This window comes from Spongiactinospora sp. 9N601 (assembly GCF_044326295.1).
Taxonomy (GTDB): Bacteria; Actinomycetota; Actinomycetes; order Streptosporangiales; family Streptosporangiaceae; genus Spongiactinospora; species Spongiactinospora gelatinilytica.
Map to the genome: position 1 here is coordinate 222632 of NZ_JBIRBB010000008.1, position 110019 is coordinate 332650.

Below are 110019 nucleotides of genomic sequence, written 5' to 3' on the forward strand. Positions count from 1 at the left end.
TCACCGGTTCCTCTCGAACGTGGTCAGACGTCGCGGCGGCGCACGACGAGCAGGGTGAGGACGGCGGCGGCCAGCGGCCACAGCGCGAAGACGGCCCAAGAGCCGGCCACTGTGGGCAGGGCGGGGTCGTCGCGGAGTTGGGGCAGGCCCAGGCAGGTGCGCCAGACGTAGAAGGGGACCAGGGCATAGAGGTCGTTGAGCCATTGGTGGACGGTCGGCCGGAAGAAGGTCGGCACGATGACCAGTACGGCGCAGACAGTGACGACGGCGCCCGCGGTGTGCCGCAGCAGCGCGCCGACTCCCATGCCGATCAGCCCGGACACCGGAGCGAGCAGCGCGTTGGCGGCCAGCACGCGCAGTACGCCGGGGTCACCGAGCGAGACGGCGACGCCGCGGCCGGACAGGATGGCCTGGCTGACGCCGAAGGTGGCCGCCGAGACGAGGGCACCGGTCGCGAACATGACGCCGCTGACGACGATGAGCTTGGCGGCCACGACACGGTGCCGGGCCGGGACGGCGCTCAGGGTGGTGCGGATGAGGCCGGTGGCGTACTCGCCGACGATCGTCAGCGCGCCCAGGGTGCCCGCGCCGATCATGAGCATGGTGGCGGACAGCCCGCTGAACGCCTCCGTCAACGGGCTGAACCTGGCCTTCTCCATCGCCGGGAAGCCGGGCCAGTCGTGGTAGGCCTCCAGGCCGCTTTGGACGGCGAAGGCGACGATGGCCAACGTGCCGAGGCCGAGCAGCCAGCGGGTGGAGCGCAGCGACCACAACTTGGTCCACTCGGCGGCCAGCAGATCGATCATCGCCGATCACCGGCCGGAGGCGTCGCTCGGTAGTCGGCGCTCTCGGCAGTCAGCTCCATGAACGCTTCCTCCAGCGAGGCTGACTGTGGAGCAAGTTCCCGCAGCAGGATGCGCCGCTCGAAGGCGAGTTCGCCAATGCGGGCAGCGCTCAGCCCCGTGACGCTCAGCGTGTCGCCGCCGTCCCGCCGTACCTGGCCGGCCGCCTGCGTCAGCACGGCGGCCAATTCAGCGGTGTCCGGCGTGCGTACGGTGACCGACGCGCCGGTGCCTCGGGCGGCGAACTCGGTCAGGCTCTCAGCGGCGATCAGTTCGCCGCGGCCGATGACGATGAGCCGGTCGGCGGTGTGCTCCATCTCGCTCATCAGGTGGCTGGAGACGAGCACGGTGCGTCCTTCGCCGGCCAGGCGCCGGAACAGGCCGCGTACCCAGCGCACCCCTTCGGGGTCCAATCCGTTGACGGGCTCGTCGAACAGCAGCACCGGCGCGTCTCCGAGCAGGGCGGCGGCGATGCCGAGCCGCTGCCGCATGCCCAGGGAGAACCCGGCCACCCGGCGGCGGGCCACGCTCTCCAGCCCCACGTCCCGCAGCACCTCACCCACCCGGCGGCGCGGCAGGCCGTTGCTGCGGGCCAGCGCGGACAGGTGCGCCGCGGCGCTGCGCCCGCCGTGCACGTCGTTGGCGTCCAGCAGCGCTCCGGCGTGCCGCAGGCCGGCACGATGCCGGGCGAACGGGCGGCCGTCGATGGTGGCGCTGCCGCTGGTGGGCCGGTTCAGCCCGAGGATCATCCGCATTGTGGTGCTCTTGCCGGCGCCGTTCGGGCCGAGGAACCCGGTGACGTAGCCCGGCCGCACGGTGAAGGTCAGGCCGTTGACGGCCGTCACCTCGCCGTAGCGCTTGGTCAGTCGGTTGACTTCGATCACCCGCCCCACGGTGTCGCGGACCGGGCAGGCGGGACATCTGGCTGTGGGCGGGGTTCCGGGCGGGAGGGGGTGGCCTGCGGGCATAGGCCGGCAGGCCGATGCCCGCAGTGGAAACCGATGACTACGATCGACCGGGTGCGCGATGAAATGCCCAGGCCACCCTTGTCCCAGCGGCTGCCGCATGGTGTGCGGACGGTGCTCACCTGGTGTGCCGTCGTGGCCTTCCTGCCGCTGCTGTACGCCGTGACGCTGGCCGATGACGAGAGTCTGTTGCCCGTGGGTGCGATGCACGCGGGTTTCGCCGCCGCATTGGCGTTTCCTCTAGTGTGGGCCCGGCGGCGGCCGTGTGCGGTGCTGGCTGTGCTGCTGGCCGAACTGCTCGTGGCCGTGGCGTTGGCGCAGCCCGCGGAGCGGGTCTGGCCGCTGCTGCCGGTGGCCGATCTCCTGGTCTGTTTCATCACGGCCACCCGTTCACGCCGTACCGGCCTGGCCGCGGCGGCTACCACGTTGATCGTCCAGGAGGCGGCCTGGCACGTGGCTCTGCTGGCTCAGGGGTTGCGTGTCTTCGCCTCGGGTTTCCTCGCGCTGTCGGTCCTGCTCGGCCTGGGCGTCGTGGTCGCCTGGACGGCGGGCACGGCGCTGCGGCAACGACGCGAGTACGGCCGGGCGCTGCGTGCGCAGGCCGAGCTTGCGGCGGTCACGGCCGACAGGCTGCGCATCGCGCGCGAGCTGCACGACATGGTCGCGCACAGCATCGGCGTCATCGCCATCCAGGCCGGCGCGGGCGCGCGGGTGATCGACAGCCGACCGGAGCAGGCGCGGGAAGCGCTCGCCGCGATCGAGGCCGTCGGCCGGCAGACCCTGCGGGGACTCCGGCACCTGCTCGGCGTGCTCCGCGAGCCCCCCGCCGCCTCGGAGCCGGAACCGGCGCCCTTGGCGGGGCTGGCAGACCTCGACCGGCTCGCCGAGACGACCGCAGCCGCCGACGTCCGCGTGGACGTGCGCCGCCAGGGCAAGCCACGCGGGCTGCCCCCAGCCATGGACCGGTGCGCCTTCCGCATCATCCAGGAGTCGGTGACCAACGTCGTTCGCCACGCCGACGCCCGCCACTGCCAGGTCGTCCTCGACTACACGCCCGACGAACTACGCATCGACATCACCGACGACGGCACCGCCACCACAGCAGCCTCGCGCGGCAGCGGGTACGGGATCGCCGGCATGCGCGAGAGAGCCGCTCTGCTGGACGGCCGTCTCAGCGCCGGACCACGCCCCGAGGGCGGCTTCCGCGTCACCGCCACCCTCCCGCTACCAAGTCCCGCCTCAGCGCGGGGGCACGCCCAGACCGCTCACGTGGAGGCACGTTGACCATCCGCGTTGTGCTCGCCGACGACCAGCCGCTGATCCGCGCCGGTCTGCGCATGGTCATCGATGGCACTCCTGACGTCGTTGTCGCCGGGGAGGCCGGGACGGGAGCCCAGGCGATCCAGCTCACCCGGCAGCTACGTCCCGACGTGGTCGTCATGGACATCCGCATGCCCGGCATGGACGGCATCGAGGCCACCCAGACCATCACCACCGAAGCCCCTGACACCCGCGTGATCATGCTCACCACGTTCGACGACGACGGCAACGTCTACGCCGCGCTGCGGGCCGGGGCGAGCGGGTTTCTGGTCAAGGACATGGCGCTGGAGGATATTCTGTCCGCCGTCCACGTGGTCGCCGACGGCGACGCCCTGATCGCGCCCAGCGTCACCCGCCGCCTCATCGCCGAATTCGCCGGCCGCCCCGAACCTCGCCCACGGCCGCGCGAGTTGGCGGGCGTCACCGCGCGAGAACGCGAGGTGCTGACCCTGGCCGGGCGCGGCCTGTCCAACGCCGAGATCGCCGCTCACCTGCACATCAGCCCCGGCACCGCCAAAGCCCACATCGCCAGCCTGCTCGCCAAACTCAGCGCCCGCGACCGCGTCCAGCTCGTCATCGCCGCCTACGACGCCGGCCTGGTATCCCCCGCTCCATGACGATCGATAACGAGAAGCGCGCCGGCCCGGCCCCGTCAACCACTGTCTGACAACGTGGCGGCTACCCCGGCAACGGCGCCTCTCGGGGCAGCATCGGTCTCCTCTCCACGCTCGAGGTTGACATCCATGTCCTCCAGCGGTGCGTTCAGGTCGTAGACGTAGTCGCCGAAGCGGCGCACGTTGTCCTCCTGATAGGGGGACATGATGGCCACGTCGGCGCGATGCACCGTCTCGCCCTCGCTGCGCAGCCGGTTGAGCACCAGCGACATGTCCAGCGTGGTCTGGTACATGACCAGGTCGGCGACCAGGGTGTTGAACTTGATCGCCTTTTCCTGTTCTCCCGGGTCGTTCTCGGCGATCACTCCGTTGTTGCCGAACCCGATCCACTTGGAGAAGTTGTTGTAGGACTCGACCATGTTGGTGGCCCGGGTGATGTTCTCCCGCAGCGGGGCGTCGGAGACGTACCGAAGAAGCACCATAGTGCGGATCACGCGGCCCAGCTCGCGGAAGGCGCGGTAGATCTTGTTGCGCTTGGAGTCGTGCCGCAGCCGCCGCAACAGCGGGATCGACGACAACTCGCCTTCGCGGATGGAGATGGCCACCTTCATCAGGTCCTGCCAGTGAGCCTCGATCAGCCGCCAGTTGATCGGCTCGCCGAACAGTGCATCGATGTGCCGGTAGCGGACGCCGGGCTCGGGCCGGTGGAAGGTCAGGTCCCGGAAATTACGGATGCGCGGCAGCAGCTCGAACCCGAACAAGTGTGCTAATCCAAAGACGGGGAACGACTGGCCTTGCGTATCGGCGTGAATCTCCTTGGGGGCCGCCTCGCTCTCCTGCTCCAGCAGTCCCTCGATGATGTAGACCGCCTCCCACACCCCGCATGGCACAAATCTGGAGAAGAGCGCGATGTCGTTGTCGGCGATGTGGTGGTAAGCGACGCCGCCGTAGCCCCCGTACCGGATGTGGAACTCGGCGATCAGGTTGTCCACGTAGATGTCGTACTTGGTGCCGTCGGCGGCCACCGCGTTGCCCTCTCCCCACAATCGGGGCAGATCCAGGCGCAGGTAGGCGTTGACCACGTCGGCGATCGCTTTGTTCATGCTGGCCAGCGTGACGTGCTTGCGCACCGTGTAGGACAGTTCGTGCGCGCTGATGCGACCGCCCAGATGCCGGGCGGCCTGGGCGGCGCCCAGGTTGCAGCCGTAGGCGAAGGCCACCAGCAGGTAGCGCTCCAGCGGGTCGGCGAGCTTGGCCTGCGACCCCGACAGCGGCCCGAAGTGGCGGAACCAGCGCAGATGCCGCGTGGTCCGGGTCAGAATCTCCAGCAGGGAGCGTTCCGGCAGTCGGCCCTTGACGGTCGTGGCCAGCTTGAGCGCCTCGGCGCTGTGCCCGGCGGACTTGCGCGCCTTGAGGGAGGGCCTGCCCTGCTCGTCGATGACCAGGTCGGCGTTGTCGGGATAGCCCGCGTCCACGGTCGCGGCCACGTCCTTCATCCGCATCTTCAACTGCGCCACGAATTCCGCGGCCGTCGTGGGCAGGCCGACCTCGGCACAGTACTCGGCCAGGTGCGGCTGGCAGTCCTCCCAGCTGAGCAACTGGGACTGCCAGTTGGCGTAGGCCTCCGAGCCGACCGCCGCCACATCGCCGCGCACCAGCTCGTCCGCGAGGCAGGAGAACACGCAGATCTCGAAATGCCGGCGCACCACCTTGCCGGGGCGGCTCTTGTCGGTGATCACCTTCTGCCATGCCTCCGGCGCGAAGGACACGTCCACGTGCTTGCGCACCGTGACCGTGGAGATCTCGCCGGTCGTCTCATCGACGACGTCTTCCCCGACTGTGTACTCATCGCCGATGAGCTCGCTGGTGCGGGTGGCATTGGCGCGCACGAACTCCAGCGCCTCCAGCAGCCTGCGGTCCGCGCTGGCCGGCTCCAGCACCAGCACGCCGGCCAGGCGCAGCAGCAGCCCACGATGGGAGCGATAGAAGCGGTCCAGCAGCGGCAGGTAGTTGTCGCCGTGGAAGGCGGCCAGCGCCTCGTGCTCGGCCACCAGGCCGGCCAGGCCGCCGTTGCTCTCGATCGTCTCCAGCACCGCCCGTCCGGTCTCGTGCCGACGCCGCACCGCTGTCCACGGGTTCGGCGCGTTCCGAGCCGCCAGGTCGACCTCCTTGGCCGCGCTCAGCAGATCCCCCAGCACCGCCAGCATCCGCTCGTTGCGCTGACGCTGCTCGGCGCGAATGGTCTCCAGCAGCTCGCGGGCCTTGTTGTGCATGGTGTTCATCCGCTTGCACAGCATGGTCACCAGGTCATCGCGGGCGCGTATCCGGGCCTGGTGTAGCAGGCACGCTTCCAGCACGATCCGCTTGACCTCGCCGTAGTCGCGCATCTCAGCGGCGTCCAGTGCCCGCGCCTCGGCCGCAAAATGGGCGATCTTGGAAGCGGGCACCCCTTTGAGCCAGGCGTCGCTGGCCCCGCCCCTGCCGTCCAGCCAGGCCAGATGGTCTAACTGCTGGCGCAGCTTGGTCACCGTGGCCCGCGGTGCGCTCTTCTTGGCCCGGTCATGACCGCTGCGGCCGGTGGCCGGATCCACCTCCAGCATCGCCAGCATGCGCGCGTGGTCGTCGAAGCCCATCCGACCGTAGGCCAGGGTGAAGATGGCGCCGTTGACCTCCGTGCGCACCTGAGCGGCCAGGTCATCCAGGGTGGAGAACGCCGGGAACTCGCAGCTATTCTTGGCCAGCTCCTCCAGCGCCACGTTGATCAGATCAGCCGGGTGGTCTTTGGTCTTGGCTGCCTGCCGGATGGCCTGCTCGGCCAGCTTGCGCGCGGCGGCCTGATCGCCGTCCAGCCCCAGCCGGGCCCGCACCAGCGCCTTGTGGTTGCGTCCGGTCCGCTCGGCTACGTCCGTCATGCCGATCCGCTCCGGCAGGCCCAGCTCGGTCCGTACGTGCTCGACCACCTGGGCCGGGATTTCGGCCAGCCGCGGAAACCGGCCCACCCGCTGACAGCACTTCAGCCACACCATCAGCGACAGCCGGGCCTCATCGCTGTCGGTCATCTCCCGCGCCCAGTCCATCTCCGCCAGGCTCGGCGAGTACGCCTCGCGCAGTTCGCGCTCGGAGATCGTCCGCTTGAACCGCGGGTAGGCGGTCTTGTCGATCGAGGCCATCAGGCATTGCCTTCCCAGCAGCCCCGATCACCACAGAACGGGAGATACTGTAGCCGACCGAATACAGTCCGTGAGACGGAAACGCAGAAACCAGGGCCGACTCCCTCGCGGTCTACGGGCGGACGACTTCCGAGATTACGCGCCAACCCCGCAGCGAGCCTGATTCGGCATCGGATACCCCATCAACCCGGACCCGCAGCGCGCATGCCTTACGTTCTCAAGATCGACTCATGGCCGGTTTTGCTCGTATCTCGGCTGGACCCGTACGTGGCCCGCCGCGACGAACACGCCGAACAGGCGTTCATCGCCACCCGCAAGTTCAAGGCCGACGGCACCCAGCTCGCCTTCAGCCACGAAGACCACGACGGCCTGCACCTGTTCGAGCGGGCCGACCGGTTCTTGCCCAACGGCTATTGCCTGCTGCCGCCCCTGCAACGCTGCGACAAGGGCAACGCCTGCCTGAGCTGCGGCGTCTTCGTCACCGACGACGGCCACCGCACGGTGCTGGAAGACCAGCTCGGCCGGACCGAGGCATTGATCGAGCGCACCCGGGCCGCCTTCGCCGCCCGGCACGGCGAGCCCATGCCCGACACCAACGTCTGGCTCACCGAACGCCTGCACGAGCGCCAGGCGCTCACCCGGCTGCTGGCCGCCATGGACACCGCCCCGGGCCGCGCGCTGCAAGGCGCCGGGGCGCCCACCAGCCGCACCGCCGCCCGCACCGGCACCGCGACCACAAGGCCGGCGACACCGCCGGCGACAGGGCCGGCGACAGGGCCGGTGCCGGTCGTCATCGACACCCGCCGCAGGCGGCCATGACCGGCCCGCCTCCCTCCGCCGCGCCCGCCGGCGACGACGTCGGCCTGCGGCAGGCCCGCATCGCCGCGCTCACCGCCACCGCGCGCCGCAAATCCGCCGCCAAGGTCAAGGCCGCCGAGGCGGCCATCCGGCACCTGATCAAAACCGGAACGCCCGTGACCTTCCAGGAGGTCGCCCGCCACGCCGGTGTCTCGCACACCTTCCTGTACGGCAACGCCGGCCTGCGGGCGCGCATCGAGCACCTGCGCCGGCACCGGCCGCACTGGCCGCGCGAGCCCGCAGGCCACACCACGTCGGCGCGGCACGAACCCGACAACGTCGTCTTGGCGCTCACCGCCGAGATCACCCGCCTGAAGGCGGCTCACCGCGCCGAGACCGCGGCCCTGCGCGAGGCCCTGGAACAGGCACACGGAGAAAACCTGCTCCTGCGCCGAAAACTCGCCGATCGCGGGAAAGCCTGACACCACCCGGCGCGGCAGGGAAGATCAAGCCATGACGGACCTCCCCCACATCTGGATCTGCGCATACTCCGAGGTCATCCGCGCCGATTGTGTGACCTCCTTCTTCGTCGCCGGCGACAGCCCCAGCGAGCGTGCAGGCGAATCCGAGCACAGGCGCACCTTGTGGGCCTGCGTGCTGGGACGCGGCGAGCCGGTCCGCATCGACGGGTTCATCGGCATCGCCGCAGCTGACCTTCTCAGCGCCGTAACCCAGACGATCGAGAAGGCGCTATACCGCAGCGCAGATGTGTCCTACATCCGCCTGATCACCGGTCCGGGTCCGGCTGGGGTCACCGATGTGCAGATCCACAACTCCTACCCGAACGCCGGGTAACCGCAGATAGCCAGTGATTATCTGCGATAACCTCGGTGCCGTCCTGCGGAAACACCCCGCTCCGGCGGCGGTGACACCATCGCTTATCTGCGATAGAAGATCTGGGAGGGATTCGTGGCCACCGTGCACCGCCTCCACCCCGCCGTCGGCGCGCCCCCACTCGGCGCCGCCGCCGCGGCGTTCCTGGAGACCATCGCCGTCGCCAACACCGCCAGGGCGTACGGCATCGCGCTACGCGCCCTGGCCGCCGAGTTCGGCCAGCGGGCCCCGCTGGCGGACCTGGAGGGCGAGGCCGGCGCCGACCGGCTGGCCGCCTGGTTCACCACCCGCTGGGGGACGAACGCGGCCGCCACCTTCAACGCCCGCCTGGACGCCCTCGGTTCGGCCTGCGCCTGGTGGCGCGACCAGCACTGGCTGAGCGGCGATCCGCTGCGCCGCATCCGCCGCCGCGCCCGCACCCCTGATCGCACCCGGGCGCTGGCCCGCGCCGACATCGAGACGTTGCTCGCCCGGCCCGACCTGGCCTTGCGCGAGCGCACCCTGTTCCGCCTCCTGTACGAAAGCGCCGCCCGGACCGAGGAGGTCCTGGCCCTCGACATCGGCGAGCTGGACCTGCGCAACCGCCGCGCCAAGGTGCGGCGCAAGGGCGGCGCGGTCGACGTCATCGTCTGGCGCACCGCCACCGCCCGGCTGCTGCCCCGCCTGCTGGCCGGCCGCCGCGCCGGGCCGGTCTTCCTCACCGACCGCCGCGCCCGCATCGAGCTGCCGCCCGGTGATCTCGACCCGGGCAGCGGGCGCGCCCGGCTGTCCTACCGGCGCGCCGCCGAGTTGTTTGAGGAGGCGACGACCGAGCTGGCGGGCGGGCCGTGGACGCTGCACCAGCTCCGCCACTCCGCTCTGACCCACGCGGCTGAGGACGGTGCGAACACCGCCACCTTGCTCGCCTACTCCGGGCACACCTCGGTCGCCTCGCTGGCCCGCTACGCACGTGTCTCCCCTGAGGCACTGGGCCGCTGGCAAGCCGACCGCGACCCCGCCGCCCGTCGGCGCTGACCCACTGGCCGGGCACCACGGAAGGGGGCGTGCTCCCGCCACCCCGCATGCCGGTCACGGATTCGTGGCGGAGCATCACCCGCCGGCCCGCTCCCGTCGAGCCTCCTGCAGGATGTTCCGGGCGATGCCCGCGCTGTGCTCATCACCGGTCGCCTCGAAACAGTCCACGGCCTGCTCCAAGGCGATGATCGCCTCATCGAACCGGCCCACCTCTCGCAGAGCATCGCCGACGTTGCCCAACGCCAGGCCTTCGCCGTGCCGGTCACCCGTCTCCCGGTAGATGGCGGCGGCCTGCTCACAGGTAGTGATCACCTCATCGAACCGGCCCACCTCGCCCAGAGCATGGCCGAGGTTGGTCAACTCCCGGCCTTCGCCATGCCGGTCACCCATCTCCCGAAAGATGGCGGCGGCCTGCTCGTGGGCGGTGATCGCCTCATCGAACCGGCCCACCTGGTGCATAGTGTTGCCGAGGTTGTTCAACGCCAGGCCTTCGCTGTGCCGGTCACCCATCTCCCGGTAGATGGCGGCGGCCTGCTCACAGGTAGTGATCGCCTCATCGAACCGGCCCACCTCTCGCAGGGCCAGGCCGAGGTTGGTCAACTCCCGGCCTTCGCCGTGCCGGTCACCCATCTCCCGGTAGATGGCGGCGGCCTGCTCGTGGGCGGTGATCGCCTCATCGAACCGCCGCACCTGCTGCAGGGCCAGGCCGAGGTTGTTCACCGCCAGGCCTTCGCCGTGCCGGTCACCCATCTCCCGGTAGATGGCGGCGGCCTGCTCACAGGTAGTGATCGCCTCATCGAACCGGCCCACCTCTCGCAGGGCCAGGCCGAGGTTGTTCACCGCCCGGCCTTCGCCGTGCCGGTCACCCATCTCCCGGTAGATGGCGGCGGCCTGCTCGTGGGCGGTGATCGCCTCATCGAACCGCCGCACCTGCTCCAGGGCCAGGCCGAGGTTCCCCAACGCCAGGCCTTCGCCGTGCCGGTCACCCATCTCCCGGAAGATGACGCCGGCCTGCTCGTGGGCGGTGATCGCCTCATCGAACCGGCCCACCTCTCGCAGGGCCAGGCCGAGGTTGTTCACCGCCCGGCCTTCGCCGTGCCGGTCACCCATCTCCCGGTAGATGACGCCGGCCTGCTCGTGGGCGGTGATCGCCTCATCGAACCGCCGCACCTGCTCCAGGGCCAGGCCGAGGTTCCCCAACGCCAGGCCTTCGCCGTGCCGGTCACCCATCTCCCGGAAGATGGCGGCGGCCTGCTCACAGGTGATGATCGCCTCATCGAACCGCCGCACCTGACGTAGAGCGGGGCCGAGGTTGTTCAGCGCCTGGCCTTCGCCGTGCCGGTCGCCGAGCCGGATAGCGGCCTGCACCGCGATGGCATCGACACTCAGCCAATCCTCGAAAGCGTGCCGCCAGGCCAGGTACACGTTCAGGCAGGTGGGCAGGGTGGCGGCGATGCGGTCGCGGCCGGTAGCCCAGGCCCGAGCGACAGCGGCGATGAGCGTAACGCGCTCAGCGTCCAGCCACGCCATCGCCTGCCCGCGGCCAGTGAAGGCATCAGGAACGGCCTGTCCAGGCAATGCCCGCAGGTGCGCGTCGGCGGCGGTGGCGGTGCGCAGGTAGAAGCCCAGCAGCCGGTCCAGCGCGGCCTCGCGGTCATCGCCGTCCGCGCAGGCCTGGCCATGTTCGTCGGCGTACAGGCGGACCAGGTCGTGCATCCCCCACCGCTCCCGCCCCGAAAGCCCAGGCCCGGCACCATCCCCGCTTCCGGTCCCGATGTCCCCAGTAGTGGCGGCAGTGACCAGATGGGCGCGGGCCAGCGCGGCCAATTGCCGCCGCACCACCGGCTCTTCGGTTCCGGCCAGGACGGCGGCCGCCGCGGTCGAGACGTCCGGCCCCGGATTGACCGGTAGCAGCCGGAACACCCTGGCCTGCTCCGGTTCCTCAGCCAGCAGATGCCGGTAGGACAGATCGAAGGCGGCACGTACCCCAAGCGGACGGCCGTGGGTGTCGCGGTCGCCGGTCTCCATCGCCTCCAGCCGGGTACGGGCGTCGGCCAGCTCGGCCGCCATCGCGGCCAGCGGGCGGCCGGGCTCGGCGCGCAGCAGCGCGGCGATGATCCGCAACGCCAGCGGCAGCCCGCCGCACAGCCGGGCGATGGCCTTGGCATGTCCGGGCTCGGCCGCTACCCGTCTGTCGGGGCCGGCGATGGCCAGCGCGGCGGCCAGCAGGGCCACTGCCTCGCTCTCGGGAAGGAAGGCCAGGTCGATCAGATGGGCGGGCAACGTGGCGAGGGTGTGGCGGGAGGTGACCAGCAGCCGATGACAGCCCTGGATGGGAAGCAAGGGTTCGACCTGCCCGGCGACCGCCGCGTTGTCGGCCACCACCAGCACCCCCCGACCCGCACGCGCCTGATCGGCGAGCACCGACCGATACACGGCCAGGACCTCATCGCCGGTGGGCGGCAGGTCGGCGTCGGGGACGCCGATGGCGCGTAGCAACTGCGCGGCAGCCGCGTCGGCAGGGACCCGATCGGCCGGGTCGGGTGTGTAGCCGCGCAGGTCGAGGAAGAACACCCCACCGGGAAACCAGCCCATCGCCGTGGCGTGGTGGGCGGCGACCAGCGCCAGCGCGGTCTTGCCGATCCCGGCCATCCCGGCCACCGCCGAAACCACCACCCCCGTCCCTCCGTCCCCGCGTGAGGCGGACGGGTCCAAGAAGGCCAGCAACTCGGCCAGCGCGTCGCCACGGCCAGTAAAAGCGGCAGGGGCGGCGGGCAGACCGGCCAGCGCGCCAGGGGCCGACCCACGCTCGCCGATAGCTGCCACCGCCTCACCGTTTGAGACTGTTGGCGGCATCGGCCGAGCCGGTGATGCCACCGCGGTGGTGGTCCGGCGCAGCGTGGCCACCGCCACCCACAGCGCGGCCAGCCCAGCCGCCCCACCCAGCACGCCGAACAACTGGTCCAGATTGCTCAGCGTCGGATCATCCTGGCCGGGCGGGTAGATGAGGAACCACACCAGCCCGCCCAGGACCAGCTCCACACCCGCGAGCACGGCCAGCACCCGCAGCACCCGCAAAATGGTGCCGCGCAAAGTCCCCTGGGTCCCCTCGCCGGAAACGGCCCGTAGCGGCATCTTTTCAGCCTGACGGCTCGCCGGCTCAGCACGCTGGCTGCCTGGCCGAGCGTCACCCACTCGTGACCCTCGGCGATCGTAGCGAGATCGCGCTTCTCGGACAGTGCGCCTTCTGTCCGCGCTGTCACCAAGTGGCGCACGCCACCCGTTCCAACAAGCCGACCGCAACAACGACGACTAGTTCTTGCCATCGCATCGATAGTCCAGCCTGCTACATCAGGCACGCCAAAAGTTCATCCTGCGGATACGGTGGACTCTGTCCCGTTCCCGGAATCGTGTTCCCGCAGGTCAGCGCGGCAGCCTCTAAGCCCTGAAGGGGCCTTTGAGTGCTTTGACCAGGCTTGATCTGGTGCCAGAAGCTTCAGCGGTCGTGTTGATCGATCTCGCGCCGGAAGACGTCCTCCGGCTCCACCAGGCGCCCGCCGGGGGGCAGGCAGGGAAGGCGGTGCCGGTCGATCACCTCGCGCCGGAAGACGTCCTCCGACTCAGTGGCGATCATGGCGCGCTGTAGGGCCGTGGGGGCGTGATCTCCCCGCCGCCGGAGGATCCCCCCGGCGATGATCTCCGGGGCCGATCAGGGATGTCGTCAAGAATCCGAATCGCGGCTACCGTGCCGGATATGGCCTGCGACATCTGCGGTTCCTTATCGGGCGCGGGCGCCAAGCGGTACAGCGCAGCGCAGTTGCAAGCAGCGGTCAACACCGGCTACCGGCCGAGCGTGGCCCTAGAGCAATTCCAGAGGCTAGCCAAGTCATTTGACCTCAGCCTTCCCGACGATTACTGGTACGGGGAGTGGGTCGCCCAGGTACGTAGGGACAAGACCGACTGGCTGCTGTGCTGGGCCTGCCGGGCCGGGATCGAGCACCACCTGGACGAGCACGGTGCCGAACAGGGGGTGATGCCGACGTCGGGACGTGAACCGATCGGTGGCTGGGAACCAGCATCGCGTGCTGGCACGATTGCGCTGTTCGTGATCGCGCTCCTCGCTGGAGCCGTGCTGCTTTACGTCGTCATCTTCATTGTCTGGAAGAACCTGGAGGGCCTGTTGTCGCTGTTGTCCCTGTGAACGGGAGACCGGAAGAAACCGTGGGATGGTCAGGCCACCAGTTCGACCGGATGATCGGAGTTCTTGAGGCCGGGGTACCAGCGGGCGAAGTCGCCGGCGAGGTCGTCGTTGAGAATCCGGGTGCGGATCTCGGCTTCGGGGATCAATCAGGACGTGGTTAGCGATAAGCCCCTGATGATCAGGTCGCGGCCGTGATGCGGGTGGCGTAGACCCGGTGGGCCTTGCGCTCGGCGGAGCTGGCGGATTCGGTGGCGAGGGCGGCGGCCTGCTGCAGCGCGGTGCGGTGGAGTTCGAGCGGCGCGGTGATCCGGAGGGAGTGGCCCTGGCCGCGGCGGATGGTCCGGCCGGAGGAGAGCGCGGTGCGGACGGTCTCGTCGCCGCCCGCGAGCAGGTGGTCGGCGAGCAGACCGGGAAGGTCGAGGGTGATCACCGGGTTCGGCTCCGGCAGCTGCTCGGCGGCCGGGTCCGGGAGGACGTCGAGCTGCACGGGGAGTTCGCGGGCTCCGGCGGAGTCCAGGACCCGGCGGATCGTCTTCGGGTCGACCTGGTGCTGCCGGGCGAGGGCCTTGACGGCGGCGCCTTCGCCGAACGCCTCGACCACCTTCGCTGCCTGGTCCTGGTTGAGCGCGGCGGGGCGGCCGAGCGTCTTGCCGGAGGCTTCGGCGGCGGCAACGCCTTCGCGGGTGCTCTCCGAGATCATGTCGCGCTGGAACTCCAGCACGGCGGCGAGCACGTTCACCATCATTTTGGTGCCGGGATCGTCGGAGGCGAGGTCGATGCCGGACAGCAGTCCGGATTCGACCCGCAGGTGCAGGCCGCGGCGGATCAGCACCGGCCGCAGGGCGAGGATGTCGGCCACCGAGCGGAAGAGTCGGGCGGCGTCGGCGATGCGGATGGTGTCGCCGACGGCGGCCTCGTTCAGCAGCCGGGTGAAGCCGGCGCGGTCGAGCGAGAGCTGCCGGGTGGAGGTGGCGGGGTCCTCGTAGGCGAGGGCGCCGGCGGCCAGCAGCGGGGCTAGGGCGTGGCGCTGGCGGGCGTCGGTCTGCTTGTCGGTGGAGTGCCGCAGGTAGAGCCGGTCGGCCATGTGCTCTTCGCCTTCCCCGGGTGGGCCGGGCGGGGCCCGGCGGTGTCCGCGGACCACCCTAGTGGGGGCGGAATGGGGAGGCGGAACAGTGGACCGGATTCGATTGGATCGGCGGCCGGTTCCGGCAGGTCGGCGGGCCAAGCCGATTGGATCTGCGACTGGGGGCGGAATCGACCGTTTCCGCCTCCCCTTTGGATTGAAACACCTTCCCCACCTTCGTTGTGTCGACCCAACGGATACCCGGCGGGTGAGACGCCGCGCTGCGTCGACACAACGAAAGGCCACCGGGCGGGAACCCGGCAGCCTTCGGAGTGGTCGGGATGGTCAGCACGCCGCTGCGGCGGCCTTGCCCGTGGCCGCCCACCGAGCTGGGCTCTGATTTCTGCGAGGCTGTGCGACCTCGCCAGTCTCACGGCCCGGCTCCTTCCCAATGAGTCACGTCAAAGGCCGCTGTTGCGTAATCGTAATACGAGCCAAACTCGTTATTAGTCACAGAAAGATTGAAGCCCCGCGAAACATTACGAGGGACGGTGCGGCTCGGAGACAGTTCCTCATCGTCGAGGTCGTCGTTGTTGCAGCTCGCCCCTTCGTAAAGTTGCAGCCATGGCCGGGCGGAAACCACTTCGGTGCCAAGCAGCCGCAGCGTGATGCTTAGCTGGCCCCTGGTTTCACCACCTGCGCACGTCCAGACAAACACATGCGCTGTACGACCGTTGTGTGTAAGGATGCGGTTTGCCTTGATTCTCAGAGTGCTGCTCGTACTGCTCCCGAAGAGTCCACCGTGGTCGTACACGTGTAGGGTTCCTCTGACCCAGACAGTGTGAGTGGGGACTGCCGCAGCGGGCTGCGTCATACCCGCGAACGGGATGGGAGTCAGCAGAACCGCAGCCGCCGTGAGATATGCGAATTTCATCTTTGAACCTCGCTGACGCGACCACTGCTTACCGTGGACAGCAGCAGGTGTGTGCACTATTACTGGCGAGCAGAGTGGCTCCCGCATTTGGGGCCTCGCTTCAAGCCTCTTATTTATTCTCCCACTACTGCCATCTCGCTGCAAGAGGACACCAGCGCTGCGATCGGCCGGTACCAGCCCGTCGCCATCCCCCGGTTGGGCAGCGCCGAGGACCGTGCCGAGGCATACCGCCGACTACGGTCCAGGACCGTACCACCCGAACAAGTCCGTGGCCGTGTGCCGCTCTGCGCTGCTGCAGGGAATGCGTTCCCGCATGGCGGTGCCGATCTTCTCCGCGCCGCCACGCGGGCGGGTCACACGTCCGTGGCGGGGCCGGGGTGGGCGCGCTCGACGTGGGGTCGCGCATCTCGGTCAGGGCCTCGTACCAGTCGTCGAAGCTGCCGCTGGCCTCGACTTCGTGCTGCAGCACGTCGTTCTCCGCGATGGCGTAGCCGGGGGACACTGTGCAACCGGGCTGGACAATGGGCTTCCCCTATCCCTCGTCGTCTTCGTGGTTCCCGGCTGTAGCGCTGGAGATGGCTTCGCCGCTGCGCGTCCGTAGGCGGAAACGCCCGGGTGGCAAAGCCTGTCCAGGGGCTCATGGCGGGGGAACGAGTCCGTTGGCCGCGATGACGTCGCGGTACCAGTACCCCGAGGATTTGACGGTCCGCCGGCCGCTGTCGTGGTCGACGTGGATCAGCCCGAATCGGTTCATGGGGTCGTCGAGTAGCGACCAGACGCTCCAGCCGCGCAGGTCGACGCCGGCGCGCAGGGCCTCGTGCGCGGCCCGCAGGTGGTCGCGGATGTAGGCGCGCCGGGCGGGGTCGTCGACGACAGCGTCGGCGGCACCGTCGGCGGTGACGGCGTCAGGGAAGGCGGCGCCGTTCTCGGCCAGGTAGAGGGGCAGGTCGCCGTACCGGTCGCGGAGCGCGTACAGGATGTTCTTCAGGCCGTCCGGGGCGATCTCCCAGCCCAGCTCGGTGACGGGCCCTGCGGGCTCGGTCACGTGCACGTCCAGCAGTTCGGCCAGGACGGTCTCTTGGCGCTCGATCGCCGCCAGCTCGATGATCCCGAGCTGGTCGACGTCGTCGAAGGCCGCCTCGGAAGGGGCCTCGGGTGGCGCCGAGCTGGCGGGGGCTACTTCGGCGGGTGCCGGGCCGGTGACGGCCAGGCGGAGGTAGTAGACGACGCCGAGGAAGTCGATCGGGGTGGAGATGATGGCGAGGTCGCCGTCGGCGACCGGCGGCCAGTCGCGCTGCAGGCGCTCGGGCAGGTCGCCGGGGTAGGAGCCGAGCAGGACGGGGTCGAGGAAGAGCCGGTTGAAGTAGTCGTCGGCGCGGCGGGCCGCGTCACGGTCGGGCAGGCTCGCGGTGGCCGGCCGGATGTCGGTCATCACGGTGCTGAGGCCGATCTCGCCGCGGGCGCGGCTCGCCCTGAACGCCTGCACCGCCAGGCCGTGCCCGAGCAGCAGATGATGGCCGGCGCGCAGCGCGGTACGCAAATCCCGGACGCCCGGCCCGTCCTCGCCGACCAGGTGACCCAGGTGGACGATCGACCACGGCTCGCAGACGGTGAGCCAGCGGGTGACACGGTCGCCCAGCCGGTCGTACACGATGGCCGCGTAGTCGGCGAACCAGCCGGCGCAGTCACGGTTAGCCCAACCGCCACGATCCTGCAGGGCGGCCGGAAGGTCCCAGTAGTACAGGTAGGGGAATGGGATGATGCCCGCTTCCAGGAGGGTGTCGACGTAGGCGTCGTAATGGTCGAGGGCTCGCCGGTTGACCGTCCCCGCCCCCTCGGGGAGGACGCGCGGCCAGGAGATCGAGAAGCGGAGGGACTGCAGGCCGATCTCCCGGGCCAGGCTGACGTCTTCCTTGAAGCGCCGGTAGTGCTCGACACCTCGTTCCAGCGCCATGGCCGGGTAGCCGTTGCCGGGGGTGCCGGCGAAGGTGTGCTGGATCGAGGGCCCGGCGCCGTCGGCGAGCGGCGCGCCGTCCATGAGAAAGCCGGCGGTGGACGCGCCCCAGAGGAAGCCGTCCGGGAACCGAGGGCTTTCGTCAAAATGCGCATCGCGGTGGGCTGCGGGCATACCTGACTCCTTGATTGTTACATCGGCGTATACACTCGCAATATATACATGAACGCAACAAGAGGCGGGCCGATGAGCACCTCCGACTCCCCAAGGCTGGCGCGGGCCGAGCGGCGCGAGCAGATCCTCGCCACCGCCACCCCGATCTTCGCCAGAGCCGGCCTGGCCGGGACGAGCCTGGACGATATCGCCACGGCCGCCGGCGTCAGCCGCATGATTCTTTACCGGCATTTCGAGTCCAAGGACGACCTGTACCGCGCGGCGCTGCAGCGGGCCGCCGCCCACCTGACCGAGGCCGTCGGCGACGAACTTACCGAGGGCAGTGTCCAGGAGATGACGCGCTGGGCCGCCACCGATCCCGGCGCGTTCAGGCTGCTCTTCCACCAGGCCGCGCGCGAGCCGCGGTTCCGATCCGAGATCGACGAGCTGCGCGCGGGCATGGAGGAGGAGGTGCGCCGCAACCTCGCCGAGGTCGTCAACGATCCGCTCTGGGCGACGTGGGCCGCGCAGCTCTGTCTGACGGTCACCGTCGAAGCCATCATGACCTGGCTGGACCTCGGCGCACCCGACCCGGCCAGCGCGGCCGCCCGCATTGACCGGGCGGCACAAGCCGTCCTGTCGTCGACAACGGAGTAGCGGCGTTTGGGCTTGAGCAACGCCACGGCCGAGCCAACCTCATGTTGCTGGAAGGCCGCATACGCCTGATCGGCCGCTTCGTCGCCTTCGCCCGCACCCACCGCGCCCCGCCCGGCAACGAGCCGACCTGGCCGCCTACGCCGAGTGCCATCCGGTCCACGTCGCCCACCTTCACGGCGACGTCATCGACCTCGGCACACCCGCGACCTTCCAGCCACCGACCAGGCGTCCTCCTCCCGACCGAAACCCACACCTGCGGCGAGAAGCCGTCTCCTGGGGTGACCTGCAACGATCACTCCACTTTGGGGCTGGGGCCGCGCTCGGGAGGAGGACGCCGACCAGCCACCAGGCAGCCCAAACCGGCTGACGACAAGAGGGCCGGCAGTGGCGAAATTCGCGGCCGATATGACCACGATCCCGAAGAGTCGCGGCCCTGGTGTGGCTGTCAGGATGGCTGCTGCAGGGCCCGGTAGATGGTGCCGCGGCCCACGCCCAGCGCCTTGGCGATCTCGGCCACGGTGGCGTCTTCCGCCGCGTAGCGGGAGCGCGCCAGCGCGACCTGCTCCGCCGACAGCTTGGCGGGTCTGCCGCCGAGACGGCCTCGGGTTCGTGCGGCGGCCCGGCCCACCGCCGCCCGTTCGGCGATCAACTCCCGCTCGAACTCCGCCAGCGCCGCGAAAATATGAAAGACCAGGCGGCCGGTGCTGGTGCTGGTGTCGATCCCTTCGTGCAGGGAGGCGAAGGCCACTCCGCGCCCGGCCAGGGCGTTGACGGTCTCCACCAGATGCCGCAGGGAGCGGCCCAGCCGGTCCAGCCGCCACACCACCAGCGTGTCCCCGCCTCGCAGATACTCCAGGCACCGCGTCAGTTCGGGGCGCTCGGTCAGCTTGCCCGACGCGGTGTCGGCGAAGACCTTCTGGCAGCCCGCCGCATTCAGCGCGTCGGTCTGCCCGTCCAGATTCTGCGACGCGCTGGAGATCCGGGCGTAGCCGACCCGCTGGCCGGCGAGAGGATGCACGGGAAGGCTCATGGCCTCGATCATGTACCGATACCCGGCTCTGTGACGGATGCTTTTCGACATTGATTCCGGTCAGGGTTTCAGACGCTTCGGCGGGTTGGGCGGCCACCGCTCCGCCCTTTATTTGATCTTGTCCGTTACTGAGGACTTCCGGACACGAAGATCACAGTCACCAGGCGTCACCCACCAGCCGATCCACCCCGAAACCGTGATCACAGGCGAGCTGCGCCGGAACCGGAACGTACGCTAACGACCCCGCGCGGGCACCGTCTGCACCCTACCCTGGCCTGCGGGAAGGCGCTTACCGTACGAACCGGTTCCACTGCAGGTCCACCCCCTAGACCAGATGCGGTGATCAGCGACGGCGGGCCATGATGATCCAGGCACGCGAGTCCAGGTACACGCCGCCGCTCGTGTCGTTGCCGCGAGGATGGCACGGCATCGAGGCCAAGGCGAACGAGCAAGAGCTGCGCACCCGGGTGCGGACCTAGCTGTGCGGCTCCTACTGTCGCCGCGGCCCGCCCAAACTGCTCACGGCGGTGCGGTCCCGCTCCGCCAACACGTGCTCACCGATGCGCAGGAGCTGAGCTCATCGCGGGCGCATGCAGGGGACTGCGGCCGGGCCCAGGTCCAGGGCGGCCGGTTCGGCACGGCGGCCAGGTCTCTCGCTAGGGAGAGTCGAGTCCCAGCAGTCCGGCAACGATGGTGACCTGCTCGGCGTAGTGGCGCACGAACTCGGGGTCGCGGGGATCGACCCCGCAGACGCCCGCGATGACGTGCGGAAGGCTGGTGGTGGCCATGGCGGTGGCGATGAGCATGACCGTCAGGCAGGCCGGGTCCACCTCGGCAGGTAGCCCGCCCGATTCCTGCCGCGCACGCAGTCGCTCGACGAAGCCTTTCAGCCGATCCGCACGAGGTGTGTGGTCGGGGTCGTCTTGCGGGCCGCTGTACTCCAGGCCGCCCCAGGCCAGCAGCCGGACGCCGTCCGGGTTGTTCAGCGCCTCCAACGCGTACCGGCGGATCTGCTCCGGTATGGGCATGTCCTGCGTGACCAGGTCGTTCTCGCGCTCCCGCCAGCGTTCCGAGATGGCCTGGTACAGGCCCTCCTTGCCGTCGAAGTAGTACCAGATCAGCTGCTGGTTGACGCCGGCCTGGGCGGCGATCGCCCCGGTGCGGGCACCGGCGAACCCATGGGCCGCGAACTCGGCCTCCGCCGCGTCCAGGATGAGTCTGCGGGTGCGCTCCGGGTCGCGCCGGCGCTCCTGTGGCTTGGGCGAGCGGCGCGGTTTCGACGTCGACACACCACGATTGTAGCCACACTCGGCAATCTCAAGTGAACTCTCATATTAATCAAGTACCCACTTGACATAGTGGAGCATATGGCTGATCGTACTTCTGGGCCACCCGGAGCCCCCGCAGCTCCTCGCAGCTCCGGCAAGACCCTCACATTCGTCCGTTTCGCCTGGCCAGGCGGCAACCACAGGAGATCGTTGGCAATGACGACACCGCACGACCACGCCACCGCCGTGCTCATCGTGGGAGGAGGTATCACCGGCCTGTCCATGGCGCTGTTCCTCGCGCGCCTCGGCCTTCGCCCGACTCTGGTCGAACGGCACCCGTCCACGGCGATCATGCCGCAGGCGCGGGCGTTCAATCCCCGCACCATGGAGATCTACCGGGCCTTCGGCCTGGAAGGCGAAATCCGCGCCCGCTCTTCGCTCCTGGCCGACAAGCCCGAGATGATCGGCGCGGACACCCTGACCGGCCCCGAGCGCTTCCGCATCGACACGCTCGCCCAACTTCGCCCGCCCACGTCGCTCAGCCCCACCGACTGGGGGCTGATCGATCAGGATGAGCTGGAGTTCGTCGTGCGCGCCGCCGCCGAACACGGCGGCGCCGACGTGCGGTTCGGTACCGAACTGATCGACTTCGACGCGGCCCCGGACGGTGTGCGGGCCGTCGTCCGCGATCTCGGCAGTGGCGCCGAACACCGCATTCACGCCGACTACCTCATCGCCGCGGACGGCAACCGCGCGGACATCCGCGCCCGCCTCGGCATCGGCGCCGACGGCCCCGGAGTCCTGGGCCATGCCGCGCACTTCCTCTTCGACGCCGACCTCGACGACGCACTGCGGGGACGCGACTTCATGCTCGCCTATTTCGACCAACCGGTGGCCGGCACGGTCCTGTCGCCATTGCGGCAGGCCGGGCGATGGATGCTGGGAGTGCCCTTCCAGCCGCAGCAAGGCCACAGCGTCGAGGACTTCACCGAGCAGCGCTGTGCCGAACTGGTCCGGCGCGCCGTCGGAATCGCGGACCTCGACCTCACGCTGGTGCCCCCCGCCGCCGGCTGGAGCCCAAAGCCGATGGACGTCAGGCTCGGCGCGGCGGTGGCACGTCGATACCGTGCCGGCCGGGTGTTCTTCGTCGGCGACGCGGCACATGTCTTCCCCCCGACCGGGTCCTACGGGGCCAGCACCGGCATCGCGGACGCGCACAACCTGGCCTGGAAACTCGCCGCGGTCCTCAACGGCCAGGCCGGTCCGTCGTTGCTGGACACGTACGAGGACGAGCGCCGGCCGGTCGCGCAGGTCACCCTGGACCAGGCCATGCGGCTGCTGAACGCCCGCCACGACGGCACCGCGGACGATCTCACGGCGATCGACGACCTAGCCATGATCTTCGGATACCGGTACGACTCCGCAGCCGTCCGTGTGGAGCCCCACACCCCCGACGAGCCGATCGAAGACCCCCGCAAGCCCAGCGGGCGTCCCGGTCTGCGCGCACCCCATGTCTGGCTGGACCGGGACGGGACGCGGGTATCCACGCTTGACCTGTTCACCGGTGCCTTCGTGGTCCTGGTCGCCCCAGACGGTGGGGACTGGGCCGCGGCGGCCAGGACGGCGGCGGCCTCACTGGGCGTCAAGCTGGACATTCACCTCATCGGCGTCGGGCTTCAGGATCCCGACGAGCGGTTCCTGGACAGGTACGGCATCACGAGCACCGGCATGAGCCTGGTGCGGCCGGACGGGTTCGTGGGCTGGCGCTCTGGTGTTCCGGGGCGCCAGCCGGAACACGAGCTCAAGCAGGTCCTTACGCAGCTACTCGCACGGAAGCACATCGGCCACGATCGCTGAGACAAGGCCGCAGCCGCCCGGTTCCTTACCGGCACTGGGAGATGCCGGGGACATCGCGCTGCGGGTCGATGTAGCGCAGGGCGCCGTCCTCCAGGATCGCGATGAGCCGATCCCCCTGCGTGCTCCATGACGCACATTCCCCTCCGTGGCGCACAGTGATGTGCCTTTTGTAAGGCTCTCCGTACTGTCCTACCTTGACGTTACGCACAAATGGTAGGAATCGGAGGGGACACTACGAGGGTCGAGATCTGGTCCGAGGTGACCTGCCCCTGGTGCGGGCTGGGGCCCGGTGGATCGAAGCGCCGGCCGAGAGCGAGGGCCTGAGCCCGTACCGAGTACTGGACAACAAGGTCCGCAAGCACCCGAAGCCGGCGAAGTCCGCGGCTTCCCGACCGATGCGTGACCGCCTCTACTGATGGGGTGGCGGGTCCGTTTTGTGGTGATCGGTGAGCGCCGGGCGGGCATACTGATCGCGGAACCCGCGCATCCACGCCCACCGGGAAGACTGTCATGGCCAGAAAACGCCGGGGTAAGGCACGGACGAAGGGCACGGCGAAGACGGGCGGCGACCCGCCGCAGGAAGGGGCCTCAGGCGGTGGCTGGAAAGCCGCGCGTACGTGGCTGGCGGGGATCGTCAGCGCCGTGCTCATCGCGGCGATCGGCGTGGTGTTCACCGCCTGGTACACGACCGGCGGGACCGACGCGGTCGACAACCTCGGCGGCGCGCCACCGCTGACGATCGGCCACGTGGACGTGGAGCAGGACGAGCGCCCGCTTGTGCTGAGGGAGCCGGTGACCGACCCCCGGGACCGCGCGACGCTGCTGGGCAGGGCGGTGGACAACGCTGAGATGGCGGCCATGCTGGCCCGCCACCACGTCGCCACGATCGGGGACGCGAACATCACCGTCGTCCTGACGGGCAACCGCAGCAGCTTACGCATCATCGACGTCAGGCCGCGAGTGCTCCTGCGCGCGCCGCCCGCTGACGGCGCCTACCTGTATCAGGGCACCGCCGGGGAGGCCGGCACGATCGAACTCGTCGCCGACCTCGATCGGCGGCCGGTCCGCTTCACCACGAAGAAGGAGCCGGACACCGCGTACTTCACGAAAAAGCAGATCGATCTGAAGCGAGGCGAAAGGGTCACGCTCAGCCTGTCGGTCATCGGCAAGTCGGCCTACTACGAGTTCGATCTCGTGGCCACGGTGCTGGCCGGAGACCGGTCCGAGCAGGTCGTGATCAACGGGCCGGGAGGCGTTCCGTTCCGGCTGACGGGCCCCGCCGACTCCTACCGCAGCGCCTACAAGCTAGTGGAGACCGCCGGCTGGGTGCCGACCTCCACCGACCGGGCCTGCACGGCCGTGACGACATGCTGAACGCGCGGGCCGCCGCCGCCCTGCTGACAGCGGTGCTGCTGCTGGTGACGCCGGCCGCCGACGCCCCCGGTAGCGGCCCTGTGCCCGTCCAGTGGCGCACAACGTGGTCGGCGCCGGCGGATGCCGAGGCCGATGCCGAGGACCGGGACTACGAGATCCCGCTCTACGGCGCGTCCGCGCAGGCGCTGGCCATGGCCGCCGGCGAGGACACGGTACGCATCCACGACGCCCGCACTGGCGCGCTGATCCGGACCTTCACGACCTCCGGCGCGACCGTGGACGGGGTGTGGGTGGCCGCCGGCACGGTCGTGGTGCTCACCGAGAGCCAGAAAGGCACTGGCCGGTTGCTCCGGGCGTACGATGTGCTCACGGGCGCGGCCTTGTGGCAACACGCTGTCGACCTTGCCGACGAGGGGGACGAGTCCGGCGCCGACTCCTACGGCGGGCCGCGGATCATGGTGACCGAGCGCGGCGTCGTGCTCGCCGAGCGGCAGTCCGAACCCCTCACCCTCCTGTCCCTGGACCTGCGCTCGGGCAGAACCCTGGCGAGCACGGTGTACGAGCGGCACTGTGACCTGGTCGCCGGGGCGGGTTCCCGCTCGGTGCTGCTGCTCGACCACTGCGCGGGCAACCGGGTCCGGCTCGCGTCCGTGGATCCGGCCACGCTGCGGCCCGCCTGGACGCGTACACTGCCCTCGCCTCCGCACTCGTACCCGGAGCAGGCCGGCGATCGGCCCTTGCTCGATCTCACCGTCAGCGGCGACGGGTACGTCCAGGTCACCACCGACGACTACGCCGCGTTCCACGCGCCGGACGGCCGGCGCCTGTCCACCCTCGAGGAGTCGCTGACCCCCGCCGACCCGGTGCGGGGCGGCCGGTGGACCGAGCCGATGTACCTCGGCGGTCTCCCCGCCGAGGTCCTCAACGGCAGGTATGTGAACGTGGCCGAGTGGCCGCTGCCGATGTTCCTGACCTCTCTCGACCCTGTCACGGGACACCTGCGCGCGCTGCCACTCGACATGCCCAGCGGGGACGCCTCCCTGGTGGGGACGGTAGAGGACCTGGCGTTCGTGCAGTCCGGCGGGCGCGTCACCGCCTACGCCCTGACGTACGGGGCCGCGACGGGGCGTGAGTTGTTCGGCGACGTCGCGCGCGACGCCTGGCCGGACGCGTGCGGCCTGCTGTCCGCAGCCGACCTGCGCTTCCAGGCGGACGGCTACGTGCCCAGACCGGTAAAGCGCTCTCTGCTCGGGTGGCCGCTGCCCAAGCCCGTCCAGTGCGATTGGATCCCGTCCGCGGACGACGCCCCCGTCATCTCCGTCTCGGTGGACTGGGTGGCGCACTCCGACGCCGCCGCGCGGCGGATGTTCGCCGCGGAGACCACCCGCATCAAGCAGGGGCCTCCCTATGACCCGGTGACGGAGGATCCTTACCTGCTGGACTATTTCCGGACCCCCGCCTCGAGCACCGGAACCGCGCCACAGGCCGTCATCGGCGTGGGGCCCGTGATCGTCCGGCTGGCCTCCCCCTCCCGTCCTGCGCTCAGGTTCCTGGCCCCGGTGTTACGCGATAAGTTGCTGGCCCGCCACGGGCTGCCCCGGCCCAGGCCCGTTCCCCTTCCCCGGGTGCGCTGGAGCTTCCCCACCGACGGCGAGTTGTGGAACGCGCCCATGGTGACGGACGGCATCGTCTACGCCTCCGGCGGCGGCCGGGTCTACGCCCTGGACGCCGCCTCCGGCCGGCCGCGCTGGGCCCGCACGATCGGTAACAAGATCGCTCACCTGCTTCAGGTCGTCGATGGCCAGGTGTACATCTCCGAGGCAGGCGACCTTCACGTCTTGGACGCCCGCACGGGCGCTGCGAAATGGCGCTACCAGGACGGCTGGATCGATGGCTTGACCGTGGCGGAGGGACTCGTCGTCTCCTGTCCCGGTGAGAGGGCCGTCGCGCTGGACGCGGCCTCCGGACGGCGGCTGTGGCGTACCGGCGAGCGCGGCTGCGGCCATCCCGCGATCGATGGCGGCGCCGTCTACGTCCAACCTGGAGACGGCACCGTGTCCGTGCTGGACGCCGCCACCGGCCACCGTCGATGGAGCGCGCGCAGCGACGCGGCCGTGACTGCGGCGGGGAAGGTCGTCTACGTCGGCACCGGCAGCCGGGTGCGAGCGCTGGACGCCGCCTCCGGCGCGGAACGCTGGAGCGCCCCGATCGGCCACGGCCTCGTCTCCGCACCAGAACTCATCGGCACCGCCCTCTACGCCAGAGACTCGGCGGGCACCCTGCACGCGCTGGACGCCCGTACCGGCAAGGAGCGGTGGACCTTCCCAACCGGCAGCACCGACTCGGACACCCGCGTGACCATCTCCGGAAACCTCCTCTACCTGGCCGGACCCGGCAGCGTCCACGCCCTGGACACCGCCTCGGGCGCGCAACGGTGGAGCACATCGCTGGGAAGCGACGTCGTCTCCGGCCCGGTCGCCCACGCGGGCATCGTGTACGCGGGAGCGGACGACACCGTTCACGCCCTGGACGGTGTGACGGGCGCACCCAGGTGGCGTGTGCACACCGGCAGCGAACCGGCGATCGGCCCCGTCGTCGGCGGCCTCGTCTACGCGGGCGGCAGCGGCAACGTGTACGCTCTCAGCCCCGCCTATCCGCCGGGAGCCGGCGGATAGGTGAGGACGCTCGGAGAGCGGCAGGAGCCATCGCCTGCGAGATCGGGGTCGTCGTGCCGCATGTCAGCCGACGTCGCCGGTCTGTCGCCCGGGCCGGTCGGAGTCGCGTCGCGCTCCTCCAGCCAGGCGACGACCGACCTGACGAAACCGTTCACGTGCGACAGGGGGTCGCCCCGAACACTGCGTGGAGGTGCCCGCCCCTGACCGCGTCGTTCCAGACCCAGGAGCGCCGGTAGGTCTCCGCGTCGGCGACCGCGCGGAGGACGGCCCAGCCGTGCCAGGTCGCGACGAGTGCCCCGTCGGCCGCCGGGTCGGACAGGAGCGCCCGGTCCCAGTCGAGCACGCCGGCCAGCTTGCCGTCCTCGCCGAAGTGGACATTGCTGCCGCGTCTGCCCCTGAGAACACTCACCGTCACCACGATCACGCACCAGCTACTTTGCGGCCGATCCGCATGGACCCGAGTAGAGGGCCCAGCACCGTGAACCTCATCGACGCTGACCGGGGCTCCATAGGCCGCACAGCGCGACCACCCGCATCAGAACGGCCAACGGCGGTAACCCGAGCCCCGACGGCTCGCTAACGCCACTGGCCGTCCATTGCTGCCCAACCATCATGGCCCAGTGCACGTACTTGAGCGCGCCGCCCTTGGAGGTGACGCGGCCACGGCGGAAACTCGGAGGCAAGGTCTTCGATGTCCAGACTGAAGATCTCCTCGGCACGGGACTGCTCGCCGAGGACGTCAGGAGGTTCTTCCTCGCCCGAATCGGCGGGACCGAGGCGGACGCCATGACGGCGGGCACAGGTAGCACAGCCGCCCGGCATGACCCCGGTCCCACCGCACCTCCCGGCCCTACACGGCGGGCATGACCACGAACGAGAAATCCGTACTCGTCGTGCGCGTGAGCGGGAAGTCGGACTTGATCCGGCGTTCGACCTCGCCCCTGCTGATCCCGAGGCCCTGGGCGATCAGTCGCCCCGGGCGGACGGGCACGGGATCGAGGAAGGCGACGTTCACCCGGTACGGCCAGGCCGCCTCGACGGCCGACGACTCAAGCCGCCAGGCGCCACGCCAGTCGAGGACGAACCGGTTGCGCCGGGCGACGGCGGGGTCCAGCAGCACATGAGCGACGAGCGCCTGGTCGTTGGCCTCGAAGGCGCGGAGCCTGGCCGGATCCAGCGATCGGACCGGCACCCGCTCATGGACCGCGACCTTCGAGGTACGAGCGCAGCCGGCACACCGGACGAGCAGCCACACATCAAGCAGCCTGCCGTTGGCGTTGATCCGGAACCTGCCCTCGCCGACGGTGGCCGCCTCCGCGCGGCAGCCCAGGCAGCGCATGGCGAGCAGCGGCAGTCGCGTCCTCCGCACGATCCAGGGCAGGACGAAATCATCTCTATGGGATTGTGGAGACATGATCTCTCTGAAGACCTGACACAAAACGCCGAGTTGCCAGGGCGGCTCACTGATCGAGCGCAGCCCGGCGAGACCGACCGCACGGCCGGTGAGAAAGCGCAGAAGAAGATGTCAGGCGGTGAGAGCAGGCGGTGTCACGCGAGAGTCCCCACGACGAATCAATGGTGCTGGAGCGCACGTTGCTGGAGCGCACGTTATACGTTCGCCGGACGGCGCCACAATCGAATTAGCCCCCGCCGAGCCGAGCCGTCCCTCGGCCCTTTCACCTCATCCAGAGGGCAGCACACAGAACTCGTTGCCGTCGGGATCGGCCATCAGCACCCGGCCGCCCCCGTGTGCGCCCCTGTCGACGCGAGTCGCGCCAAGGGCGAGGAGCCGGTCGATCTCCGCTTGCTGATCACTGCCCGCGGCCGGGGCGACGTCGAAGTGCAGCCGGTCCTTTCCCGCCCTCGGCATCAGCGGAGGTCCGCCCCAGGTGATCTTCGGGCCGCCGAGCGGCGAGCGGATCGCGGTCTCTTCGTCCTGGTCCCAGACCAACGGCCAGCCCAGGGCCTCGCTCCAGAAGTATCCGACCTGCTGCGAACCATCGCACGCGAGCGCCCCGATGAATCCGCAGTCGGCGAGGAACTCGTTGCCCGGCGCGATGACGCAGAACTCGTTGCCTTCGGGGTCGGCGAGCACCACATGGCCCTCCTCCGGACGCTGGCCGACGTCGATGTGCCGCGCGCCGAGTTCGAGCGCCCTGGCCACCGTCTGCCGCTGGTCCTCAAGGGAGGTGCTGGTCAGGTCGAAGTGCATCCGGTTCTGGCCGGTCTTCTCCTCCTGGCTCGGCAGGAACCGGATCCGGAACCCCGTGTCGTCGTCCGGCAGGAGCGCGATGGCATCGCGCGGGTCATCGTCCGGCTTCCAGCCCAGGACGCCGGCCCAGAAGCGCGCGAGACGGGGCGGGTCGTTCGCATCGAAGCAGAGCGTGTCGAGCCCAAGGCCCATCTCGCATCTCCAATCTGCGATTCGCAGAGCACCTCACTCCGGCGGATACCGGGAAAACGCTAGCCCAGCCGATGACCGCGCCGCCAACGCTTATCGCACCGTCCCGCTCAACTCAGGTGCAGGCGGACACAGCAGTGTTCGGGGGCGGGTTCCAGGCGGGCGGTGACGTCTGTCGCGGCGAGCCCTTCGAGGAGCCCGGTGAGCAGGCCCAGGTTCATGCCGCAGACCAGTTCGGTGTGCCGCAGGGCGAGGCTGTGGAAGGGGCAGTTGACCAGGGCGATGGTGTCGCCGATGGCACGGGGCTCGAAGCCGGGGGGCTTCCAGGGCTTGGATGATCCCGGTGCGGACGTCGGGTGCGGCAGTGACGGTGCGGGCGTCGCGGCCGAGGTCTCGGCCCAGTTCGCGGGCGCGGCGGCCGAGTACGTCACCTGGCGGCTCTCCTGAGGTCTGTGCCTCCTGGAGGGCGTCGGCGAGCAGGTGGGCGGCGGTCTCGTAGCGCCGGTCCGGCAGGGAGACGGCGATCTGCCCGGGTGCGTGCCGGTACAACTTGGCGGGACGGCCGGCGCCGGGGCCGGTACGGCCGGTGCGGCGCTGGTAGACGGCTTCGAGCAGCCCTTCGGCGACCAGTTTGTCCAGGTGGAAGGAGACGGTGTTGCGGGGCGCCCGCACGGCGTCGGCGGCCTGGTCGCGGCTCACCGGTGCAGTCGTTGTGCGAGCACCACCTGCTGCCGTTCCAGGGCGTGGCGCACGTGGGCTACCTGCCCGGCGACCGCATCCTGGGGCTGTCGAAGCTCGCCCGCGTCGTCGAGCTGTTCGCCCGCGATCTGCAGGTGCAGGCCAAGCGGACCTTCCTCGCCTTCTGGCTGCGGAACGGCACCACCCTCGCCGACCCCACCGTCCCCCTGGACCGGCTCGTCCCTTCCGGTGCATGAGTGTCAGGGCCGGACATACCTAGACACAAAGGCTTAGGGCCGCTCGGCCGCCGGTCCGAGGCGCGATGGAAATCAGGCGATTAGCGTCCGATGTCATGAACGACACCGGGATACTGGAAGAAGCCTACGAACGGCTGCACCGGACGGGCCCCGAGTTCGACGGATGGCTGTCCAATCATGGCCCGATGGCGGTCGAGTCGATGGTCAGGCGCGGATACGACCGTGCGGTGCATCGCTGGCTCGACTCCTACGTCGGCCGGCTTGACGAACCGCCGCGCGGCACCTCGCCGATCGATGCCGAGGGGTGGCGGCAGGCACTGGGCGCCCCCGACCGGCTCGGCGACTGGCTGACGTTCTTCGGCCGGGAGGTGCGGGAGCAGCCGTGGCGTGCCGTGCTGGAGAGCTGGTGGCCGCGGCTGCTGCCCGGTATCGCGGCCGGGGCCACTCACGGAGTGATCCGTACCGGGCACGCGGTCCACGCGCTGTTACGGCGGCAGGACGAGACGCGGCTGGCCGAACTGGGCCAGGCGCTCGGTTACTGGGCGGCGCGCTGGCAGCCCATCGCGGGTTTCGGCGAGCCGTCCGGTACCGCCGGGCCGGAGAGCGCCTTGGCCGCCCTCCCCCGGGTCCCGGACCAGAGCAAGGGCATCAACCATCGGCTCGAACAGCTTGCCGAGGTCGCCGAGTGGGGCCCGGCCCTGGCCTCGCTGAAGCCGGCCGCCGATGCCGGGCAGGCCCGGGCCGGTCTCATCGAGCTCGCGGACGCGGCGACCCTGCGTTATCTCACTCATGCGCATGGCTCTCCCATCATGCTGGTCCACGCCGCGACCGCGCCGACGGCCGTGCTGCGGACGCTGCCCGCGTTGCCCGCACACGAGTGGGGGGCCGGCCTGGACGCCGCGTGGGCGTCCGCCGCCGCGGTGACCGCGGCCTACGCCCCGGCGGACGCCGCCTCCCGGCGGGAGCCGCCCACTGCCCCCGGCTCGGCGGAGGAGGTGTTCGACCTCGCCGTACGGCACGGGGACGAGCATGTGATCAAGTTCGCCGACACGGCGGTGGACGTCCACCGCCGCACCGGCGATCCCGCCGCTCTCGCCGCGGTGGTCCGCGCGATCAGCCTGATCGAACCCCCTTCCTCCTGACTGCGCGATCGCCGTGAGCGGGCGGGCCTCAGTGGAAGTCGCGGTGGCGCAGGCACAGCAGGCCACCGCCGAGGAGGGCCGCTGTGACGGCGAGCAGGGCCGCGATCGGCAGGATGTCCGCGGGGGTGGCGGTGAAGACGTTGGGCACGTAGTGGAACGGCTCCAGCGGGCTGCCGCCCCACTGGCCGTACAGGGGGCCGGCGACCTGGCCGAGTGCGGCGGTCAGGGCCCATGCCGTCCAGGAGATGGCCGCGCAGGCGCGGGGCAGCAGACCGTACGCGAGTACGCACACCGCCCCCACACACCACGCGGCCGGTACGGTGGCCAGCGCTCCCGCGAAGAAGCGGGGCAGGTCGGTGGTGAGGTCGCCGGCGAGCAGTGAGTACAGCGTGCCGAACACGAGCCCGGCGACGGCCATCAGCGCGGCGGTGCCGAGGCCGGTCACCACCAGGTGCCCGGCCGCCCACCGGAGCCGGGTCATCGGAGTGGCCTGGACGGCCTCCGCGCGGCCCGAGGTCTCCTCCGCGCGCAGCCGCAGGATCATCAGCACCGGGTAGAGGGCGACGGCGTACGCGAGGATCAGGATCAGGTACCAGGAGTAGGCGCCGAGCGTCCCGGACATGCCGAGAAGGCTGCGGATGTTGTCCACCACGAGGCTCGGCCGTGAAAGCAGGTCGCGGGCCAGCGGGCTGAGCCCGGCCGCCGCCGCCGCGAAGAACGCCACCCCGGCCGCCCATTTGGCCAGCAGGCTCCGGTGCAGCCGCCAGGCCAGGCTGATCGGGCCGCGTAGTTCGGGGGCCCTCGCGCGTCCGAGGCGTTCGGGGAACAGCCCCGCGCCGAGGTCGCGGCGGGCGAGCAACCGATAGGCGACGGCGAGCAGGACGGCCCCGGCCGCGATCGAGACCCCGAGCATCCACCACCGTTCGTCCTGGTAGGGCCGCACCAGGTGGCCCCACCCGATCGGGGACAGGTACTTCGGCCACTGCTGCCCGCTCGCGTCACCGGCATAGCGCATGACGTAGCCGACGGCGAGCGCGGCCAGGCCGATCGCGGTGGCGGTACGGGCGTTGCGCGCCGCCTGGGCGGCGACGGCGGTGAGGCCGGCGAACACCCAGCCCGCCGCCGCGACGGCGGCCCCGTAGGCGAACGATCCGAGCGGCTGCAGCCCGGTCCCGATCAGCGCCACGGCCGTGCACAGCCCGGCGGTCAGGCCGATCCCCGCCGCCACCAGCACGGCGGCGGTCAACTGGGCCTGACGGCTCACCACGGCCGAACGGATCAGCTCGCTGCGGCCCGCGTCCTCCTCCCGGCGGGTGTGCCGGACGACGGACATGACGGCCGCGAACGCACTGGCCACGTAGAGGAACCCGCCGCTGCGCCAGGTGGCGAGCACGTCCAGCCGCGGTTCGACGGATGCGCCGCCGAGCCCCTGGAGGAACGCATTGCTGCGAATGATGTTGATGTAGGTGTGTTTCAGCTCGTCGGTGCCCATGTTCCGGTTGACATAGGCGACCACCGCCAGGCCCAAGGCCACGATCAGCAGGATCCACCAGGGGGCGATCGCCCGTTCCCGGCGCAGGGCCAGGCGGACCAGGTGCCCGGTACCGGTCAAAGCGGTCATCGCGCCGCCCCCGCGTGCCGCCCGCCGCTCGCGCCGGTGCGGTCGTAGTGCCGCAGGAACAGCTCCTCCAGGGTCGGCGGCCGGCTGATGAGCCCGCGTACGCCGGCCTCGGTGAGCCGCCTCAGCACGGTGTCCATGGCGTCGGTGTCGACGTCGAACCACACCCGCTCGCCCTCGGCGCGCAGGCCGTGGACGCCGGGCAGATCGGCCAGGCCCCGCGGCGGCGCGGCCAGGTCGGCCTGGATGGAGGTACGGGTGAGGTGGCGCAGGCCGGCCAGGGTGCCGCTCTCGACCGTGCGCCCGTCCTTGATGATGGTCACCCGGTCGCACAGCGTCTCGACCTCGGCCAGGATGTGGCTGGACAGCAGCACGGTCCGGTGCCCGCCGCGCCGCCCCTCGCGTACCGTCTCGCGGAAGACCTCCTCCATCAGGGGGTCCAGGCCGGAGGTCGGCTCGTCGAGGATGAGCAGTTCGGCATCGGAGGCCAGCGCGGCGATCAGCGCGACCTTCTGCCGGTTGCCCTTGGAGTAGGTGCGGCACTTCTTGCGGGGGTCCAGGTCGAAGCGCTCCAGCAGCTCGGCGCGGCGCCCCTCGTCGAGCCCGCCGCGCAGCCGTCCGAACAGGTCGATGACCTCGCCGCCGGACAGATGCGGCCACAGCGTGACATCGCCCGGCACATAGGCCAGCCTGCGGTGCAGCTCGGTCGCGTCGGCCCACGGGTCGCCGCCGAGCAGCCGGGCGGTGCCCGCGTCCGCGCGCAGCATGCCGAGCAGGACGCGGATCGTGGTGCTCTTGCCCGCGCCGTTCGGCCCGAGGAAGCCGTGTACCTCTCCGGTGCCCACCACGAGGTCGAGGCCGTCCAGGGCACGGGTGCCGCCGAACGCCTTGACCAGGCCGGTCACCGATATCGCGTCACTCATGGGGGTGCTCCTCGATCGAGCGCGGTGCGGTCTCGGTACCGGCCTGGGACTTGTCCAGGGCGTCGCGGTGGGCGGCGGCCTCCTCGGGGCTGAGCCAGGGGTGGGAGTAGAGGTCGAGCAGGGTCAGGGCGAGCCGGTGGGCGCCCTCCTCGCCGGAGACGTCGGCCCCGAGCCCCCGGGAGATGTGCTCGTGCAGAATCCCGACGGCCAGCGCCATCGCCGTGCCCACCGTCGCCCTGGCCTTGCGGTCGGTGAAGGGGGGATCGGAGCGGCGCTCGTCGAGCCCGGCGAGCCGCTGCTCGCTCATCCGCACCATCGCGTCGAACACCGGCTCGGCCCAGCCCTCGGTCAGGGCGCGGGCCAGGTATCGCTGGTAGGGGCCGAGGGCCGCCATGGAGGCCGCGACGTGGTTCACGCGGACATCGGAGGGGTCGGCGCCCACCTGCTCGTTGATCCTGGTGATCAGCTTGACCAGGTGCTCGTCGCACGCCTCGCGCAGCTTCTCCTTGGACCCGAAGTGATGGCGCAGCAGCCCCGGGGACACCCCGGCGGCCTCGGCGATCGCCCGGGTCGTCGCCCCCTCGAAACCGCGCTCCCCGAACTGCCGCAAGGCCGCGTCCCTGATCCGCGCGCGGGCGGTCAGGTCCGCAGGGTCGGGCGTTGATGCAGGCACTTCCCTTTGCCTCCTATCCAAGCGACTAGGAAGTTGTTCGCTTGGAGAAGAGGCTATCCGATTGCATAGGAGGTTTGCAGCGCCGGGGTGCCCGATGCCCGCCGGTGCGGCGCTATTTTCCTTCGGCGCCCATCTGGCGCAAAAGCGAGCGGTTGTCCGTGGTCACCCACTCCTCGGCGAGGCGGCCCTGGTCGTCGAAGCGGAAGATGTTGATCAGATCGAACACGACGCGTTCACCGTTGGGCAGCAACGGACCGGCCGGTGACTGGGTGAACTCGCGGACGAAGGTGCCTTCGATCCAGGTCTGGCAGGCGATGTGGTCGCCGTCGGCCACGACGATGCCGCGCCGGATCGAGCGGTCCTCGAAGGCGTCGCGGATCGCCGCGAAGTAGGCGTCCAGCCCGGCGAAGCCGGACTCGAAGCCGTCCGGCCCGTGAAAGCGGAACTTCTCCGTGTCGAAGTACGTCGCCGCCTCGGCCGGGTCCTCGCCCGACACCTCCAGCTCGCCGGCGCGGATCAGGCGGGCGATGAGGTCGTCTTCAGTGAATCTCTTGGTCATGGCTCCCAGCCTGCCCGCTGCGAGCCATGCCGTCCAACGATGATTCGTCATTGCTCCCATGACATATTCGCATGGTAGTTTCGGCGGCATGGCTGAGTTCACCCTCACCGGCCTGCGCGTCCTGCACCAGGTCGCCACCATGGGATCGTTCACAAGGGCCGCCGAGCTGCTCGGCTACACCCAGTCGGCCGTCTCCCGTCAGGTGGCCGCCATGGAGACCGCCGCCGGAGCGCCGCTCTTCGATCGCGGCGGGCGCGGCGTGGCCCTCACCCCGGCGGGCCAGGTGCTCGTCCGGCGCGCGACCGAGATCCTCGCCGACCTCGCGGCGACCGAGCTGGAACTCGCCGGGCTGCGCGACCGGCTCGCCGGCCGCCTGGTGATCGGCGCCTATCCCACCGCCGCCATGGCGCTGGTCCCGCGTGCGATGGCGCAGGTGACCTCCGGCCATCCGGGTCTCGCCGTGGTCCTGGACGAGGCCTCGACGCCCGCCCTGCTCCGGCGGCTGCGCGCCGGCCGGCTGGACGTGGCGATCATCGGGATCGGCCACGGCCTGCCGGACTACGACCTGAGCGAGCTGCGGCAGACCATGGTGCTACAGGGCGGCCTGCGGGTGGCCGTCCCGGAGGCGCACCGGTTCGCGGGGCACTCCCGCGTCACCGTGGCCGACCTGGCCCAGGAACACTGGATCGCCGGGGACGGCGCGGCGGGCGAGCCGCAGTTCGGAGCCTGGCCGACACTGTCCGACCCGCGCATCGCCCACACGGCGCGCAGCTGGTCGACCCGGCTCGGCCTCGTCGCGGCCGGCCTGGGCATCACGGTCATCCCGGAGCAGGCCCTGCCGGCGCTGCCCGCGGGCGTACGGGCCGTGGCCGTCGCCGACGGCCACTGGACGGGCCGCGCGACCGTCGCCGTCACCCGGCCGCACCCCTCCGCCCAGGCGCAGACCATGGTGAGCGCCATACAGGATCAGGCCGCCCGCCTGCACGACGGCTGATCGCTCACTCGCGGGTCACCTGCCGCGCCGCGTCGAGGAGGCGGACGCCGAGGGCGTGGATGTGCTCGATGAGTTCGGGCGGCTCGTGCACCTGGAAGGGGACACCGAGCTGCGCCACCCACATGGCCAGCTCGTCGAGGGAGTTCGAGCCGGTGCTGAGGACGCACACATCGTCCCCGACCGGTTCGACCACCGCCATCGTCGGCGCCATCCGGGCGGCGATCACGTCGGCCGGGGCCTGCACCGTGAACCGGCCGCGGTAGCGGTAGGGGTCGACGGAGATCCGCTCGGAGACGTACCGCACCAGGTCGGTGCCGGGCGGCTCGCGGGGGGCGAAGCGCGACCCGTGAGGGCGAGGTCACCCCGGACGCGGCGCTCGGCACTCAGGTCGCCTACTTCGACGACCCGGACGGCACCAACCTGGAGATGATCCACCCCAAAGGCGGATTCTCCAACTGAGCCTGCCGCCGCAAGGCCGCAGGTCCGGCCGGTGCTCCGCATCGGCCGGAAGTACTACTCCCCCAGGACCGCGGTCCCGGGAAAGTGTCATCATGTCAGGAGCCCGGTCTCAGCGGAAGATCATTCTTTCCGTCGATGAACCGGGCCTCGGACATCAGCAGGCTGAAATGCATGTCCGACATTCACGACCGCCTGCACCGGACGTTCTTCCGAGCCGCCTCGCTGTTTTCCGCCCGCACGCAGGGCCGCTTTCTTCGCGGCTTCTTCCAGTGGGTACATCACGTCCCCGACCCATGGCGCTACGAAACCGAGCCGTACGAGATCGACAAATACGAAGTGACGCTACGCCACATACCCCACCGCGCCTACCTGCGCGCCCTTGACGTGGGATGCAGCGAAGGCGCGTTCACCCGCCGGCTGGCCCGCGCGTATCCGGAAGCCGAGTGCGTGGGCGTGGACGTCTCCAAGCAGGCCGTCGCCAGGGCGACGGCGAAGGCGGCCGGTACCGCGAGATTCGTGGCGCTCGATTTCCTCAACGACGATCCCGGCGGCATATTCGACCTGGTCATCTGCGCTGAAATGCTTTATTACGTGGGCCGCGGCGAACGGCTGCGGCTGATTTTCGAGCGGTTTCGCACCTTCATGGCTCCCGGCGGGCTCTTGGTGCTGGTACACGAATGGCCGGAGGCACGCCGCCTCTACCGGCACCTGGACGAGAGTCCGTCCTTCCGCAAAGTGGCCGAGCATCCCTACGAACATCCGGAGCGCTCGTACGCTGTCACGGTGTACGAACGTGTGGAGCCCGCCTCACCCGGCCGCGCCCGCCTCCGCGGCAACCGCGCACCGGTCCCGTGACCCGTTCCGCTGACCGCCGCCTGCCACAGATCGCGGCAACGATCATCGCGCTCTGCAGGAGCCGCCCCTGGATGGCTGATGCTGCCATCGCCGTGGCGGTGCTGGCGGCGGAATTCCCCTACCGCAACGCGGACCTCGCGCTGGTGGCGCTGGCATCGGCGGTCGCGGGAGCGGTGGCGGCGCGGCGGCGGCATCCGATCGCCGTGGCCACCCTCGTCGGCGTGCTCTACGTACTGGGCGCCCGGCCGCCATGGCACGACGCGCCGGTCAGCGCCATGATCATCGCGCTGTACGCCGTGGGCAGGCACACCCCGGCGTGGGCCTCGACCGCCTCGGCGGCGGTGGCCATGGCCGGTCACTGGGTGCTCTACGACCTGCCCTGGACTCCGGCCCCGCTCGGGATGACCGTGGCCCTCGCGCTGACCCCGGCGGCGCCGGTGGCGGCCGGGTACATCATGCGGCTGCGGGGGGAGCTGGCGCAGCGGCGCGAGCAGCGGATCGCCGAGGACGCGGTACGCGCCGAACGTCGCCGCCTGGCCCGTGAACTGCACGACCTGATCGCCCACCACGTCAGCGTGGTCGGCCTCTACATGGGCGTGGCCAGACGGACGATCTCCACCGACCCGGAAGGCGCCCGGCTGGCCCTGCGCACCGGCGAGGACACCGTCCGCCAGGCGATGACGGAGATGCGTCACCTGCTGGAGGTGCTGCGCACCGACGGCGAGCCGATCGAGAACCAGGCGGGCGTCGGCGTGGCGCGGTTGCCAGCGCTGGTCCAGGAGTCGGGCAACGCGACGCTGGAGATCTGCGGCGAGGCCGTCGCGCTGCCGTCGACCGTGGACCACGCGGTCTACCGCGTCGTGCAGGAGGCGCTGACCAACACGCGCAAGCACGCCGCAAGGGCCCGGTCACGGGTGCGGCTGGCCTATCTGCCCGGTCTGGTGGAGGTGCGGGTCGACGACGACGGCCGCTCGCGGCCCGGCGCCGCCATGGGGCTCGGGTTCGGGCCGGCGGGGATGGCCGAGCGGGTGTCACTGTGCGGCGGCGAGTTACGCGCCGGGCCCTCCGCTGAGGGAGGCTTCACGGTACACGCCCGCATCCCGCTGCCGGGGAAGATGTGATCAAGGTACTGCTCGTGGACGACCACGCGGTGGTCCGCGCGGGGCTGCGCCTGCTGCTGGAGACCGAACCGGGCCTTGCCGCAGTGGGCGAGGCCGCCGACGGGCTCGACGCGGTACGCCTCAGTCACGACCTGCGCCCCGACGTCGTGCTGATGGACCTGCACCTGCCGGGCATGGACGGGGTGGCCGCCACCCGGCGGATCACCACCGAACTTCCGCAGGTCAGAGTGCTGGCGTTGAGCACGTTCGATCTGGAGGAGCATGTGGTGGCCGCGCTGCGCGCCGGGGCGTCGGGGTTCCTGCCCAAGGACGTGTCGCCGGAAGAGCTGATCGAAGGCATCAAGATCGTGCACCGGGGCGAGGCGACGGTGGCGCCCCGGCTGCTGATCGGCCTGATCGGCACGTTCGTGCGCCCGGCCCGCCCGCGCGGGTTCGTGTCGCCGGCTGAGTTGTCGGTGCTGAGCGAACGCGAGCTGCGGGTGCTGGAGCTGATCGCGCACGGCCTGTCCAACACGCAGATCGCCCAGGAGGTGGGGCTGTCGGTGTCGACGGTGAAGAACCGGGTGAGCGACCTGTTCGCCAAGCTCGGCATCCGTGACCGGGCGCAGGCCGTGATCGTCGCCTACGAGGCCGGGCTGGTCAGGCCGGGCGACGGGCGTCCGTGAAGGTCCCGGTCAGGCAGTGCTGGACGAGCGGGCCGAACCGGGCCACCAGCTCATCGACGGGCGCGGAGGCCAGCGGCTCGACCCTGACGATGTACCGTGCCACCGCGAGCCCCAGGATCTGGACGGCCACCATCCCGGCCCGCTCGGCGGCGTCCGGCGCGTCGAGCATCGCCGCCAGCCGGCCGGTGAACTCCCGGTCGATGTACTCCAGAAGCAACGCCTCGGACTCATCATGAGTGGCGGCCGAGCGGGTGAGCGTCAGCAGCGGGGCGCGGTCGGATCGCTCGATGCTCTCCACAACCGTGCGGATCATCCGCTCGCCGATGCCGTCCAGACCGCCCACGAAGACCGATTCGATGGCCGGCGGGACGTGCGCCGACATCTCCAGCGCCGCGCCGAACAGGCCCTGCTTGGTGCCGAAGAAGTAGAACACCATCGCCGCGTCGACCCCGGCCTCGGCGGCGACCGCCCGCACGGTGGTGCCGCCGTAGCCATGCTCGTGGAACAGGCTGCGGGCCGCCGCGAGGATCCGCTGCCTGCTCTCCGCGCCGGTCCGCCAGCGCCCGGGGCGACCGTGGGTCTTGGGTTCTGTCATGGCGTGGGCAGTCTATCGAAACCTTTCTTCACCGCCCGATCGAGTTTTATCGCGGCGACCGGATCGCCTACCGCCGGGCGGACGGCTCGCCCAGGTCGAGCGCGGCCAGTTCGCGGCGCGGGGTGATGCCGAGCTTGGGATAGGCCTTGTAAAGGTGGTAGTCGACGGTCCGGCAGCTGAGGAACAGGCGGGCGCCGATCTCACGGCTGCTGTGTCCCTCGGCGGTCAGCCGGATCACCTGCAGTCGAGGGCATGTGGATCGCCGCGCGGGGACCGGCGTGCCCGCGCGGGATCAAGGGCTCGCCTCGGGGGTGGCCTCCACCGCGTTGCAGGTGGGCTCGCCATCCTGGTGGCCATGGCCAACGCGGGGCTGACCGGGATTCAGGGGGAGGCACTGCGCGTGGCCATGGCCGAGGGCATGCGCGACGCGGCGTTCGTGATCGGCGCGGGGGCGCTGCTCGCCGTACTGGCCGCGCTCGCGCTGCCCCGCCGCCGAGCAGGCCGGGGCAACGGCGGGGGTGGCCCCGGCCGACTCGGCCCGGTGAGCGGGTGACGCCATTGTGGGCCAGCGCACCCGGTTGCGTTGACGCCATGGTGACGTCATAGTGGTGCCATGGATCTGATGCCGTACGTCGACCGGCTCCGCCATGAGCTCGCGGCCGCCGCCGCGACGGGCGGGGAGGAGTCCCGTGCCGTCGCCGAGCGGCTGACCGGGGCCCTGGAGCCGGCCGCCCGGCTCGCCTTGCTCGAAGCGCTGTCCGCGGCGGCGGGCGAGATCACCCGCGATCTGGCGCCGGGCTCGGTCGAGGTACGGCTGCGCGGGCGCGACCCGCGGTTCGTGGTGACCGTGCCGCAGCCGCACGGCCAGGCCCCCGAGCCCGGCGGCGAGCCGGCTCCCCCGGTGCCGCCCGTCTCCGACGCCGATGAGGGGAGCGCGGCACGCGTCTCGCTGCGCGTCCCCGAGCACCTGAAGGCGCGCATCGAGGAGGCCGCCGGCCGGGAGGGCCTGTCCCTCAACGCCTGGCTGGTGCGGGCCCTGACCGCCGCCGTCCAGGGCGAGGGCGGGCGGGCCCGCACGCCCCGGCGGCAGCAGACCGGGCACCGCTACACCGGCTGGGTCCGTTAGCCCCGATCACCACCACCCGACGTCCGCCCCCGCCGGGGCGGCAACGCCCCGCGACCCACGAAGGAGGGCAGGCCGTGCCAGCATTCGACACGCCCGAGCCGATCTCCGCCACGATCTCGATCGGCACCGGCAGTGTCCGGATCAACGCCGGCGACCGCGGCGACACACTCGTCGAGGTGCGCCCCAGCGACGCGTTCAACGACGCGGACGTACGGGCCGCCGAGCAGACCAAAGTCGACTTCTCCCAGGGGCACCTGCTGGTGAAGGCGGCCAAGGGCCGGACGATCTCGCTGTTCGGGTGGGGCGGCTCGGTCGAGGTGACCATCGACCTGCCGGCCGGGTCGCGCGTCGAGGCCGAGGTGGCGGCCGACCTCCACGCCCAGGGCCGGCTCGGCGAGTCCACCTTCAAGACCGGCAGCGGCGACATCTGGCTCGACCGCACCGGCAGGCTGCGCGCCGAGAGCGCCAATGGCGACATCACCGTGGCCGCGACACACGGGCCCGCCGACATCGTCGCCGCCAACGGCGCGATCAGGGTCGGCAGGATCGACGGCACCGCGGTGGTCAAGAGCGCCAACGGCGACATCACCGTCGGCGAGGTGACCGGCGACAGCCGGTTGAGCACCGCCTACGGCGACATATCGGTGGGCCTGGCGCTGGCCTCCGTCGATGCCAGGACCTCCACCGGCGGCATCCGCGTCGGCGAGGCCGTGCGCGGCTCGATCACCCTGGAGACCGGCTACGGCGACCTGGAGGTGGGCATCCGGGCGGGCAGCGCCGCCTGGCTGGATGTGAGCGCGCCCTACGGCGGGGTGCGCACGTCGCTCGCCGCGGCGGACGGCCCGCTGCCCTCCGATGAGACCGTCGAGGTACGGGCCGGCACCTCCTACGGCGAGATCTTCGTCCACCGCGCCTGACCGCGGAGATGTTCCTTTCCGGTTTCCTTACCGGCCGCATGTCGAGGACGGCCGGACGTCTCCGATCTACTGATGAAGGCCGCCAGGACGACGCTGAGGAGCGGAGACGTGAAGTACATGCTCATGATCTACAACAACCCGGCCATCTGGGAGGCGCTGCCGGAGCAGGAGCGCGAGTCGGCGATGGCCGAGGCGGGCGCGCTGATGGCGGAGTTGCAGGACAGCGGCGAGTGGATCGGCGGCGAGGCGCTGGCCGATCCGTCCAACAGCAGGACGGTACGCGTGCGCGACGGGGTGCCCGCCGTCACCGACGGGCCCTACCTGGAGGCCAAGGAGCACCTGGCCGGATACTGCCTGGTCGAGTGCGAGAGCCTGGAGCGGGCCACCGAGATCGCCGCGCGCTGGCCGGACGCCCGCTACACCGGCATGGAGGTCCGGCCGCTGATGAACGGCGCGGGCATGGAGATGTGACCGGCCATGTCATGCAAGGCCGGGGGCCGTCAGGGTGACGCCGCGTAGCGGGCGGCGAGCGCGGCGGCGCGGTCGCGCAGGGAGTCGCGCAGCCACTGCGGGCTCAGGGCTTCGGCATCCGTGGTGAGCTGCCACAGCGCCCATTCGGCGTGCCATGCGTCCTGGTAGGTGACCTCCAGCCGGAGCCAGCCGTCCGCGTCGGGTTCCCTGCCGGGTTCCTCGGTGCGGACGGCCAGCGCGGTGCCCGCCAGTTGCTCCCGCCGGGCCGGTTTCACCCGCACCCGCACGGGGATCTGGTCGGGCAGGAACCGCGCGCAGCGTTCCCGCCAGAGCCGGTCCAGATCGACCTCGTCCGGTCGCTGCGCCGGTTCGGGCAGTTCCTCGGCGGCCAGCATTCGCGACAGCCGGTAGGTGCGGTCCTCGCCGGATCTGGTGGCCAGCAGGTAGGCCCGGTCGCGTACGGTGACCAGGCCGATCGGGTCCACCGTGCGCCACTGCGGCGGCCGGCCCGTGGCCGCGTAGTGGATGCGCAGCCTGCGTCCGGCGAGCACCGCGCTCCGGACCTTGATCATCGTGGTGTCGGGCACCTCCTTGGTGACCAGCCGGCGGGAGAGCAGGTCGGTCTCCGGGTCGATGAGGAACCGCCGGGCCGCGTCGCTCGCGATGGCCCGATGGCCTTCCGGCAGTGCGTCGGCCACCTTGCGCAACGCCGAGGCGAGCGCCGGGCCGAGGCCGAACACCTGCTCGCCGCGTCCCGGCCCGGCGGCCAGCAGGGCGAGGGCCTCGTCGTGGTTCAGCCCGGTCAGCTCGGTCCGGAATCCGGGCGACAATGCGAAGCCGCCGTGCCGGCCGCGTTCGGCGTAGACCGGGACGCCCGCCGCGGACAGCGCCTCGATGTCGCGCAGCACCGTGCGGGTGGACACCTCCAGCTCGCGGGCCAGCGCGGGCGCGCTCAACCCCGTGCCCGTCAGGACGCCGGTGAGCCAGTCATAGACCAGCGAGGACGTCAGGGTGATGTTGCTGACCCCGCAGTGGTTGTCGGCGCCGTGTTCGGCGGCCAGGCGGTGGAAGTCCTTCCTGACGAGCACCGCCGGCGCGGTCAGCGGTTCAGGTCGCGGTAGCGGCGGGTGGCCAGCGGGGCGAACACCGCGATCAGCGCGAGCGGCCAGGCCAGCGCGAGCGCGACCGCGTGTTCGGCGGCGAAGGACGCGCCCGCCGGCCCGGGGTTGCCGAACAGCTCCCGGATCGCCGCGACGGTGGCGGACAGCGGATTCCACTGCGCCACCGCCGCGAGCCAGGCGGGCATCGTCTCCGGCGGCACGAACGTGTTGGACACGAAGGCCAGCGGCCAGACCAGAATCTGTATCGCCGCCAGCATCTCCGGCCTGCCCACCACCAGCCCGAGCCAGATGCCGACCCACAACATCGCGAAGCGCAGCAGGAGCAGCAGCGCGAACGCGGCCGCCGCCCGCCCCGCGCCCTCATGGAACCGCCAGCCGACGGCCAGCCCGCAGACCACCATCACGGCCAGGCCGAGGACGGAGTTGAGCAGGTCGGCGACGCTGCGCCCGGCCACGACCGCCGAACCGCTCATCGGCATGGACCGGAAGCGGTCGGTGACGCCCTTGGCCGCGTCCCCCGCCACCGCGGCGAAGGTCGTCTCGATGCCGAACAGCATGGTCATCGCGAACATGCCGGGCATCAGGAACTCCCGGTAGTCGCCGCCGCCCGGCAGTGTGACGGCCCCGCCGAACAGGTAGCCGAACATCAGCACGATCATCACCGGGAACAGCAGCCCGATCACGATCTGCGCGGGCTGGTTGACCCAGTGCGTCAGGTCGCGCCTGGTGATCGTCCAGGTGTCGGCGACGGCCCAGCCGAGCCGTCCGAGCATCGCGGTCATGACCGCCCTCCCGTCAGGGTCAGGAACACCTCGTCCAGCGTCGGCCGGCGCACCGCGATGTCCTCCGCGGCGATGTCGCGTTCGCGCAGCGCCCTGGTCAGGTCGCCGAGCGCGGCCACCCGTTCCTCCACCGGGACGCTGACCCGGCGGACGGCGGGCTCGGCGTGCGGTTCGGCGAGGCCCACCTTGGCCAGGATCTCGGTGACGGCCGCGAGGTCGCGCCGTTCGCGCACCACCACGTCGATGCGGTCGCCCCCCAGGCGCGACTTCAGTTCCTCCGGCGTGCCGCGCGCGATGACCCGCCCGTGGTCGATGACGCAGATCATGTCGGCCAGGCGATCGGCCTCCTCCAGGTACTGGGTGGTGAGCAGCACGGTGGTCCCGCCCGCCACCAGGTCGCGTACGGCGTCCCACATCTCGTTGCGCGCGCCGGGGTCCAGGCCGGTGGTGGGCTCGTCCAGGAACAGCACCTTGGGGCGCAGGATCAGCCCGGTGGCCAGGTCGAGCCGGCGTCGCATGCCTCCGGAGTAGCGCCCGGCGGGCTTGCGGCCGGTGTCGGCCAGGCCGAAGCGCGCGAGCAGTTCGTCCGCGCGGCGGGCGGCGGCCGCGGCCCCCAGGTGGGACAGCCGGGCGAACATCTCCAGGTTCTGCCGCCCGCTGAGCTGTTCGTCCACGGCGGCGTGCTGGCCGACCAGGCCGATGCTGCGCCGTACGCCGGCCGGGTCGCGGGCCACGTCGTGGCCGGCCACCAGGGCGCGGCCCGCGTCGGCGCGCAGCAGCGTCGACAAGATCCGCACGATGGTGGTCTTGCCCGCCCCGTTAGGCCCGAGCAGCCCGCACACCGCGCCGGCCGGGACGTCGAGGTCCAGCCCGTCCAGCGCGGCGGACCCGCGATAGCTCTTGCGCAGGCCCTCGGCCAGTACGGCGGGGCCGGGAGAATCGCTCATCACACCTCCAAAACTCTATACGGCGTAGAGAGTAGCATAGAATACCGTACAGCGTAGAGAGTTTCTGGTGGGGACAATGTGAGGATGACGACCGAGTACAGCGGCAGCGGTGACCCACGACGCAGCATCGAACTGCTGTGGGGCGTCCAGGAGCGCCCGCGGCGCGGCCCCAAGCAGAAGCTGACCGTGCCGCAGATCGCCGCGGTGGCCGTCGCCGTCGCCGACGAGGAAGGGCTTCCCGCCCTGTCCATGCGCCGCCTGGCCGAACAGCTCGGCGTCACCGCGATGTCGCTGTACACCTACGTCCCCGGCAAGGCCGAGCTGATCGACCTCATGCTCGACACCGTCAACGGCGAGCTGGACATGCCCGCCGACCTCCCCGGCGGCTGGCGTGGGCGGTTGCGGCACATCGCCCGCCAAAACCGCGCGATGTACCTGCGCCACCCCTGGCTGCTCCAGGTCGCCACCAGCCGCCCGCCGCTCGGCCCCAACCTGGTCGCCAAGTACGACTACGAGCTGCGCGCCCTGGACGGCATCGGGCTGACCGACGTGGAGATGGACCTGACGCTCTCGATGATCAATGACTACGTGCACGGCGCGGCCAGGGGCGCGCTGCACGCCGTGCACGTCCGCGACAGTTCCGCGGTCACCGACCAGCAGTGGTGGGAGCGGGCCGCCCCCGTCCTGGCGAAGGTCCTGCAGCCCGAGCGCTACCCCACCGCGACCCGGGTGGGCGTGGCCGCCGGCCAGGAGTTCGACGCGGCCTACGACCCCGAGCGGGCCTTCGCCTACGGCCTGGACCGCCTCCTGGACGGCGTCGCCGCCCTGATCGCCACCCGCGAGCACTGACCGGCCCCGTTGAAGGACAGCGTCCGTACCATGTGCCGCGAGGCGGCCGGCGTGTCCGGTCCGGCACGCCCGCTCCGACGTACCTGGTGAGCGGCGCCGGGAAAGCAGGTGCCGGCCGAGAGGAGACACCAGTGAAATACATGATCATGATGTTCGGGTCGCAGCGGGACTACGACTTCCTGACCGGCAAGCCCGGCGACACCCCGCCGTGGCCGGACGAGGACGTCGCCGCGCTGCACGCCTTCATGGAGAAGTGGAACAGGGACCTGGTGGAGTCCGGGGAGTTCGTGGACGGCCAGGGGCTCAGCGCCCCAGTACAAGCCCGGCGGGTCGAACTGCGCGACGGGGTACCGGTCGTCACCGACGGCCCCTACCCCGAGACCCAGGAGGTCCTGGCCGGCTACACGATCGTGGAGTGCGACAGCTTCGACCGGGCCACACAGATCGCCGCGCTGCTGGCCGGCACCCCGCACCCGCAGGACGCGGCCCTCTCCCACGAATGGTACGTGGACGTGCGGCCGATCGCCGGCGGCCCGCCGCAGATCGAGGCGTGAGCGGCCCGATGCGCCAGGCCGGGACCGAGGACCTGCTGCGCGAGCTCGCGCCGCGGGTCCTCGGCGCGGTCGTACGCCGCTACGGGCACTTCGACACCGCCGAGGACGCCGTACAGGAGGCGCTGCTGGCAGCGGCCCGAAGCTGGCCGGACGGCGGCTGGCCGGACGACCCGGCGGCCTGGCTGATCACGGTGGCCTCGCGCCGGCTGACCGACCTGCTGCGCGCCGAGCAGTCCCGCCGCCGCCGCGAGGACGCCGCCGCGCGGCGCGAACCGCCCGCCCACAGCCTGGCCCCGGACTCCGCGCGCTCGCCCGCCGACTCCGACGACACCCTCATCCTGCTGTTCATGTGCTGCCATCCGGCGCTCACCCCCGCCTCGCAGATCGCGCTCACCCTGCGGGCGGTCGGCGGCCTGTCCACGCCGGAGATCGCCCGGGCGTTCCTGGTGCCCGAGCAGACCATGACCCGGCGCATCACCCGCGCCAAGCAGCGCATCAAGGCGAGCGGCATCCCGTTCGCCGCGCCGCCTCCCGCCGAGCGCGCCGAACGGCTCGGCGCGGTCCTGCACGCGCTGTACCTGATCTTCAACGAGGGTTACGCGACCACCTCGGGCCCGGTCCTGCAACGCGCCGAGCTGTCGGCCGAGGCGATCCGGCTGACCCGCATCGTGCACCGGCTGCTGCCCGGGGACGGCGAGGTCGCCGGGCTGCTGGCGCTCATGCTGCTGACCGACGCGCGGCGTCCGGCCCGCACCGGCCCGGACGGGGCGCTGGTCCCGATGGCCGAACAGGACCGCACGCTGTGGGACGCCGGGCACATCGCCGAGGGCCTGGCGCTGTTGTCGCGGACCCTGCCCAGGGGCGCGCCGGGGCCCTACCAGCTCCAGGCCGCCATCGCCGCCGTCCACGACGAGGCCCCCGACGCCGCCTCGACCGACTGGCCGCAGATCACCGCCCTGTACGAGGTGCTGCTGCGCATCGCGGGCAACCCCGTGGTGGCACTGAACCACGCGGTGGCCGTGGCGATGTCCCGCGGCCCGCGGGCGGGCCTGGAGCTGCTGGCCGCGATCGAGTCGGACGGGCGGATGGCCGGTGACCACCGCCCGCACGCCGTACGCGCGCACCTGCTGGAGATGGCCGGGGACCATGCCGCGGCGCGCGCCGCCTACCTGACCGCGGCCGAGCGCACCACCAGCCTCCCCCAGCAGCGCTACCTGCACGCTCGCGCCGCCCGGCTCCTTGCCGGCCCCTCGTAGTGACCGATACCCTGAAATCGGTCACTACGAGGAGGGGGGTCACCGCATGCCCCGGCCGCAGATCCCGCACCGGCGCGAGCGGATTCTCGACGCCGCGCAGACACTGATCCTGGAGCGCGGGTTCGACGGGATGAGCATGAGCGCGCTGGCCGAGCGCTGCGGCATCGGCAAGGGCGCGCTCTACCTGGAGTTCGCCGGCAAGAACGAGCTGGTCGACCAGCTCATCGCCCGCAGCATGCGGCGGATCACCACGGCGCTTTCCGCGCGGCTGGCCGCCGACGGCGTGGCGAGCCTCGGCGACCTCTACCGCGTCGCCGCCGACGCGCTGCTCGGCGATGACCTTCTCACCGCCGCCTACCTCGACGACAAGGGCGTGCTCGGCGGCTACGCCGCCACCCGGGCCGACGACCGCTACCGGCGCAGATTCGCCTGGATGGACGGATACCTGCGGCTCCTGCAGCGCGACGGCTCCCTCGACGCCGGCCTCGACCCCGACGCCCTTTCCCTCGCGCTCGCCGCCTTCACCGTCGGACTGCTGTCGCTGTCGAAGGTCGTCGGGCCACTCGGCCCCGACCGGCTCGCCGCCACGATCGGCGCCTTCGCCACCATCGTGGATCGCGCCGTCACCCCCGCCGACGCGCCGGCCGCGATGTCGCCCGCCGCGTACGCGAGCATGCGCGACCTGCTGGACCGGCTCACCGCCGAGAACGAACCCCCCGATCCCCGCGACCCCGCGCCGGAGGCACCATGAGCGAAACCCGCCACAACGCCACGACCGACTGGACGAACACCCCGCACGGGCTCGAAATGCGCGTGCTGCACCGCTCCGGCACCGCCCTGCACTACTGGAGCGGCGGAAAGGCCGGCGGCACGCCGGTCACCTTCCTGCACGGTGCGACGATGGACCACCGCATGTTCAACGCGCAGGTCCCCGGCGTTCTCGGCCACCGCCGCGCCCTCGTCTGGGACGCCCGCGGGCACGGCCGCTCCCAGCCCTTCGGCCCCGGCGGGACGGGCATCGAAGACCTCGTGGAGGACCTGGTGGCGATGCTCGACGACGCCGGCGTCGAACAGTCGATCATCGTCGGGCAGTCCATGGGCGGCTATATCGCCCAGCACGCGATCCGGCTCCACCCGCACCGCTTCCGCGCCCTGGTCGTCGTCGGCTGCACGCCGATCACGTCACCGCTGTCCGCCACGGACTGGCTGATCCTGCGCCTGACCTATCTGTCCTTCGGCCTCATGCCACGCGGCGCCCTGCGCACGATGTTCGCGGCCGCCACCAGCGTGCGCGACGACGTCCGCGCCTACGCGGTCGACGCGATCGGCCAGGTGGGCCGGCGCGCGACCGTGCGGATCTTCGCCGCGGTCGCCACTGCCCTGTCCCGCCGCGGCCTGCCGGGATTCCGCGTCGAGGTGCCGTTCCTGCTGACCCACGGAGAGCACGACGGCACCGGCAACATCCGCAAGGACGGCCCCGGGTGGGCGGCGAGCGACCCGCGGATCAGGTACGTGGTGATCCCCGACGCCGGGCACAACGCCAACCAGGACAACCCCGAGGTGTTCAACCACGAGTTCCACCGTTTCCTGGCCGAGTTCGGCGACTGAGCGCGCAGGCGCTTTCGCGCAGGTCACGGGGTGATTGTCGGTGGGTGGGTATACGCTGCCGACATGACTCCGCAAGACCTCGCCAACCTCGCGCACCTGCGTCGGGCGCGGGATCTGATCGACCGCGAGTACGCCCGCCCGCTCGACGTGCCGACGATGGCCCGACACGCGCTGATGTCACCGGCGCACTTCTCCCGGCAGTTCCGGGCCGCCTACGGCGAGACCCCCTACAGCTACCTCATGACCCGCCGCATCGAGCGGGCGATGACGCTGCTGCGCGCCGGGGTGAGCGTGACCGACGCGTGCATGGCCGTGGGCTGTACCTCGCTGGGTTCGTTCAGCTCGCGCTTCACCGAGCTGCTGGGTGAGACGCCGAGCGCCTACCGCGCCCGCGAGCACCGCGCGGTGGCGGCCATGCCCCCGTGCGTGGCCAAGGTGCACACCCGGCCGGCCAGGACCACTCCGAGCAGGATCGGAGAAGCCGGACGCGAAGCCGCGGCCTAGCGTTTACCCCATGACAATCGCACTTCGCTACTGCCACATCACCGTCAACGACGTCGACGAGGCGCTCACCTTCTACCGCGACGCGCTCGGCCTTGAGGTCCGCAACGACGTCGCCTCCGGCGACCACCGCTGGGTGACGCTCGGCGGCCCCGCCCAGCCGGGCCTTGAGATCGTGCTGTCCGATCCGCACGCGGGCCGGTCCCAGGCCGACGGCGACACCTTGCAGGGGCTCCTCACCAAGGGCGTCCTGCCGATGATCGTCTTCCGCACCGACGACCTCGACGCGACCTTCGAGAAGGTGCGGGCGTCCGGCGCCGAGGTGCTCCAGGAGCCGATCGACCAGGCCTGGGGCCCGCGCGACTGCGCGTTCCGCGACCCTTCGGGCAACATGGTGCGGATCAACCAGGAGCCCGCGGCCTGACCTGCGAGCGATGGCCGCAAGGCCCCGCGGCGAGGCGGGGCCGAGCCGGCCGAGCTGGGCGGGCCGGGTTATACGGGTGTCAGCGGCACGTGCGGCCCCTGCGGCGGCTCCACCAGCACCTCATCGCCGGGCCGTACCTCACCGCCGGTGACCACCACGCCCATCACCCCTGCCTTGCGGACCACATGGCCGTGCTCGTCGCGGTCCAGGACGGCGGCCATCAGCCCGGGCATGAAGTCGTCGAGCTGCACGCACGGGTTGCGCAGCCCCGTGACGCGCACCACCGCCTGCCCGCCGATCCGCAGCAGCGCCCCGGCCGAAAGGCCGAGCAGGTCCACGCCGCGCGTGGTGATGTTCTCCCCCATCTGCCCGGCCGAGACCGCGAAACCCGCCCGCACCAGCTCATCGTGCAACTCGGCGTGGATCAGGTGCACCTGCCGCAGGTTGGGACGGCTCGGGTCGCGCGCCACCCGGGAGCGATGCTTGACGGTCTCGCCCAGGTGCGCGTCCCCCTCGACGCCCAGCCCGGCCAACAGCCGCACGCCGTCGCACACCGGTTTGGAGAACGTGTGCCCCGCACTGCGAGACACCGAGGTCACCAGGCCGCTCATATCGCGCTCCTTTCAGCCCCGTCATGGTACTCATCCGGTCATCCCGCGCACCCTGCGGCACCGGGCGTAGAGTGAACGCCGGGCCCGGCCTCACCGGCCGGGCCCCTGCCGTCCGCGTCCAGTCCCTGTGCGAGGTCCGTGACCCATGAGCGAACCCGTGGCCTTCTGGATCGACCACGAGTACGACCGAGAGCGCGCCACGGACGGGCGCAGCCGCTACGGCGAGCACCTGCGGCGTAACGCCGAGGAGTTCGCCCCCGCACTCGACGACATCTCCCCGGTGTCCTTCGCCTGCACCGCCTGGCGCATCGCCACCTCACCCGAGCTGTCCCCCGGATACGTGCGCTGGCACCGGCGGATCCTGTCGGCGACGTGCGTGCGCAACCAGTGGGACGGCACCCTCACCGCCCGCGTCGAGCTGGTCTCCCCGCGGCCCGCCACGCTGGCCTGGAGCCCCGACTGGCAGGGCGACCGGCAGTGGCGCGACTGGCCGCAGACCTTCGGCCAGTTCCTCGAACCCTCCGAACAGGACCTCGTCAAGACCTCCTACCTGCGCGGCACGCTGCTGGCCCAGACCCCGATCCCGCTCGACGGGCTGCCCGAGGCCCCGCAGGAGCCGCAGGACGACCTGCCCGAGACCGCCCGCCGTACGATCGTGCTGCTGGTCCGCCGCCTCAACGAGGCCATCACCCCGATCGTGCGCCAGCTCGAACTATGGTGACGCGCCCATGGCGGTGCGCACCCACCCGGCGGCGTCCTGCCGGACACCGGTGGTCAGCGCGGTGAACACGCTCATCTCCAGCAGCATGGCGTCGCCTTCGGTGACGTCGAGGCCCGCCGCCCGGCACCGGCGGACGATCAACATTGCATACGCGTATGGTGCATGCCCGGCGCCGCGGTCAACCGGTGTGTTCGGCGCGGCTGAACTCGATTGCATCTGCGCCGGGTTGAGGATCCGGCCGGAGAACAGCGCCGAGAAGAACGTGAGCATGTCGCCGGTCGAGGGGATCATTCCGCCGGCGCTCCAGGCGGTGGTCTCCTTCGACTCGCTCGCGTCGTACAGTCGCCCCGCCGGGTCTTCCGCGTACAGCCGGGAGTAGTGCACCGGATGCGGTCCGGGGATGACCGTCTGCGTGGTGGGCAGCAACGTGCGGGGCAGGTCGTGGGGCCGCAGGATGAGGCGATCGAGCACGTCGCCATACGATTCTCCGGTGGCCCTCTCCACCATCATCGCGGCCAGGTAGTACTGCGTGTTGGAATACTTGAAAGCCTCGCCAGGGGCGTTGGAGGGCGGATGCCGTAGCGCGATCCGCACCAGTTCTTCGGGTGTGAAGACCGATGTGGCCCGACCTCATGCGGGTGGCGATCTCCATCCGCAAGAGCAGGCTCGACTCCGTCACCCTGCTGCGCCGGCTCGGCTCCCCATTCCCGCAAGAACGAGATCTACAAGGCGTTCTGGGAGACCGGCCGCAACTCGCGCACCGTGGCGCTTCCCCTCCGACCCCGCGCTGCGGCGGCGCATCACCGCAGTCACGCACAAGGTCGAGGGTTTCAACGGGTTCTCCGGCCGGCTGCGGTTCGGCAACGACCCGGCCGAGTAGGAGAAGGTGATCAAATTCAACTCACTGCCGGCGAACTGTGTGATCTTCCACACGGTGATGCGCCAGCTCCTGGCCGAGGGCTGGAAGATCAGCGCCGAAGACCTCGCGCAGCCGTCGCCCTACCTGATCGCGCACATCAGCCGGCCCGGCCTGTATGCCACCGACGACTTCCGCGCGCCGGCCGAGGCGGCGTGGGCGGCCACGCGGCGGGGCCTGCTGTGGTCAGCGGGTGCGGACAGGATCATCACTCGGCCGTCTGATGCCGCCTGGCCCGCTTTCGGCCTGGGCGTGTGGTGCCCAGGCCCCGGTTTGTGATCGTCAGCCGAGCAGAAAAGTGCGGGCTTGCTGGGCGACCGGTTCCGGCGCCATCCAGAACGCGGAATGATCGTGGTCGGGCAGCGTCAGCACGGTGACGTTCGGAAGGATCGCGGCCAGTGCGTTGGCGCCCTTGCGGATGAAGGCCTCACCGTTGCCGCCGACGGCCACCGCGATCGGTGCGTCGATCGACCAGCGGTCGGTGGGCAGCGGCTTGCCGTCCTGGAGCCCGCGCAGGATCCGGCCGTCGTAGGCGTAGGTGTGGGCGTAATCGGCCATTGCGTCCCAGGAAGGGTCCTGCTTCATCGCGGGGATGTACTCGGCCGGGACGCCGATCATCTCGGTCATGAAGTACTCGACGGCCTCGCTGCGCTTGCCCGCCGCGACCAGGGCTTCCTGGCGTTCGACGTAGTCGGCGGGCGCAGGAGAGCGGGAGTCGTCGACGATGAACGGCGGCTCGTACAGGTAGAGTCCCGTGACCTTGTCGCCCAGCGCACTGGCCGCGTCCAGGGTCAGCCCGCAGCCACCGGAACCGCTGGCCAGGGTCGCGGAGCCGCCTGCGACCTCGATCAGTGCGGCGATGTCGTCGATCTCGCGCGCCGGGTCGTAGGGCTGCGGATCACCGCTGGCGCCTCGGCCGCGGCGGTCGAAGCTGATCACGGTGAAGTGCTCGGACAACGCCTTGGCCACTCCTGCGACCCCGGTGTGGTCCTCGGCGACATTGCTGACCACGATGATCGCGGGACCCGAACCGGTCTTTTCGTAGGCGATCGTGGTGCCGTCGGCGGAGGTGACGGTGGAAAGGCCGGACATGATCATTTCTCCTTCGGTTGATGGTGCGTCGGTGTGATTGCCGTGCGGGTCGTCCAGCAGGGTGGCGAGCCGGTCGAGAGCTTCCGCGTAGCCTTCGGCCATCTGGAGTTCGACCGCCCGCTGCAGCGCTTGGCCGTCGGGAAAGCTCGCCGCGACGTTGACGGTGCAGCCGGTGCCGGCCGAGGCGAAGGTGACCGAGGTCGGGAAGGTGCCCGTGCCGTCGGATCGCCACGCCTCGTCGGCGAAAGTGTCGTCGTAGTCCAGTTTGGTGCGGGCGATGACCGCTTTGTAGGTGGCGATGCTGCGGACCGGGGCGGCCGATTCGTCCACCGGCGCGATCTGGAACCGCCAGCGCCCGCCCGGCCGTACGTCCATCTCGTACACCGTCGCGGCCCAGCCCTGCGGGCCCCACCAGCGGGTGATCGCCTCGGCGTCGGTCCAAGCCCACCAGGCGCGGTCGACGCCGGCGGCGTAGGCACGGCTGATGTGGATGGTGTTACTCGACCTGTCGATCACGATGCCGTCCGCGGTGTCTTCGGACATGCTCAAACTCCTTGCTGGTTCGTCTCGTCGGGTGCACGGTCGTCTTCGAGGAAGGAGCCGAGGCGATCCATCCGCGCCGACCACAAGGCGGCGAATCCCTGCACCCAGTCGCTCAGCTCGCGTATCGATTCGGGGTGCAGCCGGTAGATCCGCTGCTGGGCCCGTTTGGACACCTCGACGACGCCCGCCTCGGCGAGCAGCCGCAGATGCCGGGACACCTGCGGCTGGCCCAGGCCCAGCGCGTCGACGATCCCACCCACCGGCTGCGGGCCGTCCCTGAGCAACTCGACGATCCGGAACCGGTTCGGCTCCGAGATCGCCGTCAATCGCTGTTGCACACTGTTGACCACGACTCAGAACATACACGAGAGCATATATATACGCAAGTACATGTACTGGGGTCACGGACGGCCCCGCTACCAGGATCCTTTGCCGGCCAAGCAGACCGCATCGCAGAGAGTGCTACTTGTCCGGGGTGTCCTCGGCCGGGTCTGTGAAGCGGATCGCACTCCTGTCGCGGTGGAGCAGTAGCGGGCATATGACGGCGGCCACGACCAGGATGAGCCCCCCGGTGACCGCGGCGGCGCCGAGGCCGTCGGCGAAAGCGTGGCGAGCGAGGCCGGCGAGGTGAGTCGCGGCTTCGGCGGGAAGATGTTCCGAGACGCCGATGGCTGCGCCCAGGCTGGAACTGACGACCTCGGTGACCTCTGCTGGGATATCGCCGGGCACTCCGTCGAGGACCCGTGATCGGTACAGGGCGGTGCCGATCGAGCCGAGGACGGCGATGCCCAGCGCGGCGCCGAGTTCGCCGGCGGTTTCGGAGAGCGCGGATGCGGCACCTGAGCGGGTCGGTGGCGCGGATGCGACCACGACGTCGGTGGCGAGTGTCATCATCGGTGAAATGCCTGCCCCGATGAAGGCCGAGGAGACGATGACGAGGACCAGGCCCCCGTCGGCCGAGAGGCGGCTGAAGGCGAGCATCCCCGCGGCGGCCACGGCCGCCCCCGCCCCGAAGACGAGCGGGTGGCCGAAGCGGCGGACCAGCACGGAGGCGAGAACCGCCATCCCGCCGACGGAGATCATGACCGGCAGGATCGCGACGGCGGCGGCGAGCGGGGACAGTCCTTCGACGAGTTGCAGGTACTGCGCGCTGTAGAGCATCACGCCGACCAGCGAGAACATCGCCAGCCCCGCCCCCAGCACGGCACCGCTGAAACGCGGGTTCGCGAACAAGCCGATGTCGACCAGGGGCGTCTGGAGGCGGGGCTGGCGCAGGAGGAACACGGCGCCTGCGAGGATGCCCGCGGCCAGCCCGGCCACGGCGGCGGGTGTCAGGGCGAGCTCCTCGGCGGCGGTCTTGATCGCCCAGACGATCGGCAGGATGGCGGCGAAGGAGAGCAGGACGCTCAGCACGTCCAGCCGCGACGATGCCGGGCTTCGGTACTCGGGGACGAGCCGGGGGGTGAGCGCCAGGAGCAGCGCGATGACGGGCACGTTGATGAGGAACACCGATCCCCACCAGAAGGCTTCGAGGAGCAGTCCGCCGATGATCGGGCCCAGTGCGATGCCGCCGGACAGGCCGGCGGTCCAGATGCCGATGGCGCGGGTGCGCTCGGCCGGGTCGGCGAACATGTTGCGGATCAGCGAGAGCGTCGAGGGCATCAGCGTGGCACCGCCGATCCCCATCAGGGCACGGGCGGCGATGAGCACCTCCGGCGTCGGTGCGAACGCCGCCGGTATCGAGGCCGCGCCGAACACGGCCGCACCGATGAGGAGAAGCCGGCGCCGGCCGATCCGGTCGCCGATGTTGCCCATCACGATGAGCAGACCGGCCAGCAGGAATCCGTAGGTGTCCAGGATCCACAGCGTCTGGCTGGGGCTCGGCGTGAGTTCATGGGTGATCGTCGGGATGGCGATGTGCAGGATGGTGATGTCCATCGAGGTCAAGATCACCGGCAGTGTCAGTACCGCAAGACCGAGCCATCTCGACCGTGTACTCCAGAGGGCGGGCGCTGGTGCCGGCATGGAGTCTCCCTTCGCCTCGTTGCGTATGCCGTACGCAAGGATCGTAGCGTACGGCATACGCAACGCGATAGACTGAGCCCCGGGAGGTAGCGGAGTGAGTCCACGAGTCGGCCCGTCAGGCCCCTTGTCCCGCGAGAAGATCGTCACCACGGCGATCGGCGTCGCCGACGAGGTGGGCTTGGAAGCGATGACGATGAAGCGCGTGGCCGAACGCCTCGGCGCCGGAGCGATGTCGCTGTACCGGCACGTGGCCGACAAGGACGAGCTGATCGAGGCCATGGTCGAGCAGGTCACCGACGACTACGCCTACCCCGACCGGTCCGCGATCGGCTGGCGGGAGGCCATGCACGTTCTCGCCCGGCAGGACTGGGCGGCGTTCCTCGCGCACCCGTGGCTGCTCACCGCGACCGCCACGGTGACCCCTCCGTTCGGCGCCGCCTCACTGACGGCCATGGAATGGGCGCTGGCGGCACTCGACGAACTGGACCTGCCGCCCCACGCCGCAGCTCGCGCGATCATGACGATCAACAACTACGTCCAGGGCAGCGCACGCGTGGTCCTCGGCGACAAACGGGCCGGGGCGGGCGACGACCCGGGCCGCACATGGCACCAGCGACTCAGTGACGTCGACCTCGGCGCCTTCCCTCACCTCGGCCGGCTCATCAGCCACCCGCTGCCGGTCGGCGAACGCGACTGGTTCTCCGAGGGGCTCGACGTCATCCTCGACGGCGTACAGGCACGTAGCCAGTCCCGCCACCGCTGATGCCCAGCGTCGGCGAGCGGCCGGGGAGGCACAACGCGGTTGTCGGCAGCGCCAGCATGGCGATCACCACATACCTACGCCCGCACGCTGGGCATATTCATACAGGGTGGCGGCCGGGCGCCACCCTGGTGCGCCGCGCCGCCGGCGAGGCCGGCCGGGGCGTGGGAACTCAGTCGGGGGCGGATTCGGTCCGCTGGGCGCTGACGCGTTCCTGGATGCGGTCGAGTACGTGGTGCGTGGCCCGGATGGCGCCTTCCTGCCAGGAATTGAGGTGGCTCATGTGCTCGCCCGCGAACCAGTACGGCCCGTCGGGCGGCAGGAGCACCGAATAGGCGTCGCGGCGCGTGTCCTCGTCCCATGCGGACCATGCGCCGCTCTGGAACGGCACGTTCTTCCACGCGACCGATACCGGACGATGGACGAGATCGCGGTAGCCGGGGAACAGAGCCTCACCGTCGGCCAACGCCACGGCGGCGCGTTGCTCCGGCGTCATCGCGGAGAAGATGGGACCGCGGCCCCCGAGCCAGAAGTAGGCGCCGAGCAGGATGCCCTTGCGTCCGTGGATGCCCGCGCTGGGGTACCACATCTGGGTGATGTCCCGCGTGGTCCAGGAAATACCGCCGTAGATCCCGTAATCCTGCTCCCACCAGCGCCGCTTGGCCTCGAAGGCGACCTTGACGGCGTGCTGGTAGCCGCGGGCGCCCACGTCCACGGCCGCTTTCACCTGGGGCGAGAAGTCGGTGTCGATGGCGCCGACGACCGTCAGGGGGACGGTCACGATCACGTAGTCGGCGTCCCATGCCCGCACCCGCTGGGTGGTACGGTCACGCCAGGTCACCCGGGCGCCGGACCCCAGCCTGCGGAGCTGGGTGACCTGCGCGTTGAGCGTGATGAACTGCCGGGTCCGCCGGTAGAAGGCGTGGGCGATGGCGTCCATGCCGCCGGTCGGCTCCATGATCGGCGCTTGCATCTCGTAGATATCGCCGAACAACATGGCCAACGGCAGCATCCCGCCCTTGGCGATGTCGACCAGGTCGAGCGGTTCGAGGATCCGGCCCGGCGTGGGGCCTCCCGGCGGCTCGGCGTATCCGGCCCTGGACGACCCGCGGTACCGGTAGTTCTCATCGAGTTCGCCATAGGCCCGGACGAAGTCGCGTACGAGGGCGAGGTCCTCTTCCGAGAGCTGCCGGTCCAGGCCGGCGCCGACGGCGCGCGCCGCCAGCTCCGCTACCGCCCCTCGCGTATCGTTGATCATCCGGCGGGCGCGCTCCGGCCGCCCGCCGAGCGCGTCGGCGTCGTGCAGGAAGGCGTGGCGGTTGTCGTTGACCATGACCTGGAGGGGAACGCCCATGTCGCGGCAGTAGCCGAGGATCGCCTTGTGGTGGTGGGGCAGCCGCGAGGGGCCCGCGTTGAAGTACAGGTCCGGGTCGCGATCCCACGTGACGCGCTGGGTCGAACCGGTCTCGGTGATGACGTCCCCGCCCCGGTACGTCCTGTTCCGGCCCCCCACCCGGTCCTGCGCCTCGAAGACCCGCACGTGGTACTGGGCGGCCGACAGTTCGAGGGCGGCCACCATGCCGGAGATACCGGCACCGATCACGGCGACCTTGACGCCGTTGCCGCCGCCCCGCTGTGTGAGCTTCGGCGGACCGGCGTAGGCCGCCGGCACGGGCAGCAGCCCCATGGCCGTCAGTGTTCCGTACGCGGCTCCGGCGCCGCCCGCGCGGCCGACCAGGTTCACGAACGTTCGGCGGGTAAAGGGATCGCGGTTCACGAGACCTCCAGACACAGGGAAGAGGCAGGACCACACATGGCTCAGCCGTACTCGGAGGGCTCTCGCACAGTGCATCGCCACGGCGATGACCAGGGCCTCCGTCGTCTCCGCGCAGCTCGAAGCGGCCTCTGAACGCGAGGCCGCGGAAGGGGCGCCCAGGAGGATGAACCCATACGCAGCAGGTCTCGTCAAGGACCACGGGAGGTAGCGGGCGCAGGGAGCGACCGGGCACCCTGCGGGGCGACGGCGGGCGGCTCATCAGGCACGACCCCGCCCGCCCGCCCGGCAGGTCACCGTCCGTCAAGGCGACCGTTCGTGATAATCGCAGGCCACGCGGAGGCGGCCGTTACCCAATCGTGTCCGAGCCGGATCATCCGCTTTCCCGTGGTGGGCTGGGCGAGGTGGGGCAGCCGTGTCTTCAGTCCAGATCGGACATGTCGAGCACGAAGCGGTAGCGGACGTCGTTGCGCCGGAGGCGGTCGAGCGCCGTGTGCACCTGCGCGGAGGGAAGCACTTCGACGTCGGCGGCGATGCCGTTGTCGGCGCAGAACCGGAGCATCTCGGCTGTCGCGGGATGACCCGCGCTGCCTGCGGAGCTGAGCCTCTTACGGCCTACGAGCAGATCCATGACCTCGATAGTGAGCGGGCCGAGGTATCCCAGGAGGCTGAGGGTGCCGTCCATCGCCACCGATTTCAGGTACGGGGCGAGGTCGTGAGGTGCGGAGATGGTGTCGATGATGACATCGAAGGTGTCGCGTGCGGCGGCCATCCGCTGACTGTCGGTGGAGTCGATGAGGTCATGAGCGCCGAGCCGGTGGGCGTCGCGGTGCTTGTCCCGCGTGCGGCTGATGACGGTCGTGGTGGCGCCGAGCGCCACGGCCATCTTGACCGCCAGATGCCCCAGGCCGCCAAGCCCGGCCACCGCGACGCGACTGCCGGGGCCCACGCCGAGCGAGCGCAGGGGCTCCCAGACGGTGACGCCGGCGCACAGCAGCGGGGCGGCCGCGGCCGGGTCGAGGCCGGAGGGCAGCGGATAGGCGAAGGCGTCGCGCACGACGTACTCGCGGGAGTAGCCGCCCAGCGTGGTCGACCCGTCCTGCCGGTCGATGCCGCCGTAGGTCAGAGTCGGGAAGGAGTGGCAGAAGTTCTCCTGCCCGGCTGCGCACATGGCGCACGCGCCGCAGGAGTCGACGATGTTGCCCACCGCGACGCGGTCGCCGACCGAGAAGACGCTCACCTCGGGGCCGGTCGCGGTCACCACGCCGGTGAATTCGTGACCGGGTACCAGAGGTGCTCTCGCGTGCGGGTCATGGTCATGTAGGGCTTGCAGGTCGGTGTGGCACACACCGCAGTAGTCGACCTGCACCGCGATGTCATCTGGGCGCAGCTCACGGCGTTTCAGCGACGTGCGTCGCAGCGCCATCGGGCCGGTCGCCCGCCACCCGGCGGTCGTTCGCATAGTTGAATCCTTGAATAGACCGTTTCAGTCTGTCGCAGCTTAGCTGCGGCTACGCACGAAAACAAACCGACTGTTCTGTTTGCTGGGGTGCTAGGGTCGGGGCATGCCGGAACAGCCCCAGACTTCGCGCGGCGCCGAGACCTACCAGCGCATCCTGGACGCCGCCACCAAGGAGTTCGCCCAGCACGGCATCGCCGGAGCGCGCATCGAACGCATCGTGACGGCAGCGCGCACCAACAAGGCGCAGCTCTACGCCTACTTCGGCGACAAGGAACGACTCTTCGACGCGATCTTCCTCAGCTCGCTGGACCGCATCACCAACGTCGTCCCCATCGACGCCGACGACCTCGCGGACTGGGCCGTACGCCTCTACGACGAATACCTGCGCCGCCCCGACCTCATCCGGCTGGCGACCTGGACACGGCTGGAACGCCGCCCTGCCGGACACCTCGTCGAAACCCACCAGCACCACGACGATCACAAGCTCACAGCCATCACCGAGGCCCAGGACGCGGGGCGGGTTCGCGCCGGTGACCCGTTCGACATCATGGCCATGGTCATCGCCATGTCCATGGCCTGGTCACCGGTCAGCAACGTCTATGCGGCCAGTGACCAAGAACCCCAGGACGTACACGACCGGCGCCGCGCCCTGCTCCGCGACTGCGTCCGAAGGGCCACAACGGCCGCCTGACCCCGTTGTCCTGGCAGCACGTCCAGCCCTACGGCGAGGATGCCACCCGGCAGCGCGAACCGCTACCCGGGCAGGAGCACCGTGCCGACGCCGAGCAGCGCGCAGATCCCGAGGATGCGCAGCATCGGCCACTTCAGCACGAACGTCATGACCAGCGCCGCTGCCGTGATGACCATCGCGACCGGGTTCACCGTGCCGAGCTTGGGGACCTGCACGGCGAACGGCCCCCACGCCCAGGCGAAGGTCTGCCCGAACAGGGTGTGCTCGGCGAAGTAGAACGCCAGGTTGGCGATGACGCCGACGACCGAGGCGGTGATGCCGGTGAGGGCGGCGCTGATGGCGGTGTTGTGGCGCAGCCGTTCCACGTAGGGGGCGCCGAGGAAGATGAACAGGAAGCAGGGCACGAAGGTGACCCACGTGGTCAGCAACGCTCCCAGCAGCGCCCCGGCCCACGGTGTCAGGGCACCGGGGTCGCGGTAGGCGCCGAGGAACGCGACGAACTGCACCACCATGATCAACGGCCCCGGGGTGGTCTCGGCCAGCGCCAGCCCGCGGACCATCTCGCCGGGTGTCACCCAGCCGTAGACCTCCACCGCCCGCTGGGCGACGAACGCCAGCACCGCGTACGCGCCGCCGAACGTGACCAGCGCGGTGCCGGAGAAGAACAGACCTTGCGCGGTGAACACGCTGTCGGTGCCGAGAAAGAGCGCCACCGCGGCCACCGGCACCCACCACACGACCAGCCCGACCGCCAGGACCTTGCCCGCCGACCGCCGGCTCGGCTGGGCGTGGTGCAGGGCGTCGTCCGGGATCAGCGGCGCGGGCCCGCCGTCGCCGCCGTGCCCGTTGCCCTTCTTCAAGACGTGGGGAGCCAGCCGGTGGACGCTCCAGCCGATGAGCGCGGCGACGGCGATGACGATCGGGAACGGCACGCCGAACAGCGCGAGCGCGGCGAAGGCGGCCACCGCGACGGCGACGAACACCGGGTGGGTCAGCGACCGTTTGGCGACCCGGATGACCGCCTGCGCGACGATGGCCAGCACCGCCGGGGCGATTCCGGCGAACAACGCGGTCACCACGGTGGTGTCCCGCCACAGGATGTAGACGGCCGACAGGGCGAGCAGGGCCAGCATGCCGGGCAGCACGAACAGGGTGCCGGCGACCAGGCCACCGCGGGTGCCGTTCAGCAGCCAGCCGACGTAGATGGCCAGTTGCTGCGCTTCGGGGCCGGGCAGCAGCATGCAGTAGTTCAGGGCGTGGTTGAAGCGCTGCTGGCCGATCCAGCGTTTCTCCTCCACCAGGGTGCGTTGCATGACGGCGATCTGGCCGGCCGGGCCGCCGAAGGTCTGCAGCGAGATGCCGAACCAGGCGCGGACCGCCTGGCGGAAGGGGATCACGTCCTGGCCCGGTGCCTGCTGCGCGGCGGGGTCGCCGTCGCGGCGGGTCGCCGCGTCGCTCGGGTGGTCCATCGGTTCTCCTTCGTTCATGCCGGGGGGCGGCCGAGCAGGAACGCCCGCCGGTAGTACTCGTACAGGCCGTCGAAGATCGGACCGGTCAGTTCGATGGTCTGCTCGTCCTGGCAGGTCATGGACAGGCCGCGCAGGATGACGTCCAGGCCGGGGGCTTCCGGGGCGTCGTAGCGCTCGTCGTCGATGTCGGCCTCGTGGACGATCTCAGCGATCTTCCACAGCACCGGGTCGTCGAGGGCGTAGCGGCGCAGGATGGTCTCGAAGCTGCAATCGGGCCCATGGTGGGACAGCTCGACGCCGCGCATGTCGAACGGCGTCGCATCCGCGGGCACCGCCGCAGGGTCATCGACGAACACGAAGGCGGCGTCGGGGTCGATGTGGCGGCGGATCAGCCAGGCGCACGCCGCCCGGTCGATGTGCACGCCCGCCCGGGTCGCCCACCTCATCGCGACTGCTCCTCGCCTGACGCCGGCACCGGGGCGGCACCGGCGGCCGGGTCCGGCGCGGTGAGCGCGCGGACGGCCTGCTGGGCCGCGTCGCGTTCGGCGGGCGGGAAGAAGTCGCGGCGGGCGATGCGGCGCAACTCCGCGCGCAGCCGTCCGCCCGCCCGTGCGCGTTCGCCCGGGGCGGCGAGCCGAGCGGCCTGCGTCGCGATGATCACCTTCTGGTACTCGGCGCGGCGGGCGGCCTGCATCTGCTCGGCGATCGCGCGTTCCTGGGCCAGGTTTCCCGGTACGGCCAGCCAGATGGTGGCGCTTCCCGCCCCCGCCAGGACCTCCTCGGCGATCCAGTCGAGTTGCTCGCGGGTGCGGGCGTCGGCGGGCAGCGCCACCAGGCCGTCTCCCAGCCGGGCCACGCCCAGACGTTCGAGCTTGCGCCAGACGGCGATCCGCGGAGCCGACGGCTGACGCGGCATCCGGTAGGCCAGCAGCACCCACTGCCCCGGCCCCCCGCACTCCGCGGGCAGGGAAGGACCGGTCGAGGAATCTTCGCGCATGAGCACCCCCAGCATCACGTAACGACGGTAACTGTAACCCTGGTTACGATTTAAAGGAAGCGGGTACTCCTCACACTGCCCACGTCCGCGGCGAGCCCGGCGAAAGGGAGGTAAGTGCATGCCCTTGACTCAAGAGGGGTTCGTCCTGGGGCAGGTCGGCCTGCGGATCGGCGGCGTACCGGTCCTGCGGGACGTGTCCGTGCACCTGCCGCCCGGGGCCTGCACGCTGGTGACCGGCCCGAGCGGCGCAGGCAGGTCCACCCTGCTGCGGCTGCTCAACCGCCTGGCCGAACCCACCAGCGGGCACATCACCTGGAACGGCCGGCCGTTGCGCGACTACGACCCTCCGAGGCTGCGCCGCCGCGTCGCGCTGGTCGCCCAGCACACCGCGCTACTGACCGCTTCGGTGGCCGAGGAACTGGCGGTGGGACGGCCCGGCCTCACAGCCGCCCGCGCACGGGACCTGCTAGAGCGGGCCGGGCTGGTCGGCACGTTCCTGTCCCGCTCCACCGCCGGCCTGTCCGGCGCGCAGGCCCAGCGCCTGGGCATCGCCCGCGCCCTGGCCACCGACCCGCAGGTCCTGTTGCTGGACGAGCCGACCTCGGCGCTGGACGCCGCCGCCGGCCGGATCGATGACCTCATCACCACCTTCACCGCCGAGGGCGGCAGCGTGGTGCTGGTCAGCCACCGCACCAGCCCCGCCGGGCGGCTCGCCGACCACGCACTCGTGTTGCGGGCGGGACGCCTCGTCGAAACCGGCGATCCCGCCCGCCTGCGCTACCTGGCGGCGTCATGACCGCCCCGGCGGTTCCCGCCTGGCCCGCCGTGGCCGCCTCCGCCGCACTCGTCGCGCTGGCCGCCTTCGTCGCCGCCCGTGCCCGCCTCAGCCTGGCCGCCGACGTACTCATCGCCGCCGGCCGGGCGCTGGGGCAGCTCATCGCGGTGGCCGCGGTCCTGACCGTGATCTTCGATCGGGGCGGGACGGCCGGCGCGTGCGCGGGGATCGCCCTCATGGTCCTCATCGCCGCCCACGTCGCCGCCCGCCGCGCCCGCCCCCTGCCCCGGGCCCGCGTCGTGGCCGCCTCGGCCATCACCATGGGCACCACCGCCACACTGGCCACCCTGGTCGCCTTCCGGGTGATCGACACCCGCCCGCACGTCCTGGTGCCCGTGGCCGGGATAGTGGTGTCCGGTGCCATGCAGGCCACCGCCCTGACCCTGACCCGGCTCGGCGAGGAGGTTCGGTCGGCCAGCCCGCGCGACAGCCGTCTGGTCCTAGGGATCAGCACGGCCGCGGCGCGCCACCTCTCGCAAGCGCTCGGCGAGCCGGTCGACCACGCGCTGACACCGGAGTCTCCGGGAGAAAATAACAGGCGAGTCAGATTTTCTTTCTTACGAGAGGGTGAAGCTTGGCGGTGAGGGCCTTTTCGTCTACGGCCTGGGCGACCTTCTGAGGGCCGCCCAGGCCGATTGAGGCCGGACAACCATCAGAACTTGTTCCTGCGATTTCGAAAGACTCTATGAGCTTTCCAGACCTGGTCTCGAACACCTTGAAATCATATGATGCCGAGATCAGCTTGAGGTGGTAAGTGGGGACTCTGTGAATGGGGCCGTACGAACACTTCCCCACCACTTTATCTTTCAGTTTTGGCGCGGCCATGCAGACGGTAAGCTGAGCGCGCTGGTAACCGGCAGGGCCGATGGAAGACTGAAACACTTCAGCGCTCTCCGAGGAGCTGCCTCGGGCCGATGCCCAAGAGGATGGCAGGCGCGGAGAGTCTGGCTCAAGCACTTCCGGCTCGTAGTCGGAAGGATCTTGGTAGTCTCTGAATTGGAAGCCGATCATCCGGTGCGGCCCCTCTCCAGAGTATGGAGGGCTCGTGGTGGAAAACGGTACTCCACCTTGGCAAGCTCTCTCGACACCCGCTTCCGTCAGTGGAATCCGTCGTGAAGTTGTCGATATCGGCGATGGAGCCTCCCGGACGGATACAGCGACATCTGGCCTGCTCTTCGCGCCACCGGAACAAGAGATGAGTGTCACTAAGGACAGTGCCCCTAATAAGGTTCGCGCGAACACGGGCCATCTCCCCTATTGCGAAACTTTGCGTGGCCACAAAAGCCCCCACCGCGTCCTCGGAATTTCGATCGCGGCGGGCTTCCTGAAAAGCCTACCGCGCATGTAGGAGTTCGGGGGGCGTGCGCCACTGCGGCAGCGCCCACCACGGCTGACGCCAGTACGTCATACCCGAACTCTGCGGCAGGGGCCGTCATGAGAAGGCCGGACTGAAGTTGACCAGATCCCATCTGATCATCGCGATCAGGCGGGATCTAGTCGTTTCAGGAGTTTCCGAATTGAACTCATCCTGGCTTGGGAGCCGCAGAGCAGGTGTCCCGGGAAGGCGCGGGCGGTGTCAGGGCGCTGGTGGAGGTCGGAGTTCGCGTCGCTGGGCATGCCGATGCCTGCTCCGGCCCGTGAGCGGCGTGCGGTCGATGTGCTGTGCTGGGGCTGGGCTCTCTGGGATCTCGGCGGGTGTGTGGGGCTCGCCCGGGGGCTGCGCCACTGGTCGTTGGCGACGGTGACGAGCAGTGCGGGCCAAGATGGTCTGGGCGGCGCGGCCATGGGCGAGCCGGCTCTTCGGATCACTCAGGTCGAGGTGGCCTGACGCCCCTGGCACCCATCTGGATCGGACGGGCGTTTCCCGAAGTCTTCGGGCTTAAGGTCAGGCCGTCTCTGGCTTGCGCGGCCTGCCGGAAGATGAGGATGCCCGACTGGCCATAGCCCTGGAATATGTGGCGGGAACTCCGCCCACCCCGACGACGGCACATTCGACGCCAGGCCTGAGCTGTTCGCTCGGGTGCGTGATGGCAGTGGGCCAGGGGATCACCAGGCGACGACGCCCTCGTCGTCGAAGAAACCGCCGCGCGGGCCGTCGTCCGGGAGGGTGGCCAGCCGGATCGCGATCGCGGCGCCCTGCTGGGGTGTACGCGACCCGTTGAAACCGGTGAAGTCGGTCGCCACATAGCCTGGGCAGCAGGCGTTCACGATGATGGGCGTATCGGCGAACCGGCGGGCGTACTGGGCCGTGATGCTGTTGAGCATCGTCTTCGAGGGCGCGTACGCCGCCAAGGGCGGGCCGGTCTGCAACGTCAGCGAGCCCATGTTGCTCGACATGTTGACGACCCGCGGCGCGTCCGCACGGCTGAGCAGCGGAAGCATCGCGTTGGTCACCCGGACGACCCCGAGCACGTTCGTCTCAAGGACGGCCCGGAAGACATCGAGGTCGAGCGTCGTCGGATCCTGCGCACCCCCGTCGACCCGGCCGCCGATGCCCGCGTTGTTGACCAGTGCGTCGAGCCGCCCCGCCGTCCGCTCGATCGCCGCCGCCGCAGCGGCCACGCTGTCATCGGAGGTGACATCGAGGGCGACCCCGAACGCGTCGACGCCTTCGGCGCGCAGACGTTCGACGGCCTTCTCCCGCCTGGCGTCGTCGCGAGCCCCCACCGCCACCGTGAAGCCGATCGCCCCCAGGCCCTGGGCGATGGCGAAACCGATCCCCTTGTTCGCGCCGGTGACCAGCGCGGTCTTCGTGTCGTCCACGCGGTCCATGCTCAGTGAACCGCCCCCTCGCCGTCCAAGATCGGTCAGGTGCGCTGTGATACCTGCCAGGTATCAGCAAGTAGGCTGCTCACGTGGACGACCTGGAAACCCGCGAGCTCCGGTACTTCGTCGCCGTCGCCGAAGAACTGCACTTCGGCCGCGCCGCCGTCCGGCTCGGCATCGCGCAACCCCCGCTCTCCCGCGCGATCCGCCAGATGGAGCAGCGGCTCGGTGTCCGGCTCTTCGACCGCGACCGCCGCGGCGTGGCACTCACCCCCGCGGGCAAGGTGCTGCTCCACGAGGCCGCAACGGCCCTCGACGCGGTCGCGGCCGCCACCCGCCGGACGCGCCGCGCCGGGGCCCCGAGGCGGCCACTGGTGCTAGTGACCAAGGCCGGGGCATCCCATGAGCTGCTACGACGGCTCCTCGACGCGCTCGCGAACGAACCCGGCGCGGCACCGGTCGAGGTCCTCCTGTGCGAGGTCGGCGAGCAGGCAGGGATGCTGCGCGACGGCCGCGCCGACGTGGCCCTCATGCATCGCCCGTTCGACGACCTCGCCGGATTCGACACCGAAGACCTCTGCGTCGAAGACCAGGTCGCCATCCTTCCCGCGGCCCACCCCCTGGCCGCACGCGATCAGCTCACCATGGCCGACGTCAGCCACGTACCGGACCTGCCGATCGCCCGATGGCCCCGCCTCGACGGCTCCTACCCCAACGGGCCCGGCCCGGAAGTACGCACCCAATCGCAACTCGCCCAGCTCGTGGCGCTCGGCAAGACCCTGCTGGTCATCCCCGCCTCCAGCCGCGCCTGGCAGTGGCCCGAACACGTCTCGGTGCCCGTCATCGACGCGCCGAAGGTCACCACGGTGATCGCATGGCCGCCCGGCAGCCGCTCTCTGGCGGTCGCATCACTCGTCCGCGCCGCGACCGATCTGCGCGTCAGTGCTGAGGCTTGCGCCAGATGATGCTGTAGCGCAGGAGAAGATGCCGGCGATACCGCGAACCAGGCAGGATCTCGGTGGCCAGCGCCCGCATCTGCGGATACGTCACCGGCGGCGGCCACACCATCGGGGAGGGATGCTCCCAGTGGCCCTTGACGGCGCGATGGAGCAGGCCGGCGGCGACCCCGGCGAGGTCACGCGGCAGATCACCGGGCATGACGCTGCGGGCCAGGCCGACGACCGCCAAGACTCCGCCTGGACGCAGCAACTCGCGCATCCGCGACAACCCCGCCGCGGCGTCCATATGGTGCAACGTGGCCACCGACGCGACGACGTCGAACGAGGCGGGCTCGAAGGGGTGAGTGAGGAAGTCGCCCTGGACGTACTCGATGTCGCCCGGATGCCCCCGGGCCTGATCGACGCTGGGCGCGTGCAGGTCGATGCCGGTGACATGCGGTACGGCCTGCCGCAGCCCCCGGGCGAGCATGCCCTCACCGCACCCGACGTCAAGAGCCCGCCGCGCTCCGGCGGGGACGGCGCGCAGGATCCGCGGGTGATAGTGGATGTTGTGGTTCCAGCGCTTGCCGTTCTTTACCGCCATGCGATCATCCTGCCGGACCTACGCCCTCCGGACGGTCGCGCAGCATCACCGCCGCGGCGGCAGCGGTCAGCCGGCCAGAGCAATCCCGCCGCACCGGCCAGCGCCGGGGCGAGCGCCCGCGCCATCTCGACCGCCGCCGACAGCGACCGATCCGCGCCAGGAGGTACGCCCGGCAGCGCGACCCGATACCCGACGGACAGCACCGTACCCAAGATCGCGATACCCAGCCCCGCCCCCAGCTCGAAAGACGTCTCCTGAACGGCGGCGGCCTCCCCCGCGCGCTCCTGGCGGGCGGCCGACATCACCAGATCCGCACCGGATGGAATCCGGCGCCGACCACAGCCGGAAACGACAGCCGTGTCAACGCCGGATTCCATTCCCGCCCTTGCCGAACCTCAGTGCCGATTCACCTTGACGGCGATCTCAGCCCCAGTACGCGAGGGCGTTGCGCCCGGTCGCCTGGATACGCGTGCAGAAGTAGTTCGGGGGGGCCAGCTTGAGGTCGATCTGGCAGGCCCTGGCGCCGGCGGCGGTCCCCGGGTAGGTCTTGACGATGATCATGGCCTTTGCCGATGCCGGACCCGATCCCAAAACGAGGGCGGCGGCAGCCGTTGCGGTGACGATGGACATCATTCTGACGATCCGCTTCAAAGCTAGTCCCTCTCTTGACAGGTGACTTTGAAAGATCATTACACGGACATAAGTTCCACCACCTCTTTCAAGATCGTGAAATATCTCATAGCCCCAAATGTCACATCCGGGGCGCCGAATCCATCTCATGAAGGGGGCCGTACTGCCCCACCGCCGCACCGCCACCGCCCGACGAGCGGATCAGCCGACGATCATCCGCTGTTCGGGCAGCTCGTAGCGGCGCCTGCGCTCCTTGATCGCCAGAGCCGACCCCAGCGTGAGCGGCCCGACCCGGCCCACGAACATCAACGCGATCAACAGCAACTGCCCGGCCGGTGGCACGCTCGCCGTGATCCCCGTCGACAGCCCGACCGTGGCGAAGGCCGAGACGACCTCGAACAACACCGCGTCCAGACTGTGCGGAGTGAGCTGGCGCAGCACCAGCGTGGACACCGCGATCACCGCCGCGCTGAGCGCCGTGATCGCGATGGCCTGGCGCTGGGTCGCCACGCCCAGCGCGCGGTGCCCGATGTCCACCCGAGGCCGGCCGCGCAACTCCGCCCACACCATGAAGAGCAACATCCCGAACGTGGTCACCTTGATGCCACCGGCCGTCCCCGCACTGCCCCCGCCGATGAACATCAGCACATCGGTGGCCAGCCAACTGGAAGGATGCATCCCCGAGACGTCCAGGCTGTTGAAACCGGCGGTACGAGGCATCACCGAAGCGAAGAACCCGGCCAGCACCTTGCCCGCGCCGTCCAGCGGACCGAGGGTCTTCGGGTTGTGCCACTCCCCCAGCACGAACGCCAGCGTCCCGGCCACCAGCAGCACCCCGGTCAAACCCACCGTGATCCGGGTCAGCAGCGACCAACTCCGCGGACGCCACGAACGCAGCAACTCGAACGCCACCGGAAACCCGAGCCCACCCACGATCACCGCGAGCGCGATCGGCAAACAGATCCACGGATCAGTGACAAAACCCATCAGATTATCCGGCCACAGTGCGAAACCGGCGTTGTTGAACGACGACACCGCATGGAACACGCCCAGGTAGACCGCCCGGCCCAACGGCTCGCCGTACCCCAGGGCGAACCGGCCGGTGAGCACCACCGCCACCACCGACTCACAGACCAGGCTGAACAGCACGACGTTGCGCACGGTACGCCCGATGCCCGTCGCCTCCAGCGACTTGGTCTCGGCCTGCGCCATCAGCCGCGAACGCAGCTTCAACCGGCCGGACACCGCCGCGGTGAACAACGTGGCCAAGGTCATGATGCCCAGCCCGCCCACCTGGATCAGCAAGGCGATGACCACCTCACCGAACACCGACCAATGCCCCGCGGTGTCCACCACCGCCAGCCCGGTCACGCACACCGCGGACGTGGCGGTGAACAGCGCGTCCGCCCAGCCCGCCGACCGCCCGTCGGTCGCGGCGACGGGAAGGGCGAGCAGTACCGTACCGACCAGCACGGCGGCGGCGAAGCCGATCACCACCGCCCGCGAGGGATGGTGTCCCCGCCCGGAGACGACGGCGCCGACGGCGCTCAGCATGCCCGCCGCCGATGACGGCCTCGCCCCCGGTCGCATCAACGCCCCCATCGTCACGGCAGCGTGGCGAGCGCCATTCCCCCAGGTAGGCGGGCGCGCCACAGCCTGCCCTCGGCAGTGAACCGGTCAGCGACCCTATACGGCATTTGTTGGAATCCTTATGATCTTGATGCGTTCTTGACGCCCACGACCCACCGCGACCCACCAGTACCCGCCACGACTCGGCAAAGCTCGCCACGCTGTAGGATCTGCCACGCGGGCGATGGGGGTAGAGCACGCGAAGTACCCCCCCCGACCGCCTCTACGGATCGGCTGGTGACGGTGACACGATGCACGAGATCGACGACGTGCGGCCACTGGTCCACCAGGCCCTGATCTACGACGACGACACCGAGTTCCTCGCCGCGACCACCGGTTTCTGCCGCGACGGGCTCGCCACCGGCGAAAAGGTGCTCGCCGTGACCACCCCGGCCAACATCACCCTGCTCACCGACGCCCTCGGCCCCGCCGCAGCCCGCGTCGACTTCGCCCCCGCCGAAGAGTGGTACCGCTCACCCGGCCGCACCCTGACCGCCTACGGCCACTACGTCGACACCCACGCCGCCACCGGCGTACGCATCATCGGCGAACCCGTCTGGCACGGACGCGACCACGCCGAACAGGCCGAATGGACCCGCTACGAGTCCGTCATCAACGCCGCGCTCGCCGACCGGCCCGCCCGCATCATGTGCCCCTACGACCGGCGGACCCTACCCGCCCACATCCTCACCGACGCCCACCGCACCCACCCGTCCATGCTCACCGCCCACGGCGAACACCCCAGCGACACCTACACCGACCCCACCACCTTCACCTGCGCCGACGACCACCAGCCGCTGCCCGGCCCGCCACCGGCCGCCCTGCGCATCCCCTTCGACGCGAGCCTGCACCGCATGCGACGCGGCCTGACCGCCGCCGCCACCCTGCTCGCCCTGCCCCCCGAACAGACCGAACGCCTCCTCCTCGCGGCCAACGAAATCGCCGCCAACGCCGTCGAGCACGGCGGCGGACACGGCACCATCCACCTGTGGGCCGATGCCGGCGAGGCCGTCTGCGACATCACCGACACCGGCCGGCTCGACACCCCCTACCCGGGCTACCTGCGACCCGACCCCACCACCTCGCGCGGGCACGGCCTGTGGGCGGTACGCCAACTGTGCGACCTCGTCCAGATCCGCACCGGCCACACCGGCACCCGGATACGCCTGCGCCTGCGCCCCGCCTGACCCACCGGCACCACGGCGATGACACCACCGGCGGTTAAGATCGGCCGGGTGGACGCGCTCGCCCGACCCGCACCGCAGCGGCAACCGACCCCGGCACCGGCCGCCGCCGACCCCTACCACGCCTACCTCGACTCCCTGGCCAGCGCCGAGTCACGCCGCACGATGGCCGGCTGCCTGGACCGCATCGCCCGGATCCTCACCGGCGACGAGACCGCCACCGGGGAGGGGCAACCCTGGCACCTGCTGCGCTACGAGCACACCGTGCGCATGCGCGCCCTGCTCACCGGCCAGGGCTGGTCCCCCGCCCACGTCAACAAACACCTCGTCGCGCTGCGCCGGGTGCTGCGCGAGTCCTGGCGACTCGGCCGGATGACCGCCGAGGACTACCAGCGCGCCGCCGACCTGCCCACCGTCCAGCACACCCGGCTGCCCGCCGGCTCCCACGTGCCCCCGGAGGTGGTCGCCGCGGTACTGGCCGCCTGCGAGGCCGACGACGGCCCCGCAGGACTGCGCGACGCGGCCCTCGTCGCCGTGCTGTACTCCACCGGCTGCCGCCGCGCCGAGATCGCCGGCCTCAACCTCGCCGACTACGACCCGGCCGCCCGCTCGCTGCGGGTACGCGGCAAGCGCGACCGCGAACGGCTGGCCTACCTCACCGGCGCGGCGGTCGCCCGCCTGGAACGCTGGCTGGCCGTACGCGGGGCGACGGCGGGCGCGCTGTTCTGCCCGATCGGCCGCACCGGACGCCTGCGCCACCGCGACGGTGCGCCCGCGCCGATGACCGGGCAGGCGGTGGCCGACATCATCCGCCGCAGGCTCGCCGCCGCGGGCGCGTCCAGAAAGACGCCGCACGACTTCCGCCGTACCTTCATCGGCGAACTACTCGACGCCGGTGTCGATCTGGCCACCGCACAAGCCCTGGTCGGCCACGCCTCCCCCGCCACCACGGCCCGCTATGACCGGCGGCCGGAGCATCGTCGCCGACAGGCTGTTGATCGGTTGATCTTGCCAGAGGCGCGACCGCTCTGAGCCCGACGCCTTTACAAAGTATAATATGTCCGAATTCGTCGGCTTCGTCTCACCAGGTCACCCGCAGCGACTGCAACCCGTACACGATGCTGAACGCCCGGAAGATCGCCTCCTCGTCCGGATCGGCCAGAGCGAGGCCGGGGAACCGCCGCAACAGCGCCGGGAAGGCGATGCGCATCTCCATCCGCGCGAGCGGCGCCCCCAGGCAGTGATGCACCCCGTGCCCGAACGCGACATGCCCCACCGCCCCCCGGCTGATGTCCAGGGTCTCCGGGTCGCCGATGAAGGCCGGGTCACGGTTGGCGGCGGGCAGCGAGACGATCACCAGCGACCCCGCCGGGATGACGTGCCCGGCGATCTCCACATCCGCCGTGGCCGTACGCGGCGGCAGCGCCTGCACGATCGACAGCCAGCGCAGCAACTCCTCCACCGCGGGCTCGGCCAGTGCCGGATCCTCGCGGATCAGCGCCATCTGGTCCGGGTGCCGCAGCAGGGCCAAGGTGCCCAGGCCGAGCATGTTCGAGGTCGTCTCATGCCCGGCGAGCAGCAGCAGTTCGGCGATGCCGATCAGCTCATCGGTGCCGAGTTCGCCGCCGTGCTCGCGTACCAGCATGCCCAGCATGTCCTCCCCCGGCTCGGACTGCGCGCGGGCCACCAGGTCGCCCATGTAGACGCGGCCCTCCTGCTGCGCCGCCACCCGCTCCCCCATCGGTGAGGAGGTGTCCAGCATCCGCGCGGAACGATCCTGGAACTCGGCGCGGTCGGCGTACGGCACGCCCAGCAGCTCACAGATCACCAGTGAGGGCACCGGCAACGCGAAATGCGCCACCAGGTCGGCCGGCCTGCCGGCCTGTTCCAGATCGTCCAGTGCCATCCGCACGATCTCGGTGATCCGCGGCTCCAGCCTGCGCATCCGCCGCACCGTGAACTCCCCGGTGAGCATCCGCCGCAACCGGGTGTGCTCGGGCGGATCGAACGCGATCAACTGCCCGGCCCGCAAGCGGGCCGCCTCCTCGGCGTCGACCTGCCCGGCCCCCGGGAACGGCGTCAGCGCGTTGCTGAACCGGGCCGGGTCCGAGAGCACCTGGCGGACGTCCTCGTGCCGGCAGACGAGGTAGGCGGGCAGGCCGAAGGGTGTCTGCACCCGCACCACACCCTCCTCCTCGCGGGCCCGGGCCAGCTCCTCGACCGGGTCGAAACCGTCGCGCCGCATCTGCAGCGGCAATTCCAGTGCGTGGGTCATCTTCTGTCCTTTCGTCCGGTGGGCGGGTGTGAGCCCCTACCACGTACGACAGGACAGCGGGGTGAAGTGTGAGGCGGGCGCGCCTCACCTGACGTTCGGCGGGGTCGCCCTGCGGCCCGGCGTTCGTGGAGCGAGGATGATCTCGGCCAGTTCCCGCCAGTCCGCCCGCTGACCGGCCTGGACCGCCTCGGCGAACGCGGCGTCACCGAGGCGTTCCCGCGCGTCCGCGGCGATCCGTGCGGCGTCCGGGTGCGAACGATCCGGTGCGCCGCGCACGCCGTCGCTCGCCCCGAGCAGCCGCGCGGCCTGCTCGTACTGCCCCTGGCGCAGCGCGAGATCCGCGATCCCGATCAAAACCTCGGCGAGCAGCGGTGGAAAGGCATGGTCGATGCCCACGCGGAACATCTCGGCCCGATGCGCCCGGGACTCCTCCAGATCCTCGGCGAGGTAGCCGTGCTGCGCGATGATCGTGATATCGAGGGTGTCGCCGCCGGGCATCGCCCGTATCGTGGCCAGGTGCCGGCGCGCCCGGTCAGGTTCGCCGCGCCAGCGCGCCAGTTGCGCCATCGAGATCTCCAGCTCGACGAGCGCGTCCGGCCAGGCGATCCCCTCCGCGCGCCGCTGCGCCTCGGCCAGCGCGAAGTCACTGGAGCGCTCGTCGCCGAGCAGCCAGTAGAGCTGGGCCTGCCGCGCCCACAGGCCGACGACGTCCTCGTCCGCGCCCAGCTCGGCCAGCGCCGCGACCGCCTCATCGTAGTGGCGGCACGCGCGCGCGAACTCGCCCCGCATGGCGAGCCGGTCGGCCACGTAGGTCAGCGCCAGCGAGATCCCGTACCGGTCGCCCAGCGCGCGGAACTCGGAGAGGGCGATGTCGAGGTCGAGGTCCATGTCGGTCGTGTCCAGGCCGTACGTGAGCCGCATCCTGCCACGCGTGAGCCTGGCCTGCGCGCGCACCCATGGGTCGGCGTCGGCGATGAGCGGCTCGAACGCGGGCAGGAACGCCGTCGGCTCGCGTAGCATCCGCTCCAGCAGGCCGACGAACCCCAGCAGCGGGTTGCGATAGTGGCCGCGCCGGGTGAACCGGTACGCCTCGTGGATCCACTCCTGCGCCTGATACTCATCGCCGTACCCGGCGGACACGAACACCGTCACGGTGAAGTACGCCATCGCGCGCACTTCCTCGGGCACCTCGCCGTCCAGCGAGGCCACCGCGACGCACAGCTCGGTGCCTTCGGCCTTGTGCCCGCTGAGGAACCAGTACCAGCCCGCGGGTACGACCAGCCGCATCGCCTCCTCGGCCCAGCCCTCGGCGATCGCCCCGCGCAGGGCCGCGCTGATGTTGTCGTGCTCGGCTCTGAGCCTGGGCAGCCACTCCAGCTGCTCGGCCCGGCGCAGGTGCGGCTCGGCCGTCTCGGCCAGTTCGGTGAAGTAGGCCAGATGCGCCCGGCGGGCCGCCTCGGTCTCCCCCGCCTCGGCGAGCCGGTGCGCCGCGTACTCCCTGATGGTGTCGAGCATCCGGTAGCGCGGGGCGCCCTCGCCGTCGGCGAGCAGCAGCGACTTCTCGGTCAGCGCGGTCAGCACGTCGAGCACCTGCTCCCCCGCGAGCGCCGGACCGGCACAGACCCGTTCGGCCGCCTCCAGGCTCGCCCCGCCGGAGAACACGGAAAGCCGCCGCAGCACGGCGCGCTCGGCCTCGCTCAGCAGGTCCCAGCTCCAGTCCACGACCGCGCGCAGCGTCTTGTGCCGCGGAAGCGCGGTGCGGCTGCCGCCGGTCAGCAGCCGGAATCGGTCATCGAGGCCGCGTTCCAGTTGGTCGATGGACATGGTGCGCAGCCGCGCCGCGGCCAGTTCGATCGCCAGCGGCATCCCGTCGAGCGCGCGGCAGATCCGCGCCATGGCCGGCAGGGCGCGCGCGTCGGAGCCGATGTCCTTGCGTACCAGGCCCGCGCGGTCGCGCAGCAGCCGTACCGCGGGCGAGGCCCCAGCGGCGGCCGGGGCGGCCCCGTTGGCGGGCAGCGCGAGCGGCTCGACCTGCCACAGCGCCTCCCCGATGATGCCGAGCGACTCCCTGCTCGTGGCCAGGATCCGCGCCCCGCGGCACTCCCCGAGCAGCCGGTCCGCGAAGGCCGCCGCCGCCTCGATCACGTGCTCGCAGTTGTCCAGGATCAGCAGGATCGAGCGGTCCCGGACCGCGCCGATGAGCAGGTCCATCGGCTCCCCGCCGCGGGCGCCGCCGAGCAGCGCCCGCTCACGCAGGCCGATCGCGGTGAGGGCGGCCTGCGCCAGGTCTCCGCCCGGCCGTACGGAGGCCAGTTCCACCAGCCACGCCCCGTCCGGCAGCTCGGCGAGCATCGTACGTGCGGTCTCGGTGGCCAGGCGCGTCTTGCCGGAGCCGCCCGGCCCGGTCAAGGTGACCAGCCGGTGCCGGCCGGCCAGGGCGGCGACCGCGGCGATGTCGTCGTCCTTGCCGACGAAGCTCGTCAGACCGGCCCGCAGGTTCGTCTGGCGGTTTTCCGGCCGCTTCCCGATCTCGCCGCGCAGCAACGCGGTGTGCAGCGCGGAGAGCTCGGCCGACGGGTCGGCGCCCAGCTCCTCGGCGAGCCGTTCGCGCGTCCGCTGGTACACGGTCAACGCCTCGGTCCCGCGTCCCGCCTCGGCCAGCGCGCGCATCAGGGCGGCGACGAATCCCTCCCGCAGCGGATGCGTGGCGACCAGCTCGGTCAGCTCGGAGACCAGCTCCGAGCCGCGGCCGAGCCGGATGTCGGCGTCGATGCGGTCCCCGACGGCGGCGAGGTGGAGTTCGGTCAGGCGCGCGACCGCGGCGTCGAAGGCGTCGCTGTCGCGCAGCGCGATGTCGGCCATGGCCGTACCGCGCCACAGCGCCAGGGCCGAGCGCAGCAGATCAGCCCGCGCGGCGGGCCCTGCGGTACGGGCCTGCCCGAGCAGGTGCTCGAACCGGCACACGTCCACGGCCTCGGGAGCCACGGCCAGCCGGTATCCGCCCGAATCCGCCTCGATCACGCCGTCCGGCAGCGCTCTGCGCAGCCTGGACACCAACGCCTGCAAGGCGTTCACCTCGTCCGCGGGCGGGCGTCGCCCCCAGATCCAGTCGACCAGTCGCGCCCGGGTGACGATCCGGCCGGGTTCGAGGGCGAGCGCGGCCAGCAGCGCGCGCAGCCGGACCCCGGGGACCTGCACCACGGCCCCATCGTGGTCCGTGACCTCGAACGGGCCGAGCAGCACGACTTTCACACCAGCAATTGTGCCGAGCCGTGGCGACGTCCGGCCAACCGTCACTGCGAGCACACCGCCCACCTCCATCAGACATGGTAGGAGGAAACGCGATATGTCGCGAGCCCGAACCCGGGCTGTCGGGGCTATGGTGTGGCGTGATCGTGCCCGTGGTGGTGGGCTGAGACGTCACGCCAGTCGATGCCGGCCCTGCGGGCCCGGTTCAGCGCATCCCGGAGGCCGTCCGCCCACGGACGCCCGTGGCCGGGCAGCACGATCCGTGCTTCCACTCCCTTGAGGTTGTCCAGGCTGGCCAGCGCCTGGGCGGGGTCGTCGTTGAGCTTGCCGGGCATGATGCCGACCCCCCTCCGGCCGGTGACCACGTCGAGGGTGACGAGCGCGTCGCCGGTGAGCGCGACGGCGCCGTCCCGCGCGATGAGCGTGCTGCTGCCCGCGCTGTGCCCGGGCGTGTGGACGACCCGCAGCCCGCCCGGTACGTCGAGCACCTGCCCGTCGCCGAAGGCCGAGGCGTGCAGCACGGGCGGAACCCGCAGTACGCCGTCGCGCGCCCAGGCCACGAACAGCGCCAGATTGTGCGGACGCCACAGGTTGCGGACGATCCGCCGGGGCGGCCGCCTCAGTCCGATGCCCCGGCTGAGCGGCCGGTCCGCTTCGTGGACGTGGACGAGGGCGTCGGTCTCCCTGCGCAGCCGCTCGACGATGCCCAGGTGGTCCGCGTGGCCGTGGGTCAGTACGACGGCCTTGACGGCGTCCAGCGAAAGGGCTCGCCGGGCCAGCCAGTCCAGCAGTTGTGACCAGTGGGCAGGCATGCCGCCGTCGATCACGGTGAGGGCGCCCTTGTCCTCCAGGACGTACCAGTTGACGTGATCGTCGCCGAAGCGGTGGATACCAGGAGCTACCTCACGATCAGCCACTTCTGTTTTGGAAGTCACAAGCAAGGACGATACATCGGCGACTTCTCTTATGGAAGCTGCTAGTGTCCGGTCATGGCGGTGCGCCGGAACCTGGCTTATGACAACTGCCCCGCGGCCCGCGCCCTGGACGTGATCGGCGACCGCTGGGCGCTGATCATCATGCGCGAGATCCTCAAGGGCGCGCGCAGGTTCGACGAGCTGCGCGAACGCCTGCCGGTGAGCGAGAACACGCTCGCCCGCAGGCTGCGGGAGCTGACCGAGGCCGGCGTCCTGCGCAAGGAGATCTACGCCGAGCGCCCCCATCGCTTCGAGTACGTGCCCACCGCGGCCGGCACCGCGCTCACCGGCGTGCTGCACGCGCTCGCCACCTGGGGAACGAGCTGGACCGCCTCGGACCCGGCGGGCCCGCCGCCACCCGAGTTCCCGCCGTACCCACCGCCCGGCAGGCCCTGACACGGCCATCGGCCGGCTACATCCGTGTGCCCGGCGACGCCAGGCCGGTACCGGTGCCGACCCTGTTCGTGGCCCCTCGGCCACGAACCGGTGGAAGTCGCCGGCGACCACTTCACCCTGCTCGGGGAGAACGCCGTGGACACCGCCGCGGCGGTGTCCACCTGGATCCGCGCACTGGACCTGCCGCTCAGGGCGGTTCGATGACCAGATCGCTCAGCGGGAGCCTGCCCTGGGGAATGGCGGGGGTGCCTTTGACGGCGGGCGCCGGGTGGCCGAGGGAGATGCCCGTACGGACACGCCACGGCTCCTGGAACCCGGCGAGTCTGGTGGCCGTCTCGGCGTTGCCTGCGGGGAAGAAGGAGACCGGGCAGGAGCCCAGGCCGAGCATGTGGGCGGCGAGCATGAGGTTCTGGGCGGCCCGTCCCGCGTCGAACTCGGCGTCTTGAGTGCTCAACGTGGCGTCCACGGCCAGCAGGACCGCCACCGGCGCGCCCGCCAGGTGCCCGGCGTAGGCGCCGAGCGCGCTCAGCTCGCGCAGGAGGGTGCGGTCGCGTACCACGGCGAACCGCCATGGCTGCCGGTTGCGCGCCGACCCCGCCCACCGCGCCGCCTCCAGGACCGCCGTCACCTGGTCATGGGAGACGTCATCAGGCGTGAACGTACGCGTGGCTCTGAGACTCGTGATCCACTCCAGGCGCATGCGGCCAGGCTACCCAGCCGATCGTGATGGCCAGGGCGTTCGAGGTGTAAGGTCACCAGCCGCGGCATCACGTCAGCGCCCCCATCTCGGACACGGCCTGCTGGGCGGTGATCTCGCCGCGACGCAGCCGATCGATGATGTCGGCCCGCGACGACGCCGGATCGTTCTCCACGAAGTCGAGCATCTGCGTGATCCGGTTGAGGCGTGACTTGATCGTCGGGTGGCTCACTCCGAAGATCTGTTCCATCTGCTTGACGAAGACCTGATCCTCGACCGTGAGCCGAGCCGGTTAAGGCGGCTCGAACTCGCCCTCGATCGCGATGCCGCCGTCTGTCAGCCGCACCCGCTCGACGACGAACGGCCGGCCCCGGGTCAGAGCGCTGACTCCGACCAAGGCCCGTGCGGGTTCGGCCCGAACGTCATGCCGAGCATGAGCGGGTGGATGCCCCACGAGAGGAACGCCGCGACGGCCATGACCCCGCTGTCCGTCAGCGCCTTGGAACTCGCCGCCGTCGCGATCTGCTGGGCCGCCCGGTCGGTCCCGACCGTATGCTCGCTCCAGAACTCCGCGCCCTGGGGAACCGGTGTCGCTCGTACCGCCGATGACCACGCGCCGTTCGCGTCCCGTAGCAGCTCGACCACGACGATCGGCTCGAACGGCCCTTGCCGGCTTCCCCGGTGAATCGCCAGCCACTCGCCACGGGTGGCCGCGGCGAAGGCGACGTCGCCCAGCCACCGCGCCACGGTGATGTCGTCATTGATGGACCCGGCCTTCGCCTCCTCCATCGTGACCGGGGCGAGCGGAACGAGCTGGACCACGGGCGTCGCACCCGGCCCTTGGTCCTGGTCGCGCAGCACCAGAAGGCCTGCCTCCTGGTCGAGGAGACCGAGTTCGCGATAACGGCCGGTCTCGTCACTCACCCGGATCATCGCACCCGCTCCCAGCATGCTGGGCGGCGCGCCGGACAGCCGCCAGAAGCTGACGTCGTGCTCGTCCCACAGTGCGATGTAGTCGCCCACGGGCGGTCCGATCATGACACCGCGAAGCCGTTCAGCGGACTGCGGGAAGGACGATAAGTTGTGATCCACTCGGCGAGCCTATTTCTTTCCTATCTGGCATGTGATGCTTTTGATCCGGACGCTCGTGCATGTCGAAGTATTGAAACCTCAATGACCAAGGGCTTTTGGAGGGCCTGTGGCATTGGCGGCGGGGATGAGTTTCCGGCCGGTGGCGTCAGGGTCGAACGCCTGCCGGTGTGGACTCCCGTGTGATCCACGCCGCCGCCAGAACGCCGGCACCCATTAACAGTTCCGCGTCCCCGGCCTGCGCCGGTCGATATCGGCACGGCCCCTTCCGGCGAACGGCCGTGCCGATCCCGTCCCGGCCGGCGGCTTGATCCGGCATCGAGCCGCCATTGACGTCCACTCGACAGCCTGCCGGGCCGTTCGCTACCCTGGCGGCATGTCCAGTCCCGAGGCGTCTAGACGCTAGCCACCGGTTCTCCGGTGGCCTTCCGTGGTGCGCGACGCGCCGGCCGTTCCCTTCGGCTGAGCCGCGCCTCTTGTCGTCACCCACGCCGCCGGATCGCCCTCGTACGGACTGATCTCCCCCGGTAATTTCCGGCATCTTCATCGTGCCGGCCGGGCCCTTTCATGCGGTCGCGCCTTTGCCGTGCCCACGGCCGGAGCGGACACCCCCTCCCGGTGCACACAAGCCGGCCGCATGCCCTGTTCTTCGTGATCCTCTTTCGTGCGGCTGTGGAGTCATCTATTCATGCCCTTCGCCATTTACATTCTCGGATCGGCGGTCTTCGCCCAGGGGACGTCGGAGTTCATGTTGTCCGGGCTGGTTCCGGACATCGCCCGTGAACTTGACGTGTCCGTCTCTGCCGCCGGCGCGCTGACGTCGGCCTTCGCCGTCGGCATGATCGTCGGGGCCCCGCTGATGGCGGTGCTCAGCCTGCGCTGGCCGCGCCGCCGGGCACTGCTCGTCTTCCTGGTCGCGTTCGTGCTCGTACACGTGGTCGGCGCGGTCACCACCGATTTCGCCGCGCTCGTGGCGACCCGGGTCCTCGGCGCGCTGGCCAACGCCGGATTCCTCGCCGTCGGGCTCGCCGCGGCGACGGGCATGGCCGCGCCGAACGCCAAGGGGCGGGCCACCTCCGTCCTGCTCGGCGGCATCACCCTCGCGTGCGTCGCCGGGGTGCCGGGCGGTGCCGTGCTCGGCCAGGCGCTCGGCTGGCGGGCGGCGTTCTGGGCGGTCGCGCTGATCTCCCTGCCGGCCGTCTTCGCGGTGCTGCGCTCCGTACCGGACACGGCCGGTGACCCGCGCGAGGCCCGTCCCGGCGTCCGGCGCGAACTGCGGGCCCTGCGCGGCCCGCGGCTGCCGGTCGTACTGCTGCTCGGCGCGCTGGTCAACGGCGCCACCTTCTGCACTTTCACCTACCTGGCCCTGCTGGTGGTAGACGTCGGCGGGCTCTCCGAGGGCCGGGTGCCGTTGATGCTGGCGTTGTTCGGGCTCGGTTCGTTCGCCGGGGTGAGCATCGCGGGCCGGCTGTCGGACACGCGGCCGATGCGGGTCCTGTTGTTCGGCGGGATCGCCCTGCTCGCCGGGTGGGTGCTCTTCGCGGTGGCGGCCGGCAGCCCGGTCGCCACGGTACTGCTCGTCTTCGTCCAGGGCGCCCTGTCGTTCGCCGTCGGTTCGACGCTGATCGCCCAGGCGTTGTACGCGGCGGCGGACGCCCCTTCGCTCGGCGGTTCCTTCGCCACCGCCGCGTTCAACGTGGGCGCGGCGGCCGGCCCGGCCCTCGGCGGCCTCGCCATCGCCGCCGGGCTCGGCTACCGCTCGCCGCTGTGGATCAGCGCCGCGCTGGTGGCGACGGCGTTCGTCACGGCGGGCCTGGCCCGGACGGCGCTGCGCGTACGGGAGCGCCCGGCCTGAGGTCTTCCGCACAGGGGGCGGGCGGCTCACGACGGGGCGGGGCCGGGCTCCGCGGCGGTCAGGGCGGCCAGCCGGTCGACGCGCTCGGTGAGCAGGGCCAGGACGTCCTCGAAGATCTCGTCGGTGTCGACCGGACCGGGGTCGGGGACCGACCAGTGGACGCGCCGCAGGCCCGGGTCGAGCTTTTCGTAGGCGTTGTCGCAGACGGCGACGACCAGGTCGTGGGGGGTGATCACGTCGCGGACGTCCGCGGTGCCCTGCCGCTCCAGGCTCAGCCCGTGACGGCGGGCGGCGCTGATCGCGCGGGGGTTGAGGCCGGGACCCGGGCGGGTGCCGGCGGAGGTGACCGGGACGGCGCTGCGCGATGTCCACAGCGCGGCGGCGAGGGGCGAGCGGGCGGCGTTGCCGGTGCACACGAACACCACCCGCGACGCCGTGAGGACCCGGTGCTGGTGCACGGCCTCCAGCGCCGAGGGGATCAGCCGGATGTAGACACGGCGGCGGTCGGCATGGGATCGGCCGCGGGCGATGAGACCGACCTGTGCCAGTACACGCAGGTGGTGGGCCAGCAGGTTGGACGGCAGGTCCAGGTGGCGTCCCAGCTCTCCCGGCGCCAGATCACCGACGGCCAGGGCATCGACGATCGCCAGCCTCGCGGGATCGGCCAGGGCCTGGTGCAGGGCGACCCGTTCCGGCGAGACATTTCTATCAATATCCATTGAGTCAATGCTGGCTGAGGTGTTTTCTTGGGTCAACGCCGCACGCCGTCACCGCGACCCGCGCGCCCGCCTCCCAGCGCCCGAGGCGACACGGACAACAGAAAGGATTTCTCATATCCCTTACTCAGAATAAAAAAGGCCGAAAACCGGCCATTCATTTCTCTCATCGCGCCGACAAAGCGGCGACCCCGGCGATTCGTCACACACCGATCCCGCCCGATGACATATCGGCACGTTGACGGACCCACAGCTCGGCGACGGCTTTGACGTGCCCTCTCCTTAAAATGAGCGAACAGTCATATAAATATGGGCCCCCTTTTCCTCTTTCCTTGCTCATCGCTTAAGCCTATTTTTCGGATACCAACCCCACCGCCAACGATTGGGGCGTCCGTGATGAGCCGAACCGTCGCTTCCCAAGGCCCGAAATCCCTGCGCGAGACCATCGCGGAGGCCTCGTTCACCACCAAGCTCTACTGGCTGCTGCGCATCGGAGTGTCCATCGAGTTCATCGGGCACGGCTGGGCGGGCCTGAGCCGCTCACGGGCCTGGCTGCCCTACTACGACCTCTTCGGCATCTCCTCCGACGCCGCCCTGAACTACCTCATGTACGTCACCGGCGCCATCGACATCACCGTCGGCCTGCTCATCCTGTTCTGGCCCGCCCGCGTCCTGCTGCTGCACACCACCGTGTGGGGCGTCTTCACCGCCCTGCTCCGCCCTACCGTCGGCGAAGGCTGGTGGGAGTTCCTTGAGCGCGGCGGCAACTACGGCATGCCGCTGGCACTGCTGATCATGGCCGGCTGGGGCGGCTGGTCCCTGCGCCGCTGGCTGGAGCGCGTGGACGAGCCCGCCGCCATCTCCGACCGCACCCTCATCGCCATCCACTGGGCCATGCGCGGCGGCCTGGCCCTGCTGCTGATCGGCCACGGCGGCTTCGGCGCCTTCGAGCACAAGCGCTACTGGTACGACTTCTTCGCCTTCTTCGGCATCGGCCCGGCCACCGTGGACTCGGCCAACCTGATGGTCCTGGTCGGCGGTTTCGAGATCCTGCTCGGCCTGGCGATCCTGTTCAAACCGTGGCGTCCGCTGCTGATGTTCGTCCTGGTCTGGAAGCTCGGCACCGAACTACTGCGCCCGCTGGTCGGCCAGGAGTGGTTCCAGTTCGTCGAGCGCGACGGCGACTACGTACTTCCGGTCGCGCTGTACATCAGCGCCGCCGCCTACGCCCTGGCCCGCGACCGGAACAGCGGCCGCACCGAACCGCTGTCCCCACCGACCCCGGCCTCCGGCGCCCCCGCCTGACCCGGCCCCGGCCTGGGGCATCCCCCTTCACGAAAGGTCACAGCATCCATGTCACCTGACCGTCCCGGTCCCCGCCGAAGCCTCGCCCGCCGCCTCCTGCCCGCCATCCTGGCCTGCGCCGTGCTGGCCACCACCGGCGCACCGGCCGCGGCGGTCGCCGCGCCCGTGGGTGCCCTTCCCGGCGCGGCGTCCGGAGCCCACCCCGGCTCGGTGCGCCCCGTGGTGCTGGCCACCATCGACGTCGGCCTCAACCCCCGCATGGTCGCCTTCGCCCCCGGCTGGCGCCAGGCCTATGTCACCAACGCCGGTTCCAACACCGTCTCGATCATCGACGTACGCCGCCGCACCGAGATCGACACCATCCCGGTCGGCACCTTCCCCTACGGTGTCGGCTTCGTCCGCAAGGGCGCGTTCGCCTACATCGCCAACCGCGACTCCGACGACGTGTCCGTGATCGACACCGCGCGCCGCGAGGTCATCAAGACCATCCCGGTCGGCGACGCCCCCCGCGGGGTGGCGATCGCCCCCAACGGCCGCTTCGCCTACGTCAGCAGTACCGGCTCCGGGGCGATCACCGTCATCGACACGGCCACCCACACCGTCACCGCCACCATCGCCGTCGGGCTGTCCCCGAGAGGCATCGCCTTCACCCCCAGCGGACGTGCGGCGTACGTCGCCAACTCCGACTCCGACACCGTCTCAGTCATCGACACCGCCGCCCACACCGTCACCGCGACCATCGCCGTCGGCGATGAACCCCGCGGGGTCCTGGTCACCCCGGACAGCCGTACCGTCTACGTCAGCAACACCCTCGGCGGCACCGTCTCGGTCATCAACGCCCGCCGCAACACCGTCACCGCGACCATCACCGTGGGCACCAACCCACGCGGCCTGGCCCTGCACACCGGCAACCGCATCGCCTATGTCGCCAACTCCGGCTCCGACACCGTGAACATCTTCGACACCCGCACCAACACCGTGCTGGGGGAGGTCGCCGTCGGCGACGACCCGCGCTACACCGCCTCCGGCCCCGGCGGCAGGTTCCTGTACCTCACCAACACCGGCTCCCACAGCGTCTCGGTGCTCACCCTGGCCCACTGACCCGGCCCACAGCCCGCGCGGGACCACACCTCCCGCGCGGGGGGCCGCGGGCTGGAACAGTTCGACCAGGTTGCCGGCGGGGCCGGTCACCACATCGCTGCGCAGCGGCGGGCCCGCCTGCCGTAGCCGGGTGATCATCGACGATCGGATGGATGCGGTTACGGCCGGCGACGGCGGGCGTGGCGCGGGCACCGGAGCCGGCGGGCCCGGACAGCGGCAGCCGCACGGGAGGCGTACGTTGAGCTAGGGACCTTGGTCCCTACCCCCGCCTCCGCCCGCGAAGGGGCGAAGGGAGGGTCGAGGCATGGACACCGTCGCGACGAGCGATCCCACGGGCCGCCTGCCGATGATCATACTGCGCACGCGGCGCACCGGGCCATGCCGCGGGATCGGATGCCGCCGCCACGGGCACGACAATCCGCACGTACGCGGGTACTAGAAGGGGGGGACCACCACCACGCCGTTGGACATGGCGATGCTCAACGACATCGACTGCGGGCCCGCGACCACGGCGAGGACCCGGCCTGGGTCCGGGACCTGGACCTGGCCCGCGTTGAAAGGGGGATGACCATGGATGAGACGCTGACCGCCGGGCAGGTGATGAGCCGGGCCCTGGTGATCGTCCGGCCGGAGGAGTCCCCGCTGATGGCCTGGGAACTGATGCGCCGGGCGGGCATCCACCACCTGCCGGTGGTGAACGAGCACGGCCTGCTGCTGGGCATCCTCACCAAGGAGGACCTGGCGGCGTCCTGGACGGGCGGGCCGGAGGCGCAGTCCCGCACACCGCTGCGCCGGTTGCTGACCGGGCGGCGCATCCCCCACGTCCGCCAGGACGCGTCCCTGCCGCACGTCGCGACGGTGATGCGGGACGCGGGCTGCGACGCCGTACCGGTCATGGCGGCGGGCGGAGCCTTCATCGGCATGATCACGACCGTCGATGTCCTGGACGCCGTGGCCGGGCGAACACGACCGGCGGAGGACGCGGCGGAGATGGTCACGGGCATGTTCCGGCTGGAGCCGGTACTGCCCGTGGCCGCAAGGGCCTGACCGGAGGCGGGCTCCGGGGCCGAACTCGGGGCCCCTGGGCGGCGGTGCGGGTCGTCACGGTACGGTACTGCTCGGCGAACTGTTGCGAGGTGCCTCGCGATCGCGAGGAGAATCGGGAAGCCGGTGTGATTCCGGCACGGGCCCGCCGCGGTGACCGGGAAGTCGCCGCCCAGGTGCGAAGCACGGCCACTGGCCCGTAAGGGCCGGGAAGGCGGGCGGTCAGGCGTTGATCCGGGAGTCCGAAGACCGGCCTCGCGCCCACCGCCCCCTCTGATGGGGGCCATGCAGCGGGAGCCTGCCCATGAACAGCCATCTGTACGACGTCATCCACCGCCGCCGCGACGTGCGCGGCCAGTTCACCGGCGCGCCCGTGCCGCAGGAGGTGCTGCACCGCGTGCTGACGGCGGCGCACGCCGCCCCCAGCGTCGGACTGTCCCAGCCGTGGGACTTCATCGTGGTACGCGACACCGCGATCCGCGCCGCCTTCCACGAACATGTCCAGCACGAACGGGCCGCCTACGCCGCCACCCTCGACGCCGAGGCCGCCCGGCGGTTCGCCCACATCAAGATCGACGGGGTGCGCGAGTCGACGCTGTCCATCGTGGTCACCTATGACCAGGGCAGAGGCGGCCCCGCCGTGCTGGGCCGCCATGCCATCGCCGACGCCGGCCTGTACTCGGTGTGCCTGGCCATCCAGAACCTCTGGCTGGCCGCCACCGCCGAAGGGCTCGGTGTGGGGTGGGTGTCGTTCTATCGCGAGCCCTTCGTGCGGGACCTGCTCGGCATCCCCGCCGAGGTCCGCCCGGTCGCCTGGCTGTGCCTCGGCCCCGTCACCCACCTCGAAGGCGACCCCGACCTGGAACGACACGGCTGGCGCCACCGCCGCCCACTTCAGGCCGCCGTCCATCACGACCGCTGGGGAGCTCAGTAGGAATCGTCCGTCATCCACTCACCGGGCATTTCCGTACGGATCCGGGCGAGTGCGTCAGCGGTCCGGGCGCGGACCCAGATCCAGGTCCGGGCGTCGTCGCGGTGAGGTCTTCGAGTTCGGTGACGGCTCGGTCGGTCGCCGTTTCGGCGGCGATCTCGGCGGCCAGGCGCCGCGCCTGGCGCTGGTAGGACGGGTCGTGCAGGACCCGGCCGACCGCGCGGGCGATGGTGCCGGGTGAGGCGCTCCTGCGTAGGGTGATCCCTGCTCCGGCGAGGGCGACGCGCAGGGCCACCTCGCCCTGGTCGCGCCCGAGCGGTACGCACACCATGGGCACACCCGCCGCCAGGGACTTGACGGCCGTCCCGTGGCCGGCGTGCGTGATCGTCACAGCGGCGTGGCGGAGCACGGCGTTGTGCGGGGCGACCGAGGTGACCAGGACGTTGCCGGGCGCGTGGACCGTTGCCTGGTCCACTGCCGGGCCGGTGGTCAGCAGCCCGCGTACCGGCAGCCGGCCGAGGGCGCCGGCGATGCGCTGGAGCAGCTCGCGCTGGTTCATGAACGTCGAACTCAGGCTGACCAGCACCAGTGGGGTCTCCCCCTCGGGCAGTCGCAGTTCCCCGACCCACGCGGGGTCGTCGAGCCGCGGCCCGACGTGGCGGACGTAGGGCGGGAACCGCCGGCCAGGGTAGTCCAGCGCCCGCGGCGACAGTACGAGGAACCGGTCGACGCGGCCGAACGCGTCGATGACCGAATCGACGGGCGGGAGACCGTTGGCGGCACGGGCGGCGTTGAGCGCGGGCAGTCCCTTGGCCCACGGCTTGGTGATCATCTCTGTCAGGAGCCGATCGCGCAGCCGCCCCAGGACACCGGTGGCGGGCCTGAGCCCGGGACCGAACGGCGGCGCGCCCGGGGCGGGGAAGGGGTAAAGGGTCGTCCCCAGCGCGGCCACCGGGATTCCGGCCGCTTCGCCCGCCGTGATCGCACCGAGCAGCGAGAAGTCGGTGACCAGTACGTCAGCCGGATGCGCGCGCAGCTCGGCCAGGGTGTCGCGGGCGAAGTCCGCCGCGGGGCCGCAGACCAAACGGTCACGGAGCCGGGCGAATGCGCCCATCGGCGTGCGGGCCTCGAAGTCCTTGAGGAGGTCGCCGGCCGGGTCGGTGGTGTCGCCCTGGGGCGCCGTCGTCCAGGTGATCGGCTCCGCGCCGGTGGCGGCCACCTCGTCGTGCAGCGACCTGTCGCCCAGCACCCGGACGCCGTGGCCGCGCTCGCGCAGCGCGCGGGCGACCGAGAGGGTGGGCGGCACGGCTCCGCCGCCGGCCCAGGTGGCGAACAGGAAGTTCTTACGCATAGTTTCTCTTTCGGGGGTCGATCGACGTCAGCAGGTCGCACATGGCGCGTTCGGCGTCCTCGCGAGACAGGCCGAGGTCGTGCCGCCACAGTTTCCACAGGTAGATGTCGGTGGCGGCGTGGTGCAGGTTCAGCGCGTGCTCGCGGTCGGGACCCGGGGCCGGGAGGCGGTCGGCGAAGACCTGTTCCAGCCAGGCCCGATGCTGGGCGCGGGCATGGGCGGCCGCCCGGCCCGCCACCGGGACGCGGTCCATCTGCGCGGTCCACAGGACGTTGGCGGCGCCGTGCCGCTCGTAGTCGGCGAAGAGCACGGTCACGATCGCCGCCACGTCGCCGGTGGGCGCCTGGCGGGCGACCGCCGTCTGCGAGGCCACCCACTCGGCGACGGCGTCGGCCAGCCCGTCCTTGCCTCCGAAGTGGTTGACGATCGTCTGTACCGACACCCCCGCCTCATCGGCGATGTGCTGCAACGTGACGTCGTCGAACCACTGGCGCATCCACAGCGTGGCCGCCGCCTCCAGCACACGCGTACGCGTGACTTCCATGGCCGCCGAACGGGCGCTCATGCGGTACGGCCGCCTGGTCCCACTTTCCATAGAGTCATCACTACATTCAATTGGGTTGGAAGTCAAGTGAAAGTCTGCGACCTCACACCGGCGCTTTGGACGCCAGCCTCGGCGCCACTGCTGGAAGTCCGAGGACCCGGTGAGGTCCGCGAAGTCCCGGAAGGCCGGGGCGCGAGTCAGCACCTGATCGACGACGGCGTACGCCTCGTCCGTGCGGCCCATCTTGAGCAGGATGCGTACCTGCGTGTCACGGACGTGGTCGTACTCGGGCTTCGCGGCCACCGGCAGGGCCCGCTGGACGGCGGCGAGCGCGGGCTCCAGCTCTCCCGCCCGCAGCAGATGCCAGGCGAGCGCGTTCCCCGCCCGGCGCGCCACCTCCTCCTGGAATGGCCCCTCATCTGTAAGGCGGCCCGGCCGTCCGGTCCCGGTAGGAAGGCGACGACCGGGTGTGTGCCACCGCGGGCCTCGGCGAACACGAATGTGTCGTCCCGCAGCCGGGCCGGCGCGAAGCGCTGCGGTTCGCCGTGGCCGGCCAGCGTGGTGAGCGGGGAGATGGTGACCCACAGCCGCCCGGCGTCGCCGGGGGCGACGTCCATCCGACCGCGGCGGCCCGCGCCTCGCGGTACCGGCCGGCGGGGGCCGGGCATGATCGAGGTCCTGCTCGTGGACGACGAGCGCATGGTCTGCGCCCACCTGCGGGCGATCCTGTCCCGTACGGACGACCTGAAGGTGGTGGGCGAGGCGTACGACGGTGCGGAGGCCCTCGAAGCGGTGGTGCGCCTGCGGCCGGACGTCGTGCTGATGGACATCCGCATGCCCGGCGTGGACGGCCTCACCGCCACCGAACGCGCCTGCGCGCTCCCCGAACCAGCCAAGAGGACGAGTACGTCGTCCGCGCGCTCCGCGCGGGCGCGGTCGGCTTCCTGCTGAAGGACACCGACCCGGAGGACCTCACCGACGTGGTCCGGGTGGCCGCCGACGGGCACGCCGTCATCTCCCCGGCCCTCACCCGGCGGCTGGTCGCCACGTTCGCGCCGGAAGCGCCCGCCAAGCAGGCCGCCAAGGCGCTGGTGGCCGAGCTGACCGAGCGTGAGATCGACGTGCCGACCTGCCTGGCCGAGGGCCTGTCGAACGCCCAGACGGGAGCCCGGCTGTTCCTCAGCGAGACGACGGTCAAGGGGTAGGTGTCCCGGCTGCTCGGCAAGCTCGGCTGCGCCAACCGCACCCAGGCGGCCCTGCTCGCCTACGACGCCGACTTGGTCAGCGGCCGATTCTGAGCCCCCGCCCGAACGCGGGGACCCCTCCCCCGCGCCGGCGCCTACTTTTGGGGCCTGGCCGGGATGCGGCCCGCGACGATCGTGGGAGGTGGGTGCCACCATGGATCCGATACCTGGGAGTTCCGGCGGCCGTCCTGATGGATCGCGCCAAAATGGACGCGACGCACAGCCCCGCGACCCGTACGCCGTGGCGCTCGCCAACGCCTCCCTGCTCGGCGTCGGATATCTGATGCTGGGGCGGCGCAGACTCGCCGCCGGGACCGTATCGGTCACGATTGCGCTGGTCATCGTCCACGCCCTGGCCGCGCGGGCCGTGTGGTTCCAGGGGGTGGTGCTCCTGTGGTGGGCGGCCGTCACCGTGCACGGCTGGTACCTGGCGGGTGGGCGATCGTGGCGCACCGGGCACCTGGTCGGAGAACACGGCCGGGCTGGAAGGCAGCGGCTGATCGCGCTCGGCGTCGTGGTCCCGGTCCTGGTGGCCGTCGGTGCGCTGCGGCTCGATGCCGTACGCATCGAGCAGGACGCCGCCACGGCCCACCGCGCGGGCCGGTGCGCGCAGGCGCTGCCGGTTCTGCGGCGGCTGTGGTTCGGCCACCGGGTGGCCGACGCGCCGCTGACCGCCCGCGCCGACGATCAGCTTGAGGCATGCCGCCTGCTGATGCAGGCCGAGCGGCAGGCGGGGAGCGATCGGCTGCGCGCCGCCGAAACCCTTCGCGCCTACCGTGCTCATCCCGGGGCGCTGTGGCCGGGGGTGGACGTCCGCCGGGCCGATCTCTTCCTGGCGCAGGCCGGGCAGGAACTCGGCACCGCCCTGACCGGCGACATCGGTGCCCTGGAGACCGGTTTCGGCCGGCTGACACGGGTGCTCGGGGAGTTCCCCGGCCAGGAGGCGAAGATCCAGGCGGTCCTGGACGGTTTCCTCGGCGGACTGCCGCTGAAGGACTCCTGCGCCACCCGGACGATCACCGACTGGCTGGGCGGGCAGGCGGCGGGCGGAAGCGCACTGGACCATGTGGGCGACGCCGTCACCCGCGTCGCCCCCGCCGCGATCGTCGGATGCGGCGACGACCTCGCGAGCGGCAAGGACTGGAAGGAGGCCCGCGCACAGTACCGGCAACTGCTCGACCAGTACCCTGGGCACCCGTTCGCGGGCCGGGCCAGGCAGGGAGTGAAGCGGGCCACGCTGGAGATCGAGTTGGCCCATTTCCGGCGTCTGGTGAAACGCCCGGGTTCCGGCGGGAAGCCCGCCTACTGCGAACGCCCGGCTCCCTACCACGGGGCGGCCCCCTACCGGGGCCGGGGACCGCACCGCGCGATGCTGTTCGGCAACGACGGGCATCGCAGGAAGCTGCCTTCATCATGGCTGGCCAAGGATCCCGCGGACGCGGTGCTGGTGATCTGCGTCGGTGAGATCTCGTTCGGGAGCACGGTCAGGTCCTGCTACTACGAGCCGATCCACACCGTGGGCCCGCTGGAGAAGGTGGCGTTCCGGAAGAGAAAGGTCTCCGTCCGCGTCTACGAGGTACGGACCGGGAAGCTCGTGTCCAGGACGAGCCTCCAGATCGGCGGCTCCAGTTGCCCCGCCCGCATCCACTACACCTACTACGGCATCGACCCCGGCCCGCCGTCGGAGAAGTATGTGAAGTCGTCCACGGCGGACGTGCGCGCGGCCTACGCCTCGCTGATCAGGCCATGAGGTTTCCCGCACCTGACCGGGTCGCGCTCGCGGGCCGATGCCGCGAGCGCGACCTCCTGGTCAGCGCCGATCGTGAACGGCCCCGGGCGGGGTCGAGCTCAGGGGCGCGGGATCGCGACAGCGGTGTACGGCGTCTCCGGGGTCGGCGGGGTGGAGAAGCGGGCGTTGGGGAGGTACAGGCGGTCTCCGAAGGCGGCCACCGTGGTCGGTACGTCGAAGCGAGGGTCGGTCACCCGCCGCTCGACGTGGCCCTCGGTGCCCTCCGCGTTCAGCCGGATGACGGCCACGGAGTTGAGCTGGTTCTGCACCGCGTACAGCGTACGGCCGAGCAGCAGCAGCCCGTCGCCCGCGGGCAGCGTCTCACCGTGCAGGTCGATCTGACGGGTCGCACCGGACGGGTCCACACGGAACAGGCCGCCGGTGTTCGACTGCACGACGATCAGGCCCCGGCCGTCCGGGGTCGGCGTGATGCCGTTGGCGTTGAAGCCGGGCCGGTACACCAGGTCCCCGGTGATCGGGATCGGCGTCGCGGCGGCGGGCAGCCGCCGGCCGTGCAGCGGCAGCTTGTAGAGGACCGGGTTGGTGGAGTCGGTGAAGTAGGCGGCGTCCCGGGTGACGACCACGTCGTTGATCAACGCCGGGACGCTGGACAGTTGGTAGGAGGCCAGTATCCGGCCGGTACGGGTGTCGATGACGCGCGCGCCACCGCTCCCGCCACCCGCCACGAACAGCCGCCCGCGCCGGTCGGTCTTCATCCCGACGGACGACGTGCCGGGCCCGGGGCTGATGATCGCGCCGCTTCCGTCGCGCAGGTCGGCGCGGTAGATGGAACCGTCGCCCAGGGAGCCGAAGTAGGCGTACGGGCCGGGGCCGGTGGCGATGCCCTCGGGCCGGAACCCGTTCGGTAAGGAGATCGTCGTGGGGTACTTCGGGGGCGTCGGGGACGCCGCCACCTGTGTGGCCCCCTGGTCGGATGCGGCCTTCGCGGGGCCGCCGATGGTGAGGACCGGCAGCAGCACGGCGAGTGCCGCGCCGAGGATCTTGATCGTTCGGATCACGTGATGCCTCCTACGAGGTGGACGCCGCGATGTGGTCGCGGGCCTGGCCGGCGAGGTCACGCGGCGGGCGGCCGGGGTTCGGTGGTGCGGCCTCCCAGCGAGCGACGCACGCCGATGCGTGTTCCTGGAACATGCCGGCGGTCCATGCCGGACCGCCGTGGCCGAACGGTGTCGTGCCGGTGGCGGGGATGGGGCCCGCCACGTTGCGCAGGTACTGCATCGATCAGGGCGAACGCAGGATAGTCCGCCGCAGGCGGTAGAGCGCGTTCGGTGGCTCCCGTTGTCAGGTGCGGTGCGCGGGGCCTGCGTTCACTCCTGATGACAACGAAAGTACAAACGACGTCGAAGGTCAATCGGGCACGCCCGGTCCGCCCGCCGAGCGGCGTCGCCGGCCCGGTGGCCGGCGACCGCGCCCCCGACGTCGGCGGCCTGGAGGGCCCGGGATTCAGCGGGAGCCTGTTCGACCTCATGCGGGGCCCGCACTGGTCACTGATCGCCTACGAGCACACCGGGCCCGTCCTGCTCGACAACGCCGACCCGAATGACCTGCACGTACACCGCATCGGCTCGGGGCCGGTCAGCCCGATCGCCGACGCCAAGGGCGAACGGCAGGGCGTCGTGGCCGGCCTGGTCATGGTCATGGTCACATTCGGATCGGTGATCCTGGACTTCGTGGGTGGGGCGGTGCTGTCGTCCACCACCGTGGTCATCAAGGGCGAGACGGTCAACTCGGCCGCCGGCGTGTTCGGGTGCATCGCGATCGCCTCCGGCGCGTTCGTGATCGCTGCGGTGCTGGCCGTCGTCCTGCTGCGATCTACCCGGTCTCGCTCGTCGCCGGTTACCGCCTGAGATGCGCCGCAGCGCACGCGCGGCACGTCGCCGAGTTCGACCCTGACCCCCGGGTGATCGAACAGTCGGGGTGGTACGCCGGTCAGCCGCCGCTGTCCGCCGATCCGGCCGCCTCGATGCTCTTGCGCAATGCGGTCGCGATCGGCTCGATGGGCGCGGAAAGCCGCCGGATCCGGTCCCGGCGCTGACGCGCCTCCCGCCAGGAGGGGGCCACCGTCTTGAGCCGGGCCGCCATGGCCAGTGCCGCCAGCACGCGCACGTCCTCGTCCAGGCGTCCGACCGGCCCGCCGCCGCGGATGGCCCGGCCGACGCGTTCGGCCAGCCTGCGCGACAGGTACGCCTTGCGCGGCCTGATCCGCTCGACCGGGAACACCAGGATCCGGCGCCGCTCCACGCTGATCAGCCTCGCCGCCGCAAGTTCGTCGCGTACCACGCGGACCGCCTTGCCGTTGTCCTTCTGCACCCACCGCCGCCACGAGCGGGGCGGCGCGTTCGTGATCTGCTCCCAGACGATGGCTCGCAGCGAGCCCGGCTCGGCGGCCGGGGCGGTGATCGCTCGGGCCTTGCCCGACTCGTCGGCCAGGTTGCCTGCCAGCAGCAGTTCGGCGAGGGTGGCCGCGCGTAGCAGGTAGCCCAGCCCGCTCCGCTGGGTCAGCTTCTCCTTCCGCAGGTCGAAGGCCAGCAGGAAGGCCGATCGGGTCAGTGACTCACTCTGCTCCACTCGCGCCGTCTCCATCCGCCTGCTCCCCTTCTGCCTTCTGATCTGTGTCGTCGTCCTCTGTGGCGTCCCCCGGCGCCTTCTTCGGCCGTCCGCGTGGGCGCATCCGCCCCACCCCGTCGGGCAGGCGCCCGGCCTCGGAGAGGGCCCTGCGCAGCAGGAACTCGATCTGGGAGTTCGTGCTGCGCAGCTCGTCGGACGCCCACCTGGCCAGCGCGTCGTGAACCACCGGGTCGAGCCGCAGCAGGATCTTCTTCCGCTCCACGGTGATTACTGGTAGAGGGTGCCCGTGTTGACCACGGGCTGGGTGTCGCGGTCACCGACCAGCACCACGAGCAGGTTGCTCACCATGGCCGCCTTGCGCTCCTCGTCCAGCTCGACCACGTCGTGCTCGGCGAGCCTGGCCAGCGCCATCTCCACCATGCCGACCGCGCCCTCGACGATCCGCTGCCGGGCCGCCACCACCGCACCGGCCTGCTGGCGGCGCAGCATCGCGTGGGCGATCTCGGGCGCGTACGCCAGGTGGATGATCCGCGACTCGATGACCTTCACCCCGGCGGAGGCGACCCTGGCCGCGATCTCCGTGGACAGCCGCTCGTTGATCTCGTCGGCGTTGTCCCGCAGCGACAGCCTCGGCTCGCCGTGCGCGTCGTAGGGGTAGCTGCCCGCGATGTGCCGCACGGCCGTCTCCGCCTGGATGGCCACGAACTCCACGAAGTCGTCCACCTCGAAGACCGCCTGCGCGGTGTCCTGCACCTGCCACACCACCACGGTCGCGATCTGGATGGGGTTGCCGTCCGCGTCGTTGACCTTCGTCACGTCCGTCTCGTGGTTGCGGATCCTCGTGGACACCCGCCGCCGCGCGGTGATCGGGTTGACCCACTGGAAGCCGGGGGTGCGCAGGGTGCCGACGTACCGGCCGAGCAACTGCACCACCCTAGCCTCGCCCGGCGCCACCGCGGTGAGGCCGAAGTACGTGGAGAAGCCGAGCAGGATCACCAGGACGCTCGCGATGACCACCCATATACCGCCCTGCCCGGCCCCCGAGGCGAGCATGACGATTCCCACGACGAGCAGCGCGATCCCGGCAAGGGTCAGCGCCGTCGCGACCCCCAGCATCACGAACCCGTTGGCCGCCCGCACGGGGTGCTCGCGCGTGCGCGGCGCGGGCATTTCCACGACGGCGGCCTCAAGTGCGGCCTCGCCCGATGTGTTCGCCATCGTCGGTCCCTTCTACGTGACTTCACCTTGCTAGCAAAGTGATATCACTTTTTGGGCGACCGGGGAAGGCCCGCCGGAGTGAGGAAGGGCTCGGAGCGCAGGGTCACGTCATGTCGCGCCGATCGCGAAGGATCGCGACGCCGTCGCCGTCAAGCTCGTCGCAGTACACCGAGCGCCCGGTCATCGCCATCACCAGTGCCAGGGTGGTACCGGACACCAACGGGCCGGAACCGGTGGCGAAAGGACCGTCGGTCGCGGTGAGCCGCAGCCCGGTGATCCGCTTTCTGGCGGCGACGACCTGGTCCGAACCCTGGTAGTACTCGGCCAGCCGGGTGACGGTCCCGATCGGGTACTCGTGCCGAATGCCCAGCGGTCGCCGGATGTCCTCGCCGTGCACGATCGTCTCACCCAGCATCGCGATGATCGGGAGGGGCGGTTTGGTGGTGCTCGTGACGACGCGGCGGAACCGCTCAAGCGTCTCGGCCGGGCTCGCGCCCAGTTGCTCGGCCAGCCGCATCGCGACCTGCTCGTCGAAATCGAACCGGCAGCGGATCACGCCCACCATCCACCGCACGGCGTTAAGGCTCGCCCCCGCGGTGAGGTGCGCCAGCACCTCGCGCACGGTCAACGCGGTGGACAGCGACCGCGTCGCCCACTGCTCGTCGGTCAGATCCGCCAGATCCACCGCCAGGGCCGCCCGCTCGGCGTGTACCAACGGCCAGAGGCCGGCCGCGCGTCCGCTCCCTCTTTTCGTCTCGTCGTAGATCACAGGAGTCCTCTCGTCAGGGTCGTTGAGGAGAAGACTCCCGGGACGAGAAGAACTCATCGCCGCTGAGGAGAACTCGGCCAGCCCAAGTCGTTGTAACCGCACGTAACGTGGTCGTGTGACAGACGATGCGCACCCGCGACGGCCGCGGGCACGCTGCGCGTCCAGGCGTGGCGCAAGCTGCGCTCACTTGGCGCGTTATGCCTGCAACGGTCGATCTGCCTGTCCCGCCCGGCCGGAGGTCCACACGCAGGTCCGGCGGCTCGCCGCCCGGACCCTGTCGATGGCGTTCACCGACCGGGCCGGGGAGCGGGCGATGGTCGCCGAGGTGCCACAACGTCTGCCCGGGCTTCGGCTGGAACCGGCCGGCGAACGGGCACGAGGCGACCTCCCCTACGCCGAGGCCGAGGAGTCCGAGGCCGGCCTCGAACGCTTCCGCACCTGGCTGGCCAAGATCGCCGCCCGCGCCGCGATCGAGGAGGCCGCACTGCACGCCGAGGCCGGCGAACCGGGCCAGGTCCCGATCAACGAGGCACCGCCACCGCGCGTGGTGCACCGGCCATGACCGGTTCGTTGTGGTGGGACCTGCTCATCGGCATCGCCGCCGCCCTGGCGCTCACCTGGCTCGCGCTCCTCATCACGCTGCTCATCGCCCGCCCGCGCGGTGGGCTGCTGCGCGAAGCGCTGCGCGTGCTGCCGGACGTGCTGCGCCTGCTCCGCCGGCTCGCCGCGGACCGCACCCTGCCGCGCGGGGTGCGGGTGCGGCTCGGTCTGCTGCTGGCCTATCTGGCATTCCCGATCGACCTGATCCCGGACTTCATTCCCGTGCTGGGCTACGCCGACGACGCGATCATCGTCACCGCCGTGCTCCGCGGCGTCGTACGCCGGGCCGGGCTGGACGCCGTCCGCGCCCACTGGCCCGGCACCGACGACGGGTTCACGGCCGTCGTCCGCCTGACCGGCCTGCACCGGAAGCCACAGTGACCGTAGGTCAGCGCGTAGGACAAAGACGCGATGCCCGCCGGTCACCGGGCCGGGGCCGGATCTCTCAGTGTGCGGGCAGGGCGATGCGCCAGGCGATGAACCCGGCGGCGGCGAGACCCACGATGGCAAGGGCGCTGCTCGTGAGGAACGGGTCGATGCCCGCAAGGGCGGGAGCGAAACCGACGCCGATGTAGACCGTGATCCCGGTGGAGCCGCCGAGCTGGTCGGCCGCGCGCTGGACGCCGGCGGCGGCCCCCGCGTCGTCTCCGGTCACGCCGGTCACGGCGGCGTACTGCAGGCCGACGAGCCCGAAGCCCATCCCGGCGGCGATCAGCACCATCGCCGGAACCGTCGCCAGAACGAGCGCCCCCGCAGGGGCGGCGGCGATGGCGGCCATGCCCAGCGCGGTCAGCCCGATCCCGGTGACGGCGCAGACGCGCGCCCCCCACCGCCCGAGCAGCCGTGGCACGAACGTCGCGGCGGCGACGAGGGAGACGGCCAACGGCAGCAGGGTGAGCCCGGCCGCCAGCGGGCTGAGCCCCAGCCGGTTCTGCAGGTGATAGGTGAACAGCAGAAACGAGGTGGACAGGGCGGCGCTGAGCAGCGCGGTCGCGAGGTTGGCCAGGACACGGGCCCGGTTGCGGAAGAATCCGGGAGGGATGAGCGGGTCGGCCGCACGGCGTTCGGTCACGACGAACAGCGCCCCGGCCAGCGCCGGCGGCGACAGCCGGCCAGGTCCGCCGTCCTGCCCGGCCTCGACGACGCCCAGCGCGAACAGCAGCGGCGCCGCGGTCAGCAGTACCGACCCGCGCAGGTCGAGCCTGACGCGCCGGCCCGGCGGGTCGGCGGGGACCAGCAGGATCGTGGCCGCCGACACGAACACGATGAACGGAACGGCCACCAGGAAGATCCATCGCCAGCCCAGAAGCTGCGTGATCACCCCGGAGAGCACGAAGCCGAGTACCAGACCGCTGCTCGCCACCGCGGCCCACACACCCAGCGCTCGCGACCGGCGCAGCCCCTCGGGGAACATGAGCACGATCACCGCCATGGCGGCGGGCAGCGCCAGCGCCTCACCGGCGCCCTGCATCAGCCGCGCCGCCACGAGGAGGGTGAAGGACGGGGCGATGCCGGCCAGCAGCGACGCCGCCCCGAACAGGACGGTGCCCGCCAGCAGTACCCGCCGCCTGCCGAACAGGTCGCCGAGCCGTCCGCCGAGCATCAGCAGGCCGCCGCCCGTGACCGTGTACCCGACGACCACCCATGTCAGGCGGCGGGCGTCCGCGCCCAGATCATGGCCGATGGACGGCAGCGCGACGTTGACCACGGTCACGTCGACCGCGATGAGGAACTGCAACATGGCCAGGCAGCTCAGCACCAGCCAGGCCCGCACCGGCGACGAACCGCCCTGGTGAGAGAAGAGAAAGGGTGACCCCACAGAAATGCTCCGTTGCTCGGGGAGATCCCGGGCAGCACGAAACGGCCGCTCCGGATTGACCACGAAGCGACGGAACGTTCAGCGGAAAGTGGAAGAGGAACGCCCCGCCGCTAGCGGAGCGTCCTGGTCACAGCGGCGGCAGCCGCAGCAGAAGCGCCGGACATGCCATGCACGATACCGCAGCCGAGGCACGGCGGGTATCCGGCCCGGGCGTGATCGTCCGATGCTGCTCTCGGTCCCCAGTGCCGGTGCCGAACACGAGTCCGCAGGGCAGCGGGGCGCGGTCGCACGCGATGAACGTGTGGCCACATCGGTGATCATCTCGCGATAATGGCCGACGTGGAGGAGGTCAAGGTCGTCGTCGCCCATCATGAGCGCGCGACCCTGCGCGTCGGCGACGTGTTCCTCAAGATCGACACTGACCAGAGGCGTACCGACGTCGAGGTCGAGGCGATGGCCATGGCGCCGATCCCGACCCCGGAGGTCCTGTGGCGCAAGCCGCCCGTGCTCGCGCTCGCCGCCCTCCCAGGGACGGCACTCGGCCGCCTCGGCGAGCCGTCGATGGCGTCGCCGGCGGCGTGGGCCGCGGCGGGCGCAGCCGCGCGGATGCTGCATGACGCGCCACTACCACCGTGGCCGGGCCAGAGCCTCGATGAGGTCGCGGCGCAGCTCGACGGCGAATGCGACTGGCTTGTCACGAACGGCGTCCTGCCCACCGACGTGGTCACGCGAAATCGCCGGATCGCCGAGGCCGCGCTCCGGCCGTGGAAACCGGCCTTCACGCACGGCGACCTGCAGATCACCCACGTGTTCGCCGATGGTGACGAGATCACCGGCGTGATCGACTGGTCCGAGGCGGGCCAGGGCGATGCCCTGTTCGACCTCGCCACCTTGACGCTCGGCCACGAGGACCGCATTGCCGACGTCATCGCCGGCTACGGCACCGACGTGGACCTCGACGTGATCCGCGCGTGGTGGTCGTTGCGAAGCCTGCGGGCGGTCCGCTGGCTGATCGAGCACGGCTTCGACCCATGGCCCGAGATCGCCGTGCTGAAATCCCGGCTGTGACGCCGCAAGGCCCATGGCCGGCGGGCGATCCCTACGCAGGTTCGCGACCGAGGCCGGAAGGCTCGGAGAGCTGTCTCTTCCCGCGTGCCGAAAACGGCACGGGCGTGTTCGTCGGCGGGCGTCCGCACCGAGGCCCAGGCCGGCAGTACGTCAATGGAGCCTGGGGAACGGGCTCAGCCCGGCTTGTTGCCGACCAGTAGCGTGGTGCCTTCGTTGAGGGCGACGGGGTCCTCGACCGTGAAACCGGCGTCCCGCAACTGGCGGATGCCATCGGCGATCGTGTACTCCGAGGAGCCGGCGATCATGCGCATGTGCAGGCTGCGCAGATAGTTGAGCCGATCGACCTCGGGGGTACCGTCGATCATGCTGTCGTAGACCAGGAGCGACCCGCCGGGGGGAAGGTGCTCGAAGGCCCGTTCCACCAGGAGCCGGCGCTTATCGGGCTTCCAGTCGTGCAGGATGTGGCCGAGCAGGTAGACCTGCGTCTCGGGCAGGGGGTCGGCGAAGAAGTCGCCCGCATGAAACGTGACGCGTGATCGCAGTCCGGCGCCACCGGCCTCATCGGGCTCGTCGGTGGCCGCGCTCTGCAGGAGTTCGTCGAAGAGCGGCCGGAGCGGCGGCAGGTCGAAGACGACCGCGCGTAGGTTGGGGTAGGCGGCGGCGAGCTTCAGGGCGAGCCTTCCGCGGCATCCGCCAAGATCGGTGAACGAGGTCACCTGCTCCCAGCGGAAGCTCTGCGCGAGCGGGCCGTCGAACAGCGTCACCAGGCCGTCCATGCCCTCGGCGAATCCCCTGGTGCTCTGCTGCGTCCGGTACGGGCCGCTCATGAAGATGTCGCCGGGCAGGTCGTCGATCAACGCCTTCCCCGAGCGCAGATTGCCGGTGACGTCGCTCCAGACCGGGTACTGCCGCTGCATGAACGCCAGGGCACCGCCGATGTAGCCGGGCGAACGGGGGTCCAGATGGGCCGCGGTGCGCGCCGGCATCTCGTAGTGCGACCCGTCACGCTCCAGCAGGTCCATCGCCACCAGGGCGTTCAGGAAGTCGCCGGACAACGTCGGGTGCAGTCCGCACGCCTTCTCCAGTTCAGCGGCGGTGGCCGGACCGGCCGCCAGGTGCTCGAACAGCCGGAGTTCTATTCCGGCCCGCAGGACCTGTGACTCATAGAGTCCCATCGCGATACGGATGAGGGGCAAAGGGGTGTGCTTGTCAGAGGGCATGGGGGTCCTTCCATGGGTGCCGGAGGCTCCCGGCGTACCCTCAACATGCCCTTGCGCGTTCGAGTGGCTACTTTCGGTTACATCAGGTTCGAGTGCCGCTTCCGCAGCCTCCCCCTGACTTCGCGGCAACCCCGGCATCGAGGGCATCGATCGTCGTGCTGTCGCACTGATCCGGCGTTGATCGGGCCATGAGGGGCGTCCGGAGACTTGGGGGCGTACCCCGAAACGTTCGGAGGCCGACAGTGAACAAGGCGATCATCCGGGCGGCCTCGGCCGCGCTGGTACTGGGAACGGCCGCGACGACGCTGGTCTGCGGTGACCCGGCGTCCGCCATGGCGTTGGACTGGCGCTGCACGATGGGCAGTCACAGCACCAATCCGCCCATCGGGCCGGCACTGACCAACTGGGTCATCGGTGAACGGACCAACGGGAGCGGCGGCGGGCCCATCACGCTCAACCGGACCAGGCGATACTGGCTGACCGAGGAGAACTACCTGTCCGGCGGGGTCACCAAGCAGCGCTTCCTGAACGTCTCCGTCGCGACGTGCGAGTTCATCGGGGGAAGCTCGTCGGTCGCACAACTCGCCCCGCAGGGGGCGATCGGGCAGGCCCCGTGCACGGCACCGGGTGACTACATCGTGGCCGAAGGCAGCAGCATCATGGCCTACCGGCTGGTCGGGGAACGCCTCAGCCCGAACTCCCTCGGGATTTACCAGAAGTACCGCTTCTGGCACAAGGAGAAGCAGGGGTCGCCCGGACTGTTCTCGTACCAGGCGAGCAGCGTCGCCGTGTGCTAGACCGCACGGGCCTGGCGAGGAAGGATGGCGGGCGCGTTCACGAAGGCGGCGTTCATTCGAGGTTCAGGTATCGCTGGGCCGCCAGGATCAACTTCTTGCTCGCGGCGAACGCCGCCTCCTTCTTCTCTTCGAACGAGTCGCCGGAGTCGCCCTGGCGCAGTACCACCCCGAGGATCAACCGGCCGCGGTCCCCGGAAGTGGGACGGGCGGCCCACAGCAGCGCTCCACCCGCAGCCGAGCTGGTGCCGGTCTTGAGACCGACCACCCCGGGCAGTTCGAGCAGCTTGTTGCCGTTGACCATCTCGCCCTCGATGCCCGGAACGTTGATTCTCGCGGTGGCGACGATGTCCCGCAGCACCGGGTTCTTCATGGCCTTCCGGGCCAGCTTGAGTTGATCCACCGCCGTGCTGACCGTGGTGGATTCGTATCCGCTCGCCCCGGTGTACGTGGTGTTCTTCATGCCCAGTTTGGCGGCGGTCGCGTTCATCTTGCGGACGAAGGCCCGCTCCGAGCCCGCGTCCCAGCGGGCCAGCAGGCGTGCGGCGTTGTTCCCCGAAGGGATCAGCATCATTTCGAGAAGCTCCCGCTCGGTGAAGCTCTGGCCCGCCCTGATGGGCACCGTGGACTCGTCCCGGTTTCCCGACTCGATCGCCGCCTGCCAGTCGACACGGATGGACGGCCCCGCGGCCTTCCTGCCGAGCGGATGATCGCGGAGAATCACCAGGGCGGTCATCACCTTGGTGACGCTCGCGATCGGTACGGGCCGCTGCTCGCCGTACACACTCAGGCTGTGCACCGGCCCGGTGACCTCGACCGCCGCCTGTCCCTTCGACGGCCAGGGCAGGGGGATCGGGACCGGCTTGGAGTTCGACAGCGTCAGTGGCTCGGCCTGCCCGTCGCTGTAGGCCAGGCAACCGGCCACGGCGAGTACGGCGGACATGGCGACACCGAGCGCGCATGTGGTGGGAGAAAGGCGCGACGACAAGAGCTCTTCACCTCATGGAAGATCGGGGCGCGCTTCTCGCGCCCGCACGGATCATGTGCAGGGGGGTGCAAGGGCTCGTGCCGCCGGTGCCGGGATGGCGGACGAACGCCGCGGGCGGCGGGAGCATGGCGTACCGCCGGTCCCGAAGCCGAGGTGGAATGGTGTGTGGCTTGCTCATGACGAACTACGATTGGCGCTTAATGTGCGTGCGTCGTCAGCCGTATGTCACCGTTTGTCGACGGCGGCTGCCGTCGGCGCGATCGTGACACGACCATGACATCGCGCGGACGAGGCGGGGACGCGGCTGGCCCACAGTGGACAGGGTTGACCGGGGAGGGCGAGCTACGGAGCGTGCGGTGAAACTCGGCGGCGTGTCGCGAGTGTTGTTGATCGAGGATGACCCGGCCGTGCGGGAGGGCCTTGAGCTGGCCCTGTCCCAGCATGGGCACCGGGTGCGGGCGGTGGAGTCCGGCGAGGAGGGGCTGGAGCGGCTGCGGGCGGACGTTCCCGACGTCGTCGTGCTCGATCTGATGTTGCCCGGCATCGACGGGTTCGAGGTCTGCCGCCGCATCCGGGCCGCCGGGGAGGTACCGATCATCATGCTGACCGCGCGCGGCGACGACATGGACGTGGTGGCCGGGCTGGAGGCGGGCGCGGACGACTACGTGGTCAAGCCGGTGCAGCCGCGGGTGCTGGAGGCGCGCATTCGCGCGGTACTGCGGCGGATCGGCCGGGACCAGGCGGAGCTGGAACGGTACGGGGACCTGACCATCGACCGGGCCGGGCTGGTGGTCGCCAACCGCGGCGAGCCGGTCAGCCTCGCCCCGACCGAGCTGCGCCTGCTGCTCGAACTCTCCGGCACGCCGGGCCGGGTGCACAGCCGCCAGCAACTGCTGGAATCGGTGTGGGAGCACGGGTATTTCGGCGACTCGCGTCTGGTGGACGCGTGCGTGCAGCGGTTGCGCGCGAAGATCGAGGACGACTCGGCGGCGCCGGTCTACGTGCAGACGGTACGTGGGTTCGGATACCGGTTCGGGCCGGTGTGAGCCGCCGGTGGCACCTCGGCCGAGCCTGGGACTGCACGCCCGGCTGCTGCTCGCCTTCGCACTGCTGTGCGCGGTCACCGCGATGGCGGTGGCCGGCGCGATGTACGTGCCGGCCCGCAAGGCCATCCTGGAGCGGGCTCAGGACGCCGCGGTGCGGGAGATGACCGGCCGTCTGGAGGCGCTGTTCCCGTTGCGGACCGTGACGCCGGACACGCACGACCTCGACATGATCGCCCACGCGGTGACCGACCGGAACAGCTCCGCGATCGCCGTCTACAACGGGGTGCACTCACCGGCCAGGCCGGTGCCGGGAACGCCGGGACTTCCGGGGCGCGGCCGGCCGGAGCCGGGCCCTCCGGTGCTGGAGCCCCAGGTGATTCCGAAGGGGCTGCGGCACCTGGTGGCCAGCGGCCGGGTCGGGTGGCAGCGTGTGGCGTGGCAGGGCGCGCCCTGGCTGATCATCGGCACGCCCTTGGTGATCGTCGAGCCCGACAACACGACGCGGCTGTCGGGCATCGAGGTCTATGTCGCGCGCAGCCTGCTCCCTGAACAGCGCAGCCTCGGCGAGCTCACCGCATGGGCCTGGTTCTGCGCCGGGGCGGCCCTGGCGTTCGCGGTCGTCCTGGCGTTGCTGGCCATCCGGGGTGTGCTGGGCCCGGTGCGCGAGCTGGGCCGGGCGGCGCGCCTGCTGGGCAAGGGCGAGCTGCGGACCAGGATCACGGTACGCGGCTCCGACGAGCTGGCCGAGGTCGCGCGCACGTTCAACGACACCGCCGCGGAGCTGGAACGGCTGGTCGGGCAGTTGCGTGAGATGGAGGCCGACGCCCGCCGCTTCGTGGCCGACGTGTCGCACGAGCTGCGTACCCCGCTGGCCGCGCTGGCCGCGGTCGCCGACGTCCTCGACGAGCAGGCGGCCCGGCTGCCCGAGCCCGCGGGCAGGGCCGCCAGGCTGGTCAGCCAGGAGACGCTCAACCTCACCGCTCTGGTGAACGACCTCATCGAGATCAGCAGGTTCGACTCCGGCGTGGCGGCCCTCGCGCCGAACGACGTGGACATGGCCGAACTGGTGCGCGCGACCCTGCGCGCCCGGGGCTGGTCGGAGCAGGTGAACGCCGAGGTTCCATCTGGGGTCACGGCACGGCTGGACCCGCGCCGAGTCGACGTCATCCTCGCGAACCTGGTCGGCAACGCCCTGCGGCACGGCGAGCCACCGGTGGCGGTACGGCTGCGCGCCGATGAGCACCAGATCGCCGTGGAGGTCCGCGACCACGGACCAGGGCTGGACGAAGCGGTGCTTCCGCACGTGTTCGACCGGTTCTACAAGGCCAGCGCGGCCAGGGCCAGATCCGAGGGCAGCGGCCTCGGCCTGGCCATCGCCAGGGAGAACGCACGCCTGCACCAGGGCGACCTCACCGTCACCAACGCCCCGGACGGCGGCGCCGTCTTCACACTGCGCCTGCCGCGCCGGACGCCCGACGCGGAGGGAGACTCCGAATGAGGACCCGGCTCGCCCGCCGCGTCCTCGCCGCGGGCCTGCTGACGCTCACCGCCGTAGCCGGCTGCGGCGTGCAACCCAGCGACGCCATCCCGGCGGGCGAACCGCCGAGCGGACCTGTCGCACGCGCCACGACGATCAAGCTCTACTTTTTGAAGAACGGGCGGCTCAGCGCCGTGACGCGGCCCTGGGCCGATGGCCGTCCCCTGTTCCCGGGGGACACGCTCGCGCTACTGGCGGCCGGACCCAACACGACGGAAACCGCCCAGGGGTTCACCACCGACGTCCCGCCCGACGCCGGCCCGTTCTCGGCGATCGTCAGGCCGGTCGGCCAAGTGGTGGTGAACCTCTCCATTCCGGCGAAAGACCTGTCCGAACGTGCCGTCGAGCAGATCGCGTGCACGGCCGCCGACGCAGGGCCGGAAAGCCCTGCCGAGGTTTCCGTCGTCGGTACCGGGCGGAGCGTCAGCCCCCGCGACTGCCCGGAGTGACGGCGGCGACCACATGGTGCATGAGCGGCGGGTCAGGTCTGAGGGTTGAGATCGTCGATGGCGCAATCCAGGTCGGCGATGACCTCGATCAGGCCCTCCACGCCGCGGATCGACTCCACGACCGCGGCGATCTGCGAACGGCGGGCGAGCCGCCCCTTGACCGTCGCGACCCCCTCCTGTACCTCCACGACCACATCACCGTCGGGAACCGACAGCCGCCGCAGCAGCTCGTCCGCGTCCAGCCGGATCGCCTCGGCCGAGCGGACGAAGATCTTCAGCAGGTCCCGCTGACTCACCGCGCCGACCAGCACCCCGGTCGCCGTGTCGACCACCGGGAGCTGCTTGACGCGGCGGTCGGCCATCAGCCGGGCGGCCTCGCGGACCGTGGTGTTCCTGGTCACCATGATCGGCGGGGTGGTCATCAGCTCCCGCGCCGTACACCCCCGGGCCTTCAGATGGCCCCGATACGACGCGTGCCCTCGAAAAGATCGTCCCGCTCGCGATACGGATCGGTCTCGTGGGACAGCAGATCGTGCTCCGACACCACGCCGACGGGCCTGCGCGCCTCGTCCACGACGGTGAGCGCCCCCGCGTCGAACCGCCGGATGGTGGCGATCAGCTCGCCGAACGACGTGTCCGGACGGACCGCCACCGCGCACCCGCTCATCACCTCGCCGACCTTCATCCACATGACGGCCTCCTCAGATCCTGGCGTTCAGCCGCTCACCCGCGGCCGTGATCGAAGCCGCACCGACCACCGCGACCGGACAGGGGGCGTGCCGCAGCGCCGCCTTCGGCACGCCGCCCAGCCGGGCGGCGCCGTGCCCCACGACGAGCAGGCTCGCCGTACCGGCCGCGGCCTGAACCGCCTCCACCGGCGAACACGCCACGAAGCGGGTCTCGACCCGCACCCCGGGATGGGCCGAGCGCCACGGCGCGAGCCGTTCGGTCATGGCCTGCTCACCGGCCCGGACGGTCGCCTCCACATCCGGCACCGGAGCCATCGCCGGGCCCCACGCCATCAGCGGTGGTGTCTTGGCATGTACGGCCAGCAGCGGCACCTGGCGCAGTTCCGCCTCACCGAACGCGAACGCCAGTTCCGCGTCGTGCGGCTCCTCCCCCAGCGCCAGCACCACCGGCCCGCGCCGCCCACTGACCGGCAGCGGCCCGGGGCCGCGGACCACGACGACCGGGCACGCGGCGTGCTGGGCCACCTGGACGGCGACCGAGCCCAGCAGCGTGGTGGCCATCCGGCCCAGCCCACGCGAGCCCACGACCACCAAGCCGGCGCGCCCGGACAGCTCGATCAGCAGATCGGCCGCCGGGCCCTCGCGCAGCTCGGCGCGCACGTCGCCGATCGAGCTGGCCGCGCGGGCGCGGTGTGCGCCGTGCTCCAGCACATGCTCGGCGGCCTTGCGCAGGTGCTCCTTCGCGCCGGGCGCGGCCGTGCCGTACGGCCACTGCCAGGCGTGCGCGACGGTCAGCGGCAGCCGCCTCAGTTCCGCCTCGTCCATCGCCCAGTCCAGGGCCTGCACCGCGAAATCCGACCCGTCGTAGCCGACGACCACTCCGTGCGGTTTCGTCATCGTCATCACCTCGCCACCATGCTGCTGCGAGGGGGAACGCACGCGTCAGAGTCGAATGTCCCGATCCTGAGGGACTCTTGCCGAGCCGTACCCGGCCCCCGGCTCATGCGATCCCGTTCCACTCGGACGACCAGATAAACCGGCCCTGGCTTGATCACCTCCCGGGGCCGCGCCGACGGGTCGGCCGCCGGGCAATGCCGAAGGCCCCGGCGTCTTGCGACGGCCGGGGCCTTCCACGTGTGCGTACCGGTGTGCGTGTCGCCTCTCGGCGAAAAGCGCAACGCGGCTCCAGCCGAACGGTAGTCCGCGAAGGCGAAAGGTGAGGCCCGGGGACACTGGGCACACCGGCCACGAGCTAAGTAACCACCGCGCGGCCGGTTATGTTCCCGCCGGGCGACCCCGGTACGGGCAGCCCGGCCACGACGGCGATCACGAACGTCCACGGTACGGCGAGCGTGGTGGGATCGCCGGGACCGTGCGACGTCATCGGCCGGCTCAGCGCCACGCCCGTCGTCATCCCGGCGGCGTCCGTGTACCGGCTGTACGCGCCGATGCCCATCGCCACGGCCGTGGCCGTTCTGGACCTGTGGCGTACCGCCACCCGCAGCGGGAGCCGCAACCGCGCGGCCACGCCTCCCGTACGGCCGATCAGCCAGGGCGTCACCACGACCAGCCCGAACAAGACCGGCACCGCGGGGGCGAACACCCACACCGAGTCCGGCTGACGCCGTGACACCCCGGTCGCCACGAGTCCGGCCGGCACGGTCGCGGTGTTCTGCCGGGCCGCCTGCACGGCGGGGACCAGCGCCGCCACCAGCCCGATGACCAGGCCCGGTCAGCGCAGCGTGCAGAGGGTGGCGTCCGCGAGGTCCAGAAGCCGGGGCGTGATCTCGTTCGGGTGCCGGTTGATGACGAGGGTGACCTGGCGGCGGCCGTCCGGGCTGGAGGCCGCGATCGTGCGGTAGCCGTTGAAGCCGCCGCCGTGCCCGATCCAGGTGCCGGCGCAGTGCTTCAGTTTGGTCTCGTACAGCCCGAGCCCGGAGTGAGCGCCCGGCCACATGCGCGCCGGGTCGGCGGGGACCGTCTTGCGCATCTCCTTGAGCTGGGCCGCGGGCAGCAGCCTGCCCCGCAGCAGCGCGGCCCAGTAGCGGTTCAGGTCGGAGGTCGTCGACACGAGTGCGCCCCCCGCGCCGCCGTAGGTCATGTTCCACTTCGTGGTGTCGTACCGCTTGCCCTCGGAGTAGACGTAACCGCGCGCGTGCCGGCCGGGGATGCGCGGGTCGTCACCCGGCCACCACGTCCTGGTGAGCTTCAGCGGCCTGATGATCCGCCGGGTGATCTCCGTGCCGACGTCGTTGCCGGTGGCCCGCTTCACGATCATGGCCAGGAGGGCGTAGTTGGTGGTGGAGTAGTTCCATGGCTTGTCCGACCGCGGCATGCGCAGCCCGATCTTGAACAGCTCATCGGGCTCGAAGTGCTTGAAGCGGTCGCGCTCGGCGTCGATCTCCTCGGAGGAGGTGTAGTCGCCGAGCCCGCTGGTGTGCCTGAGCAGGTCGCGCACGGTGATCTTCTCGTTCGGGAGGTACCGCGTCAGAGGCGCGTCGAGCTTGATCTTGCCCTCCGCCACGAGCTGGAGCACCACCGTCGCCGTGAACGACTTGGTGACGCTGCCCATCCTGATCCGCTCGTCCCCGCGCATCCGCCGGCCCGTGCCGATGTCCGCCACTCCACTGCCCAGCGACACCCGTCCGCAGGCCGGGGAACTGACCGCCGCGAGGATGCCCGGCGTGCCCCCCGCCTTCACGATCTGGTCGAGCGACTGTTGCAGCGCCCTCGTGTCGCACTTCCGC

General features: G+C 70.8%; 113 protein-coding genes, 3 pseudogenes and 1 riboswitch (2 of these 117 only partly in view). Of the genes and pseudogenes, 54 read left to right on the forward strand and 62 right to left on the reverse strand.

Annotated elements, in window-relative coordinates; translation table 11 throughout:
- The 3 genes in view from ACH34R_RS20930 to ACH34R_RS20940 are tightly spaced (at most 19 nt apart) and all read right to left on the reverse strand, a layout consistent with a single transcriptional unit that may run on beyond the window.
- Positions 1–4: the beginning of an alpha/beta hydrolase family protein gene (locus ACH34R_RS20930; protein ID WP_397563137.1), read on the reverse strand. 1184 nt of this gene lie to the left of the window's left edge; the window shows 4 of its 1188 coding nt (coding positions 1–4); it begins with the start codon at positions 2–4; its stop codon lies beyond the left edge, outside the window.
- Between the two features lie 19 nt (positions 5–23).
- Positions 24–806 (reverse strand): ABC transporter permease subunit, encoded by a 783-nt coding sequence (locus ACH34R_RS20935; RefSeq protein ID WP_397563138.1) that lies wholly within the window; start codon positions 804–806, stop codon positions 24–26.
- Positions 803–1726 (reverse strand): ABC transporter ATP-binding protein, encoded by a 924-nt coding sequence (locus ACH34R_RS20940; RefSeq protein ID WP_397563139.1) that lies wholly within the window; start codon positions 1724–1726, stop codon positions 803–805. The genes ACH34R_RS20935 and ACH34R_RS20940 overlap by 4 nt, the downstream gene beginning before the upstream one ends.
- Positions 1727–1843: 117 nt before the next feature.
- Here ACH34R_RS20940 and ACH34R_RS20945 point away from each other — a divergent pair, with 117 nt between their 5' ends.
- Positions 1844–3091, forward strand: a complete 1248-nt coding sequence (locus ACH34R_RS20945) for a sensor histidine kinase (protein WP_397563140.1) — start codon at positions 1844–1846, stop codon at positions 3089–3091.
- Positions 3088–3744, forward strand: a complete 657-nt coding sequence (locus ACH34R_RS20950) for a response regulator (RefSeq protein ID WP_397563141.1) — start codon at positions 3088–3090, stop codon at positions 3742–3744. Before ACH34R_RS20945 ends, ACH34R_RS20950 begins: the two co-directional genes overlap by 4 nt.
- 35 nt (positions 3745–3779) lie before the next feature.
- On the opposite strand, the gene ACH34R_RS20955 is transcribed toward ACH34R_RS20950, so the two are convergent.
- Positions 3780–6911: a Tn3 family transposase gene (locus tag ACH34R_RS20955; RefSeq protein ID WP_397563142.1), complete on the reverse strand. Its 3132-nt coding sequence runs from the start codon at positions 6909–6911 to the stop codon at positions 3780–3782.
- Positions 6912–7151: 240 nt separating this feature from the next.
- Here ACH34R_RS20955 and ACH34R_RS20960 point away from each other — a divergent pair, with 240 nt between their 5' ends.
- The 4 genes from ACH34R_RS20960 (at position 7152) to ACH34R_RS20975 (ending at position 9617) form a co-directional block, all read left to right on the forward strand.
- Positions 7152–7730 carry a hypothetical protein gene (locus ACH34R_RS20960; RefSeq protein ID WP_397563143.1) on the forward strand — a complete coding sequence of 193 codons (579 nt, stop codon included), beginning with the start codon at positions 7152–7154 and terminating at the stop codon, positions 7728–7730.
- Positions 7727–8191, forward strand: coding sequence for a DUF6262 family protein (locus tag ACH34R_RS20965; RefSeq protein ID WP_397563144.1), 465 nt, complete (start codon positions 7727–7729; stop codon positions 8189–8191). The genes ACH34R_RS20960 and ACH34R_RS20965 overlap by 4 nt, the downstream gene beginning before the upstream one ends.
- A 31-nt stretch (positions 8192–8222) precedes the next feature.
- Positions 8223–8564: a hypothetical protein gene (locus ACH34R_RS20970; RefSeq protein WP_397563145.1), complete on the forward strand. Its 342-nt coding sequence runs from the start codon at positions 8223–8225 to the stop codon at positions 8562–8564.
- Positions 8565–8678: 114 nt separating this feature from the next.
- Entirely contained in the window at positions 8679–9617 is a 939-nt protein-coding gene (locus ACH34R_RS20975; protein ID WP_397563146.1) for a tyrosine-type recombinase/integrase, read from the forward strand.
- A gap of 75 nt (positions 9618–9692) precedes the next feature.
- Here the strand turns inward: ACH34R_RS20975 and ACH34R_RS20980 are convergent, their stop codons facing one another.
- Together ACH34R_RS20980 and ACH34R_RS20985 are read right to left on the reverse strand one after the other, a co-directional pair.
- Positions 9693–12752 carry a tetratricopeptide repeat protein gene (locus ACH34R_RS20980; RefSeq protein ID WP_397563147.1) on the reverse strand — a complete coding sequence of 1020 codons (3060 nt, stop codon included), beginning with the start codon at positions 12750–12752 and terminating at the stop codon, positions 9693–9695.
- A gap of 361 nt (positions 12753–13113) precedes the next feature.
- Positions 13114–13251: a hypothetical protein gene (locus ACH34R_RS20985; protein WP_397563148.1), complete on the reverse strand. Its 138-nt coding sequence runs from the start codon at positions 13249–13251 to the stop codon at positions 13114–13116.
- 120 nt (positions 13252–13371) lie between these two features.
- On the opposite strand from ACH34R_RS20985, the gene ACH34R_RS20990 reads away from it, so the two are divergent.
- On the forward strand, positions 13372–13818 hold the full coding sequence (locus ACH34R_RS20990; RefSeq protein WP_397563149.1) for a hypothetical protein: 447 nt from the start codon (positions 13372–13374) through the stop codon (positions 13816–13818).
- A 178-nt stretch (positions 13819–13996) separates the two neighbouring features.
- Here ACH34R_RS20990 and ACH34R_RS20995 read toward each other — a convergent pair whose 3' ends face one another.
- The 3 genes from ACH34R_RS20995 to ACH34R_RS21005 form a co-directional block, all read right to left on the reverse strand.
- Positions 13997–14902: a recombinase family protein gene (locus ACH34R_RS20995; protein ID WP_397563150.1), complete on the reverse strand. Its 906-nt coding sequence runs from the start codon at positions 14900–14902 to the stop codon at positions 13997–13999.
- Between the two features lie 409 nt (positions 14903–15311).
- Positions 15312–15695, reverse strand: coding sequence for a hypothetical protein (locus ACH34R_RS21000; RefSeq protein WP_362911897.1), 384 nt, complete (start codon positions 15693–15695; stop codon positions 15312–15314).
- Positions 15696–16452: 757 nt separating this feature from the next.
- On the reverse strand, positions 16453–17943 hold the full coding sequence (locus tag ACH34R_RS21005) for a glycoside hydrolase family 1 protein (protein WP_397563151.1): 1491 nt from the start codon (positions 17941–17943) through the stop codon (positions 16453–16455).
- A 72-nt stretch (positions 17944–18015) separates the two neighbouring features.
- Here ACH34R_RS21005 and ACH34R_RS21010 point away from each other — a divergent pair, with 72 nt between their 5' ends.
- Positions 18016–18579, forward strand: a complete 564-nt coding sequence (locus ACH34R_RS21010) for a TetR/AcrR family transcriptional regulator (RefSeq protein WP_397563152.1) — start codon at positions 18016–18018, stop codon at positions 18577–18579.
- A gap of 445 nt (positions 18580–19024) precedes the next feature.
- Here ACH34R_RS21010 and ACH34R_RS21015 read toward each other — a convergent pair whose 3' ends face one another.
- Positions 19025–19609 carry a recombinase family protein gene (locus ACH34R_RS21015; protein ID WP_397563153.1) on the reverse strand — a complete coding sequence of 195 codons (585 nt, stop codon included), beginning with the start codon at positions 19607–19609 and terminating at the stop codon, positions 19025–19027.
- Positions 19610–20265: 656 nt separating this feature from the next.
- Positions 20266–20898, reverse strand: a complete 633-nt coding sequence (locus ACH34R_RS21020; RefSeq protein WP_397563154.1) for a TetR/AcrR family transcriptional regulator — start codon at positions 20896–20898, stop codon at positions 20266–20268.
- A 195-nt stretch (positions 20899–21093) separates the two neighbouring features.
- Here ACH34R_RS21020 and ACH34R_RS21025 point away from each other — a divergent pair, with 195 nt between their 5' ends.
- The 3 genes from ACH34R_RS21025 (at position 21094) to ACH34R_RS21035 (ending at position 26783) form a co-directional block, all read left to right on the forward strand.
- The gene (locus ACH34R_RS21025) at positions 21094–22734 is read left to right on the forward strand and encodes an FAD-dependent oxidoreductase (protein WP_397563155.1); all 1641 of its coding nucleotides are present in this window, start codon (positions 21094–21096) and stop codon (positions 22732–22734) included.
- A 510-nt stretch (positions 22735–23244) separates the two neighbouring features.
- Positions 23245–24108 carry a hypothetical protein gene (locus ACH34R_RS21030; protein WP_397563156.1) on the forward strand — a complete coding sequence of 288 codons (864 nt, stop codon included), beginning with the start codon at positions 23245–23247 and terminating at the stop codon, positions 24106–24108.
- A complete protein-coding gene (locus tag ACH34R_RS21035) occupies positions 24102–26783 on the forward strand; it encodes a PQQ-binding-like beta-propeller repeat protein (RefSeq protein WP_397563157.1) in 2682 nt (893 codons plus the stop codon). The genes ACH34R_RS21030 and ACH34R_RS21035 overlap by 7 nt, the downstream gene beginning before the upstream one ends.
- Positions 26784–26934: 151 nt before the next feature.
- On the opposite strand, the gene ACH34R_RS21040 is transcribed toward ACH34R_RS21035, so the two are convergent.
- From ACH34R_RS21040 to ACH34R_RS21055, 4 genes are all read right to left on the reverse strand, one after another.
- Complete coding sequence (locus ACH34R_RS21040; protein ID WP_397563158.1) at positions 26935–27192, reverse strand: phosphotransferase; 258 nt, start codon at positions 27190–27192, stop codon at positions 26935–26937.
- A gap of 441 nt (positions 27193–27633) precedes the next feature.
- Positions 27634–28197: a DUF1062 domain-containing protein gene (locus ACH34R_RS21045; RefSeq protein ID WP_397563159.1), complete on the reverse strand. Its 564-nt coding sequence runs from the start codon at positions 28195–28197 to the stop codon at positions 27634–27636.
- Between the two features lie 267 nt (positions 28198–28464).
- Positions 28465–29187 carry a VOC family protein gene (locus tag ACH34R_RS21050; protein WP_397563160.1) on the reverse strand — a complete coding sequence of 241 codons (723 nt, stop codon included), beginning with the start codon at positions 29185–29187 and terminating at the stop codon, positions 28465–28467.
- Between the two features lie 107 nt (positions 29188–29294).
- Positions 29295–29615, reverse strand: a complete 321-nt coding sequence (locus tag ACH34R_RS21055; protein ID WP_397563161.1) for a hypothetical protein — start codon at positions 29613–29615, stop codon at positions 29295–29297.
- 276 nt (positions 29616–29891) lie between these two features.
- Here ACH34R_RS21055 and ACH34R_RS21060 point away from each other — a divergent pair.
- Positions 29892–30035 (forward strand): annotated as a pseudogene (locus ACH34R_RS21060) (GTP cyclohydrolase I); the annotation flags it as partial.
- Between the two features lie 179 nt (positions 30036–30214).
- A complete protein-coding gene (locus ACH34R_RS21065) occupies positions 30215–31261 on the forward strand; it encodes a questin oxidase family protein (RefSeq protein ID WP_397563162.1) in 1047 nt (348 codons plus the stop codon).
- Positions 31262–31289: 28 nt separating this feature from the next.
- On the opposite strand, the gene ACH34R_RS21070 is transcribed toward ACH34R_RS21065, so the two are convergent.
- The 4 genes from ACH34R_RS21070 to ACH34R_RS21085 all read right to left on the reverse strand — a co-directional run bounded on the left by ACH34R_RS21070 (position 31290) and on the right by ACH34R_RS21085 (position 35034).
- On the reverse strand, positions 31290–32882 hold the full coding sequence (locus tag ACH34R_RS21070; protein ID WP_397563163.1) for an ABC transporter permease: 1593 nt from the start codon (positions 32880–32882) through the stop codon (positions 31290–31292).
- Complete coding sequence (locus ACH34R_RS21075; protein WP_397563164.1) at positions 32879–33802, reverse strand: ATP-binding cassette domain-containing protein; 924 nt, start codon at positions 33800–33802, stop codon at positions 32879–32881. The genes ACH34R_RS21070 and ACH34R_RS21075 overlap by 4 nt, the downstream gene beginning before the upstream one ends.
- On the reverse strand, positions 33795–34475 hold the full coding sequence (locus ACH34R_RS21080) for a TetR/AcrR family transcriptional regulator (RefSeq protein WP_397563165.1): 681 nt from the start codon (positions 34473–34475) through the stop codon (positions 33795–33797). The genes ACH34R_RS21075 and ACH34R_RS21080 overlap by 8 nt, the downstream gene beginning before the upstream one ends.
- A 112-nt stretch (positions 34476–34587) precedes the next feature.
- Positions 34588–35034: an ester cyclase gene (locus ACH34R_RS21085; RefSeq protein WP_397563166.1), complete on the reverse strand. Its 447-nt coding sequence runs from the start codon at positions 35032–35034 to the stop codon at positions 34588–34590.
- An 88-nt stretch (positions 35035–35122) separates the two neighbouring features.
- Between ACH34R_RS21085 and ACH34R_RS21090 the strand changes: the two genes are divergently transcribed.
- The gene (locus tag ACH34R_RS21090) at positions 35123–36028 is read left to right on the forward strand and encodes a LysR family transcriptional regulator (protein ID WP_397563167.1); all 906 of its coding nucleotides are present in this window, start codon (positions 35123–35125) and stop codon (positions 36026–36028) included.
- 4 nt (positions 36029–36032) lie between these two features.
- On the opposite strand, the pseudogene ACH34R_RS21095 reads toward ACH34R_RS21090, so the two are convergent.
- Positions 36033–36359, reverse strand: a pseudogene (locus tag ACH34R_RS21095) (WYL domain-containing protein); the annotation flags it as partial.
- A gap of 263 nt (positions 36360–36622) precedes the next feature.
- Between ACH34R_RS21095 and ACH34R_RS21100 the strand changes: the two are divergent.
- The 3 genes from ACH34R_RS21100 to ACH34R_RS21110 all read left to right on the forward strand — a co-directional run bounded on the left by ACH34R_RS21100 (position 36623) and on the right by ACH34R_RS21110 (position 39128).
- Positions 36623–37342: a class I SAM-dependent methyltransferase gene (locus ACH34R_RS21100; protein WP_397563168.1), complete on the forward strand. Its 720-nt coding sequence runs from the start codon at positions 36623–36625 to the stop codon at positions 37340–37342.
- Between the two features lie 71 nt (positions 37343–37413).
- On the forward strand, positions 37414–38463 hold the full coding sequence (locus tag ACH34R_RS21105) for a sensor histidine kinase (RefSeq protein WP_397563169.1): 1050 nt from the start codon (positions 37414–37416) through the stop codon (positions 38461–38463).
- Positions 38460–39128, forward strand: coding sequence for a response regulator (locus ACH34R_RS21110; RefSeq protein ID WP_397563170.1), 669 nt, complete (start codon positions 38460–38462; stop codon positions 39126–39128). The genes ACH34R_RS21105 and ACH34R_RS21110 overlap by 4 nt, the downstream gene beginning before the upstream one ends.
- On the opposite strand, the gene ACH34R_RS21115 is transcribed toward ACH34R_RS21110, so the two are convergent.
- Positions 39103–39723, reverse strand: a complete 621-nt coding sequence (locus ACH34R_RS21115; RefSeq protein ID WP_397563171.1) for a TetR family transcriptional regulator — start codon at positions 39721–39723, stop codon at positions 39103–39105. The genes ACH34R_RS21110 and ACH34R_RS21115 overlap by 26 nt on opposite strands.
- 67 nt (positions 39724–39790) lie before the next feature.
- Positions 39791–39961 carry a helix-turn-helix transcriptional regulator gene (locus ACH34R_RS21120; protein WP_397563172.1) on the reverse strand — a complete coding sequence of 57 codons (171 nt, stop codon included), beginning with the start codon at positions 39959–39961 and terminating at the stop codon, positions 39791–39793.
- A gap of 117 nt (positions 39962–40078) precedes the next feature.
- Here ACH34R_RS21120 and ACH34R_RS21125 point away from each other — a divergent pair, with 117 nt between their 5' ends.
- The 4 genes from ACH34R_RS21125 to ACH34R_RS21140 all read left to right on the forward strand — a co-directional run bounded on the left by ACH34R_RS21125 (position 40079) and on the right by ACH34R_RS21140 (position 42237).
- Positions 40079–40276, forward strand: coding sequence for a hypothetical protein (locus ACH34R_RS21125; RefSeq protein ID WP_397563173.1), 198 nt, complete (start codon positions 40079–40081; stop codon positions 40274–40276).
- 60 nt (positions 40277–40336) lie between these two features.
- A complete protein-coding gene (locus tag ACH34R_RS21130; protein WP_397563174.1) occupies positions 40337–40849 on the forward strand; it encodes a toxin-antitoxin system HicB family antitoxin in 513 nt (170 codons plus the stop codon).
- Between the two features lie 74 nt (positions 40850–40923).
- A complete protein-coding gene (locus tag ACH34R_RS21135) occupies positions 40924–41766 on the forward strand; it encodes a DUF4097 family beta strand repeat-containing protein (protein ID WP_397563175.1) in 843 nt (280 codons plus the stop codon).
- A gap of 117 nt (positions 41767–41883) precedes the next feature.
- Complete coding sequence (locus ACH34R_RS21140; RefSeq protein ID WP_397563384.1) at positions 41884–42237, forward strand: YciI family protein; 354 nt, start codon at positions 41884–41886, stop codon at positions 42235–42237.
- A 29-nt stretch (positions 42238–42266) separates the two neighbouring features.
- Here the strand turns inward: ACH34R_RS21140 and ACH34R_RS21145 are convergent, their stop codons facing one another.
- The 3 genes from ACH34R_RS21145 to ACH34R_RS21155 form a co-directional block, all read right to left on the reverse strand.
- Positions 42267–43247 (reverse strand): helix-turn-helix transcriptional regulator, encoded by a 981-nt coding sequence (locus tag ACH34R_RS21145; protein WP_397563385.1) that lies wholly within the window; start codon positions 43245–43247, stop codon positions 42267–42269.
- An 89-nt stretch (positions 43248–43336) separates the two neighbouring features.
- Complete coding sequence (locus ACH34R_RS21150) at positions 43337–44140, reverse strand: ABC transporter permease (RefSeq protein ID WP_397563176.1); 804 nt, start codon at positions 44138–44140, stop codon at positions 43337–43339.
- Positions 44137–45087 (reverse strand): ATP-binding cassette domain-containing protein, encoded by a 951-nt coding sequence (locus ACH34R_RS21155; RefSeq protein ID WP_397563177.1) that lies wholly within the window; start codon positions 45085–45087, stop codon positions 44137–44139. The genes ACH34R_RS21150 and ACH34R_RS21155 overlap by 4 nt, the downstream gene beginning before the upstream one ends.
- 84 nt (positions 45088–45171) lie before the next feature.
- On the opposite strand from ACH34R_RS21155, the gene ACH34R_RS21160 reads away from it, so the two are divergent.
- The 7 genes from ACH34R_RS21160 to ACH34R_RS21190 all read left to right on the forward strand — a co-directional run bounded on the left by ACH34R_RS21160 (position 45172) and on the right by ACH34R_RS21190 (position 50279).
- Complete coding sequence (locus ACH34R_RS21160) at positions 45172–45936, forward strand: TetR/AcrR family transcriptional regulator (RefSeq protein ID WP_397563178.1); 765 nt, start codon at positions 45172–45174, stop codon at positions 45934–45936.
- A gap of 140 nt (positions 45937–46076) precedes the next feature.
- Positions 46077–46490 carry a YciI family protein gene (locus ACH34R_RS21165; protein WP_397563386.1) on the forward strand — a complete coding sequence of 138 codons (414 nt, stop codon included), beginning with the start codon at positions 46077–46079 and terminating at the stop codon, positions 46488–46490.
- A gap of 8 nt (positions 46491–46498) precedes the next feature.
- Positions 46499–47746 (forward strand): RNA polymerase sigma factor, encoded by a 1248-nt coding sequence (locus ACH34R_RS21170; protein ID WP_397563387.1) that lies wholly within the window; start codon positions 46499–46501, stop codon positions 47744–47746.
- A gap of 46 nt (positions 47747–47792) precedes the next feature.
- Positions 47793–48497 carry a TetR/AcrR family transcriptional regulator gene (locus tag ACH34R_RS21175; RefSeq protein WP_397563179.1) on the forward strand — a complete coding sequence of 235 codons (705 nt, stop codon included), beginning with the start codon at positions 47793–47795 and terminating at the stop codon, positions 48495–48497.
- Positions 48494–49354, forward strand: a complete 861-nt coding sequence (locus ACH34R_RS21180; RefSeq protein ID WP_397563180.1) for an alpha/beta fold hydrolase — start codon at positions 48494–48496, stop codon at positions 49352–49354. Before ACH34R_RS21175 ends, ACH34R_RS21180 begins: the two co-directional genes overlap by 4 nt.
- Positions 49355–49417: 63 nt before the next feature.
- Positions 49418–49858 (forward strand): helix-turn-helix transcriptional regulator, encoded by a 441-nt coding sequence (locus ACH34R_RS21185; protein ID WP_397563181.1) that lies wholly within the window; start codon positions 49418–49420, stop codon positions 49856–49858.
- A gap of 10 nt (positions 49859–49868) precedes the next feature.
- The gene (locus tag ACH34R_RS21190; protein ID WP_397563182.1) at positions 49869–50279 is read left to right on the forward strand and encodes a VOC family protein; all 411 of its coding nucleotides are present in this window, start codon (positions 49869–49871) and stop codon (positions 50277–50279) included.
- Positions 50280–50347: 68 nt separating this feature from the next.
- On the opposite strand, the gene ACH34R_RS21195 is transcribed toward ACH34R_RS21190, so the two are convergent.
- Complete coding sequence (locus ACH34R_RS21195; RefSeq protein WP_397563183.1) at positions 50348–50890, reverse strand: MOSC domain-containing protein; 543 nt, start codon at positions 50888–50890, stop codon at positions 50348–50350.
- A gap of 145 nt (positions 50891–51035) precedes the next feature.
- Between ACH34R_RS21195 and ACH34R_RS21200 the strand changes: the two genes are divergently transcribed.
- Positions 51036–51611, forward strand: coding sequence for a hypothetical protein (locus ACH34R_RS21200; RefSeq protein ID WP_397563184.1), 576 nt, complete (start codon positions 51036–51038; stop codon positions 51609–51611).
- Here ACH34R_RS21200 and ACH34R_RS21205 read toward each other — a convergent pair.
- Positions 51603–52205 (reverse strand): serine hydrolase, encoded by a 603-nt coding sequence (locus tag ACH34R_RS21205; RefSeq protein WP_397563185.1) that lies wholly within the window; start codon positions 52203–52205, stop codon positions 51603–51605. The genes ACH34R_RS21200 and ACH34R_RS21205 overlap by 9 nt on opposite strands.
- Positions 52206–52497: 292 nt before the next feature.
- Between ACH34R_RS21205 and ACH34R_RS21210 the strand changes: the two genes are divergently transcribed.
- A complete protein-coding gene (locus tag ACH34R_RS21210) occupies positions 52498–52806 on the forward strand; it encodes a hypothetical protein (protein WP_397563186.1) in 309 nt (102 codons plus the stop codon).
- A 3-nt stretch (positions 52807–52809) separates the two neighbouring features.
- Here ACH34R_RS21210 and ACH34R_RS21215 read toward each other — a convergent pair whose 3' ends face one another.
- The 3 genes from ACH34R_RS21215 to ACH34R_RS21225 form a co-directional block, all read right to left on the reverse strand.
- Positions 52810–54162: an alpha/beta fold hydrolase gene (locus ACH34R_RS21215; protein WP_397563187.1), complete on the reverse strand. Its 1353-nt coding sequence runs from the start codon at positions 54160–54162 to the stop codon at positions 52810–52812.
- A 2-nt stretch (positions 54163–54164) separates the two neighbouring features.
- Positions 54165–54512 carry an ArsR/SmtB family transcription factor gene (locus ACH34R_RS21220; protein WP_397563188.1) on the reverse strand — a complete coding sequence of 116 codons (348 nt, stop codon included), beginning with the start codon at positions 54510–54512 and terminating at the stop codon, positions 54165–54167.
- Between the two features lie 112 nt (positions 54513–54624).
- The gene (locus tag ACH34R_RS21225) at positions 54625–56187 is read right to left on the reverse strand and encodes an MFS transporter (protein ID WP_397563189.1); all 1563 of its coding nucleotides are present in this window, start codon (positions 56185–56187) and stop codon (positions 54625–54627) included.
- A gap of 94 nt (positions 56188–56281) precedes the next feature.
- Between ACH34R_RS21225 and ACH34R_RS21230 the strand changes: the two genes are divergently transcribed.
- The gene (locus tag ACH34R_RS21230) at positions 56282–56950 is read left to right on the forward strand and encodes a TetR/AcrR family transcriptional regulator (RefSeq protein WP_397563190.1); all 669 of its coding nucleotides are present in this window, start codon (positions 56282–56284) and stop codon (positions 56948–56950) included.
- 169 nt (positions 56951–57119) lie between these two features.
- Here the strand turns inward: ACH34R_RS21230 and ACH34R_RS21235 are convergent, their stop codons facing one another.
- Together ACH34R_RS21235 and ACH34R_RS21240 are read right to left on the reverse strand one after the other, a co-directional pair.
- Positions 57120–58724: a flavin monoamine oxidase family protein gene (locus ACH34R_RS21235; RefSeq protein ID WP_397563191.1), complete on the reverse strand. Its 1605-nt coding sequence runs from the start codon at positions 58722–58724 to the stop codon at positions 57120–57122.
- Between the two features lie 418 nt (positions 58725–59142).
- The gene (locus ACH34R_RS21240; RefSeq protein ID WP_397563192.1) at positions 59143–60183 is read right to left on the reverse strand and encodes an NAD(P)-dependent alcohol dehydrogenase; all 1041 of its coding nucleotides are present in this window, start codon (positions 60181–60183) and stop codon (positions 59143–59145) included.
- 103 nt (positions 60184–60286) lie between these two features.
- Between ACH34R_RS21240 and ACH34R_RS21245 the strand changes: the two genes are divergently transcribed.
- Complete coding sequence (locus ACH34R_RS21245; protein ID WP_397563193.1) at positions 60287–60874, forward strand: TetR family transcriptional regulator; 588 nt, start codon at positions 60287–60289, stop codon at positions 60872–60874.
- Between the two features lie 62 nt (positions 60875–60936).
- Here the strand turns inward: ACH34R_RS21245 and chrA are convergent, their stop codons facing one another.
- The 3 genes from chrA to ACH34R_RS21260 are packed head-to-tail and all read right to left on the reverse strand — an operon-like array spanning position 60937 to position 63355.
- The gene (gene chrA, locus ACH34R_RS21250) at positions 60937–62343 is read right to left on the reverse strand and encodes a chromate efflux transporter (protein ID WP_397563194.1); all 1407 of its coding nucleotides are present in this window, start codon (positions 62341–62343) and stop codon (positions 60937–60939) included.
- Between the two features lie 14 nt (positions 62344–62357).
- Positions 62358–62789, reverse strand: coding sequence for a chromate resistance protein ChrB domain-containing protein (locus ACH34R_RS21255; RefSeq protein ID WP_397563195.1), 432 nt, complete (start codon positions 62787–62789; stop codon positions 62358–62360).
- Complete coding sequence (locus ACH34R_RS21260; protein WP_397563388.1) at positions 62786–63355, reverse strand: Chromate resistance protein ChrB; 570 nt, start codon at positions 63353–63355, stop codon at positions 62786–62788. The genes ACH34R_RS21255 and ACH34R_RS21260 overlap by 4 nt, the downstream gene beginning before the upstream one ends.
- A 103-nt stretch (positions 63356–63458) precedes the next feature.
- Here ACH34R_RS21260 and ACH34R_RS21265 point away from each other — a divergent pair, with 103 nt between their 5' ends.
- The 3 genes from ACH34R_RS21265 (at position 63459) to ACH34R_RS21275 (ending at position 66003) form a co-directional block, all read left to right on the forward strand.
- Positions 63459–64136, forward strand: a complete 678-nt coding sequence (locus ACH34R_RS21265; protein ID WP_397563196.1) for an ATP-binding cassette domain-containing protein — start codon at positions 63459–63461, stop codon at positions 64134–64136.
- On the forward strand, positions 64133–64759 hold the full coding sequence (locus ACH34R_RS21270) for an ABC transporter permease (RefSeq protein WP_397563197.1): 627 nt from the start codon (positions 64133–64135) through the stop codon (positions 64757–64759). Before ACH34R_RS21265 ends, ACH34R_RS21270 begins: the two co-directional genes overlap by 4 nt.
- A 989-nt stretch (positions 64760–65748) precedes the next feature.
- Positions 65749–66003, forward strand: a complete 255-nt coding sequence (locus ACH34R_RS21275) for a hypothetical protein (RefSeq protein ID WP_397563198.1) — start codon at positions 65749–65751, stop codon at positions 66001–66003.
- Between the two features lie 218 nt (positions 66004–66221).
- On the opposite strand, the gene ACH34R_RS21280 is transcribed toward ACH34R_RS21275, so the two are convergent.
- Positions 66222–66947, reverse strand: a complete 726-nt coding sequence (locus ACH34R_RS21280; protein ID WP_397563199.1) for an SDR family oxidoreductase — start codon at positions 66945–66947, stop codon at positions 66222–66224.
- Positions 66948–67030: 83 nt separating this feature from the next.
- Here ACH34R_RS21280 and ACH34R_RS21285 point away from each other — a divergent pair, with 83 nt between their 5' ends.
- Positions 67031–67906, forward strand: coding sequence for a LysR family transcriptional regulator (locus tag ACH34R_RS21285; RefSeq protein WP_397563200.1), 876 nt, complete (start codon positions 67031–67033; stop codon positions 67904–67906).
- Here ACH34R_RS21285 and ACH34R_RS21290 read toward each other — a convergent pair.
- The 3 genes from ACH34R_RS21290 to ACH34R_RS21300 all read right to left on the reverse strand — a co-directional run bounded on the left by ACH34R_RS21290 (position 67881) and on the right by ACH34R_RS21300 (position 70667).
- Positions 67881–68483, reverse strand: a complete 603-nt coding sequence (locus ACH34R_RS21290; RefSeq protein WP_397563201.1) for a class I SAM-dependent methyltransferase — start codon at positions 68481–68483, stop codon at positions 67881–67883. The two genes, ACH34R_RS21285 and ACH34R_RS21290, sit on opposite strands and share 26 nt — an antisense overlap.
- 423 nt (positions 68484–68906) lie before the next feature.
- Complete coding sequence (locus ACH34R_RS21295; RefSeq protein WP_397563202.1) at positions 68907–69134, reverse strand: hypothetical protein; 228 nt, start codon at positions 69132–69134, stop codon at positions 68907–68909.
- Between the two features lie 180 nt (positions 69135–69314).
- On the reverse strand, positions 69315–70667 hold the full coding sequence (locus ACH34R_RS21300; protein ID WP_397563389.1) for a TrkH family potassium uptake protein: 1353 nt from the start codon (positions 70665–70667) through the stop codon (positions 69315–69317).
- Between the two features lie 326 nt (positions 70668–70993).
- On the opposite strand from ACH34R_RS21300, the gene ACH34R_RS21305 reads away from it, so the two are divergent.
- Together ACH34R_RS21305 and ACH34R_RS21310 are read left to right on the forward strand one after the other, a co-directional pair.
- A complete protein-coding gene (locus ACH34R_RS21305; RefSeq protein WP_397563203.1) occupies positions 70994–71929 on the forward strand; it encodes an anti-sigma factor RsbA family regulatory protein in 936 nt (311 codons plus the stop codon).
- 48 nt (positions 71930–71977) lie between these two features.
- Positions 71978–72958 carry a tyrosine-type recombinase/integrase gene (locus ACH34R_RS21310; RefSeq protein ID WP_397563204.1) on the forward strand — a complete coding sequence of 327 codons (981 nt, stop codon included), beginning with the start codon at positions 71978–71980 and terminating at the stop codon, positions 72956–72958.
- Positions 72959–73007: 49 nt separating this feature from the next.
- On the opposite strand, the gene ACH34R_RS21315 is transcribed toward ACH34R_RS21310, so the two are convergent.
- From ACH34R_RS21315 to ACH34R_RS21325, 3 genes are all read right to left on the reverse strand, one after another.
- On the reverse strand, positions 73008–74201 hold the full coding sequence (locus tag ACH34R_RS21315; protein WP_397563205.1) for a cytochrome P450: 1194 nt from the start codon (positions 74199–74201) through the stop codon (positions 73008–73010).
- Positions 74202–74285: 84 nt separating this feature from the next.
- On the reverse strand, positions 74286–77453 hold the full coding sequence (locus ACH34R_RS21320) for a BTAD domain-containing putative transcriptional regulator (RefSeq protein WP_397563206.1): 3168 nt from the start codon (positions 77451–77453) through the stop codon (positions 74286–74288).
- A 125-nt stretch (positions 77454–77578) separates the two neighbouring features.
- Positions 77579–78367: an MBL fold metallo-hydrolase gene (locus tag ACH34R_RS21325; RefSeq protein ID WP_397563207.1), complete on the reverse strand. Its 789-nt coding sequence runs from the start codon at positions 78365–78367 to the stop codon at positions 77579–77581.
- A gap of 72 nt (positions 78368–78439) precedes the next feature.
- Between ACH34R_RS21325 and ACH34R_RS21330 the strand changes: the two genes are divergently transcribed.
- A complete protein-coding gene (locus ACH34R_RS21330) occupies positions 78440–78820 on the forward strand; it encodes a winged helix-turn-helix transcriptional regulator (RefSeq protein ID WP_397563208.1) in 381 nt (126 codons plus the stop codon).
- A 187-nt stretch (positions 78821–79007) separates the two neighbouring features.
- On the opposite strand, the gene ACH34R_RS21335 is transcribed toward ACH34R_RS21330, so the two are convergent.
- The 3 genes from ACH34R_RS21335 to ACH34R_RS21345 all read right to left on the reverse strand — a co-directional run bounded on the left by ACH34R_RS21335 (position 79008) and on the right by ACH34R_RS21345 (position 80609).
- Positions 79008–79520, reverse strand: coding sequence for a nitroreductase family protein (locus ACH34R_RS21335; protein WP_397563209.1), 513 nt, complete (start codon positions 79518–79520; stop codon positions 79008–79010).
- A 67-nt stretch (positions 79521–79587) separates the two neighbouring features.
- Positions 79588–79767, reverse strand: coding sequence for a hypothetical protein (locus ACH34R_RS21340; RefSeq protein ID WP_397563210.1), 180 nt, complete (start codon positions 79765–79767; stop codon positions 79588–79590).
- Positions 79768–79892: 125 nt separating this feature from the next.
- Positions 79893–80609 carry a hypothetical protein gene (locus tag ACH34R_RS21345; protein WP_397563211.1) on the reverse strand — a complete coding sequence of 239 codons (717 nt, stop codon included), beginning with the start codon at positions 80607–80609 and terminating at the stop codon, positions 79893–79895.
- 685 nt (positions 80610–81294) lie between these two features.
- Here ACH34R_RS21345 and ACH34R_RS21350 point away from each other — a divergent pair.
- Complete coding sequence (locus ACH34R_RS21350) at positions 81295–82461, forward strand: Cmx/CmrA family chloramphenicol efflux MFS transporter (RefSeq protein ID WP_397563212.1); 1167 nt, start codon at positions 81295–81297, stop codon at positions 82459–82461.
- Positions 82462–82487: 26 nt separating this feature from the next.
- Here ACH34R_RS21350 and ACH34R_RS21355 read toward each other — a convergent pair whose 3' ends face one another.
- On the reverse strand, positions 82488–83180 hold the full coding sequence (locus ACH34R_RS21355; RefSeq protein ID WP_397563213.1) for a helix-turn-helix domain-containing protein: 693 nt from the start codon (positions 83178–83180) through the stop codon (positions 82488–82490).
- Positions 83181–83573: 393 nt separating this feature from the next.
- On the opposite strand from ACH34R_RS21355, the gene ACH34R_RS21360 reads away from it, so the two are divergent.
- The 4 genes from ACH34R_RS21360 to bluB all read left to right on the forward strand — a co-directional run bounded on the left by ACH34R_RS21360 (position 83574) and on the right by bluB (position 87561).
- Positions 83574–84482, forward strand: coding sequence for a hypothetical protein (locus tag ACH34R_RS21360; protein ID WP_397563214.1), 909 nt, complete (start codon positions 83574–83576; stop codon positions 84480–84482).
- A gap of 48 nt (positions 84483–84530) precedes the next feature.
- Positions 84531–85583, forward strand: a complete 1053-nt coding sequence (locus ACH34R_RS21365) for a beta-propeller fold lactonase family protein (RefSeq protein ID WP_397563215.1) — start codon at positions 84531–84533, stop codon at positions 85581–85583.
- Between the two features lie 570 nt (positions 85584–86153).
- Positions 86154–86630: an HPP family protein gene (locus tag ACH34R_RS21370; RefSeq protein WP_397563216.1), complete on the forward strand. Its 477-nt coding sequence runs from the start codon at positions 86154–86156 to the stop codon at positions 86628–86630.
- A 70-nt stretch (positions 86631–86700) separates the two neighbouring features.
- Positions 86701–86900: riboswitch (cobalamin riboswitch) on the forward strand.
- A gap of 31 nt (positions 86901–86931) precedes the next feature.
- Complete coding sequence (gene bluB, locus ACH34R_RS21375; protein WP_397563217.1) at positions 86932–87561, forward strand: 5,6-dimethylbenzimidazole synthase; 630 nt, start codon at positions 86932–86934, stop codon at positions 87559–87561.
- A 10-nt stretch (positions 87562–87571) separates the two neighbouring features.
- Here bluB and ACH34R_RS21380 read toward each other — a convergent pair whose 3' ends face one another.
- Complete coding sequence (locus ACH34R_RS21380) at positions 87572–88909, reverse strand: glycosyltransferase (RefSeq protein ID WP_397563218.1); 1338 nt, start codon at positions 88907–88909, stop codon at positions 87572–87574.
- The gene (locus ACH34R_RS21385) at positions 88902–89849 is read right to left on the reverse strand and encodes a TetR family transcriptional regulator (protein ID WP_397563219.1); all 948 of its coding nucleotides are present in this window, start codon (positions 89847–89849) and stop codon (positions 88902–88904) included. The genes ACH34R_RS21380 and ACH34R_RS21385 overlap by 8 nt, the downstream gene beginning before the upstream one ends.
- A gap of 270 nt (positions 89850–90119) precedes the next feature.
- Here ACH34R_RS21385 and ACH34R_RS21390 point away from each other — a divergent pair.
- A pseudogene (locus ACH34R_RS21390) lies at positions 90120–90751 on the forward strand (response regulator).
- A 100-nt stretch (positions 90752–90851) separates the two neighbouring features.
- Positions 90852–92447, forward strand: a complete 1596-nt coding sequence (locus ACH34R_RS21395) for a tol-pal system YbgF family protein (RefSeq protein WP_397563220.1) — start codon at positions 90852–90854, stop codon at positions 92445–92447.
- A gap of 98 nt (positions 92448–92545) precedes the next feature.
- Here the strand turns inward: ACH34R_RS21395 and ACH34R_RS21400 are convergent, their stop codons facing one another.
- Positions 92546–93505 (reverse strand): SMP-30/gluconolactonase/LRE family protein, encoded by a 960-nt coding sequence (locus ACH34R_RS21400; protein ID WP_397563221.1) that lies wholly within the window; start codon positions 93503–93505, stop codon positions 92546–92548.
- A 10-nt stretch (positions 93506–93515) separates the two neighbouring features.
- Positions 93516–93725 (reverse strand): hypothetical protein, encoded by a 210-nt coding sequence (locus tag ACH34R_RS21405; protein WP_397563222.1) that lies wholly within the window; start codon positions 93723–93725, stop codon positions 93516–93518.
- 98 nt (positions 93726–93823) lie between these two features.
- Between ACH34R_RS21405 and ACH34R_RS21410 the strand changes: the two genes are divergently transcribed.
- A complete protein-coding gene (locus tag ACH34R_RS21410) occupies positions 93824–94354 on the forward strand; it encodes a hypothetical protein (protein WP_397563223.1) in 531 nt (176 codons plus the stop codon).
- Between the two features lie 82 nt (positions 94355–94436).
- Here ACH34R_RS21410 and ACH34R_RS21415 read toward each other — a convergent pair whose 3' ends face one another.
- The 4 genes from ACH34R_RS21415 to ACH34R_RS21430 all read right to left on the reverse strand — a co-directional run bounded on the left by ACH34R_RS21415 (position 94437) and on the right by ACH34R_RS21430 (position 97062).
- A complete protein-coding gene (locus ACH34R_RS21415) occupies positions 94437–95090 on the reverse strand; it encodes a GPP34 family phosphoprotein (protein WP_397563224.1) in 654 nt (217 codons plus the stop codon).
- Positions 95062–95343: a hypothetical protein gene (locus ACH34R_RS21420; RefSeq protein WP_397563390.1), complete on the reverse strand. Its 282-nt coding sequence runs from the start codon at positions 95341–95343 to the stop codon at positions 95062–95064. Before ACH34R_RS21420 ends, ACH34R_RS21415 begins: the two co-directional genes overlap by 29 nt.
- Positions 95343–96293, reverse strand: coding sequence for an SPFH domain-containing protein (locus ACH34R_RS21425; RefSeq protein ID WP_397563225.1), 951 nt, complete (start codon positions 96291–96293; stop codon positions 95343–95345). Before ACH34R_RS21425 ends, ACH34R_RS21420 begins: the two co-directional genes overlap by 1 nt.
- 103 nt (positions 96294–96396) lie before the next feature.
- Positions 96397–97062, reverse strand: coding sequence for a maleylpyruvate isomerase family mycothiol-dependent enzyme (locus ACH34R_RS21430; protein WP_397563226.1), 666 nt, complete (start codon positions 97060–97062; stop codon positions 96397–96399).
- 187 nt (positions 97063–97249) lie between these two features.
- Here ACH34R_RS21430 and ACH34R_RS21435 point away from each other — a divergent pair, with 187 nt between their 5' ends.
- Both ACH34R_RS21435 and ACH34R_RS21440 read left to right on the forward strand, forming a co-directional pair.
- Positions 97250–97624: a hypothetical protein gene (locus ACH34R_RS21435; RefSeq protein ID WP_397563227.1), complete on the forward strand. Its 375-nt coding sequence runs from the start codon at positions 97250–97252 to the stop codon at positions 97622–97624.
- A complete protein-coding gene (locus ACH34R_RS21440; RefSeq protein ID WP_397563228.1) occupies positions 97621–98043 on the forward strand; it encodes a YkvA family protein in 423 nt (140 codons plus the stop codon). Before ACH34R_RS21435 ends, ACH34R_RS21440 begins: the two co-directional genes overlap by 4 nt.
- A gap of 64 nt (positions 98044–98107) precedes the next feature.
- On the opposite strand, the gene ACH34R_RS21445 is transcribed toward ACH34R_RS21440, so the two are convergent.
- The gene (locus tag ACH34R_RS21445) at positions 98108–99481 is read right to left on the reverse strand and encodes an MFS transporter (RefSeq protein WP_397563229.1); all 1374 of its coding nucleotides are present in this window, start codon (positions 99479–99481) and stop codon (positions 98108–98110) included.
- Positions 99482–99811: 330 nt separating this feature from the next.
- Between ACH34R_RS21445 and ACH34R_RS21450 the strand changes: the two genes are divergently transcribed.
- Positions 99812–100549: a phosphotransferase gene (locus ACH34R_RS21450; protein WP_397563230.1), complete on the forward strand. Its 738-nt coding sequence runs from the start codon at positions 99812–99814 to the stop codon at positions 100547–100549.
- A 173-nt stretch (positions 100550–100722) separates the two neighbouring features.
- On the opposite strand, the gene ACH34R_RS21455 is transcribed toward ACH34R_RS21450, so the two are convergent.
- Entirely contained in the window at positions 100723–101916 is a 1194-nt protein-coding gene (locus ACH34R_RS21455; RefSeq protein ID WP_397563231.1) for a methyltransferase, read from the reverse strand.
- Positions 101917–102011: 95 nt separating this feature from the next.
- Between ACH34R_RS21455 and ACH34R_RS21460 the strand changes: the two genes are divergently transcribed.
- The gene (locus tag ACH34R_RS21460) at positions 102012–102566 is read left to right on the forward strand and encodes a hypothetical protein (protein ID WP_397563232.1); all 555 of its coding nucleotides are present in this window, start codon (positions 102012–102014) and stop codon (positions 102564–102566) included.
- A 52-nt stretch (positions 102567–102618) separates the two neighbouring features.
- On the opposite strand, the gene ACH34R_RS21465 is transcribed toward ACH34R_RS21460, so the two are convergent.
- Complete coding sequence (locus tag ACH34R_RS21465) at positions 102619–103506, reverse strand: D-alanyl-D-alanine carboxypeptidase family protein (protein WP_397563233.1); 888 nt, start codon at positions 103504–103506, stop codon at positions 102619–102621.
- Positions 103507–103922: 416 nt separating this feature from the next.
- On the opposite strand from ACH34R_RS21465, the gene ACH34R_RS21470 reads away from it, so the two are divergent.
- From ACH34R_RS21470 to ACH34R_RS21480, 3 genes are read left to right on the forward strand one after another with little or no spacing between them, the layout of a single operon-like run.
- The gene (locus ACH34R_RS21470) at positions 103923–104597 is read left to right on the forward strand and encodes a response regulator transcription factor (RefSeq protein ID WP_158557811.1); all 675 of its coding nucleotides are present in this window, start codon (positions 103923–103925) and stop codon (positions 104595–104597) included.
- A gap of 7 nt (positions 104598–104604) precedes the next feature.
- A complete protein-coding gene (locus ACH34R_RS21475; protein ID WP_397563234.1) occupies positions 104605–106095 on the forward strand; it encodes an ATP-binding protein in 1491 nt (496 codons plus the stop codon).
- Entirely contained in the window at positions 106092–106583 is a 492-nt protein-coding gene (locus tag ACH34R_RS21480; RefSeq protein WP_397563235.1) for a hypothetical protein, read from the forward strand. Before ACH34R_RS21475 ends, ACH34R_RS21480 begins: the two co-directional genes overlap by 4 nt.
- 32 nt (positions 106584–106615) lie before the next feature.
- On the opposite strand, the gene ACH34R_RS21485 is transcribed toward ACH34R_RS21480, so the two are convergent.
- The 5 genes from ACH34R_RS21485 to ACH34R_RS21505 form a co-directional block, all read right to left on the reverse strand.
- Positions 106616–107005: a CBS domain-containing protein gene (locus ACH34R_RS21485; RefSeq protein WP_397563236.1), complete on the reverse strand. Its 390-nt coding sequence runs from the start codon at positions 107003–107005 to the stop codon at positions 106616–106618.
- A gap of 29 nt (positions 107006–107034) precedes the next feature.
- Positions 107035–107274 (reverse strand): HPP family protein, encoded by a 240-nt coding sequence (locus ACH34R_RS21490; protein WP_397563237.1) that lies wholly within the window; start codon positions 107272–107274, stop codon positions 107035–107037.
- Between the two features lie 10 nt (positions 107275–107284).
- The gene (locus ACH34R_RS21495; RefSeq protein WP_397563238.1) at positions 107285–108169 is read right to left on the reverse strand and encodes a universal stress protein; all 885 of its coding nucleotides are present in this window, start codon (positions 108167–108169) and stop codon (positions 107285–107287) included.
- Positions 108170–108524: 355 nt separating this feature from the next.
- Positions 108525–108983 (reverse strand): hypothetical protein, encoded by a 459-nt coding sequence (locus ACH34R_RS21500; protein WP_397563239.1) that lies wholly within the window; start codon positions 108981–108983, stop codon positions 108525–108527.
- A 21-nt stretch (positions 108984–109004) separates the two neighbouring features.
- A protein-coding gene (locus tag ACH34R_RS21505; RefSeq protein ID WP_397563240.1) for a serine hydrolase domain-containing protein crosses the window boundary here: on the reverse strand, positions 109005–110019 show its 3' portion. The gene runs 92 nt beyond the window's last position; the window shows 1015 of its 1107 coding nt (coding positions 93–1107); its start codon lies off the right edge, out of view — the gene reads right to left on this strand; it ends in the stop codon at positions 109005–109007.

What these genes read in the sequence shown, in the direction of transcription:
- ACH34R_RS21255 (WP_397563195.1), bottom strand. Translation starts at nt 62,789, where the DNA reads ATGAGGTGGGCGACCCGGGCGGGCGTGCACATCGACCGGGCGGCGTGC.
- ACH34R_RS21265 (WP_397563196.1), top strand. Translation starts at nt 63,459, where the DNA reads ATGCCCTTGACTCAAGAGGGGTTCGTCCTGGGGCAGGTCGGCCTGCGG.
- ACH34R_RS21415 (WP_397563224.1), bottom strand. Translation starts at nt 95,090, where the DNA reads ATGGAGACGGCGCGAGTGGAGCAGAGTGAGTCACTGACCCGATCGGCC.
- ACH34R_RS21350 (WP_397563212.1), top strand. Translation starts at nt 81,295, where the DNA reads ATGCCCTTCGCCATTTACATTCTCGGATCGGCGGTCTTCGCCCAGGGG.
- ACH34R_RS21495 (WP_397563238.1), bottom strand. Translation starts at nt 108,169, where the DNA reads ATGACGAAACCGCACGGAGTGGTCGTCGGCTACGACGGGTCGGATTTC.
- ACH34R_RS20995 (WP_397563150.1), bottom strand. Translation starts at nt 14,902, where the DNA reads ATGGCCGACCGGCTCTACCTGCGGCACTCCACCGACAAGCAGACCGAC.
- ACH34R_RS21165 (WP_397563386.1), top strand. Translation starts at nt 46,077, where the DNA reads ATGATCATGATGTTCGGGTCGCAGCGGGACTACGACTTCCTGACCGGC.
- ACH34R_RS21175 (WP_397563179.1), top strand. Translation starts at nt 47,793, where the DNA reads ATGCCCCGGCCGCAGATCCCGCACCGGCGCGAGCGGATTCTCGACGCC.
- ACH34R_RS21455 (WP_397563231.1), bottom strand. Translation starts at nt 101,916, where the DNA reads ATGCCCTCGATGCCGGGGTTGCCGCGAAGTCAGGGGGAGGCTGCGGAA.
- ACH34R_RS21360 (WP_397563214.1), top strand. Translation starts at nt 83,574, where the DNA reads ATGAGCCGAACCGTCGCTTCCCAAGGCCCGAAATCCCTGCGCGAGACC.
- ACH34R_RS21215 (WP_397563187.1), bottom strand. Translation starts at nt 54,162, where the DNA reads ATGTCCGAAGACACCGCGGACGGCATCGTGATCGACAGGTCGAGTAAC.
- ACH34R_RS20935 (WP_397563138.1), bottom strand. Translation starts at nt 806, where the DNA reads ATGATCGATCTGCTGGCCGCCGAGTGGACCAAGTTGTGGTCGCTGCGC.
- ACH34R_RS21465 (WP_397563233.1), bottom strand. Translation starts at nt 103,506, where the DNA reads ATGTCCGCCGTACTCGCCGTGGCCGGTTGCCTGGCCTACAGCGACGGG.
- ACH34R_RS21070 (WP_397563163.1), bottom strand. Translation starts at nt 32,882, where the DNA reads ATGACCGCTTTGACCGGTACCGGGCACCTGGTCCGCCTGGCCCTGCGC.
- ACH34R_RS21180 (WP_397563180.1), top strand. Translation starts at nt 48,494, where the DNA reads ATGAGCGAAACCCGCCACAACGCCACGACCGACTGGACGAACACCCCG.
- ACH34R_RS21115 (WP_397563171.1), bottom strand. Translation starts at nt 39,723, where the DNA reads ATGACAGAACCCAAGACCCACGGTCGCCCCGGGCGCTGGCGGACCGGC.
- ACH34R_RS21025 (WP_397563155.1), top strand. Translation starts at nt 21,094, where the DNA reads ATGACGACACCGCACGACCACGCCACCGCCGTGCTCATCGTGGGAGGA.
- ACH34R_RS21195 (WP_397563183.1), bottom strand. Translation starts at nt 50,890, where the DNA reads ATGAGCGGCCTGGTGACCTCGGTGTCTCGCAGTGCGGGGCACACGTTC.
- ACH34R_RS21105 (WP_397563169.1), top strand. Translation starts at nt 37,414, where the DNA reads ATGGCTGATGCTGCCATCGCCGTGGCGGTGCTGGCGGCGGAATTCCCC.
- ACH34R_RS21305 (WP_397563203.1), top strand. Translation starts at nt 70,994, where the DNA reads ATGCACGAGATCGACGACGTGCGGCCACTGGTCCACCAGGCCCTGATC.
- ACH34R_RS21130 (WP_397563174.1), top strand. Translation starts at nt 40,337, where the DNA reads ATGGATCTGATGCCGTACGTCGACCGGCTCCGCCATGAGCTCGCGGCC.
- ACH34R_RS20945 (WP_397563140.1), top strand. Translation starts at nt 1,844, where the DNA reads ATGACTACGATCGACCGGGTGCGCGATGAAATGCCCAGGCCACCCTTG.
- ACH34R_RS21155 (WP_397563177.1), bottom strand. Translation starts at nt 45,087, where the DNA reads ATGAGCGATTCTCCCGGCCCCGCCGTACTGGCCGAGGGCCTGCGCAAG.
- ACH34R_RS21200 (WP_397563184.1), top strand. Translation starts at nt 51,036, where the DNA reads ATGAGCGAACCCGTGGCCTTCTGGATCGACCACGAGTACGACCGAGAG.
- ACH34R_RS21240 (WP_397563192.1), bottom strand. Translation starts at nt 60,183, where the DNA reads ATGCGAACGACCGCCGGGTGGCGGGCGACCGGCCCGATGGCGCTGCGA.
- ACH34R_RS21125 (WP_397563173.1), top strand. Translation starts at nt 40,079, where the DNA reads ATGGCCAACGCGGGGCTGACCGGGATTCAGGGGGAGGCACTGCGCGTG.
- ACH34R_RS21030 (WP_397563156.1), top strand. Translation starts at nt 23,245, where the DNA reads ATGGCCAGAAAACGCCGGGGTAAGGCACGGACGAAGGGCACGGCGAAG.
- ACH34R_RS21450 (WP_397563230.1), top strand. Translation starts at nt 99,812, where the DNA reads ATGGCCGACGTGGAGGAGGTCAAGGTCGTCGTCGCCCATCATGAGCGC.
- ACH34R_RS20965 (WP_397563144.1), top strand. Translation starts at nt 7,727, where the DNA reads ATGACCGGCCCGCCTCCCTCCGCCGCGCCCGCCGGCGACGACGTCGGC.
- ACH34R_RS21485 (WP_397563236.1), bottom strand. Translation starts at nt 107,005, where the DNA reads ATGACCACCCCGCCGATCATGGTGACCAGGAACACCACGGTCCGCGAG.
- ACH34R_RS20990 (WP_397563149.1), top strand. Translation starts at nt 13,372, where the DNA reads ATGGCCTGCGACATCTGCGGTTCCTTATCGGGCGCGGGCGCCAAGCGG.
- ACH34R_RS21395 (WP_397563220.1), top strand. Translation starts at nt 90,852, where the DNA reads ATGGATCCGATACCTGGGAGTTCCGGCGGCCGTCCTGATGGATCGCGC.
- ACH34R_RS21440 (WP_397563228.1), top strand. Translation starts at nt 97,621, where the DNA reads ATGACCGGTTCGTTGTGGTGGGACCTGCTCATCGGCATCGCCGCCGCC.
- ACH34R_RS21280 (WP_397563199.1), bottom strand. Translation starts at nt 66,947, where the DNA reads ATGGACCGCGTGGACGACACGAAGACCGCGCTGGTCACCGGCGCGAAC.
- ACH34R_RS21300 (WP_397563389.1), bottom strand. Translation starts at nt 70,667, where the DNA reads ATGCTGAGCGCCGTCGGCGCCGTCGTCTCCGGGCGGGGACACCATCCC.
- ACH34R_RS20955 (WP_397563142.1), bottom strand. Translation starts at nt 6,911, where the DNA reads ATGGCCTCGATCGACAAGACCGCCTACCCGCGGTTCAAGCGGACGATC.
- ACH34R_RS21090 (WP_397563167.1), top strand. Translation starts at nt 35,123, where the DNA reads ATGGCTGAGTTCACCCTCACCGGCCTGCGCGTCCTGCACCAGGTCGCC.
- ACH34R_RS21425 (WP_397563225.1), bottom strand. Translation starts at nt 96,293, where the DNA reads ATGGCGAACACATCGGGCGAGGCCGCACTTGAGGCCGCCGTCGTGGAA.
- chrA (WP_397563194.1), bottom strand. Translation starts at nt 62,343, where the DNA reads ATGGACCACCCGAGCGACGCGGCGACCCGCCGCGACGGCGACCCCGCC.
- ACH34R_RS21270 (WP_397563197.1), top strand. Translation starts at nt 64,133, where the DNA reads ATGACCGCCCCGGCGGTTCCCGCCTGGCCCGCCGTGGCCGCCTCCGCC.
- ACH34R_RS21190 (WP_397563182.1), top strand. Translation starts at nt 49,869, where the DNA reads ATGACAATCGCACTTCGCTACTGCCACATCACCGTCAACGACGTCGAC.
- ACH34R_RS21260 (WP_397563388.1), bottom strand. Translation starts at nt 63,355, where the DNA reads ATGCTGGGGGTGCTCATGCGCGAAGATTCCTCGACCGGTCCTTCCCTG.
- ACH34R_RS21045 (WP_397563159.1), bottom strand. Translation starts at nt 28,197, where the DNA reads ATGTCTCCACAATCCCATAGAGATGATTTCGTCCTGCCCTGGATCGTG.
- ACH34R_RS21290 (WP_397563201.1), bottom strand. Translation starts at nt 68,483, where the DNA reads ATGGCGGTAAAGAACGGCAAGCGCTGGAACCACAACATCCACTATCAC.
- ACH34R_RS21335 (WP_397563209.1), bottom strand. Translation starts at nt 79,520, where the DNA reads ATGCGCCTGGAGTGGATCACGAGTCTCAGAGCCACGCGTACGTTCACG.
- ACH34R_RS21315 (WP_397563205.1), bottom strand. Translation starts at nt 74,201, where the DNA reads ATGACCCACGCACTGGAATTGCCGCTGCAGATGCGGCGCGACGGTTTC.
- ACH34R_RS21015 (WP_397563153.1), bottom strand. Translation starts at nt 19,609, where the DNA reads ATGAGCCTTCCCGTGCATCCTCTCGCCGGCCAGCGGGTCGGCTACGCC.
- ACH34R_RS21140 (WP_397563384.1), top strand. Translation starts at nt 41,884, where the DNA reads ATGCTCATGATCTACAACAACCCGGCCATCTGGGAGGCGCTGCCGGAG.
- ACH34R_RS21365 (WP_397563215.1), top strand. Translation starts at nt 84,531, where the DNA reads ATGTCACCTGACCGTCCCGGTCCCCGCCGAAGCCTCGCCCGCCGCCTC.
- ACH34R_RS21380 (WP_397563218.1), bottom strand. Translation starts at nt 88,909, where the DNA reads ATGCGTAAGAACTTCCTGTTCGCCACCTGGGCCGGCGGCGGAGCCGTG.
- ACH34R_RS21410 (WP_397563223.1), top strand. Translation starts at nt 93,824, where the DNA reads ATGACAACGAAAGTACAAACGACGTCGAAGGTCAATCGGGCACGCCCG.
- ACH34R_RS21085 (WP_397563166.1), bottom strand. Translation starts at nt 35,034, where the DNA reads ATGACCAAGAGATTCACTGAAGACGACCTCATCGCCCGCCTGATCCGC.
- ACH34R_RS21170 (WP_397563387.1), top strand. Translation starts at nt 46,499, where the DNA reads ATGCGCCAGGCCGGGACCGAGGACCTGCTGCGCGAGCTCGCGCCGCGG.
- ACH34R_RS21075 (WP_397563164.1), bottom strand. Translation starts at nt 33,802, where the DNA reads ATGAGTGACGCGATATCGGTGACCGGCCTGGTCAAGGCGTTCGGCGGC.
- ACH34R_RS21010 (WP_397563152.1), top strand. Translation starts at nt 18,016, where the DNA reads ATGAGCACCTCCGACTCCCCAAGGCTGGCGCGGGCCGAGCGGCGCGAG.
- ACH34R_RS21225 (WP_397563189.1), bottom strand. Translation starts at nt 56,187, where the DNA reads ATGCCGGCACCAGCGCCCGCCCTCTGGAGTACACGGTCGAGATGGCTC.
- ACH34R_RS20985 (WP_397563148.1), bottom strand. Translation starts at nt 13,251, where the DNA reads ATGATCGCCACTGAGTCGGAGGACGTCTTCCGGCGCGAGGTGATCGAC.
- ACH34R_RS21160 (WP_397563178.1), top strand. Translation starts at nt 45,172, where the DNA reads ATGACGACCGAGTACAGCGGCAGCGGTGACCCACGACGCAGCATCGAA.
- ACH34R_RS21330 (WP_397563208.1), top strand. Translation starts at nt 78,440, where the DNA reads ATGGCGGTGCGCCGGAACCTGGCTTATGACAACTGCCCCGCGGCCCGC.
- ACH34R_RS20980 (WP_397563147.1), bottom strand. Translation starts at nt 12,752, where the DNA reads ATGCCGCTACGGGCCGTTTCCGGCGAGGGGACCCAGGGGACTTTGCGC.
- bluB (WP_397563217.1), top strand. Translation starts at nt 86,932, where the DNA reads ATGAACAGCCATCTGTACGACGTCATCCACCGCCGCCGCGACGTGCGC.
- ACH34R_RS21100 (WP_397563168.1), top strand. Translation starts at nt 36,623, where the DNA reads ATGAACCGGGCCTCGGACATCAGCAGGCTGAAATGCATGTCCGACATT.
- ACH34R_RS21340 (WP_397563210.1), bottom strand. Translation starts at nt 79,767, where the DNA reads ATGGAACAGATCTTCGGAGTGAGCCACCCGACGATCAAGTCACGCCTC.
- ACH34R_RS21050 (WP_397563160.1), bottom strand. Translation starts at nt 29,187, where the DNA reads ATGGGCCTTGGGCTCGACACGCTCTGCTTCGATGCGAACGACCCGCCC.
- ACH34R_RS21035 (WP_397563157.1), top strand. Translation starts at nt 24,102, where the DNA reads ATGCTGAACGCGCGGGCCGCCGCCGCCCTGCTGACAGCGGTGCTGCTG.
- ACH34R_RS21065 (WP_397563162.1), top strand. Translation starts at nt 30,215, where the DNA reads ATGAACGACACCGGGATACTGGAAGAAGCCTACGAACGGCTGCACCGG.
- ACH34R_RS21355 (WP_397563213.1), bottom strand. Translation starts at nt 83,180, where the DNA reads ATGGATATTGATAGAAATGTCTCGCCGGAACGGGTCGCCCTGCACCAG.
- ACH34R_RS21405 (WP_397563222.1), bottom strand. Translation starts at nt 93,725, where the DNA reads ATGCAGTACCTGCGCAACGTGGCGGGCCCCATCCCCGCCACCGGCACG.
- ACH34R_RS21245 (WP_397563193.1), top strand. Translation starts at nt 60,287, where the DNA reads ATGCCGGAACAGCCCCAGACTTCGCGCGGCGCCGAGACCTACCAGCGC.
- ACH34R_RS21185 (WP_397563181.1), top strand. Translation starts at nt 49,418, where the DNA reads ATGACTCCGCAAGACCTCGCCAACCTCGCGCACCTGCGTCGGGCGCGG.
- ACH34R_RS21370 (WP_397563216.1), top strand. Translation starts at nt 86,154, where the DNA reads ATGGATGAGACGCTGACCGCCGGGCAGGTGATGAGCCGGGCCCTGGTG.
- ACH34R_RS21150 (WP_397563176.1), bottom strand. Translation starts at nt 44,140, where the DNA reads ATGACCGCGATGCTCGGACGGCTCGGCTGGGCCGTCGCCGACACCTGG.
- ACH34R_RS20970 (WP_397563145.1), top strand. Translation starts at nt 8,223, where the DNA reads ATGACGGACCTCCCCCACATCTGGATCTGCGCATACTCCGAGGTCATC.
- ACH34R_RS21005 (WP_397563151.1), bottom strand. Translation starts at nt 17,943, where the DNA reads ATGCCCGCAGCCCACCGCGATGCGCATTTTGACGAAAGCCCTCGGTTC.
- ACH34R_RS21480 (WP_397563235.1), top strand. Translation starts at nt 106,092, where the DNA reads ATGAGGACCCGGCTCGCCCGCCGCGTCCTCGCCGCGGGCCTGCTGACG.
- ACH34R_RS21490 (WP_397563237.1), bottom strand. Translation starts at nt 107,274, where the DNA reads ATGTGGATGAAGGTCGGCGAGGTGATGAGCGGGTGCGCGGTGGCGGTC.